Below are 115343 nucleotides of genomic sequence, written 5' to 3'. Positions count from 1 at the left end.
AAAGAGTCTCAAGCGACTTTGTCTTTGAGAACAATGTGATACAAAGCTTTTTGTGCTCATCGCAAAGTCCATCTTCCTTTAATCCTTCAACTACACGACCAACTTCGAAAATACCAAAGTCAGTAGTATAACCAGTGTTGTAATTTACCTGGCAAAGCTGAGTAGGAATGATTGAACGACGAAGTGTTTCGATATTAGGGTTTGTAGAGTTAGCAAGCTTAATGTTCTCCTCTACTTCCATACCAAGCTTCTTGTATTCATCAGCATACTGCCATACATAAGAATGTACTTCGTGAAGCTGGAATCTCTTAACAAGAATATCCTTAATTCTATCTTCTACATTTTTGTCCTCCGCCATACGAACTGGGTAAAGAGGTGCATTTGTTGTAGAAAGCTCGAAGTTATCATAGCCGTAGATACGTGTAATTTCTTCGATAATATCTGCCTTAAGGCTAATGTCCTTTGTAGCACGATATGAAGGAACATCAACATGGAAGTTTGCTCCATCCTGAGTTACACCAAATCCAAGTGATGTAAGTGTATCCACAATATGCTCATCACTGATTTCAATTCCAGTGTACTTATCCACAAAATCCTTATCAAAATCAAGAGCTACATGTGGATAATGGAATGCATATTCATCTGTAAGTGCAGATACAACCTTTACACCGTCATCAATATCAGAAAGAAGCTTCATGAAACGTGCAATTGCAACTGTAGTCATCTCTGGGTCAAGGCTCTTTTCATAACGAGCTGAAGCATCTGTTCTGTGAGAAAGACGAACTGCACTCTTTCTGATAGACGCAGCATTGAATGTAGCTGATTCAAGAGTAAGTGTAGTTGTATCTTCAACAATTTCTGAATCAAGACCACCCATGATACCAGCAATAGCAACAGGTGTGTTGTCGTTGCAAATCATAAGAGTATTCTCATCGATATTTCTTTCAACACCATCAAGAGTTGTAAAAGTGAAAGGCTTGTCGAATCTCTTGATACGAATCTTTTCAACCTTACGAGAATCAAATGCATGCATAGGCTGTCCCATTTCAAGCATGATATAGTTTGTAAGGTCTGCAAGAAGATTGATTGCTCTCATACCACAGTAGAAAAGTCTGATACGCATGTTTACAGGAGAAACGTTTGTATTGATGTTCTCTACCTTTAATGATGAATATCTCTGGCAAAGCTCATCTTCAATTTTTAAATCAATCTTTTCGAGATTGTCATATTTGCTAAGATCAATTGTTGGAAGCTCCTTAAGAGGACGCTTTGCAATTGTAGCAAACTCTCTAGCGATTCCATAGTGACCCCAAAGGTCAGGACGGTTTGTAAGTGACTTATTATCAACCTCAAAGATAATATCATCAATTTCATATAAATCCTTGATATCTGTTCCGTTTGGAGCATCGTCAAGAATGTCCATGATGCCGTCATTATTATCAGAAATGCCGATTTCCTTTTCAGAACAGCACATTCCGAATGAGTCATAACCTGCAAGTGGTCTTGGAGCAATTGTGATGTCACCAATCTGTGCTCCTACCTTAGCGAATGCTGTCTTCATGCCAACGCGTACATTAGGTGCTCCGCAGACAACATCTGTAAGCTTTCCATCACCAGCATCAACCTTAAGAAGATGAAGCTTCTTTGATTCTGGATGCTCTTCTACTGACTTGATTTCAGCAACTACAACTCCAGATAAATCCTCACCTTTATGGAAAATATCATTTTCAACCTCTGCTGTTGCAAGAGAGAACTTTGAAATAAGCTCCATCTTGTCGAGACCTTCAAGGTCAACGAAATCAGAGATCCAATTCATTGAAATAAACATGGTTATAGTCCTCCCTTACTGCTCATCATCAGTGAACTGAGCTAAGCTTGAAAGATTACCGCTGTTCAGATCACGAATGTCTTTAATTCCGTATTTCATCATTGCAAGTCTTGTAAGACCAAGTCCAAAGGCAAAGCCTGTGTACTTGTCAGGATCGATGCCGCCCTCTTCAAGAACCTTTGGATGAACCATACCACATGGGCAAAGCTCAAGCCATCCAGAATGCTTGCATGATGGGCATCCCTTACCGCCACAGTTAAGGCAGTTAATGTCAAGCTCGAAACCAGGCTCCACAAATGGGAAGAATCCCGGGCGAAGGCGAACTTTTATATCACGTCTAAATACTTCTGAAAGCATAGTCTTCATGAAGTAGATAAGGTTAGAAATAGAAATATCCTTTCCAACCATAACACCTTCCATCTGGAAGAATGTGTTTTCATGGCAAGCATCAGTAGCTTCGTTTCTGAAACAACGTCCTGGGAAGATAGCCTTGATAGGTGTGCCATCCTCGATAAGCTGCTTGCGATATTTTTTATAGATAGCGTTCTGTGCAGCTGTTGTCTGAGACTTAAGAAGCTGTCCATTCTCAAGATAATATGTATCCTGCATATCACGAGCTGGGTGATACTTTGGAATATTTACAGATTCAAAACACTCATAATCAGTAACTACTTCGCTATAATCTTCAACAGTGAAGCCCATAGACTTAAAGATATTTTCACACTGACGCTGTACAAGTGTGATTGGATGATAACTTCCCTGCTCAAAGTGCTCTGGAAGTGAAATATCAAACTCAGGAACCTTGTCAATTTCTCTTTGAAGCTCAAGTGCTGCGATTTCTTCCTTCTTCTCAGCAATCTTGTCAGCAACAGTATTCTTTAATACGTTAATTTTCTGGCCAAATTCTTTCTTTTCCTCAGCAGAAAGCTTGCCCATTTCCTTCATTGCAGCTGTAACACTACCTTTTTTACCTAAGTATGAAACACGTATATTTTCAAGCTCTTCAGAGTTTTTGATGTTCTGAAGCTCTTCTTCAAACTTTGTGCTCAATTCAGATATGATATCTATCATGGCTTCCTCCGTAAACTAAATTTTGGCCCGCGGCCAATACTACTAAATCAAAATTTTAGCTTTTATTCCTCTTGAATTCAAGGAAAATGCGCGTAATTATTTAGATAAATCTGTAATTAACATTGCATCTCCAAATGAGAAAAATCTATATCTTTCCTGCACTGCTTCTTCGTATGCTTTAAGCACATGCTCTCTGCCGGCCAAAGCCGAAACAAGCATAATAAGTGTAGACTGTGGTAAATGGAAATTAGTGATAAGTCCATCTATTACCTTAAACTCATATCCAGGATAAATAAAAATCTGAGTCCATCCACTCTTTGGTGTAAGAGGCTTTCCAGCCTCAGCTGCAGACTCAAGAGTACGTGTACTTGTTGTTCCAACAGAAATAATTCTGCCACCATTAGCCTTTGTTTCATTAATAATATCGCAGGCTTCTTGGTTGAGCTCATAGTACTCAGAATGCATATGATGCTCAAGCACTTCCTCTTCCTTTACAGGACGAAATGTACCAAGACCTACATGTAGAGTAACCTCTGCAATTTTTACACCCATAGCCTTTACTTCCTCAAGAAGCTCTGGTGTGAAATGAAGGCCTGCTGTAGGTGCAGCTGCTGAACCATCATATTTTGCATAAACAGTCTGATATCTGTCTCTATCCTTAAGCTTGTGAGTGATGTATGGTGGAAGTGGCATCTCTCCTAACTTATCAAGAATCTCCTCAAAAATTCCATCATAAGAAAACTCAATAATACGATTGCCCTCATCAACAATATCGATAATCTTTCCAACTAAAAGGCCATCACCAAATGAAATTTCCATTCCTGGGCGAGCTTTTTTACCTGGTTTTACAAGACACTCCCACTGATTGTCGCTAATACGCTTTAAAAGGAGAATCTCGACTTTTCCGCCAGAACCAACTCTAGCTCCATATAATCTTGCTGGGATAACTCTTGTGTTATTGATAACCAGACAATCACCTGGCTTTAAATAGTCTTTGATGTCATAGAAATGACGATGAAATGTTTCTCCAGTATTTTTATCCAAGACCATAAGCCTTGAATTACTTCTTTTTTCAAGTGGATCCTGAGCGATAAGCTCCTCAGGAAGATCATAATCAAAATCCTTAACTTTCATGATAAATCCTTAATACTAAATCTTATTTTTCCAATAGATAATAGCATAAAAGCACCTTATAAGCAAAAATCTATTATAAAAAATTCTATTACAAAAATCGTTATATTATGCACAATATAATTTATTTCTATTTTATTTTGTGCTATAATTCCGAATTGTTTACTGTTTTTAGGAGGAATGTAAAATGAAAAAGTCAAGAAAAAGGGTTTCCTTTGTTCATTCAATGGTTTTTAAAATGGTTCTAACTATTATCACTGCTCTTACGGTTATTTTGAGCGTGATTGGAATCCTTACCCTTAACAACTCAAGGTCTACTCTAACAAATACCTACGATAACTACACACAAAACCTTGCAGAGGTGGCAGCCATTGCAATTAACACTACAATGGAAACTACAGCTCACAACACTACTATTGAAGGTTATAGCGATTTAAATGGTATCGTAGTTGAAAAATATCTTATTTCTCAGCTAAAATCCTACCCTACTGAAAAGAAGCAGTCTATGTTCGATACTCTTGATGTGGCATTAGGTACAGTCAACATCACCGGCGTAGATGGTTCCTATGCTTACTATGTATCCAATGAAGGCTTAATGCTATACCACCCAACCTTAGATAAGATTGGTAATCCAGTAGATAACACAGCAATCGATGATTTAGTAGCGCGAATTCAGGCTGGTGAAACACCAGAAGAAATTGGAAGTGGTTCTCTTAAATATAATTATGAAGGAACTAAGCATTATGCAGGCTACGCTTTTACTGCCGCAGGAAATATTGTTGTTGTAACTGGTGACTATGATTTAATTATGGCTCCAGTTAACAAGCTTATTTCTGCTATGTCATTACTACTTATTATTGTAATTATCGCGTCTGCAGTATTGTTCTTTATCCTTATCAGAACAATGCTTAGCCCACTTGCTACTATTACTGACATTATCGACCATACAGCCCATCTTGATTTCAGAAAGACAGGTAATGCCGATGCGCTTATGAAACGAAAGGACGAAATAGGTGAAATCACTCGTTCAGTTAGCCTTATGCGCAATTCCCTTAGAGATATGGTTGTAAACATCACTGATACAGAAAGTCGTATCAACGATAATGTAGACGGACTCACATCAACAGCCAATAATGTTAACACAATGTGCTCCGACAACTCTGCTACTACGCAGGAAATCGCAGCATCTATGGAAGAAACTTCTGCTGCTACAGATGAAATTAATCAGAATGTAATTACTATTAAAGATGAAGCTGCAAACATTGATTCTATGGCTCAGTACGGCGCTAACCTTTCTCAGGATATTATGTCTAGAGCCCAGCAGTTACAAGCTTCCACAATTCAAGCTTCAAACAAGACAAAAGAAACTTACAACAATGTTAGACAGCAAACTAACACAGCTATGGAAAATGCAAAGGCTGTAGAAAAGATAAACGAGCTTACAAGCACAATCATGCAGATTTCGTCTCAGACTTCTCTTCTAGCACTTAACGCTTCCATCGAAGCTGCCCGTGCCGGTGATGCAGGACGCGGTTTCTCTGTTGTAGCTACAGAAATTGGAAATCTTGCAAATCAAACTAGCGATGCCGTGTCAAACATCGATAACATTGTATCTGCTGTAAATAATGCTGTAGCAGACATGTCAAACTGCCTCGAAGAAACCACCACTTTCCTTGAGGAAAACGTATTGGTTGATTACGAAGGATTCAGTAAGGTATCCGAACAGTACTACGCTGATGCAGAAGTATTCCACTCTAGCATGAGCTCAATCAGTGAGGGTGTTGAACAGCTTACAGGCTCTATTGCTCACATATCAGAAACAATCGAACACATCAATGCTACTGTAAACGAATCTGCAAACGGTGTATACGACATTGCAGAGAAAACAACTAATATTGTAAATGGTACAGTGGATGTAAACGACAAGGTCGGTGACACAAAGCAGGCTATCGACGCTTTAACAAACATTGTAAATCAATTCCAAATGGACGAATAAAAAGAAAGGGACAGTGATTAATCACTGTCCTTCTTTTATAAAGATCCTTCTTTAATTTTTCTTTTAAAATTATTCCATGCCAATCCAAATGCTTCCTTGAAAAAAACATTTGCCTCAGCAGCCATCAACATAAAATACATACAAAAATACAGCCAGAACATAAACATCATCATAGTTGCAAATGCGCCGTACATAGAAAAGTTATTGAATATCTTAACCCATATAGCAAGCAACATACTGAATACATACCAGCTAGCGGCACAAATAATACCTCCTGGCAGCTGACTAAAGAATGATAGGTTTTTATTCGGCAACACTGTAAATAAAAACGTAAATACGATAACCAAAAAGATAAATACAAATATCCCTCTAAATAATGGTCGAATGCCCACAACATATGCTAGGAAGCCATAATAATTTTTAGCATAATACTGAAGCTTCTGTGTAAATACAAGCATAAGCATGATTACAACAATAACAAACAACAAAACAAGAGTATAAAAAATAGCTCTTAATCTTCTTCCGAACCAATTTCTAGTCTCTTCTATTTTGTTCACCTGATTAAGCCCAACCATAAGATTCTGAAAGGCTTTTCCTGATGACCAGATTGCCATCACCGCAGAAATAGAAATAGCACCAACTGACGCCTGTGTAACAAGCCTGATAACTCTTTCCATATATGGCAGAAATGTTTCTGGAAGCACATCAAAAATAAGCTCATTCATGTACTCATTTATCGAAGGCACATAACCTGCAATCCATACTAAAAGCATCATAAAAGGAATAGCCGACATAATCATAAAATACGCCGTCTGGGCCGCATACGCCCCAATATTATCCCTTCCGCATTTATCTAAATATGTCTTTCCATAACCTAAAAATGTCCACATAATAATCTCCTCTAATCACAGATTCTATCAAAACCGTGCGGCATTTTAAAGAGGTTAGATTTTTTATTGCAAATTACTAAATATAAAAACACCTTGTAGCTATCAAGCTCTGTACTTACTCAAGCGAAACATGTGTTGAGCGGAGTAAATACATGCTTGTAAGCGTAACAAGGTGTACATAGTCTTTATATAAAATTTGCAAAAAAAATCTAACCCAAAATGCCGGGCCTATCAATTGACTCCTAGCTCTAGCTAGGTGGATCGCCGCAACTAATTTTTTGTCTTCCTCTGCGCAATGAAGGCCTGACAGCCAATTAGAAATATAGGCATTCCGTTTAAAGTAAATGTAGGTTCAAAAAGGATAAGTTAAATCGTACATCCCAGGTTAGAAATAAAGTCGGTATATTTACTACCTGCAATTATATTACAACAGATTTGTGATAAAATAAAGAACTGATTTTTCACAAAACAGGTCCAGAGTGTTTTTTAACTCTGGACCTTTGTTTATTAAATATAGATTATATTCTATAACTGTGGACCTGCAGAAACAAGTGCCTTACCAGCTTCGTTTGTCTCATACTTCTTGAAGTTCTTCTGGAAACGAGCAGCTAAGTCCTTAGCCTTCTCTTCCCACTCAGAAGCATTTGCATATGTATCTCTTGGATCAAGGATTGCTGGATCAACTCCTGGAAGCTCTGTTGGTACCTCGAAATCGAAGAATGGAATCTTCTTTGTAGGTGCCTTAAGAACATCACCAGAAAGGATTGCATCAATGATACCTCTTGTATCTTTGATAGAGATTCTCTTGCCTGTTCCGTTCCAACCTGTGTTAACAAGGTAAGCCTTTGCACCAGACTTCTCCATCTTCTTAACAAGCTCCTCAGCGTACTTTGTAGGATGTAACTCAAGGAATGCCTGTCCGAAGCAAGCTGAGAATGTAGGTGTTGGCTCTGTGATACCACGCTCTGTACCAGCAAGCTTAGCTGTAAATCCTGAAAGGAAGTAATACTTTGTCTGCTCTGGTGTAAGAATAGATACTGGAGGAAGTACTCCGAATGCATCTGCTGAAAGGAAGATAACATTGTCTGCATCTGGACCAGAAGAAACCTTGTTTACCTTCTGTGCAATCTTGTCGATGAACTCGATTGGGTAAGATACACGAGTGTTCTCTGTAACGCTCTTGTCATCAAAATCAATCTTGCCATCATCAGCAACTGTAACGTTCTCAAGAAGAGCATTTCTCTTGATTGCGTTGTAGATATCTGGCTCAGACTCTTTGTCAAGTCCGATAACCTTTGCATAGCATCCACCCTCAAGGTTGAATACACCGTTGTCATCCCAACCGTGCTCATCATCACCAATAAGGAGACGCTTTGGATCTGTAGAAAGTGTAGTCTTACCTGTACCAGAAAGACCGAAGAAAATAGCTGTGTGCTTTCCATCCATGTCTGTGTTAGCTGAGCAGTGCATTGAAGCCATGCCCTTAAGTGGAAGGAAGTAGTTCTGCATAGAGAAGAGACCCTTCTTCATCTCTCCACCATACCATGTATTAAGAATAACCTGCTCTTTGCTTGTTACATTGAAAAGAACTGCTGTCTCAGAGTTAAGTCCAAGCTCCTTGAAGTTCTCAACCTTAGCCTTTGATGCATTGTAAACGATGAAATCTGGCTCAAAGTTTGCAAGCTCTTCCTCTGTAGGACGGATGAACATGTTCTTTACAAAGTGTGCCTGCCAAGCAACTTCCATAATAAATCTAACTGCAAGACGTGTGTCCTTGTTAGCTCCGCAGAAACCATCTACAACGTAGAGTTTCTTATTAGAAAGTTCCTTAACTGCAAGTTCCTTACATGCCTTCCATGCTTCCTCTGAAGCTGGGTGGTTGTCGTTAGGATATTCTGGAGTTGTCCACCATACTGTATCCTTTGATGTCTCATCCATTACGATAAATTTGTCTTTAGGTGAACGACCTGTATAAATACCTGTCATAACGTTTACAGCGCCAAGCTCTGTAACCTTACCTACTTCATAGCCTGTAAGATCTGATTTTGTCTCGTCTTCAAACAACTGCTCGTATGAAGGGTTATAAACAACATCTGTTGCCCCTGTGATACCATACTTTGTCAAATCAACATTAGCCATCTGTCTTACCTCACTTTTCTAATTTATTTAATTAGCCTCCCTTTATTGGGATAAAAACTAATTTTCGCTGATTATCATTTTAAATTTTCGTTAAAATAAAGTCAATCTTTTTGAGCAAAAATTGTTTTTAAATCTATACAATTTTCTGAGATATTTTTTAGCAGATTGCCATGTATTAATTTTTTCTTAAATATGCCCATATTTTCTTGAAATCTTGTTGAAAAAAATGTCACAATAAACCTTGTGTTATAAATGACAGTTTAGTAAACTAAAGTGTGAAACTGAACCCAAGATATATAAGGAGGAAAATGTTTATGGCAATTGATAATTTCAGCGAGATAACTCCAGAGCTTGAAAAGCTAGCGGAGCTTTCTAAAAAATCCTCATATATAGATCCTGAATTATATACAACCTATGATGTCAAAAGAGGTCTTCGAGATCTTAATGGTAAGGGTGTACTTGTTGGTATCACCGAAATATCTGAGGTTAACTCAAAGAAATTTGTAGACGGAAAAGAAGTTCCTTGTGATGGTCAGCTTTTTTATAGAGGCTACAATGTTCAAGATTTAGTTAAAAATCTTCCATTAGAGCAGCACTTCGGATTCGAAGAGTGCACATACTTATTATTGTTTGGCACTCTCCCAACCAAAGAACAATTAGAAGAATTCAAAGCTCTTCTTGCAAGCTATCGCTCTCTTCCACCAAACTTCGTTAGAGATATGATTATGAAGAGCCCATCTAAAGATATGATGAACTCACTTGCAAGATCAGTACTTGCTTTATATTCAAATGATGAGAAGGCAGACGATACATCTGAACCAAACGTTCTTAGACAATGTTTGCAGTTAATTGCCAGCTTCCCATTGTTATCAGTATACAGCTATGCTGCCTACGACTATTACTACAACGACGCATCATTAATAATTCATCAGCCAAAGCCAGAATACTCTACTGCAGAGAATATTCTTCATTGTCTGAGACCTGATAGCAAGTTCACTCCACTTGAGGCAAAGCTTCTTGATGTTGCTCTTATTCTTCATATGGAGCACGGTGGTGGTAACAACTCTACATTCACCACTCACTTGGTATCATCATCTGGTACAGATACATACGCTGCTATTGCAGCTGCATTAGGTTCTCTTAAGGGACCAAAGCACGGTGGTGCCAACATCAAAGTTGTCCGCATGTTTGAAGATATGAAAGCACATCTTAATAATTGGGAAGACGAAGAAGAAGTTAGCACATACTTGCGTGCCTTACTTCACGGTGAAGCATTTGATAACGCAGGTCTTATCTATGGTATGGGTCATGCTATTTACTCAGTATCTGATCCTCGTGCCATCACCTTCCACTCTTTCGTAGAAAAGCTTGCCGTTGAAAAAGGCATGGAAAAGGAATACAACCTCTACGAAACAGTCGCTCGTCTTGCTCCAAAGATAATCGCCGAGGAGCGCAAGATTTACAAAGGTGTTTCACCAAACGTGGATTTCTACTCAGGCTTCGTTTATCAGATGCTTGGCATTCCAGGAGAGCTCTTCACTCCTATTTTCGCCATTGCTCGTATCGCTGGTTGGAGTGCTCACCGCATGGAAGAAGTTTGCCACAAGGGCAAAATCATGCGTCCTGCATACATGACAGTATGCCCACACAAAAAATACATTCCAATCGAAGATCGTAAAGTAGATTAAAAATGTAATCCCAGCAATTTAATTTGCTGGGATTATTTATTAGAACTTTATTATTTTCAATTCCGCCTCTGCATCCGCATATGTAAAAGGATTATTCTTGGTTTCAAAAGTATAAATCACATTGTGTCCTGGTATCAGACCATAATCATAAAATACTTTCATTTTGTTAAATGCATTTCTGGCATAATCAGCATCATCCATTCTTCCAAAATGTTCCCAATATATTATCTTTCCAGTATCTGGAATCCTCAAAGTAAAATCTGGATAATAAGCCTGGCCTCCCAACACCAACTCGCATTCGTACCTAAAAGGAATCCCATGCTGAACTAAAGCCATATCTATAAAAGCTTCAGATTTAGAACGTACCATATGTCCTGACAAACACGAAACATTGCACTGTTCTGGATAATATGGATTAGTTTTATATTTCTGATTTTCCCAATCTCCCTCCCTATTAAAACACAACTCTCCTAGTAAATCACAATAGTTCTTGTTCCTTAGAAAATCTTCAAATTCCTTCTGTGCATTACATGGAAATGCACTTTGGCTTTCTATTTTATATTTCTTTTCTAATAATAATTGTTTTTTTAATAAATAATACTTTTTCATAGCAAGCTTCTTTGCTATATCTTTATTGGACCTAGATAAATAAACTCTCTTATCGCCATTAATATAAAACCACCTGCTTGAACCATTATTATTATATGCCTTAAGTTCTCCTTCTGGCATTTGCTTTAAATATTTATCAATTTCTCTTAGTTCTTTATCAATTGAATTTAATTGTACTTTGTAAAATGTTTCTATAACTATTCCTCCATAAAACTTATTTTTTAGGAAACAAATAATACTTCATCCAATATCTATTTTTGTTACTCATAGGAAAAATAAAATCGATTGAAAAATAAGAAAAAGACATATACATACGATTAGATGTATAGAAAATAATAGCTGTACAAAAACAAAAAGATTTTATATTGTTGTAAGTTCGATATCAATGGTTAAACAATTTATTCTGTCCATTATCTGATACTTCATACTTCAAGCACACTACTATTATTATGTTTGATAGATGATTTATCACAAGCCAACGCAAATACAAGCTTTGTGATACTACCTGTGATAATATTCTTCAGATTATCTCTATTATTTATCACAAGTCAACGTATTTATAGGCTTTACAAGACTTCCTGTGATAAATTTCCCCAGATTTTCTCTATTATTTATCACAAGCCAACGTAGTTATAGGCTTTACAAGCCTTCTTGTGATAAATGTGTCCTGATTTTCTCTATTTTTTATCACAAGTCAACGTAGTTATAAGCTATATTAACCTTCTTGTGATAAACCACCACTCCCCAATGCCAATCAATAAGATGTATTATCTCAAAAAACAAAAACCTCAAGTAGATATCAAATAAGATATCTACTTGAGGTTATATAAGAACAAGGACAGTCGCAGCTATTGATAATTTGCCTTCGGCAAAAGCTGCTCCAGTATAACTTAAATCAAGTTTTGATTTAAGTTATAGTTTAGTAAGCAATACCCTGTGCCATCATAGCGTCAGCTACTTTTTCGAAGCCTGCGATGTTTGCGCCTGCAACGAAGTTGCCTTCCATGCCGTACTTCTTAGAAGCATCATCACATGCGTGGAAGATTCCTTCCATGATTCCCTTAAGCTTAGAATCAACTTCTTCGAAGGTCCAGTGAAGTCTCTCAGAGTTCTGTGACATCTCAAGAGCTGATGTAGCAACACCACCTGCGTTTGCAGCCTTAGCTGGTCCAAAGAGAACACCAGCTGCCTGGAATGCTGCAACAGCTTCTGGAGTAGAAGGCATGTTAGCACCCTCTGCTACTGCTGTAACGCCGTTAGCGATAAGCATCTTTGCATCTTCTTCGTTAAGCTCGTTCTGTGTAGCGCATGGAAGAGCGATGTCTACCTTGTACTGCCATACGCCGTGCTCGCCGTTCTTCTTCTCGTGGTACTCAGCTGATGGTCTAGCTGCAGCGTACTCAGAAAGACGTGCTCTCTTAACTTCCTTTACTTCCTTAAGAAGGTCAAGGTCGATTCCCTCTGGATCATAAATCCAACCTGTAGAATCAGAACATGTAACTGGCTTAGCGCCAAGCTGATATGCCTTTTCGATAGCGTAGATAGCAACGTTACCAGCACCTGAAACTGCTACTGTCTTGCCCTCGAATGACTCGCCCTTTGTAGACTTAAGCATTTCCTGTGTGAAGTAGCATACGCCGTAACCTGTTGCCTGTGTACGAGCAAGTGATCCGCCGTAAGAAAGTCCCTTACCTGTAAGAACACCTGTGAACTCGTTGCGAAGTCTCTTGTACTGACCGTACATATAACCGATTTCACGAGCACCAACACCGATATCACCAGCTGGAACGTCAGTGTCAGCACCGATGTGCTTTGCGAGCTCTGTCATAAATGACTGACAGAATCTCATGATTTCCATATCTGACTTACCCTTAGGATCGAAGTCAGAACCACCTTTACCACCACCGATTGGAAGTGTTGTAAGTGAGTTCTTGAAAATCTGCTCGAAGCCTAAGAACTTGATAACTGATAAGTTTACTGAAGGGTGAAGTCTAAGACCTCCCTTGTATGGTCCGATGGCTGAATTAAACTGAACTCTGTATCCACGGTTTACCTGAACCTTGCCCTGATCATCAACCCAAGATACTCTGAACTGGATAATACGCTCTGGCTCAACGATACGCTCAATAACGCCAAGCTCCTCAAGCTTTGGATTTGCAGCTACAACTGGCTCTAAAGACTCTAAAACCTCGCTAACTGCCTGAAGGAATTCCTTCTGCTCTGCGTTTCTAGACTCAAGTCCGTCATAGACACGCTGTAAATAACTACTCTTAAAATTCATTACAAAATCTCCTTTCAGAATATGTCGTTCAGAAAATGCCGACTCTTGCCACCCGACACAATCTAGAAAAGATTTTACTGCATTCAGCACTTTAATGCAATAAAGTTTTATATATTTTTCTACTTAAAGTGAGTCTTTTTCCTTATCCATTAAAAAGCGGTCAAATTCTAGTTTTATAAGAGCTGCAACAGGAACAGCAACTAGCATTCCAACAAATCCTCCCAAAGCACTTCCACCTATTAATGCGGCAACCACAAGCAGAGGATGGATTTTAATATTTGAGCTAAGAAGACGTGGATTAATTACATTTCCATCAATAATCATGATTACAACAAGTGCTATTATCCCAGAAATCAGCTCTGTAAATGCCTGCTGCGGCACGCATATCAATAAAAGAGATGCATATCCTACAATTGGTCCTACATAAGGAATGAGATTGCCTATTCCTACAAGCAATGCAATTAATAATGCATCAGGAATACCAAGGATTAAAAATACAACTCCAGTGATTACTGAAACCAACAATGCATCAATAAACTGGCCTCTAAGATATCCTGAAAAGATTCTATCTGCATCACTCCAAAATCTTTCGAAGCGCTCTTCTTCTTTTTTGCTTGTGATAATTCTAAATGCTCTCTTCCAGTATCTATTGATTCTCGCCCCGTCTATCATAAAGTAAACCGAGAATATGCATCCAAAGAACAAGGTTGTAATTACATTTTTCACGCCACTTAAAAAGCCTGTCACATATCCACCAAGCTGATTCATAGAAATGCCTATATTTTTAAGCTGCTCCTCTATGGTTGATATCAAGCTTTGCACATCACTCTGAACTAAATCTGCTATTGATAAAAGAGATTCAAAGTTAATAGCTGAAATATTCTTGTAAATGGTAAGAATAAGTATGACTAAAATAAACGCAATAACAGCAAGCACAATGATAAAGCTTAGTAAAATAGCCAGCGGTCTATCCCACTTGTGGCTTTTTCTTTTGCTAAATAATCCTTCGATTCTATCCACAATTGGTGAAAGCAGAAAGCTTATTATTCCACCCACAACCAACGGTTTTAATACTGCAGTAAATATAGTCCATAGTCTTGACCAAAAACCTGTGGTCCAGTACAAAAGACATACCACTATCAGCGTTACTATTACAGTTACACTTGCATATAAACATATCTTTGCATACTTCTTATCCAGTGATGACCAGAACCTCTTCAGCATATACTTCCTCCTTATGTATACTATACTTTTAAAATCAGTATACAAAAAATGGTTTCCAGAATCATCTGAAAACCATTTTCTTTACATAATTTTAATAATTATAATCTGTTGTTAATTCATCATCTGTTGTAGAATCCTCTTCTGTCTCTTCCACTTCCTTGCCCTTATTTAAAATAGAGCTTGTGATTTCCTCACGAAGTGAAGACATTGATGTCCTGCTGCAAAGACCAACAGTCTTGCCATCCACAGCAACCACACATGAATCACCATCATACTGATAAAGAACTACATTGACCACAGTAGCATCCTCATCGTTAAGAGTGATAGCAAATGCCAGCTCTTCTGTTCCCTTGCTGTAATCATCTCCAACTTCTGTCAAAGATAAACTGTCGATAAGTGATGTTGCGGTAACAAAATCTACTGTCTCATCATCAACTGTATATGTGTTTCCGTCGTCCTCATCATACTCAACATTTACAATATAAGTTTCGTCATCAATATCTACTGAGAGCTGTGCTACATTTGTCCAATCGATAGAAACAACTTCTGATGGACGAAGTGTTGAATAGCTAACATCTGCTATATCATCATAATCGTCAGCTGTTATGGCATATACGATAGTTGAACCATCAAAGTAAAGATATGCTGTATCAGCATCATCTGCCTTTGCAAAATAAATTGTCTGAGTCTGTGACTCTACTGCTGCATCATCAGAATCTTCCTCAGAATCATCTGCAGGAATCTCACCAGTAATTGTTGCTGTAAGTGTTGGATTATCAAGTCCATATTCTGCCAAGTCATCCTCAGTTGCCTTGTAAGTCTCATACTCTGTTAAATCCATAGATGAAAGCTTCTCTACAAATGATGTCACCTTTGACTCTGATACAGGGCTATAGTCATCTCCATCAACATAATAGAAATCATAATCATCTGTATATGTGTATTCACCGTCAGGGTCATATACAACATTTGCTTCACCATCACCTGATACAACAACTGATGTAATCTGTGAGTAGTCATAGACTTCATCTCTATCAAGGAAATCGTCCTGACTAGCAGATACATATTGAAGGATATCATCATCTATCAGATATACGCTCTTTTTATCTACGCAGATATATCGCTTTTCATCGATTGTAGAGAAATCACCGAATGTGATAACGCTATCTCCATCTGCTGTAGTAAATGTGATAGTAGCCTCAGGACTATCAAGTCCATACTGAGCGTAATTCTCTACGTCATCGATAATAAAGCTTGCGTGTACCGATTCAAAATAAGAAAGCATATCAGCTACGTAATCCTGATCTACAGGAAAATCGGTATCATCCGAAATCTGCCACTGAGAATCATTTTGAATAAGTGTCACACTGTCATCGTTATACTCTATCGCTACCTGTGTCAGGTCATCCTCATCAATTGTAAATACTTCTTCGTCTATAGTATTTACCGTATCTATATGCTGCTTTACTGCCTTTTCCACTACAATGGCCACAATTGCAATAACAAGAATGGCGCATAGAATCAGCAGTGTTTTTCCTCTTTTCATTTGATAATCCTCCCTATTCCAGGCTAACCTTTCTTCGTCTTACCACTTCATCGATTCCATATAGTAAGTATCCTACTGGAAGAACACCAATCATAATTACCTTAAGAAGTGTAGCTGCTGAAGCACTGATTGTCAGATAGTTGTAATCAAGTGACTTTGATCTGATAGAAAGTGATTCTGTATCAGTCATCTTCCATGACATTGCATTCATGAAGAAGTCCTCATTTGCACCTGATGAATAAGAGTTATACTGGTCCTCTAACAAGTAATCAGAAGCAATCCATACAAGTGAACCATCATTGCTGTTTTCTGCTGCAATTGCAAGTGAGAATGGTCCATCAACATCTCCGTCTTCCTTCTCATATGTGCTGATGTCGTAGCCTGCAGCCTTTGAGTATGCTGAAGAGGATGTATCAAGAAGTGATGTTACTGTATATGAGCCTGCTGCATTATCGATAGTTAAACCTGCTGCAATTGGCATAATAACTTTGCTGTTCTCATCAATAAGAGCATCTGTAATATCAGAAGACTCAATTGTTGGAAGAAGGAAATATGGATAATCAAATGCATAGTTGTCTCTATTAGTATCTATAACAATACCGTCAGTCATAGATACACCTACATAAGCTAACAAAGCTTCAAAGTTTGTAAGCTCACCCTCCTGCTGTGTACCAGAAAGCACTACAATATGACCACCATTATCGATGTATTCCTCAAGGATTGTTACCTCTTCTTCAGATAAATCGCTTGAAGGGGAATTTATTAGGATTACATCAGCATCCTCTGGTATTTCATCCTCATTAAGTAATGAGAACTCTGTTGTCTCCATATTGCCGCTTTCAAGAGCAGATTCCATAGTTGTAGACATATCGGCCTCGCCGTGTCCTGTCAGGACGTAAACCTGTGGAAGCTCATCAGATACAACATAATCAATTGCTGTTGTAATCAAGCTTTCACCATCAAATGACTGTGAAACAGAACCTGTTGTGTAGTAAGAGCTACTGTCTACCTCATACATTGATTCATAGCTTATATATCTACTCTTATCTCCTGACACTACAATCAAAGAGTTATTTGTAACAGTTTCTGATGTATAGTTAGACGCAAATGTTGGATAAGTATCTGGGTCTTTCTTTTCTACTGTCAGTTTATCTGAAAGTGAATCGTAAACGTCCAAAAGCTTTTCTATTACAGTAGACTCCTGGCCCGACTGACATATCCAGTAGATAGTAACGTCGTCCTCCAAGTTACCAACTACCGCCTTACTTGAAGATGTAAGGGAATATAGCTGTGCAGCTGATATATCGAACTGAGTAACTGTGGCTGGTAGTAATGACATAAACACATTTATAGCAATTACAATAGCAAGAACTATAACGGAAATAACAAAACTGTAACCACCGATTTTGGCAGACTTAGTATTTAATTGCTGTTTATTTTTATCTATAAACTTTTTAAAATCAGGTTTCTTAATCTTCATTATCCGTTATACCTCCTCTTCTCTAATGATTGCACACATAAGAACAAGAAGAAGGCTATGATACTTATGTAATAAACTATTGCAGTCAAATCGAACACGCCATTGTAAAACATAGTAAATCTTTCAAATAATGAAATCTGATTCATTACCTTTGGAAGCAGGTCCTCAAGTAACTCTGGCTTTGCAAAGAAAAGGATGATTGCAACTAAGCATGTAATAAATGAAAAGCCATATCCCATCACATCAGACTTTGTCATGTATCTAATTATTAGACCAAGGATTATCATAATAGCTACTATCGTAAATACGGAACCAACAGCAGATGATGATACCGCATCAGCAAGTGTTGTGCAGTAATAATTAAATAACATTACAACAACACAAATACCTGCAGCCATTCCCTGGGATTCTGTTAAGGATGATATAAACATTCCTATGCTGATAAGGGCAAGTCCTAAAAATATAAAAGCAAATAAAGTACCATAGCTTGTTGGCAAATATACCTCTCCATACATAGAAAAGATTAATGGATAGGCACAGATAAAAATCATAGGCACTACGAAAACTACAAGAAGTGCCATGAACTTACCTACCACAATTTCTGTTGTGCTAATAGGCAATGAATATAGAAGCTGATCTGTTTTCTGCTTCTTCTCATCTGCTATTATCCTCATAGTAAGTATTGGAACAATGATGATAAATACAATTTGGATAAAGCTTAATACATACTCAAAATTCGCCACCGATGCATTGATGTTATATATAAGTGCTCCTATTCCTGTAAAGGCAAGTAGGAAGGCGCCAAAAACATACCCTGTAAGGCTGTGATAATACAATGACAACTCGTGCTTTAATACTGCCACCATCTTACTCTTCCTCCTCTTCTTCATATTCTTCGTAGTCTGAATCCATCTCTTCTAACTCACTATCCTGTTCAGAAGAAGTCAGTTCGATAAAGATATCTTCAAGTGATGTCTGAACTGGATTGAGCTTTACAAGTGGAATTGAATTGGCAACAAAAGCTCTAAATACAAGCTCACATACCTCGTATGGATTCTCCATTGCTGTAGAAAGTTTGTAACAATGATACTTTTCAAAATTCTCTGTCTGCTGAAAGCTAGAGATAGCATCAATGTGATTAATCACTTCTGACACTTTTTCTTCTGTAGCTTCTGTCATAATCTCTATCTCATTTTCTGATGACAAAGATTTACCCAGATTTGTTATGTCATCGTATACCACAAGCTTTCCCTTGTAGATAATAAGTACCTTTTCACAAATCGCTTGTATCTCAGAAAGAATATGAGAACTAAGAATTACTGTATGTTTCTTTCCTAGCTCAGATATAAGATCTCTAATCTCAATAATCTGCATTGGATCCAAGCCAACTGTAGGCTCATCTAGAATGATTACAGAAGGATTTCCAAGGAGTGCCTGAGCTATACCGACTCTTTGTCTATATCCTTTAGAAAGATGCTTTATAAGTCTGTTTTGCATCTCTTCGATATGGGTTTCTTGTATTACTCTGTCTATTTCTGACTCCAGCTCTGCTTTTGCTATCCCCTTTGCCTCTGCAACAAATTTAAGATATTCTCTTGGAGTCTGTTCTACATAAAGAGGTGGAATTTCAGGAAGGTAGCCAATAAGCTTTTTTGCCTCCTTCTCCTCCTCATAAATATCATGTCCGTCAATTTTTATATCACCACTGGTTGCAGCGAGACAGCCAGTTATAATATTTAGTGTAGTAGATTTACCTGCACCGTTTGGTCCAAGGAAGCCATAAATATGACCATCTTCGATGGTAAATGACAAATCATCTACGGCAAGTACATCACCATAGCGTTTCGATAGATGTTCTACAGTTATCATTTCGCATATTCTCCTTTATTTTTAGTCTATAGTACTGTAGAACATGAATATTACGTCTATCTGACATCTATGTGAAATGTAAGTGAAAAAAAGAGCCCACATTTCTGTGAGCTCTAATAATTATATCGTTTATACGTTAATCTCAGCTTTTACACCAAGTACTTCTTTGTTTGCCTCAAGGATAGGATTAATAACATCACGAAGGTAAACCTCAACCTGACGTGGGCTACGTCCTACGTATCTTGCAGGCTCCATAGTAGCCTCAAGTTCCTCAAGTCCCATTGGGAATTCATCGTCAGCAGCAATAAGTTCAAGAAGGTTATTGTCCTTACCCTCTACCTTAACGTTCTTGCCTGCCTCCATAGAAAGTGTACGAATCTTCTCGTGAAGCTCCTGTCTATTTCCACCAAGCTTAACAGCATCCATCATAATGTTTTCTGTAGCCATGAATGGAAGCTCAGACATAAGGCGCTTTGTAATAACCTTATCATATACAACAAGACCATCTACAACATTTAAGCAAAGATCAAGAACACCATCTGTTGCAAGGAAGCCCTCAGCAATTGAAAGACGCTTGTTTGCTGAATCATCAAGTGTACGCTCAAACCACTGAGTTGCTGATGTGATTGCAGGGTTAAGTGCATCGATCATTACATAACGAGAAAGTGATGCAATACGCTCTGAACGCATTGGGTTACGCTTGTAAGCCATAGCTGATGAACCAATCTGGCTCTTCTCAAATGGCTCCTCTACTTCCTTAAGATGCTGAAGTAAACGAATATCGTTTGACATCTTGTGAGCAGAAGCAGCAATACCTGCAAGGATATTGCAAACTCTAGTATCTACCTTTCTAGAATATGTCTGGCCTGATACTGGGTAGCATGCCTTAAATCCCATCTTCTCAGCTATCATTGGATCAATCTTGTCGATTGTTTCATTGTCGCCGTTGAAGAGCTCAAGGAAACTAGCCTGTGTACCAGTTGTACCCTTTGAGCCAAGAAGCTTAAGAGTAGAAAGTACATAATCAAGATCCTCAAGATCCATTACAAACTCATTAAGCCAAAGTGTTGCACGCTTACCAACTGTTGTTGGCTGTGCAGGCTGAAAATGTGTAAATGCAAGTGTAGGCTGTGCCTTGTATTTGTCAGCGAACGCTGCAAGCTCCGCAATAACATTCACAAGCTTTGTACGAATAAGCTGTAAAGCATCTCTCATAATAATGATATCAGTGTTGTCACCAACATAGCAGCTTGTAGCGCCAAGATGAATAATACCTGCTGCCTTTGGACACTGCTGTCCGTATGCATATACATGACTCATTACATCATGTCTAACTTCTTTCTCACGAGCCTTTGCAACATCATAATTGATATCCTCAATGTGCTGCTTCATCTCATCAATCATATCCTGAGTGATAACTGGCTTTCCATCCTGTGAAAGACCTAACTCCATCTCAGTTTCTGCAAGGGCAATCCAAAGTCTTCTCCAGGTTGAAAACTTCTTATCCTGGCTAAAAATATATTGCATCTCCTTGCTTGCATATCTCTCAGAAAGTGGGCTTGTATATCTATCTGTACTCATATTCTCTCCTTATATCGTGTAATCTATCCGAATATCAATCGGGAAGTTACTTTTCGTATTCACCACGGATATCCTCAGTTGGTGGCTCCATAGGATAGTTACCATCAAAGCAGCCGTGGCAGATTTCGAGGCCGTCTACCATTTGAGGGAGGCGCTTAAAATCCAAGTATGCCAACGAATCGGCTCCGATGATATCCTTTATTTCATCTACTGAATGATTGTAGGCAATAAGCTGCTCGCGACATGGCACATCAGTACCAAAGTAGCAAGGCCACAAAAATGGTGGTGATGAAATACGAACATGTACTTCTGTAGCCCCAGCATCACGAAGCATCTTTACAATACGATCTGATGTAGTACCTCGTACAATTGAATCATCAATCATGATAATTCGTTTACCCTTAACTACTTCTTTAAGTGCATTTAGTTTTACCTGTACTGAGGACTGTCTGCTTGCCTGCTTAGGCTTGATGAAAGTACGTCCTACATAGCTGTTCTTGATAAATGCTGTTCCGTATGGAATACCTGATTCTAATGAATATCCCTGTGCAGCTGCATTTCCAGATTCTGGAACACCAACTACAAGGTCAGCTTCAACTGGTGAATCCTGTGCCAAGAATCGACCAGCTCTGATACGAGCATCATATACAGACTGCCCATCAATAATACTGTCTGGTCTGGCAAAATAGATATATTCGAATATGCATCTACCATGCTTGCTCTTGTCGATACATCTGCTCTTATCAGATTTGATACCAAACTCAGGTGAAATAGTTACGATTTCTCCTGGCTCTACATCTCTGATGTATTCGGCACCGATTGTATCAAGAGCACATGTCTCTGATGCAATTACATATGCATTATCACGTTTTCCAATGCAAAGTGGTCTGAATCCCTGAGGATCACGGGCAGCAATAAGCTTTCTAGGGGACATAACAACAAGTGAATATGCTCCTTTGATTTTGTCACAAGCTCTTGCAACTGCTTCCTCAACTGTTGCACTTTTTAAACGCTCTCTTGCAATAAGATATGCGATTGTTTCTGAATCGATTGTTGTTTGGAAAATGGCACCTGTCATAGAAAGCTCATCTCTAAGTTCCTCTGCATTGATTAGGTTACCATTGTGGGCCATTCCAAGAATACCCTTTATATAAGATAAAACAAGTGGCTGTGCGTTCTCTCTTGTAGAAGAGCCTGCTGTAGAATAACGAGTATGTCCTACACCAATATCTCCATGCATGCCCTCAAGTATTTCCTGATTGAATACTTCATTTACTAATCCCATATCTTTGTGAAGGGCAAAATTGCGTTTTGGACCATTAGTGTCAGATACTGCAATACCACAACTCTCCTGTCCTCTGTGCTGTAAGGCAAAAAGGCCATAATAAATCGAGGAGGCAACATCTCCACCGTCAAAATCGTACATGGCAAAGACGCCGCACTCCTCGTGCAAATCGTCCCATGGCATGTCCTTTACTTTCAAATCTGTCATAAAATCTCCTAATACATAATCTACGCTATAAGGTATTTTACACTTCAAGTGCTTTGCCAGTTAATAGCTTGTAAGCTTCAAGATATTTGTCGATTGTCTTATCGATAACATCCTGTGGAAGAAGGTAATCTGAATCTGGATTAGCCTTAAGCCAATCACGTACGAACTGCTTATCAAATGATGGCTGTCCATGTCCTGCTTCATAACCCTCAAGTGGCCAGAAACGTGAGCTATCTGGAGTAAGCATCTCATCTGCTAAAACAATGTTACCATCCTCATCAAGACCGAACTCAAACTTTGTATCAGCAATAATAATGCCCTTAGTAAGTGCATAATCTGCACACTTCTTATAAAGAGCGATTGTGTTATCACGAAGTGCAGTTGCGTATTCTAAGCCATGACCAGGGAATTCCTTTTCAAGAACTTCAATGGAACGCTCGAAAGAGATATTTTCATCATGATCACCAATTTCAGCTTTAGTAGAAGGAGTGTAGATTGGTTCAGGAAGTTTATCTGATTCCTTTAACCCTTCTGGAAGTTTAATGCCACAAACAGTACCGTTCTCTTTGTAGCTGGCCCATCCAGAGCCTGTGATGTAACCACGTACGATGCACTCGATTGGAAGCATTGTAAGCTTCTTGCACATCATTGACTTGCCCTTGTACTCATCGTTCTGGAAAAACTCTGGCATGTCTTTTACATCAGTTGAAAGCATGTGATTTGGAACAATGTCTTTTGTAAGTTCAAACCAGAACTTAGACATCTGTGTAAGCACTGCACCCTTGTTGACAATTTTGTTTTTGAGAATTACATCGAATGCAGATATACGATCTGTTGCTACCATAATAATGCTATCGCCATTATCGTATACTTCTCTTACTTTTCCTTCTTTAATTGGTTTCATAATCAAATCCTCTCTCTTTTTATTCTATTTTATTTATAATCATCGTGCCCCCATAGGGGCCAATGACTACTTTCTAACTAAAAGTGACTTTCCAGTCATCTCCTTTGGCTGCTCAAGACCCATGATCTCGATAAGTGTAGGAGCGATATCACAAAGAGCACCGCCCTCGCGGAGTGTATAGTCACTATCGTAGTTAACTAAGATAAATGGAACAGGATTTGTTGTGTGAGCTGTGTGTGGCTCTCCTGTCTCATAATCAATCATCTTTTCTGCATTACCGTGGTCAGCACAGATGAATAATGCTCCATCCATCTCCTTAACTGCCTCTACGGCTTCACCTACAAGTGAGTCAACACGCTCTACAGCTGCAACAGCTGCCTCTATGACGCCAGTATGACCAACCATGTCTGGGTTAGCAAAGTTGATAACGATAACATCGTACTTGTTAGACTTAATAGCATCTACAAGCTTTGCTCCAACCTCTGGTGCCGACATTTCAGGCTTAAGGTCATATGTAGCTACATCCTTTGGAGAGTTTACAAGGATTCTTTCCTCGTCCTTGTTAGGCTCCTCAACACCACCGTTGAAGAAGAATGTAACGTGTGCGTATTTTTCTGTCTCAGCAAGTCTAAGCTGCTTTAAACCATTGTTAGCTAAGAACTCACCGAATGTATTTGAAATGCTCTCCTTTTCGAAAGCAATGTGCTTGTTAGGGATTGTCTCATCGTAATCCTTGAAGCAAGCATAATAGAGATTTAAGAACTCTCTATCGAAGCCTGTGAACTTGTCATCACAAAATGCTCTAGTAATTTCACGAGCACGGTCTGGACGGAAGTTAAAGAATACAACTGAATCGCCATTCTTAACAACTGAAAGAGGCTTTCCATCAGCATCTGTGATAACTGTTGGAAGAACAAACTCATCAGTTACACCATCATCGTAAGATGCCTGCATAGCATCAGGTACTGAAGTAGCCTGAACGCCTTCACCCTTAACAAGGGAGTTGTAAGCCTTCTCAACACGGTCCCAGTTGTTGTCACGGTCCATTGCGTAGTAACGACCAGAAAGTGATGCAATCTTACCAACTCCGATTTCGTCCATCTTTGACTGAAGTGCTGCTAAGAAATCCTTACCAGAAGCAGGTGGAGTATCACGTCCATCAAGGAAAGCGTGAACGAATACATTTGTAAGACCGTTCTTCTTGCACATTTCAAGCATACCGTAAAGGTGCTCGATGTGGCTATGTACACCACCGTCTGAAAGGAGTCCCCAAAGGTGAATGTCTCCGCCAGTCTTTTTTGCATTATCGATAGCTTCAAGTAGAACTTTATTTTCGAAGAACTCGCCATCATTGATTGCCTTTGTAATACGAGTTAAATCCTGGTAAATAATGCGGCCTGCGCCGATGTTCATATGTCCAACTTCTGAGTTACCCATCTGTCCGTCTGGAAGTCCAACAAACATTCCAGATGCTTGACCTGCTACGAATGGACATTCAGCCATAAGTTTGTCCATAACAGGTGTCTTTGCCATCGCAATGGCATTTCCCTTAGGATTGTCATTAAGACCATATCCATCGAGAACCATAAGTACTACAGGTTTCTTACTCATAGTAAATCCTCCTTATATCTGGCAAACGCCAGAAAAAACTATTTATTTTTTACTAATACGTCCGTCCTTATCAATCTTTGCTGATGATGACAAGGTATTCAGACCATCTATGATATTGCTGTAAGCCATATCTTCTGAACCAAGCAGGCTTGTAACTCCTGCATTAAAACTACATGGAATAAAGTATGAATCTATGCTTCCATCCTGTTTTATATGAATCTGTGCTAATCCTGTATCGTATGATGATGGCATATTGCTGGTTGTTGAGAACCAGTAGTTGCCCAAGCTGTAGTAGATAGGCACATCATCCATATACTCGATTGTCTGAAGGCAATGGGTATGCCCTCCTATTATAACATCCGCACCTGCTTCAACAAATGCTCTAGCAAGTGCTACCTGATCACCGCCATAATTGGCAGTGCCTTCTGTACCCCAATGAGGAAAAACAATAACATAATCTGCATTTGCTTTCGCCTCTGAAATAGTCTCACAAAAGGCCTCCGGGTGTAGGCATTTCATAACACCTGGCGTAACGCCTGTGGCTTCCTTTGTATAATTAAGAGTTCTTTCTATTTGAGTAGCTGCCACAATGGCTATCTTTCTGCCACCAACAATAAAGTATATTGGCTTTTTGGCTTCCTCAAGATTTACTCCTGCCCCTACAAAAGGGATGCCTTGTAAATTTAGGGTATTTAATGTATCTAAAAATCCAATTTCATCATAGTCATAGACATGATTGTTGGCTACACTAACTGCGTCAACTCCAAGCTCTTCCAGTAAAGCAACTCGACTTGGATCTGCTTTAAATGTATATGCCTTTCCAGCAAGAGGAGCCCCTCTGTTTGTATAGGCAAATTCATTATTTATAAGAAGAATATCTGCATCTCGCATTTCTTCTAGCAAGTCTGCTGAAAAGCAATCTTCTATTCCATTGATTTGGCTGTCCATATATTCTGTTGTGGCTATTCCTTCTGCAAACGACAAATCTCCTGTAAAATCAAGAACTATGTCTCCATAGATTGGCTTGTCAATTACGTATGTTTTGTCATAGGAATAACTTTGCAAGCCTGTATCCATGCAGTACTCGTACCAAAGCACATGAATACTCTTGCCAGTAAGTTGATACCAAATTTCTGGCGTTTGGAAATTTGCATAACTAGCAATTTCCTCAATTACGTCTTCGCCATATTCAGATGTAATCATCGCAAGAAAAGACTCGTCTATAGGATGACCTCCTATAAACTCGATTGTACTATTATTTAATATGGTGTCCCACGCGTCCGTTAAATCCGCAATCTCAATGATTTCCGGCTCATTAGCTTCTAGATTTACGGTATCAACCTCAATTGTTTTGTGTCCGCATCCTGTTAGTAAAGAGATAACAACCGTAACTATCGCTATGCAAAAGTTACATTTCTTCATTAATCTGTGCCTTTACTCGGACAACAGCCTCCATAGCGCCTTCATAACCCGAATCAGCCGCCATTTCATAATACGACAAAGCTGTTTCCAAATTCCTCTCAACCCCGTACCCGTTTTCATAAAGAAAACCTAAATTAACCTGAGCAATTGCATAACCTTGCAACGCTGCAAGCTTTTGGTAATAAACTGCCGATGCAAAATCTACATCTACACCAAATCCATTGTAATACATGTAACCAATCTGGTTAAGAGCTGGTGCGTAGTCTGCATCTGCTGCGATAAGATAATACTCCATCGCTTTTTCATAATCTCTATCAACATCTAAGCCATTTTCATATATCTGGCCTAGGTAATAGCTAGCCTTAGCATAGCCGTTGTCAGAAGCAGCTGTGAAATACTCAATAGCCTTTTCTGTATCTGCCTCTACTCCATTGCCTTTTATGTAAAGAAGACCAACGGCTGTATTAGCAAGATTGATAGCATACTGATCTGCTAAATCTGTACTGTCAGATTTGGTAACTCTTGAATAGTAATCAAAAGCCTTTTTGTAATCCTGTGCAATGCCAATACCATGCTCATATGCATACCCAAGATAATATGTACCATCGATATCTCCAGCAATCTGAGCCTTGTATATGTAATCGTAAGCTTCTTCAGCTTTTTCTTCGTCTTCTGTGGATATTTCTATTTCTTCTGATTCTTCTGCGTCAGTGATATCGATATCCTCATCAGATTCATCAGCGAAAAATGCTTCTGGTAATGAAGCCATTATAACTCTAGCTTTGCCAACGTAAGCATTATCTGAGCCACCCTCAATGGCAGCATCAAAAAGCTCATCTGCTTTTTCTAAATTCTGCTCAACACCTGTGCCTGTTAAATAGAAATAGCCAAGTGCACATGTACCGTCAACATTTCCTGAATCAGATGCCATTTGATACCAAGAAATCGCCTCTGAAAAATCCTGTTTAACATCCTCTGTGCCGTACTCTAGCATACGACCAAGCATAACCTGTGCGTCAGTGTCGTCCTCATATGCAAGAACTTCAAGCTCACTATATGAAAGGACTGTATAATCCTCAACTTCCACGTCGTCAAATGCGACCTGTTCAGTAGTATCTACTGTATCCTCTACTTCCTCTTCCTCTTTCTTGCCGCAGGCAATAAGTGAAAGTGAGCAAAGACCCAACATAAAGTATAAACGAAATTTTCGTTTCATAAATTCCTCCAAGGACAAAACGTCCATCAGCGCAAATTATATCATAAAATGAACTTATTTAAAACAAAAATAGCGCACCAGAAACTGGTGCGCATGTAAAACTTTAGGAGTTTTTACTACTTATAATTGACAATTTCAACAAAGTCTTTCCTAAAACCCAATTTTATTAAGCATTAACGATTTTACCGAAATCTGGCTTAAGTGAAGCTCCACCGATAAGACCGCCATCAATGTTTGGCTTGCTAAGAAGCTCAGCAGCGTTAGAAGCATTCATAGATCCGCCGTACTGAATACGAACAGCCTCAGCTGTTGCTCCATCATAAAGCTTAGCAATAAGCTCACGGATGAATCCGCAAACTTCTTCAGCCTGATCAGCTGTAGCTGTCTCACCTGTACCGATAGCCCAGATTGGCTCGTAAGCGATAACAAGGTTCTTTACCTGGTCAGCTGTTACGCCTGAAAGATCCCATGTGATCTGACGCTCGATCCACTCCTTGTATGTGCCAGCCTTACGAAGTGCAAGAGACTCGCCACAGCAAAGGATTGGTGTAAGACCAGCAGCGAATGCCTTCTTAACCTTTGCATTGATGAGAATATCGTTCTCACCAAAGATGTCACGTCTCTCAGAGTGACCCATGATAACGTACTTAACACCAGCATCTACAAGCATAGGAGCTGAAATCTCGCCTGTGAAAGCACCCTTATCCTCGATGTAGAAGTTCTCAGCACCAACGTTTACGTTTGTGCCCTTTACAGCCTCTACTACAGGAACGATATCGATTGCAGGTACGCAGTATACTACGTCTACATCATCGTTCTTTACTAAATCCTTAAGCTCAGCAACAAGCTTTACAGCCTCAGAAGGTGTCATGTTCATCTTCCAGTTGCCGGCAATAATTCTTCTTCTTGCCATAATAGTTCTCCTCTCGCCATATTATCATCAATTTATCAAATACTCTCTCCGACACGCTTGCGCTCTTATTCGCTCGTTGCCCTACATAAGATGCCACTTCGTGCCATCTAAGTAGGGACGGCTCATCAAGGTCTTTTGAGAGTATTTGTTAAATTTCCGGCTTATGGCTACTTAAAAATATTAAATAATAAAAATATATTGCCTTTACGATTAAATTCGGATTCTTTCAAAAATTTCAAGGCAACAGATACGAAGCTGTAGTAAACCTACTGCGAGCTATCTGTTAACGCAGAAATTTTTAGGAAGAAGACGAATTTTATTTGTCATCTGCTGCGTAAACGCCTGGCAACTCCTTACCCTCAAGGAACTCAAGTGAAGCACCACCACCTGTAGAGATGTGGCTCATCTTGTCAGCGAATCCCATCTGGTTAACAGCTGCTGCTGAATCACCACCACCGATGATTGTTGTAGCATCTGTCTCAGCAAGTGCCTGAGCAACTGCCTTTGTACCTACAGCAAGTGCTGGGTTCTCAAAAAGACCCATTGGTCCGTTCCAAAGAACTGTCTTAGCTGTCTTAACCTTGTTAGCGAAAAGCTCAACTGTCTTAGGTCCGATATCGCAGCCCTCTCTGTCAGCTGGCATATTCTCTGTATCGTATGTAATGCACTCTACTGGAGCATCGATTGGATCTGGGAACTCCTTGATTGTAACAGCATCAAGTGGAAGAAGGATTTCCTTACCCATGCTCTTTGCCTTCTCAAGCATTTCCTTACAGTAATCAAGCTTTGTATCGTCGCAAAGTGATGTACCGATTTCGTAACCAAGAGCCTTCTGGAATGTGTAAGACATACCACCACCGATGATAAGTGTGTCGCACTTCTCAAGAAGGTTGTTGATAACGTTAAGCTTATCAGCTACCTTTGCACCACCAAGAATTGCTACGAATGGACGTACAGGATTCTCAACAGCGTTGCCAAGGAAGTCGATTTCCTTCTGCATAAGGTATCCAACTACGTTTGAACCACCCTTAGCTGTGATGAACTTTGTAACACCAGCTACAGAAGCGTGAGCTCTGTGTGATGAACCGAAAGCATCGCATACATAATCATCTGCAAGATCAGCAAGTTCCTTAGAGAATGCCTCACCGTTCTTTGTCTCTTCCTCGCCACGGAAACGAGTATTCTGAAGAAGAACTACATCTCCTTCCTTCATAGCCTCAACTGCCTTTGTAGCAGCTTCGCCTGTTACGTTGTAATCAGAAACGAATGTTACTTCCTTGCCAAGCTTCTCTGAAAGGCGCTTTGCAACTGGAGCAAGTGACTCGCCCTCATTAGGACCATTCTTTACCTTTCCAAGGTGTGAGCAAAGAATAACCTTTCCACCATCAGCAATAAGCTTTTTGATTGTAGGAAGAGCTGCCTTGATACGTGTGTCGTCTGTGATTTCACCAGCCTTAAGAGGTACGTTGAAATCGCAACGAACAAGTACACGACGACCCTTAACATTAATGTCATCTACTGTCTTCTTATTTAATGCCATAATTTTATCCTCCATATAATCCCAAGTCCGCTAGTTACGGTCACAAGCCTTAGTGTTTCTTCCTTCGACTAAAACGTCTCACTCAGAAACCTAAGAGCTTGTTTCCTACTAGCTCACTTAGATATCTAAAATAAAAAGGGCCGCGGTCCAATAGGACCGGACCCTTTAAAAGTCGTATTTCGTAAAAAACGAATTATGCTAACTCTGAGAAGTACTTAATTGTACGAACCATCTGAGATGTGTAGCTGTTCTCGTTATCATACCAAGAAACAACCTGTACTTCGTACTGATCATCAGAAATCTTAGAAACCATTGTCTGTGTAGCATCGAAGAGAGAACCAAATCTCATACCTACGATATCTGAAGAAACGATTTCATCCTCGTTGTAACCGAATGACTCGTTAGCTGCTGCCTTCATAGCTGCGTTGATACCCTCAACTGTAACGTCCTTCTTGTTTACAACTGCTGTAAGGATTGTTGTAGAACCTGTTGGTGTAGGAACACGCTGAGCAGATCCGATAAGCTTTCCGTTAAGCTCTGGGATAACAAGACCGATAGCCTTTGCTGCACCTGTTGAGTTAGGAACGATGTTAACTGCTGCTGCACGTGAACGACGAAGATCACCCTTTCTCTGTGGGCCATCAAGTGTCATCTGATCACCTGTGTAAGCGTGGATTGTTACCATGATACCAGACTGGATTGGAGCGTACTTGTTAAGTGCGTCAGCCATAGGTGCTAAGCAGTTTGTTGTACATGAAGCTGCTGAAATGATTGTATCAGAAGCCTTAAGTGTCTCATGGTTTGTATTGTAAACGATTGTAGGAAGATCGTTTCCTGCTGGTGCAGAGATAACAACCTTTCTAGCACCTGCATTGATATGAGCCTGTGCCTTTTCCTTTGATGTGTAGAATCCTGAGCACTCAAGAACTACGTCAACCTTAAGGTCACCCCATGGGCAATTGTTTGCGTCTGGGAATGCATAAATCTTGATTTCCTTACCGCAAACGATGATTGAATCATCTGTGTAAGAAACCTCAGCTGCATGCTCATACTTTCCCTGTGATGAATCATACTTTAAAAGATGTGCTAACATCTTTGGGCTAGTTAAGTCGTTGATTGCTACTACTTCGTAACCTTCTGCGCCGAACATCTGACGGAATGCAAGACGTCCGATACGGCCAAAACCGTTGATTGCTACTCTTACTGCCATTTTTAAATCCTCCTAAAGATTCTTTTAAAATTTTCTTTGAAGCTCTCAAAGAGCCCCGTATGCACTTTATTTTATACAACATCAATCTATAATTCAACCCCAAATTGAAATATTGTTAAAATTTTCTCAATGTGCTTATATTATTTGTATTTTCAAACAATATTTCTTGCACCCGCCAATATCATCATTTAATATTTAGTTACTTATAAGAAGGAGGCCATAGTAATGTTTTGGGACAATCACATGCACTGCAATTTTTCTGGAGATTCCGATGCTTCTCCTATTGATATGATAAACGCCGCAAAGGCAAAAGGACTACTTGGTATCACATTTACGGATCACCTTGATATTGACTATCCAAAACAGTTTGGATTCTTCGATTTAGATTTAGAAAACTACTACCCTACATTGCATCAACTTGCTAAGCAGGAATCAACTGATGACTTCACCGTATTAAATGGACTGGAAGTTGGCATTCAGCCTCACGTAGTCGATAAATGCAATGAAGCTGTTAATGCTCATCCATATGACTTCATAATAGGAAGCACTCACCTTGTTGATAAATGGGACCCATACTTCGACAGCTTCTGGGATCGTGATACAGAAAGCGCATTGCTCACCAGATATTACGAATCCATTCTGGAAAACATTACCGCATTTACGAATTTCGATACTGTAGGACATTTGGACTACGCATTTAGATATGCACGTAACCAGGAGACAAAGCACAACACACATCAACCATATTCAGAAATCATTGATGCAATCCTTCAGCAAATTATAAAGCTTGATAAGGCATTAGAGGTAAACACTGCTGCCTTCAGAAAAGGAATGGGCGCTCCTAATCCTGCGCCATCTATTATTAAAAGGTACAAGGAATTAGGCGGTAAAATGATTACACTTGGTGCCGACGCACATACTCCTGAGGATGTTGCTGCAGATTTTGATAAGCTACCTGACTTATTAAATGATTGCGGTTTTCATGAGTATTATGTATTTAAAAATAGAAAGCCTGAAGCTTATCCATTGAGATAGGCTTCAGGCTTTTTCTTAATCGTTATCTAATTTTAAAAGAGAATTAACAAGTTCCTCGCAGATTTCCAGCTCTGACTTGCCATCAGTTTCAATTATGATATCAGCTGCAGCAACATATTTCTCTCTTCTTTTAAGCATCAACTCTTCTATAAATTCAACACTCTTATTATTTTCGATAAGAGGTCTATCGTGGCTATCCTTCACTCTCTCAAGGATTGTCTCTGGCTTTGCAGTCAAAAGAACAACGCGTCCGTTTTTCTTCATCTCCTGGACGTTTACATCACGCATTGGTGTACCACCACCACACGAAATAACCACATTGCGTTTTGATTGCATTTCCTTAAGAAGATTTGTCTCCGCGTTTCTAAAGTGCTCTTCTCCATACACTTCAAAAATATCAGAAATAGACATGCCCTCTCTATCAGAAATAACCTGATCCATCTCTACTACTTCCATAGCAAAGCATGTGCTCAAATAATCAGAGATTGTAGTTTTACCTGCTCCCATAAATCCAATCAGGACAATATTGTAATTAAACAAGTGTCTAGCCTGGATACGCTTGGCATTTTTAACTATCGAACTATAAATGTCCTTTACTTCCTTGCCGTGACGTTTCCCTTCCAAGCTTTTGTCTAACCAGCGATCTCTTTTTTCATCCTGTTCTGGCTGTAAAATCTGTAAACCATTCTCTTCTTTGTATGCCATAATTTCCTCAACAATGGCATTTCTCATAAGCAGTGCATTAAGAATAATTTCGTCGTTCTGAGCAAGATGCTCTCTTAACATTTTGAGCTGTTCCATGTCTTATTCCCCTTTGATACTTTATTTTGAATAGTATCATACTAAAAAATCAGACAGAAAGAAACCACTTTTTCCTTCTGTCTGATAAATAAATTTTAGATTAAATTAATAAGGAAGTTAAATCTTAAAGAAAATCATGTCTCTCAAGAACCTTGATAATATCACGACCTTCTTCTGTTCCTTCGATAATACGACGAGCACGCTTAGAATCACCAATATTGTAAATCTCAACATTTGTATCCTCAAATGCAGTATTTAACTCATCGATGATAGGTGTGTTAGAACGCATACCAAGGCAAATGAAGCCTAAATCAAAGTCGATATTCTCAATTTCGCCCTCTGGATTCTTAACAATAAACTTATCGTTGCATACTTCCTGAAGTGCAGTGTTTGTCATCTGACGAACATTGTACTTAGCCATCTTTGCTGCTGTATCGCACTTTGTGATTGGATCAAGTCCGTTACCAATGATAGGTAACATCTCGATGATAGTAACTTCAGCACCTCTTTCTGTGAAGTACTCCATAACATCAAGACCTACGGCACCACCACCAACAACAGCGACCTTCTTACCAGACATATCCTCTGGATAAGAGTCAAGACGCTCGATCATCTTGATAACTGTAGCTACATTTGAATCATCCTTATCAACAAGGTCTAATAATCCCTTGATAGGTGGTAATGTAGGGTTTGAACCTGTGGCATTTACGATGATATCTGGGTTCAAGCTCTTAATCTGATCAACTGTAGTGTTGTTGTTCTTAAATATAAAGAGATTTCTTAATTTGCTAGCACGGTTAATCATGTACTTAGGGAAATCAGCAAGTCTCTTCTTATCAGGAATCTTTGAAATCTGAACAGAAAGACCACCAAGCTCTGCCTTCTTCTCAAGAAGGAATGTTGTACATCCAACCTCTGCAGCTGTACAAGCAGCTTCAAGACCTGCTGTACCACCACCGATTACTACAACGTTGCAAGGCTTATTAACCTTTCTCTTGTAGTATTCATCATTAGCGTTAACAGCTGGGTTAACTGTACAACGAATTGGAAGGTTGAGACCAATTCTGTGGCCTGCGCAACCTACGTTACATGAAATACACTTGCGAAGCTCATCCTCACGGTTGAACTCTACCTTATTTACCCAATTAGGATCTGCAATAAGACCACGGCCCATACCGATGATATCAGCATCTCCTCTTTCTAGAATTTCCTCAGCGACCTTAGGATCACGAATATTTCCCATTGTTACACATGGCTTGCCATATTTTTCTTTAACAGCCTTTGCCATGTATGAACGCCATCCGTCTGGAAGATAGTTTGCGTCAATCTGGAACTGAATAGAACTATTAAGACCAGCAGAAACGTCAAATACGTCTACTTCTTCCTGGAAGTACTGTAAATACTCGATAGTGTCCTCTAGTGTGTTACCTCCCTCGACAAACTCATCAGCACTAATACGGACAAAAATTGGGAAGAATGGTCCTACCTGCTTTCTTACCTCTTCTACAACAAGCTTTGTAAATCTAGCACGATTTTCTGGTGATCCACCAAACTCATCTGTACGCTTATTAGTAGTAGGTGAAAGGAACTGGCTCAAAAGATATGAGTGACCAGCATGAATTTCAACACAGTCAAAACCGGCTGTCTGTGCACGCTTTGCTGCCTCACCATACTTCTTTACAATATTGTAGATTTCTTCTTTCTCAAGTGGACGTGGAATCTCCCCGCCTGCCTTTGAAGGAATATCTGATGCAGAAACTGGCTGCTCTCCTGTACGAGCAGAAACAGCTGATGCACCAGCGTGGTTAATCTGAATACCTACACAAGCGCCATGCTTATGCATTCTCTCTGTAAAGTAATATAAACGTGGAATGAAATTATCATGATCAATTCGAAGCTGGGTTGTACCATTAGAACCCTGTGGTGAAAAGACACTAGCATTTTCAACCATTAATAATCCTGTGCCACCCTTTGCTCTCTGCTCATAGTAATCAATATGAACAAATGTCATCTCGCCATTCTGATCACCGTAGTTAGTTCCCATTGGTGTCATCATGATACGATTCTTAAGTGTCATACGACGAATTGTAAGTGGTTCAAAAATGTGTGGATACTTATTTCTCATTATAGAATGCTCCTATTTACAAACAAAAATTTACGTGATAAGAGCTGTCAAGATGAAAAGCGGGCATGCTTTCCTTTTTTATAAGAAAAGTATAATCCCGCTTTAACATTAAAATCCAATTCATTTTTTGTAAATAATTAGTGCATCGAATGTACCAATATGAAGTCAATCATACGTTTTACGGCAGGCATCTGGTATCTTCCCTTCATATACGCCATATAAACAGTGTGTGAAAGACTATATTCAGTGGAAAGCTTCTTTATTATAACGTCATTTCTATGAATACTATCTACGTCTGCAACTAAAGCTATACCAAAGTTGGCTGCTACAAGAGCCGCGATACCATTTTCATCTGGTGATTCGCAAATAAAGTTAGGCTCAACCTTATTCTGCAAAAAGAAGTCCCTGGTCAAACGACCTAAGCCTGATTTGCGTGTGTATCCCAAAACAGGGTATTTTTCAAAAATTGATGCATCTAAGGTATCGTTTTCTTCCAATGGATGTCCCTTAGGAATAATAACCACCAGTTCCTGTTGTAATATAGGAATAAACTTAATATTTGGCTCATCCTTCACAAAGGAACCAAATATAATATCGTAGTTACCTGACTTTAAACCTTCTATATTTTTAGAGGTAATATCCTGATGGAAGTTAAATGTTACTTCTTTATTTTTATCTTCTAATAGGAACGCTCTACAAACATTTGGAATAAAAGAACCAGCAAGTGGAGCAACATATGCTAAATCAATATGCCCTCCTGAACCTGTCAATTGATGCATTTTTCGATCAGCCAAATTGATTTCATTTAGAATTCTATCAACGTGCTCGTAAAAAATATCTCCTGTTTTGGTCAAAACTACATTTCGTCCAGTTCTTTCAAATAAGACTACTCCTAGCTCTGATTCAAGGGCATTTATTGAGCGGCTAAGGGATGGTTCTGATATATGAAGCTTTTCCGCAGCCTGATTGAAATGCTGTAATCTAGCTGCCTCATAAAAATACATCATTTGATTTAGAGTCATAGTTCTCCTCTCTCTGTTTTGCACAATATAATTGTTGTATTTTCATTACTTATTATCAATTTTACCACAATTGATAGCTAAAAGCTATTAATAATATGCAATAGAAGTATTGGAATTATACATTAATACACATTAAAATATATGTATAAAGACTGTTAAGATTTTAACAAAGGGCATGCAAAATCTTAAAGAATTTATGGAGGAATTAAAATTATGGCAGAAAGAATTACAGGACACACAGAGCTTATCGGACTTATGGCTTATCCAATCAGACACTCAAGCTCACCAGCTATGCACAATGAAGCATTTGCATATCTTGGTCTCGACTATGCTTACCTTGCATTTGAGGTAGATAATAGCACACTCGAGGATGCTGTAAAAGGTATCAGAGCTCTTAAGCTTGTAGGCTCAAACGTTTCTATGCCTAACAAAACTGTAGTAGGTAAGTATCTTGATAAGTTATCTCCTGCTGCTGAGCTTTGCGGAGCTGTAAACACAATCGTAAATGAAAACGGTGTTCTTACAGGTCACATTACAGACGGTATCGGTTACATGCAGTCACTTAAGGACTACGATATCGATGTTATCGGAAAGAAAATGACAATCGTTGGTTGTGGTGGTGCTGGTACTGCTATCCAGATTCAGGCAGCACTTGATGGCGTTAAAGAAATGTCTATCTTCAACGTAAAGGATGCTTTCTGGGAGAACGCTCAGGAAACAGTTAACAAGATCAACGAAAGAACAAACTGCAAGGCTACACTTTATGACTTAGCAGACCTTGACGCTCTTAGAAGAGAAATCGCTGATTCTTACCTTCTTGCAAACGCAACAGGTATGGGTATGAAGCCACTTGAGGGCCAGACATGGTTACCAGATACTTCATATCTTCGTCCAGACCTTATCGTAACAGATACAGTTTACGCACCAGCTAAGACAAAGTTCCTTGAGATGGCTGAGGAAGTTGGATGTAAGAGAATGAACGGTTTTGGAATGATGTTATTCCAGGGTGCTGCAGCATTCAAGCTTTGGACAGGCAAAGAAATGCCAATCGAACACATGAAAGAAGTACTTGGAATTAAGTACGAGTAAATTTAAGGAGAAAAATATGAACAAGAAATATTTTCCAGCAGCTTTAATTCTTTATTTGAATTACTTTATTCACGGAGTTGGTTGCTCAATCTTAGGACAATCTGTAATTAAGGAAGCTCTTGCTACTAGCTGGGGCGTTGAGGTAATGTCAATCACTGCTATTTCAGCAGCACTTGGTCTTGGTAGACTTATTGCTCTTCCATTCGCTGGCCCTCTTTCAGATAAGTTAGGCCGTCGTATTTCAGTTATGATTGGTGGCGCTTCATATGCTATCTACCTCATTGGTCTTGCTATGGCATTCAACGCTGGCGTTAACGGCGGTTATCAAATTGCTTACATTTGCGCTATCGTTGGTGGTATTGCAAACTCATTCCTTGATACTGGTATTTACCCAGCTGTTGCAGAGATTATCAGCGATGCTCCTGGTGTAGCTACAATGGGAATTAAGTTCTTTATCGCTATTTCACAGATGTTACTTCCATTCTTCCTTGGAATGACAGTTGCTAGAAACGCAGCAGGTCTTGTTTCTTACAACAGACTCTTCTATGTTTGCGGTATTGCTTACATCGTATTACTTGTACTTATCCTTATCCTTCCACTTCCAGATTCAGATGCAGCTGCAGCTGAAAAGAAGGAAGGTCTTATCGATAGCTTAAAGCACACTCACTTCTCTATCGAGTCAGTTGCTATGATTCTTATCGGTTTCACATGTACAGGTACATTCCAGTTATGGCTTAACTGTGCACAGAACTTCGCAAAGACAAATGTTGGTTGGGAAGATCCTTCAATCATGCAGACATACTATTCAATGGGTACAATCCTTGCTCTTATCGTTACTGCTCTTCTTACACGTAAGATTAAGGACGTTCGTTTCATCGTTGCATACCCAGTTATCTGCCTTGTAACATTGATTTTAGTTCTTTCAGCTCCTTCAGTTGGATTATGTAAGGTTGCAGCATTCGTTATCGGTTGGGCTGGTGCCGGCGGACTTCTTCAGATTGCTACATCAGTTTGTAACATGCTCTTCCCTAAGATTAAGGGTACAGTTACAGCACTTGTAATGATTGCTTCATCACTTTGCAACTACACTATTCTTACAGCTGCTTCACAGATGACACCATCAGGCGTTATGGTTATGAACATTGTTCTTACAGCTGTTGGCGTATTACTTGGATTATTTGTAAATCTTAGATACACTAAGATGGTAGAGGCAAATTCATAAAACAGAGGAAAAAAATATGAATACAGTAAAAGTTAGAAATGTTGTTATTGGCGAAGGTGTACCAAAGATTTGCGTGCCTATCGTTGGAAAAACAAAAGAAGACATCCTCGCAGCAGCTGCTTCATTCAACGGCGTTGCACATGATGTAGTTGAATGGCGTGTTGACTGGTTTGATGATGTATTTGATTTTTCAAAGGTTGAGGATGTTCTTAAGGATTTAAGACCTGCTCTTGGCGACACACCTCTCCTCTTCACTTTCAGAACAAGCAATGAAGGTGGAGAAAAATCTATCGAGAAAGATGCTTACGCTACACTCAATAAGAATGCAGCTGCAACTGGTATGGTAGATTTAGTTGATGTAGAAGTTTTCACAGGTGATGATATTGTTAAGGATATCGTTGCTAGCGCTCATGCAAACGGCGTAAAGGTTGTAGCTTCTAATCATGACTTTGACAAGACTCCTGACAAGGACGATATCGTTTCTCGTCTTCGTAAAATGCAGGAGCTTGGCGCAGATATTCCAAAGATTGCTGTTATGCCTACTTGCAAAAAGGATGTAGTTACTCTCCTTGCTGCAACAGAAGAAATGGCAAGCAATTATGCAGATCGTCCAATTATCACAATGTCTATGGCAGGCACAGGACTTGTTAGCCGTCTTTGTGGCGAAGCATTCGGCTCTGCTCTCACATTCGGTGCTGTTGGAAAAGCTTCTGCACCAGGCCAGATGAACGCATCAGACCTTTCTACAATACTTAATCTTATACATGGTTCAATGTAATTATTAAGTCTTATAAGGGCGGTTTGTGCTCAGCACAAATTGCCCTTAAATTTTAAGAATTTAGTGTAAATATTCTGAATTATTTTAACTTTACTTTGCTAAAGTATTTCATAATGTTTATACTTATATCATACAAACTAGCCAAAGGGGTACCATTATATGACTGGAATCAAACGTATTTTTTTCTTTGTAGATGAATACCTTGAAGAATTCATCATGGTCGTTCTTCTTATCGCAATGAGTGTCATTATGGGCATTCAGATTTTCTGCCGCTACATTTTAGGGGCTTCTCTCTCATGGTCAGAAGAAATCACTAGATATCTTTTTATCTGGTCAGCATTTTTCAGTGTTAGCTTATGCACCAAAAAATGTATTTCCATCAAAATCGACCAGTTCATTCGAAATCTCAAACCAAGAAAAAAAGCATCTGTAAAAGTATTAAATCTTACAGTAGAATTCATTTTCTTTGTGTATTTAATTCCTTTTGCCTACAGATACCTTATGGCTACTATCGAAAGCGGTCAGGTTTCTCCTGCCTGCGGAATCCCTATGTATTACGTACAGTCAGCACCACTTGTGTGCTTCACACTGTGTGCTATCCGTATCTTAGAAAGATGGTTTTTAGAGTGGCATAATGTCATCCACCAGGAGGAGCTCAAAGATTGGCCATCCCACTTAGCAGAGCTTGAAAGACGTGCTAATATCAAAAATTCTATGAGCAATCTCCTTTCACAGGAAAACTTTAATAAAGAAATACTCGAACAGGATAATACTAGCAACAAGGAAGGAGGAAATTAAGCATGAGCGCAATTACTGTACTTATTCTTTTTGTTATTTGCTTAATTATAGCCATTCCTGTATCAATTTCCCTTGGTATAGTTGCTGTACTTCCAGGAGCCTTTGATCCTTCATTTACTGCAAGTGCAAGCTATGTAATCCGTTCCATGGTTGGCGGTATCGATAGCTTTCCTCTTCTTGCAGTTCCAATGTTTGTTTTATCTGGAATCATTATGGCTCACGGTCAGATTTCTAAAAAGTTATTTGACGTGTTCTCATATTTTATTGGTAAGAAAACTGCAGGCGTTCCATGCGCCGTTATCATCACATGCCTATTTTATGGCGCAATTTCTGGTTCTGCTCCTGCAACAGTTGCAGCCGTAGGTTCCATGACCATCCCTCTTCTACTGAATATGGGATATGATAAAAAGTTTTCTACAGCGATTGTTGCTGTAGCCGGTGGTCTCGGTGTTATCATTCCACCTAGTATTCCTTTTATTATGTATGCAATGGCCTCCGGTGAATCAGTAGGTAATCTATTTATCGCCGGCATCATTCCTGGCATTCTTATAAGTATACTTTTAATGCTTTATGCTTATATTCACTGCAAATGCTGTGGTGAAGACAAAGAAAAAATTAACGCCGAAATAGATGCACTTCACTCAAAAGGATTTGGAAAAATATTCAAGGATAGCTTCTTTGCAATACTTAGCCCAATTATCGTTCTTGGATGTATCTATGCAGGCATAGCTTCTCCTACAGAGGCTGCAGTTATCTCCGTATTTTACGCATTGGTTATTAGCTTATTTGTTTATAAAACAATTCGCATTTCCGATATTTGGAACATTTTTGTGGAAGCAATGAAAACTTACGCACCTATTCTTTTCATTCTTGCTGCCTCAACAGCATTCTCACGTGTGCTTACATTAATGCAGGTGCCACAGCTTGTCAGTGGATATATTCTGGATAATTTTACCAACAAGATTATCCTTTTACTTGTAATCAATCTGTTCCTTCTTATTGTTGGAATGGTTATGGATACAACTCCTGCTATCCTTATTTTATCTCCTATCCTGCTTCCTATTGTGCAGGCAGTAGGCATGGATGGCGTTCACTTCGGTATTATGATGGTTGTTAACCTTGCAATCGGATTTGTTACACCTCCAATTGGTGTAAATCTTTTCGTTGCAAGCTCCCTTACAGATGTGCCTGTTATGGATATTGCTAAGAAGGCAATACCTATGATTTTAATGTTCTTAGTTGCTTTGTTACTTATCACATTCATTCCAGCCATCAGCTTAGTACTTTTATAAACCGTATCAGGAGAAACAATATGAGATTTAAACAACTACTAGCTTTATCAACATCATTAATGATTGTTTTGTCATTTACATCTTGTGGAACATCCACAGCTGTATCTGAGACTCAGACTTATGCCTGGCCCCTTGGAACATCCAGCCCAGAGGATACTGTAACTCAGATATATGCCGAAAAATTCGCCGAAGAAGTATACGAGCTTAGCGATGGACAGATGGTTATCCAGGTTTATCCTAACAGCGTTTTAGGTGGCGATAGAGAGTTGCTGGAATCCTGCAAAGATGGCGATATCCCTTTTATCGTACAAAATACAGCTCCTCAGGTTACATTCCTTCCTGATGTTGCTATATTCGATATGCCATGTCTTTTCAGCACAATCGATGATGTCCGTGAAAAGGTAGATAATCCTGAATTTATGGATAAAATATCAGAAGTTTATGTAGAAGGCGGTTATCAATTACTTGGATACGCTGATCAGGGCTTCAGAGTCATGACCACAAACACGCCTGTATATTCTCTCTCAGACTTCAAGGGACAGAAAATCAGAACAATGGAAAACTCATATCACCTGGCATTTTGGAAGAGCCTTTCAGCCTCTCCTACTCCAATGACTTTCTCCGAGGTTTACATTGGATTACAGCAAGGCACAATCGATGCTCAGGAAAACCCATATGAGGTTATTGTTTCAAACAGATTATATGAGCAGCAGGATTATGTTGTTGAAACCAATCACCTGCCTCATTTAATCTCCCTTGTAGCCAGTGATGAGTTTATGAATACACTAACACCTGAACAGCAGGAAATAATAAATCAGGCAGCTACAATTGCCACAGAGTATGCCCGTCAGCAATCTGATGACCGTATTGCATCAAGAATCGCTACTATCGAAGAAAGTGGTACAGAAATCATTCCTCTTTCCGATGATATAAGAGAACAGATTCGTGAAGCAGCCACTCCTGTTTATGACAGCATAAAAGAAAATGTAGACCCCGAACTATACGAGATCTACACCAAAGGAATCTTATAAATCCAATATGTTACGACTACAAGCCTGAAGTTACTCCGTTCAAAGATATTTCACTTGAGTAACCTCAGAGCTTGATGTCTACATATTGGATTATTTTATTAACTCTTTTGCTTTTGACTTTATTCTAGTAAGTGTATTATCTACGGACTTCTCCGCCTTTCCCAATTTTGCAGCTATTTCTCTATAGTCATAATCCTGCATATATAACTCAAAGACTTGCTTTTCCATAGGAGACAAGGCTTTTTTCAGTCTGTCTATAAGGTCAAAATTCTCCTCTGCTTCGATAACAATCTCGGCAGGATCATCGGTTGTGAAGGCCGGTTCTTCTCTCTCTGCACCGTCCTCGTCATACAATGAAACATATGCATTTAACGGAGAATGTTTTTTTCTGTTACTAGCCTCGATTGCCTTAATCATCTGGCGATCAATACACATCTGTGCAAAATGAAAGAATGTAACATCCGAGGAAATATTATAATCACCGATAGCGCTAAAAAGACCTATCATTCCCTCTTGTATTAAATCCTCATTTTCGCCACCAACCAAAAAGTACTTCTTGGAATTCTTTAAAACAAGGGGCTTATACTTTTCACATATAAAATTCAGGATGGCCTGATCGCCATCCCGATATTTTATAATTAACTCTTCATCTGTTAACTTACTGTATTCTTTGTCTAACGATTTCATAAGCTAAAACTCCACAAGCAACTGATGCATTAAGTGAATCTATATCACCAAACATAGGAATTGATGCTATCATGTCGCAGTTCTTTTTAACTAAATCAGAAACACCATGTCCTTCATTTCCAATTACAAGACCGATTGAACCTGTAAGGTTAAGGTCGTACATTGTTGTGCCACCCATATCGGCACATACAAACCACATGCCCTGTTCTTTCAGCTCTTCCATTGTCTTGCTAATGTTTGTAACCTTAGCAACTGGTGTGTAGTTGATAGCACCTGCTGAAGCCTTTGCAACTGTAGCAGTAAGACCAACTGCTCTGTGCTTTGGAATAACTACGCCGTGAGCTCCAACCTGGTTTGCAGTACGAATGATTGCTCCAAGGTTGTGAGGATCCTCGATATTATCAAGAATGATAAGGAATGGTGCCTCACCCTTAGCCTTTGCGCGCTCCATGATTTCATCAAGCTCAACATAGTCATAGCTTGCTGCGTATGCCAAAACTCCCTGATGCTTGCCTGTCTCTGAAAGCTGATCTAAACGCTCTTTCTTAACAAAGCTGATAACTGTGTCCTTGCTTTTCTTTGCTTCTCTAAGTATTGTCTGGATTGGGCCATCCTTGCAGCCCTCCAAAACAAATAACTTATCTATAGTTTTTCCACTTCTGAAGGCCTCCAGCACTGCATTACGGCCTTCTACAATTCTACTTTCTTCCATTTCTAAAAACTTACTCTTTCTAATAACTATAATTATAGAATTTCCAACTCCACAGCTTCGATACCGCGAGACACTAATTCGCATATACGGTCCATGTCTCCCGTGAGGTAAAGGTATCCAAGCACCGCTTCAAAACCTGTTGCCTCAAGGTAATCCATTGTGGATGCATTCTTTGCCTTTGTGTGAGGCTTGGAATTACGGCCACGGCGATACCAATCAGCCTCTGCATCTGTAAGCTGGTCCATAAGGGCCAATACCATAGCAGCCTGGGTCTGAGCCTTGACTACCTGACTTGCCCTCTGGTGAAGCTTATTAACAGGGGTATTGCCCTTATTTACAAGGATAGAACGGATGACAATATCAAACACTGCATCACCAATATACGCAAGGGTAAGCGGTGAATATGTACGAATATCCTTTTGTTCTATGCCAAATTGTTCATTAAAATAGCTGTTTAAATCAACTGCCATACTACTCCCTCACGAGTATCTTTAATCTCTACACCTTTTTCTAAAAGCTCTGCTCTGATTGCATCTGCTGTAGCAAAATCCTTTGCCTTTTTAGCTTCTGCACGACGAGCAATTGCGTCATTGATGAATGCTTCTAAATCTGCATCAACAGATGAAGCTCCATCCGCTAAAGCCTTTGCATGTCCAATCAAATCAAGTGATAATACTTTGTCAAAGCTTTCTACAAGAGCAAGCTTTGTTACATCGTTTGTATCTGCCTTAAGAACGTCATAAAGGACTGTAATAGCCATTGATGTATTTAAGTCGTTTGACACTGCCTCAAGGAACTTTGCCTCGTACTCAGCCTTAACAGCCTCATCAACTGCTCCATCATTCTTGAGTTCTGAAACACGCTTAACAAGCTTGTTATAAGCCTGTACTGTGTTGTCCAGATTTTCCCAAGAGAAAACAAGTGGCTTACGATAGTGTGACTGTAAGCAGAATAATCTGTATACAAGTGGGTCATATCCCTTTTCCTGAAGAACAGAAACTGTAAGGATTGCGCCCTTTGACTTTGACATCTTACCTGACTGGTCGTTAAGGTGATTGCTGTGGAACCAGTAATTGCACCACTTGTGACCAAGATATGCCTCTGACTGAGCAATTTCGTTTGTATGATGTGGGAAGATGTTGTCAACACCACCGCAGTGGATATCGATGTATTCTCCAAGGTGCTTCATTGAGATGCATGAGCACTCAATGTGCCATCCTGGGTAACCAACGCCCCATGGGCTTTCCCACTTAAGGGCCTGATCCTCAAACTTTGATTTTGTAAACCAAAGAACGAAATCAGTCTTGTTTTTCTTATTAACATCCTCTTCTACGTCGTCACGAACACCAACCTCAAGTGCTTCCTTTTCAACTGATGAAGAGAATACGTAATAATCCTGAAGCTTGCTAGTGTCGAAGTAAACATTTCCACCAGCTACATATGCATAGCCCTTTTCAAGAAGGACCTCTACCATATGGATGAACTCTGGAATGCAGTTTGTAGCAGGCTCAACAACATCTGGACGCTTGTTTCCAACTGCATCGAAATCTTTGAAGAAAGCATCTGTGTAGAACTTTGCAATCTCCATAACCGTCTTGTGCTCACGCTTTGCGCCAGCTACCATCTTATCCTCACCTGTATCTGCATCAGATGAAAGATGTCCAACATCAGTGATGTTCATAACACGGCGAACATCATATCCTGCATACTCTAATGACTTAATAAGAGCATCCTGCATGATGTATGTACGGATATTTCCGATATGTGCGAAATGATAAACTGTAGGGCCGCATGTGTACATGCTAACCTTGCCCTCTTCGTTTGGTTTAAACTCCTCAACCTGTCTATTTAAAGTATTATAAAATGTAAATTTTCCTGCCATTACTATTCTCCTCTTTTGCATCCTGCGCATCCTTCGCAGCTACGTCCTGTGTCCATTACTACATTGCTTCCATCATAGAATTCGTAGAGTAAACAGACTGCCTGAGCGCTGATGCCTTCTTCTCGACCTGTAAAGCCTAAATGTTCTTCTGTGGTAGCTTTGATATTAACCTGAGATACATCAATGCCAAGACACCTGGCTACATTTTCTTCCATCTGCTCGATGAAAGGACGAAGCTTTGGTGCTTGAGCGATAACTGTAGCATCCACATTTCCTACTACATAGCCTTCATCCATAACAAGCTCACGAACCTCTTCCAAAAGCTTCATGGAATCTGCCCCCTTATATTTAGGATCAGTATCTGGGAAATGTGCCCCTATATCCTTAAGACCTGCTGCTCCAAGAACTGCATCTGATATTGCATGTAAAAGTACATCTGCATCGGAGTGACCTAAAAGCCCAAGTGTATGCTCTATTTTAACACCACCTATGATTAAATCACGGCCCTCCACAAGCCTATGTACATCATAACCTGTACCTATTCTCATGTTGCCTCCTAATAATATAAAGAAATCTGCACTAGTGGCAGAGTATCACCTATCAAACTACTGTATTATAACAAAAAAAGAGGACTATTAATAGTCCTCTTCCATTAATTCCTATTTAGCTCTGGTCTGTCTTCTTATCCTTTTTCTTGAAAGAAAAACTCTTTCCCTTCTTTTTTCTAACAAAGAATATAATACATAAAATAATTGCAATAAGAATGAGATAAGGCAATAGATAGATAATAGCTATCACAAAAGCCTGAATAAACGCTACAAATCCTGAGAATGAGCTACTAAACGCCTCCACAAAACGATTCCATGCAGTATCTGCTTTTACTTCGCTATATGTAGATACTTCCGTAATATCAATAGAAACTGTACTGTAATCTATCTGGTCATCATAAGCTTTCTTTTGAGCTGTGTAACTTTCAATCTGATACTGAACATCATTGATACGGTCTTCTATAGCCAGCAAATCCTCAAGGTTATCAGCCTGCTCTTCAAGCTCCTGCAAACGCTCCAGCTTTGTATTTAAGCTTTTTAGTCGAGCCTGCACATCCACATAGCTTGATGTGATATCATCCACGCTTTCGCTTTTAGATGCAAGTGACCCTACTTCTCCTACACTGTTCATAAAAGCTTCATATTTGTCTGATGGAATACGGGCTGTAAAACTAGCACTGCGACTTCCATATTCCTCATTACCATATGATGAAGTACTTTCGAAATAACCACCATTAGCGCTCACAAGCTCCTTAATAGCATCCACATCTTCGTCAAACTTTTTTGACTCTAAATTGATGTAGGATGTATATATCAGCTTGCGACTGGTATCATATTCGCTTAAATCTACTTCACTGCCGCCATCATTGCTGTAGTCGGACTCATAATCCTGTTCTTCATAGTCAGCGTAGTCCCCACTTCCAATGCTGTCCTCTGATGCAGATTCAGATAATCCCAAGCTATCATATCCAGACGACTTTGATTCAGTGGTTGCTGCAAACTCAGCTGTGCTGCCTTCCGAGGCGTTGCCACAGGCAGTAGCAAATAGCATCAAACCTACAACTAATAGCGTTAATACTCTTCTTCTCATAGTCCCCCTCCTAAATTTAATTATTCAAAAACAAATCCATGTTGTTCTTCATTGCTCCATGAAGCAACATTAGAATCATCATATGATAACTCTCCAAGTGTAAAACCTGATTCAGTTACTTCCTTTACATAAAGTGTTGTGTCCATATGTCCTTTGGCCTCTATACCATTTGAAACCTCATACAAATCTATGCTAATTCCATCGTTTGCGATTAAGACGAAGTTGCCTTCTTCGTTATGAATAAAATAGCCTGTGATCCAGCTTCCGTTGCCTGTCTCCTCTTTTAATCCATCATCCCCTACTCGTAAAATATAGTAATTAGTATCAGTCTCTTCATCCCAAGTGTTAACTACGCTGATGTTTTCAAGCTCACCATCACCATCAAAATCAACACTGCTATTGAATCCCGCTTCAGAAAGCTTGATTGCATATGACATATCCTCAAGTGGAGTGTATCTGTCGGCAATTTCATCATACTCAGAATAAGGAACAGTAAAGGAAATCATACCAGCTGCATATGGAGCAATATCATACTGCTGGAAAATAAATGTAATTCCTAATGTATCCAAATAAAACTCTGGTTGATTTCCATTTGAAAACAATTCCTCAATTACTTCTTTATAGTTGATTACATCATCATCAAAAAGATTTGCTTTTGCCTCATCTGACGATGTATCTATTGTATTTAATATGTATTCCTTTGATGTTTCTCTGATAGAATCAGCATCTCCCAAATCATCTAATGTAATTTGCTCGCCTGTTCCTACATCAAAGCTAACCCCAGTGAAGGAGCCACCGCCATGTGCTCCGCCAAGGTATACGTAATCGTTAAGTACAAAGCTAAGAACCTTATTATCAAGTCGCTTTAAATCTATTGTTATATTATCAGAATACTTCATTTCGTATCCTTCGTCACCCATTTCTTCATTCTGCTGTTTAGCTTCTTCGTTCCAGTCTTCAATGCCTACATTAAAGTTATCAATCACACCAGAAAAATAATCATCAATGGCTGACTTTAGTTCTGGATGACTGTCATCTGTAATCTCAAGACACTGTACCTGGCCTTCGAAATAATCATAGCCCTCAGCCTCGACAGATGTATATGCGATTTCTGGTGCTGAAGCACTGGAATACTCTTTTTCTGTATTCTCTTCCTCCTGTGTCTGTTCTGTAACCTCTATTGTATCTGTATCCTGTGAATCTGTATCTTTTGCACAAGCCAACATAGATGTGACTGTAACCGCACAGATTGCAAGAATAGCTATTCTCTTTTTCATTTGTCTTTCCTCCATATTACTTAAAACAATATAACTAAGTTTAAGTTCAGTATACACATTCTCTGTATTATATCAAGTAGTACAGTAAAGATTTAAGAATTCTTTACATTTGCTTTAGAAATACAAAAAATAGGATTCCCCAAGAACCCTTGGGGAATCCCATCTTGAAAGGAGGATTTATTGTAATAAAAGAAATAGTAAACTATTTAACTACCAGCCTCTTTGCGCCTTCTGCAGCAAGTGGACTACGAACAGTTTCACTTTCTTCGAAAGTGATTTGAGCACATAATGTTGAGCCCTTCATTCTTTCTGCCGCAAATGTAAGACCATTGTTTTTTCTATCCAGCTTTGGAGAATCAATCTGATCAGGGTCGCCAAGAAGAACTACCTTTGAGCCCTTACCAGCTCTTGTGATGATTTCCAAAATCTGGCCAATTGTACAGTTTTGAGCTTCGTCCACAATAATATATGAATTAACAAGCGAACGACCTCTCATGTATGCCAATGAACAAATTTCAAGGATACCTGTTTCAAACATGTCCTCAATTTGAATCTTAATCTGCTCTTTCTCCTCGTTTTGTCCCTTCAAAAGAACCTGCAGGTTATCCATAAATGGAGCAATTAAAGGAGTCATTTTTTCTTCCAAATCACCAGGAAGGAAACCTAAGTCATTATCAGAAAGGGTGTTACTTCTGGTAATCATGATACGGTCATAGCCGTTGTGATAATAACCCTGAAGTCCTGCCGCCAGTGAAAGGAATGTCTTAGCCGTACCTGCACTACCCTTTAAAATAACAAGTGGCAGTACATCTGGACTTGCTAGTAGCGCATACAATGCAAATCGCTGACCTACGTTTCTCGGCTGACAATAAGGTGTATAAAAATCTCTATCCTTTAATAGGTGCCATCCATCTGTCTTAAATGTATAAAGAGCAGAATTGCTTCCATCCTTGCAAATTCCAAATTCATTTTCTATAAAGCCCTTATTAAAAGGACTTTCGATATCTTCTGGAGTGATATCCCTTCTACCTGTGTAATTCTCATTATCAAGAATCATTTCGTTGTGATAGCCCTGTACAACGCAGCCACACATTGTAGCATTAATTCTCATGGATATATCATTTGTAACCAGAATAGTTTCAAGCTCAGATTGCTTTGCAATTCCCAGTACACAGTTGATTATTCTATTATCAGGCCTATCAAGAGAAAACTCAGCTGGAATCAGCTTTTCAAATTCAGATTCTTTGGCGATGATAAAAGTACCGCCATTTGGCATCGTAACCCCCTTTGCATAATCGCCTTCAACAGATTCGATGTTTCGAATGCTCTCTCTGGCGCCATAGCCCACTTCCGCAAAAGCAGTTTTCTTTGAATCAAGCTCTTGCAACGTTGTTGTAGTGATGAGAACATTGTTGTCATCAAAACCAAAAAGTGCTGTAGGGCAGTGAATCAAGATGTTTGTGTCTAGTACGTAGTTTTTCTTCATAGGGTCACGCTCCTTTATTAATTTGTATAATCTAATTTTATACCAATTAAGCACTAAGTTCTACAACATTTTGTGCTAAAGTATGTAAACTTTGTGAAAATAGACACCACATCTAGAACTGTCCCAAACAAGAAAGAGTTTTGCTTTGCAAAACTCCAGCAGTGCGAGCCGGCAATTGCTTTAAGCAATTATCTTCCTATGCCGGCGAGACACATCTTACAAGCGCAGCTTGTTTTTTACTTTATAGGAATTACAAAGTAATTTCCTATAAAGTAAAAAAACTGGCACTCGAAAGCACCAGTTTTATCATTACATATTGAATAATTCTACCTCTGACATAAATGGAATTGACTGCGCAGCTCCCTGTTTTTGAACTGCAAGAGCAGCTGCCTTAGATGCATTCACAAGCACATCTCTCATAGGCTGTTTTTTAAGAATTCCAGCAATTAAATATCCTGTAAATGTATCGCCTGCCGCTGTAGTATCCACTGTGTCCACATCAAAGGCTGCTTGATACAATTCCTCATCTCCGTGGTGGAAAATAGAACCGCCCTTCCCAAGGGTCAGAACGATTTTTGCATTAGCAAAGCTTGCTTCCATTGCAGAAACTATTGTGGTAGGTGTTGTCTGACCTGTCAGCTGCTGGCCCTCTGTCTCGTTCAAAACAAATATGGAAACCTTGCCCAAATCGCATTCATCTATTATTTCATTCATAGGTGATGGATTTAAAACAATGGTCATTCCTTTCGCAAAGGCCTGATCAATTATATATGGGAGCTCATTTACCTCATTTTGAAGAAGAAGTATGTCCCCTGTTTCAAAGTTCTTTAGAACTTCATCCACGTATTCTTTTGTGTTCTTTTGATTTGCACCGCCAAATAAAACTATGCTGTTTTGGCCCGCATCATCCACCTGAATGATGGTGTGGCCACATCTGCCGGTTACAGTTTTGATATAGTCTGTTTTGATGCCGCATTCCTGGCATGCGTCATAAAAATCCAGACCTTCCTCTCCTACCAAACCTGCATGGTAAACAGGCACTCCTGCTCTGGCTAACGCCACAGATTGGTTGAAGCCCTTTCCTCCTAAATGCATCTGCACATCGTTAGAAGAAATAGTCTCTCCTTCCCTGACAATGTGTGGAACCTGATAGGTATAATCTAAATTAAGTGAGCCGAAATTTAATACCTTCATAAGCACCCCCGTAGACAATTAAATATGTCCAACTAATAATAATCCAGCTAAACCATAATATGTAACAACAGCAACCAAATCGTTTACTGTTGTGATAAGTGGACCTGAAGCAACGGCTGGATCCACCTTAATCTTGTGGAAGAAAATTGGAATGATAGTTCCGATAAAGCTTGATACTATCATAGCAATAAAAAGTGAAAATCCAACGATACTTGATATTCTAAAGGCAGCAAACCAAATATAGCCTTTAAACACATGTAGATATAAAGCTATAAAGAACAATGCCAACACACCAAGAATCAATCCGTTTGTACCACCAACTCGCATTTCCTTAAGGACAAATTTGGCCTTTTCAAGACCTGAAATTTCCTCATCCATAAGCACACGAATAGTAACAGCCAGTGACTGAGTTCCAACGTTTCCTGCCATATCAAGAATCAATGACTGGAACACAACAACGATTGCAACTGATGCAACTACTTTATCAAAGATACCAATAACTGAACTTGTTACAAGACCTAGTCCAAGTAAAAGCAATAGCCATGGAATACGCTTTTTGATACTCTCTGGCAAGCTCTCATTTAAATCTTCCTCTGCAGTCAAACCAGCCAACTTAGCGTAGTCTTCACCCATCTCATCATCTACGGCCTCGATGATATCCTGAGATGTGATAACACCAATGATTTCGTCGTTAGGATTAAGAACTGGAATAGAATCCTCAGCGTAATCCTTTAAATCTTCGATTGTATCTGCAATCCTAGCGTCAGCCTTTACGCTTGGGTAGCTATGACTGATGATATCGTCCAATGGGGTGTAATCGCGAGCTAAAATAAGATCACGAAGCTCGATAGCACCGTAGTATTTCTTGTCCTCGTCCTCAACATAAATAGTGTTGATATTGTCGTTGTCCTTTGACTGAGAAATCAGCGAACGCATTGCCTGCTTAACAGTGAAGTTCTTTGCGATAACGATGAAGTTGGTAGTCATCATGCTACCGATTTCATCCTCATCGTAAGAATTAATCAATCGTACATCGGCAGATGCATCCTTATCCATGAGGGCGATGAGCTTTTCTCTCTCTTCCTCATCCTCGATATCTTCCAAAGCATCAACCGCATCATCGGCATCCATGTTTTCCAGGACGTCAGCAGCCTGCTCTGGTGTAATCTCTGCTAAATATTCACCTACATCTTCAATATAAGGGAAAATCTCTGATAGACGCTCAGCTCCCAAGATATCGAACAGCCTTCTACGGTCTTCCGGCTCCAGTGCCTCATACGCTTCAGCGATATCGTTTTCATGATAATCGTCCAGAGCCTCCATGAGCTCCTCTGCGCTGATATTAGAACGTAGCAGGTCGATGATTTCTTGTAACTTGATGTCCTCTAATAAATCCTTTGTTTCCATGTTACTTTCTCCGCTATAAAAAAAGAATGTCATGTCTGATTTAGATGACGATGACATTCCTTACTTACATGAAAACAAAGCTCTTTTGATATTAACAAAAAGAACAGCTAATCATATGTATAAAAAATGTCTCGTCGCAGCATAATCGCCCATGACTGTCTGATTTATCCATAGCTGTTCTCCTTTCTTTAATTTGAATATATTGTTTGAATTTTACATAAAAAACATAACATAAAAAACAAGACTTTGTAAACCCCATTTAACAAAGTTTTTCAACCATTTCTCTATTAAATACCACTGATTTTACACCATCAACTTCTATCTGATATAAAGCGTTGGCTGCAAGGTGCTCTGCGGCCTGTTCTACGTTTCTGATTCCTGTTGAAATTACAAACTTTTCCATAACAGCATCAAGTCCGTCTTCGGTTACCTGACACTCTTCCGGGCTCATTCCAATTCGCTTTAAAACCTTTGGCAATGAAAATCTACGGAAGATTTCTTTCTTCTCCTCCACTGTATAGTCCGGAATATCAATTACTGCAAATCTGGACATAAGTGGTGCAGAAATATCAGCCTTAACATTTGCTGTAGCGATTGGATAAACACCCATAGTTGGAATCATACATTCCATATAATTGTCAGTGAATCCCAGATTATCAAGAAGAGTTAATAACACATCAGCTGGATTGCCGTTGCCCTTGCCTGAATTTGCTTTGTCCAACTCATTAATGATAAACACCAGATTGCTTGTGCCTGAATTTGCAAAGGCTTCCATAATGATTCCCGGCTTTGCATTAGAATAAATTCGCGAGCTACCAGTAAGCTGCTCAGGGTCATTGATAGAACTCATATCAAGAGTTGTCCATGGCAATTTCAGGATACGCGCTACCGCATATGCGATTTGAGATTTACCAACTCCCGCCGGGCCACATAAAAGCAAGCCATAGCTTGGCAAGGTATGAGTACGATTAACCTGAATTACAGTCTCCATAATTCGCTGCTTCACTGATTCAAGACCGTACAATTCCTCATCAAGAATTCGTCTTGCCTCAACCGGATCAATGGCCTCAAAATAATCACTCTTCCACTGGATACTTGTCATTATTGAAAGAGCTCTTTGAGCATGACGTCTCTCCTCAATTGTAACCTCAGCAGATTTTGCTACAGCCAGATTTCTTCTAGCCCAAAGTCGAATATTATCAGGAAATGTTCTGCCAGCGCAGGTAATAAAATCGGTGATAGACTGAATGCTGGTAAGCTTCATATCATCACCATCTTCTGCATCTTCCTCATCCAGCTCTTCCTCTGAAGGTGGATTAGATGCAAAAAGACGTTCCATCATAAACTGTAGAAAGCCATCCTCTGATGATAGTTTTCCGTTTCCTGTGGATGTCTCACGAATCTTGTAAACTGCATAGCCGTCCTCTGTGTTTGCACCGGAAAGTCTAACTGGAATGTGATTCTCTCCAAGCCATCCAATCAAGCTGACAAAACGAGAATCCACTCGCAATATATCCTTTGAAATAACACCATCCGCAAGCTCAGCTTCAAAGCTGCTCCTAGCAATGGGATTTGTAAACACACCATTTACATGATGGCTCAGCTTGCCATCCTTATCTTCTATTATAATAATAGGCTTTTCTGGACTGGCCTGAGACTCATCAGATTGAAAAGTAGTGTATGTCTTCACTGCCTCGCTGTTGTCTTTTTCTTCCTGTGCAAAATCAAATACTGGCATTTTTCTCTCCTTAAACTCCATTTTTATCTTTTTGATTGTAGCAAAACTCTTTAGTGTGGTAAAGAGTTCTCAGAAAGAATCTTGCAAGTATACTTGCATTCTATTTTTGATTTAGAGGCCATATTTTGCTATTGCATAAAAAATGTGGATAACTCTCCAAAATTTATCTTAAAATTCGATGAGTTATCCACATGTTATCTTTCAACAATATGATATTAATTATTTGATAATAATCAGATGATTATAAATATTTCTTTTGCTCTGTAAAGCCTCTTCCCTTAACTTCTGAAACACGACTTACAATAATAAATGCTTCTGGATCAATTTCATGAACAAGCTGTTCTGTCTTTGCAAGCTCTCTTGCTGTTACAATTGAAAGAGTGATTTCAGTATCCTTACCAAGGTAGCCTGTACGACCATACATCACAGTAACACCGCGGTCGATATCCTGAAGAATTGCTCTACGAATATCGTCGCTTTTCTTGCTGACAACCTTAATCTGAGTTCTTGCCTTTCCAAGGATAAGCATTCTATCAAGAGTGTTTGTATATATAATTACAAGGATTATTCCATAAAGCACTAAAGTCTTTTCTGTAAATAAAGCCTGCAATACTAAAATGCAAATATCAAATACCCACATAGCACCTGAAATAGGGGTTCCAAAGAACTTGTTTAGAACTATAGGTGGAATATCCATTCCTCCAGTGGATGCGCCTGTACGAATAACTATCCCCAGGCTGACGCCTATTAAAAGTCCACCAAACACAGTGCAAAGCACTATATCATCAGTAGGCCTAAAATAAACTGCAAGTATTTCCGCTATATGAAGTTCTACTGGAAAACAGAAAGTAGAAAGTAATGAATTAGCCGCAAACCTGCGCCCCATCACCTTCCATCCGATAAGGAATAGACATGTGTTTATTACAAATACCACATGAGGGACCTTCCAACCAAGTATGTGGTGAAAGAACAACGCTATACCAGTACCACCGCCAGTAATTAAGCCAGATGGCTCAATAAAAAAAGCAACTCCCAAGGCATAAATAAAATTTCCAAGTACTACAATCAATGCTGTCTTTAATATCTGCTTCATTTCACACCTGTTTTGAATAAATTATTCGATTTAACGTTTCGCAACAGGTTGGATTGTACACCATTTGCGGACATTTGTCAGCACAGCACGGTAACGCATTAGCACGCTAAAGTATGCCAATTAATAAAAAGCTAGCATGTTACGACTACAAGCCTGTTATTTTCTACACTCAACATATGTTTCGCTTTAGAAAAAACAGAGCTTGATGTCTACATGCTAGCTTTATTAATTGTCATCCACTTACTTGTCAAACTTTAGGAAGTGCATGCGGCCATCTTCTTTCTTGACCTCACGCTGAGGCTTTTCTCCTACCTCTGGGTTGAAGAAAACGCCCTTGAGGCTGTTGGTGCGTGAGCGAATGCAATCTGGACAATAGCGTCCGTAGCGAATGCTACAACCACAGCTTTCACACTGCACATATACAGGACTGCCCTCTGGAATCTCCAGGCGTCCCTCACGAAGCATACCATTGATAATATCAACTGGCACCCCAGTATGTTCTGAAATGATGATAGCTGGTGTGGGACCATGTTCATCTATGTATTCTTTAACTCTGCCAAAATCGTCTATTTCCTGATTACCACAATCAAAACATTCGTATCGGCCTCCTCCGATGTAACGGATACGGCCCTTACATTTTGAACATCTATTAGGTTTTCTCTCAAGAAATTCTTTGGTGAATTTCTCTTGTTCAGCCTTTGTTCCCATTAAATATCCTCTTATAAATCAAAATCTTTTGTAATGCTCTCATCAAGAGAAACAGCGTCTGTGCCAGCGCCCTCTAGCCCTTCTCTAATGAGCTTCCAATTCTGCAAGAACCAGACTGTCTGTGCAGGGTGTTTGTATAAAGAAAGCATCTGGGCACCCTCGTACTTGTATGGATATACTAAAGGTATGTTGCTTGGTCTAGCTGTAGTAAAAAACAAAACATTCTTATATAGATGCTTTGTGATTGCATTTGGAGTAACGCAGTAGAAAATGTTCTCTCCAAAATCGGTAGAGTACCAAAACTTCATGCTAGCTTGATCTACATCCGAAGGCTCCATACCAGTAACCTCGAATTCATTTACACGAAGCGACTTCATTTCAAGGTCCTCTTCGTCATCCTCTTTTGCTTTTTTAACGGCATCCTTCCATTTTTTAGCTTCTACAGGATTCATCAGACCAGCAAAGAATCTGTTTTCTTTTTCCGCCTTTTCTGAATCCTCTTCACTCTCGCTAGGATCCCTGCCTGTCTTTAACCAATAATTAATTGTATTAAGATTGTTTGTAAGTAATCTCACATGTGGTGCGTACTGTTTGTCCATTTGCACCATCAGTTTAAGGTAGTATTCAAATTCTTCTCTTGCCGCCTGCAAAGCGTTCTTTCTTTTAAAGTAGAAAGGCAAACCTACAAGAGCAGAAATGCCTACAATAATAACAATAATATTAACTGCAACCCAATTCATAAATCATTTACTCCAAGTTAAATAAATAATATTGAATATCCAATCAGTCCTATCAGCACAATCAAAAGAATAGTATTTATTACGGTAAGACTAGTCAAAGTGGACATGCTTCTCTCCTGCTTTTTAAGTCTATCCGCATTGTACACTTCCTCGATTTTTGCTGAAAAATCCTTGGTAACACTATCCAATTGCTTTTTCAAAGGTGTGCCATAATCTAGAGAATCCTTCAGATCATTAACCTTTGTTTCTAAAGATTTAAGTAATTTTTCATTACGCTCCTGATTGTCAGCCACCTGCTGTTTAATGTCATTATTATCATGACCAAAAAGCTCCAAGGTCTGCTGCATAGCGTAGATTTCCCCCTGAAGTCTATCAATCTCCCCACGAATGGATTCCTCGTCCATGCTTACATAACGATGCCTAAAAATAGGTTTTCCATTATATTCGTTTTGCATAAACTTCTCCCTTCTATGCGTATTATCCTGAATTTAGTTTACCACTTTTTCACAACAATTTGTATACTAAAAGACAAATTAATACTAAATCTAGAAAAGGCAGCTAGAGTAAACTAGCTGCCTTAAAATATACATATCTATTATAAAGAGAATTGTGCAACGAAATCCTGAAGTTCTTGAGCATTACCTGCAAGACGATCAGAAGCCTGTGCAACCTCGTAAGATGATGCAGTCTGCTCCTGCGATGCAGCTGATACATTTGAAGTCTCATCTGCAACTGAAATACTCATCTGCTCTATGTCATGGATATTCTTTGCGATAGTATCTGTTCCACCGGAAAGCTGTTCTACGATGGCGCTCATTGTATTGGATTCCTCAGAAATAGAATTAACCATATTTACAATATTATTGAATGTTTCGCCAGCTTCGTTTACAAGCTCAGAACCATTGATAACCTCTTCAGCGCCCTGCTTCATAGCCTCTACAGCCTCTCTAGAATTGTTCATAATGGCTGCAATAAGCTCGTTAATCTTCTGGGCTGCCTGATTTGATTCATCAGCAAGCTTTGAAATCTCGCTGGCAACAACTGCAAATCCTTTACCCATCTCTCCTGCACGAGCAGCCTCAATTGAAGCGTTCAATGAAAGAAGATTTGTCTGGCTTGCGATTTCTGCAATTGTTACAACGAATTCATCAATACTCTTTAATCTCTCACCAAGGTCATCTACTACTCTTGCAGAGTTCTCAACTGAATCCTTGATTGTGTTCATCATATCTGTTGCATTAGTCATATCTGCTGCTCCGTTGATAGCAGCTTCATTTGTAGACTTAATCATTTCAGAAGAACGATTAATTGCTTCCTTGAACTCCTTCATGTTTGTAACAAATGAATCTGTCTCTGAGCTAGCATCTGTTACTGCACTAATCTGGCCTGAGCATGAGTTTGCAACATTTGTACAAGAGGTTGCAACCATCTCACTGGCCTCAGCTGACTGTGAAGCAGATGCAGAAAGCTCCTCTGATGCTGATGCAACTGATGATGTTGTATCGGAAATCTGAATCATCAAATCTCGAATATTTTCATGCATCATATCCAAAGCCTCAGATATTGCGCCAATTTCATTATTATGGCTCTTCAGCTTTCGAACCTCTTCCATTGCTTCATTTTCTGTAAAGTCTCTATTAGACATTCGAATCATCTGATTAGCTGCTTTAGTTATAGGCTGTGTGATTTTGCCTCCTGCCAGGAAGGCTGCAACAGCACCTATAATAACAAGGACAAGCATAATTACTACAGTTTCTATGATATTCTTCATCAAAGCTTGATGTGCATGTGCCTGATACTCAGCAACAACTACATCCAAATCATCAACCCATACGCCAGTACCCATTACCCAATCAAATGGCTCATAGTAAGCTGTATAGTTAATCTTTGGAAGTTCTTCAGTCTCATTTGGCTTTGCAAACATAAGCTCGGTATAGCCACCGCCTTCTTGCATACCATTTTCAATCATCTGCTGAATATATTTATTTCCAGATGAATCTGTAGCATCCCATCTCGACTGACCTTCTGTATCTCTGCCTAAAAGAACTACATTCACACCTTTTGATGTATCAACCCAGAAATATCCATTTCCATCATCATATCTAAGCTCGCGAATAATATCAGCCGACTCCTTTTCAGCCTCTGCCAGTGTCATTTCGCCATTCTGGTATCTGCCATACATAACCGCGCAGATACTCATTGCTTCTTCTGTCTCATGCTTTAATTTAAGCTTAACATCCTCAACAAGTCTCGAACTGTAAACTTCAACCTGAGTATTGTTTGTGTTTACGGTATTGATAATAGAAAATACCGAAACAATAGCTGCAGAAAGTATTACAGATGCCATTACAACTCCAACAAGAATTGTTTTTAAACTACCCCTTTTCTTTGCTTCTCCTGCCATAGTAAAAGCCCCTCCTTAGCATAGTGACTACATCACTTACTATAGCATTTAATTTCTGAAATTTTAGCATTTTCACAGATAGTTCACTGATAATTCGAAATGTTGAACACAATATTATTTAGCTTTCTTTGCTGCTTTCTTTGCTGCTCTCTTCTCTGCCTTAGCCTGAAGTTTTGCTAGCTTTTTAGCAGTAGGCTTAAACAGTCTAAATATCTTGTAAATCTCAAGAAGTATAAGAAGAACAAATACAACAGTTACAATACGCATAATATGAGTTGTGATTCTTGTACCATCTTTAATATGACTTCCTGGCATTGCACCATTCATTGCCTTTGAGTTAGCAATAATATAAAGCATATGATGCATAGCCTGTCTTGCATAGTAGTATGTTGCAGCATCATTTTTATCAAAATTGTATCTTGCTGCTGAAGGAAGTGTTGTAAGCTTCACATCAGCTCCTGCCTCTGTCATCTGATAGCCATCCATGAATACACCAGTATTGGCATTATCTGTCATAACGAGACCATCAAAAGCCCACTCGTTTCTAAGAATACCTGTGATAAGGCCGTAATCGCCACCTGCCCATGTAGCACCAACTCTGTTGAATGATGTCATCACCGCCTGTGATGCTCTGATTTCCTTAGATGCATTTGTATAAGAGCCATCATCCTGCTTTTCAACATAATTGAGAGTAACATCTCCTGCCTTCATGCACATTTCAAATGGAAGAAGGTAAATCTCACGAGCGCTTTGCTCGTTAAGCCATGTTGCAATACTGTACTGACCATCTCTATCACCACGGTGATTCTCCTGATCGTTAAATGCGAAATGCTTAATATATGTATACATTCCCTTAGAAGCTGCACCCATTACCTCATTAGAAGCAACTGTACCAGAAAGGAATGCATCCTCTGAATAATACTCACCATTTCTTCCTGAGAATGGAGTACGGTGAATATTCATTGATGGTGCATACCAACCATCAGCTCCACCTATTAAACCTTCATTTCCAATCATAGTGCCGTATTCCCTTGCAAGTGATGGATTCCAGCACTGAGCCATTGTCATGGCACTTGGGAACATTGCACTTGTTCCACCATAAATAAGACCTGATGCTGTATCAGCATCGATATTAAATGGCTTTTCAATTGATTTGATATACTCGATTCCGTATCCGCTTACGCCGATTGCATTGTAGATTTCATCAGCTGAAAGCTCATCCAATAAATCTTCCCATAGTGGGTCATCATAATCCAGACCACGCATATCTATAAGCTTAAGGCCATTATCTTTGTCATAAACAATCTCTGTATCAGAAAGAGTTTCTGGATCTACAGTAGTTCCTGATTCAAAACTATCTAACTGTGCTATCAACTCATCAGATGCAGTCTTAGTATATGTATAAGATGCACCGTCATCTCCATTGATTTCATTTCCCCAAGTGCTTATCTGGGCACTTGCTGTACCATCATGAGTTGGGAATGTTCCTACCCAATCGTTTCTAGTAAGGTATGTAGCATCTCCTTTAGCATCATCAAGCTGATTAGTGATTTCTTCACCTGAATAGCTATCCTTTGAATATGTAACTGTATCAACCTCTGTAATATCAGGTGTGTAAACTGATACAAACTCAGATGTAGCTTCATCTGTTGTATCTTCAAGTTTTGTATTGATAATATTATTTACTGCCTCATGTGCATTCTTTGCTGCAGTAATATAGTAATCACCGGCATCAAATATATATGTCTTTGCATTATTAGCATCGTATGCCTTTAACTGAGACTTATCGAAGCTGAGTGACATTGTCTGTGACTCGCCTGCTGCAAGCTCATTTGTTTTGTCATATGCCACAAGCTGAACAGAAGCTTTTTCAACGCCATTTTCAATATCGTAATCTGTGTAAGGACTCTGGGCATAGATTTCAACTACATCTTTGCCAGCCACATCACCTGTGTTAGTAACTGTGATTTCAATGTTACAAGTATCTCCATCCCATGATGTCTTCATATCGGACCATTCAAATGTGGTGAAAGACAATCCGTATCCAAATGGATAAACAACTTCTGAATCGTAGTCAAAATCCCCAGCGTTTTCACGACCTAGAGTTACATCCTCGTATCTGGTTTCATAGTACTTATATCCAACGTAGATTCCCTCTTCGTAAGTAACATAGTTGTACTTTGTAAGGTCACCGTTTGAATCTGAATACTGATAGTCACCAAAGTTCATAGCAGCTGGTGACTCAAGTGGATTTGCAGCAAAAGTATCTACTGTTCTACCTGAAGGATTAACCTGGCCAGTTAAAATATAAGGCAATGACTCAATTGCTGTTGCTGAGATTACAGCCTTTATATTTGGATAATCTTTAACAAAATCAAGATCAAGTGCAGCATTTGAATTGCTTACAAGAATAAATCCATCAAAGTTGTCATTCAAATATGAGATGATTTCAAGCTCTGTGCTGTCTGGCTCAAGATATGTCTTTGCCTGATCCTGCGCATTATCAGCATGATTATACATAGAACGAGGCATATCTCTACCTTCGCCTGCTACTCTCTTTAAGAAATAAACAGGAACTGTATCTTTGATTGAGTTCATAACCTCATTATTGGCTTGAAGCTCTGATAATGGAACCTCATTAATTGAGAAATCCTCAGCATCACCATATGAAATTGAACCAGCTCCCAAACCATAATTTTCAGACTGTTCTTTGTAGTAATCAAAAAGCGTCTTATTGATAGATACATTTGCCGAATCAAAAATATCAGCAAGACTTCTACCACCCATCATACTATCATTTGCTGCTACTGTTGCTGAATTCACACTAAAGAAACTAAATGTAGCATCAGCTGTCTGAGGTAAAAAACCATCCTCATTTTCAAGCAAAATAGTTCCTTCATCAGCAATCCTCTGATGAAGATCTGCTTCTGCAGTCTTAATAGAATCTGCATCGTAATCCGCCTTGTTGTACTGTAAGTCAAGACCTGTAGTATCAACATCCGAATTATCAATTTTTGTGTTAATGCCTCCCAGCATACTATCTACCATTCTTGCATAGTTTGGTAAGATGCTGTTAACCGCTACAATTATAATCGCAAATACGATAATAAGAATTGAGCGGATGCATGTTCCAATAATTTTTCTTCCCTTGCTCATTTGCATTCTCCTTTTCTTGGGGCATACCCGATTGATAACTTTATCGAGAGAATAACAAAATCATTAAAAAAAATGCAGGCCTTGTCACAGCCTGCACATTTTTTGTCATAATCTGCATCTCTACTCAGAAAAAATAATTCTAAGTAAATACTTATCATTTTCAGTTTTAATCGTAAGCTGACCTTCGTATTTTTCTACAATAGCTTTGATACTTTGGGTGCCATATCCATGGCTTAGCTTGTCACTTTTAGATGTGATAGGCAGGCCATGCTGCATTTTAATTGTACCAGTGTATGGATTAATGATTTCTACTAAAACAATCCCTTTTTTATTTTGAATCTGCACTGATATCCATCTCTTTGCTCTATCTAAAATCTTTTCATTTGCTTCAATCGCATTGTCTAAGGCATTCCCTAGCAAAGTATACAAATCGATTTCATCCATAAACTTGAGCTGCTCCCCATCTGCCATACAGCTCATCCTTATTTCCTTTCTATGGCATATCAGCTTTTTTTCAGTCAAAACTGTATCTAGAAGATCGTTACCTGTGCGAACTACAGCATCATATATAGCTATGTCGTTTTCCATCTCAGATAGAATGCCTCGTCTTTTCTCATCACTTTCCATATTAGCCAAAGCATTAATCTGATGTTTCATATCATGATAATGCTGATTGACTACTGCCATGGCATCCTTTGAAAACTGATATCTCACCTGGGTATCTTTCCAAAGTTGTTCCTTAATTCTAAATGCTCTTCTTTCTTTTTCATTGATAAGCTGAGCCCTTTGATTTATCAAAATAAACAGACTTGCCAAAATAGCATACACCGCATGAATATGGCCAATATTATTAAGACTCGAAATAATGCTTAAAAACCAAACAACAAGCAAAATTACAACTGTGGCAGATGTAGCAGAAAGAGTCTCTATCAGATATTTGCCATCAACCACTGTGGATTTAGCAAACCAAAAATAAGCCATTATAAAAGAGCCTATAAGACAGACGGTATATAGTATTGGTTGATTATCCGGTATCCTGCCGTCTGTGCAATAATCAAAGAGTTCTCTTATACAGTAAAAAATATGCTCAATACAATAGCTAATTGCAAACAGATAGATTGCCTCGTGAAAATTTACCTCTGTAGCAAAATATATTCCAAATATCACCGCTATCCATATCGCCATAAACCAAAACAAAAGAATTATATATGTAGATGGAGTTATATCCGAATAATCTGACCCCTCATATCCAAACAGAATAAGCACTCTTGTCATGGCAACGTCAAGAAGAAGCCCCAAACAAACACAAGACGCACCTCTTATCAATGGATATTTCTTTTTATTAAGTACACTACATATTCCCAAAACAGGTATTAGCATTTCCAGAAGATATCCAACATTGAAAGAATTATCCATAGCTATATCTCCATTCCTACATAATCACCAAAGGCTGTGATGAATTCCTTTTTTCTGCTTCGGCTAAGAAAAAGCTCATCTCCTGCCACGGTAACCACATCACCTTTTATTCTATCCACATATTTAAGATTGATAAGATGAGATTGTCCACTTTGAACAAATCCGTATTCTCTTAAATCTTCTGCTATGGCTTTTAAACTTTTACTTCTAGTTTCAAAGATGCCAGATTTACTATGAATAACAATAGTATGCCCAACTACCTCTATGTAATAGACATCCTCTGTATCTATTTTTCTTTTGGCTCCATCTTCTGCGACAATTAGTTCCTTGCTCTTTTGATATTTGTCAGCAGTCTTTAAAACCTTGTCCATAGTTCCTTGGAATTGCTCATATACCACCGGCTTCAGTATAAAGTCTAATGCGTTGACCTTGTATCCATCAATGGCATATTGTGCAAGAGCTGTGATAAATACAATAATTACACTGTCATCAAGCTCTCTAATCTTTTTTGCCGTAGTCATTCCATCCTGATATTTCATATGGATGTCCAAGAAAATCAAATCGTATTCAGAAGTATAATCATCCAAGATATCAATTCCATCAAAAAATGTTCTGACGATGAAATTGTCTGCATGTTCCTTCTCATATCTGGATAAATGCTCTATCAAGCTAGCCTGACATTCTTTTTCGTCTTCAACAATCGCAATTCTAAGCATCTACTATCCCCCTTCTATATTCTAGTGTAAGTATACCATTTATGTCTTCAAATCGACATAATATGCCAAACCAATAGAACTTTGCAAGATATCTGTTAACATACTTAGTGATTGATAACATTCTAAAAGAGCCAGTTGCTATGTATTTTATAGTGATTGGCTCTTTCTCCATTTTTCTTAAGATTTAGTATACTTCATAAGCATTTCAATGTAGTTTTTTGTCAGCGTGGTCTGTGGCACATTGCTAGGTAAGATGTAACCGATTTCCATATAGTCATCCACCTTTAGTGGCTTTGCGATGATGCTTGGACCATTTAATTCTTCACTGATAACACCGCTACATATGGTATATCCGTTAAGGCCAATCAGCAAATTAAAGAGCGTCGCTCTATCTCTTACAATTATTTCCTTGTCACTATCGATGGTGCTAAGTATTTCCTCTGAAAAATAAAAGGAGTTGTGGCTTCCCTGCTCGTAAGAAAGGCGCGGATAGTCCTTCAAATCATCGAGCGTCAGCGCTTTCTTCTTTGCAAGTGGACTGTTCTTTCCAATGAAGACATGAGGCTTAGCTTTAAATAAAGAATGAAACACCAGGCCATTGTCACGTAAAGTTTTCTTTATGACAGTTTCGTTGAATTTGTTCAGATACAGAATACCTATCTCACTTCTGAGCCTTGCCACATCCTCGATAATATCGTAGGTCTGGGTCTCCCTCATATGAAATTCGTATTTGTCACCGCCATACTGCTTTAGCAACTCTACAAAGGCTTCCACTACAAATGAATAGTGCTGGGCTGATACGCAAAAGCGTTGCTTGCTGTGGCCAGCTCCTGTGTACTTTTCTTCTATAAGATTTGTTTGCTCAAGCACCTGTCTGGCGTATCCTAAGAATTCATCTCCCTCGGGAGTGATCTCGATTCCCTTATTGGAACGGTTGAATATGGTGATGTGGTATTCATTTTCCAGTTCCCTGATTGCAGATGTTAAGCTTGGCTGTGCGATAAACAGCCTTTTTGCTGCTTCTGTAATATTTCCTATTTCTGCTACTTCTACTACGTATCTAAGCTGTTTTAGGGTCATAGCCTTCCTTTCTTTATATGCACGAGTCCACAACGATTAATAGATTTATTTTTAATTATATCATTATTCATAGATTTTATCTATTGTTAAACTATCATTTTTTATATTTTACCTACTAATCAACTAGGCCTATAATCCTCAACATAAGTTAATGAACGTTGCGCAATATATTTATAGTAATCAAAAGGAGAATAAGAAAATGAGTAATATTAAGACACCATACAGATACGATTTTGTAGGAAGCTTTCTACGCCCACAGGCCCTTAAGGATGCAAAGGCTGACTTCTTAGCTGGCAAAATCAGCGAGGATGAGTTCAACAAGGTGGTTGATGAGGAAATCACAAAAGTCGTTGCTAAGCAGAAGGAGCTTGGTTTTCATGTAATCACCGATGGCGAGTTCAGAAGATCATTCTGGCACCTTGATTTTATGTGGGGATTCGATGGAGTTGCCCATGAAAATACAGGCGGCGGAGTTGATTTTGATGGGGAGCTTGCTTTACTTGATGACACTTATCTTGTAGGCAAAATCAAAGCAAAGGCTCATCCATTTGTTGAGTATTATAAATTCTTAAAGCAATTTGAGGATGAAAATACAGTTGCTAAATATACTATCCCTGCCCCAGCTCAAACATTTCAGCAGATGATTGTTCCTGTAAACTTTGAATCTACCAGAAAATTCTATGCTAATAATGATGAATTGATTCATGATATTGCGACTGCTTATCAGGATGTTATTAAACAATTCTACGATGCTGGTTGCCGTAATCTTCAGTTTGATGATTGTACTTGGGGTGCAATTGTAGGCGCTGCTGCAAAGCAGAGATATGCAAGCCTTGGAATTGATATTGAAGAAGTAAAGCGACAGCTTCTTGAAGTTAATAATCTGGCCCTTGAAAACAAGCCAGCGGATATGACAATCACATCACACATCTGCCGAGGCAACTACCACTCTACATTCTTTACAAGCGGCCCATACGACACAGTTGCTGACTATGTATTTGCAAAAGAAAATGTGAATGCTTTGTTCCTTGAATACGATGATGCTCGCTCTGGTGGATTTGCTCCTCTTGCAAAGGTATCTTCTGATAAGAAGGTGGTGCTGGGACTTATTACAACAAAGCGTCCTCAGCTTGAAGATAAAGAATCTATCAAAAAACGTATTTACGAAGCAGCAAAATATATTCCACTTGAGCGTCTAGCTTTGAGCCCACAGTGTGGCTTTGCTTCCTGCGAAATCGGCAACAAGCTTACCGAAGAAGAACAGTGGGCTAAGCTGAAGCTAGTAAAAGAAATTGCTGAAGAGGTATGGCAGAACGATTAATTCAGCTCGATGAATTTTTCGATTGCTACTGCTACTCCATCTTCATCATTGGATGGTGCAATAAAATCAGCCCATTCCTTGGTCTCATCCTGTGCATTTGCCATGGCAACAGAAAGACCTGCGTAACGCATCATAGGAATGTCGTTGAAACCATCGCCGCAGGCAATCAGATGCTTGCGATCAATACCAAGACTTCCTAACAATATTTCTAGAGATGATGCCTTTTCAATTCCCTGAGGCATTATCTCTAGGAAAAATGGCTCTGAGAAGAAAACATTAACAGTGCCATTAAACTTTTCATTAAGCTTTGCTTCTACATTTCTAAGAACCTTGTGATCACCCGCGCATAAAAACTTAACAGGTGGATCAAGCTGTGCTTCCTCATCCAGGTGGAATACCTGTCTGATTGGAATGTTATTGATTTTTGATTCCAGCTGCACGTACTGATTATTCTCGTCGTTTGAAATGATGCCTTCTGAATCATATGTAAGTGTGGCAACATTGAATTTGTTTGCGCAACGAAGAATATCTGCATAGTACTTTTCAGGAATAGTTTCTCTGCGGACAACCTCTCCTGTCTTGCAATCGATAATCATACCACCGTTATACGCCAGTATGTATCCTCCTACCTCTTCCAGGTGAAGCTGCTTTGCAATCTTTTTAATGCCTGGTACTGGACGGCCTGATGCAAGTATTATCTTTACTCCTGCCTTTGCAGCCTTCATTATTATTTCTTTGTTTTTGTTACTAACCTCTTTTTTGCTATTTAAAAGAGTTCCGTCTAAATCTAGTGCTATTGCTTTATATTTCATAAGGCATATCATAGCAAGCCGATTAGGTTACGTCAAATGGATTTTTTCACTTGTGATATCCAGAGTTAAACATTAAAATAGCACTAGCAAAAATAATGACTGGAGGTTTTTTATGGAAGATAAAATTACACTTACTATTGGGAAACAAAAAAACATTGCTCTTATCGCACATGATGGAAAGAAGCCACTTCTTATTCAGTGGTGCGAAGACAACAAAGAAATTCTTAAGAATCATTTCTTATGCGGCACAGGAACTACAGCCAGAATGATTTCCGACAAAACAGGACTTCCTGTTAGAGGCTACAACTCAGGCCCTCTCGGCGGTGACCAGCAAATCGGCGCAAAGGTTGTAGAAGGCAGAATCGATTTAATCGTATTCTTCTCTGACCCTCTCACAGCTCAGCCACACGATCCTGATGTAAAGGCGCTGATGCGAATCGCTCAGGTTTACGACATTCCTATCGCAGTCAACAAGGCATCTGCTGATTTCATGATTAAATCAGAGTTTATGGATACACCTTACGACCACGACGTTATCAATTTCCAAAAAAATATTGCTGATCGAGCAAACACACTATAGTACCACCCAAAATAGACACATTCTCTTGATATACTTTTCTAGTATCATTTTATAGCTTTTATTGGGGATGTGTTGAGTATGAGAACTAAAGATCGAAATGATTTTTTATGGTTGGTATTCTTTTTTATAATCTTTATCAATGGATTTGAAGCTGGAGGTTATCAGGCCAGTCTATTAAATATAGGAAATACATACGATTTATCTACAACAACCAAGGGGTTATTTGCCTCTGTAGAGCTATTTGCCACGATGCTTGCGCCGATACTGCTTGGTGCATGGGCAGATAGAACTAATAAATTGAAATGTATCAAAATCCTGCTTTCCATACAAATAATAGCAGCTTTACTGATTGGCCTTTTGACATCGAAGGTGCTCTTTGTAGGTGGAGTCTTCTTTTTAGGACTCACTACAAGTGCCCTCCAGTTTATTTCCATTGCAGCTCTTGCTGATTACTATCCTATCAGTTACCACAAAAAAATAGGCTATCTCACTTCTATGTATGCATTGGGCGCATTTGTAGCGCCTCTAGTTGTTGCTGCGTATTTAAATATGGGATTCAGTTGGAAGATATTATTTATCTTTCTATGTGTAGCCAGTGCTGCTGCACTGATAGACATAGTTTCATCTAAAAATGAATTCAGAGAATTAGCAGATACCACTACGGAAGAATTTACCTCCGCTGGTCCATTTATTCTAGCTGGAATCATCATGCTGTGTGTAGTTATGTGTATTTATGTTGGATATGAAAATGGATTTGCTTTCTTTGTAGATACTCTATTTGCTAATGAATTTAAATCTGCTTTAGGAAAATATGCCTTAAGTCTGTTTTGGATTGTTATGATTCCATCACGAGTATTAGTAGGCCATAACGCTAAACATGCTTACCAAATACTAATTGGTGCAATAATAGCAATTCCTTCTATAACCGTACTCATCGCCCAGCTTTCCAGTGATGTGGCAGTGCTTCTGCTTTGCATTCCATTGGGCTTCGCTTGCGGCGCAATCTATCCATGTGTTTTGAATCTTGCCATGCCTTTGTCTGGCAATCACAAGGCTACAGCCACTGGCTTAATCACAACAGCCACTGGTATCGGAGGCGTGGTATTCACCGCCCTCACTGGATATCTCGGGGACATGTGGGGCCTCCGCCAGGCTGTTATGATGCTGTCAGCGTTTTTCGTCTTATCACTAATATCAGTAATAATATTAAAGATTCGCTGGATTAAAAAAGATTAGTTTTATAATGAAAAATATGCAAGTGCTATTGCGCCTGGGCCTGCGTATGTACCAATTGTAGCACCTACAACTGTGTACTGAAGTTGATCTTCATGGCCCTCGTAAATAGCCTTTGAATCTTCTAAATATTTAGTAAGTACTTCCTGGGAGAAACCTGAATAAGCAAGACATAATGGCTTGCTAAAATCTATCCCACCAGAATTAGTAACAAATTCTGTCAGCATATTGTGGCTCTTTTTTGAACCTCTAGCCTTGCCGATAACCTTAACCAAGCCATCCTCGATTGTGATTACAGGCTTAATCATTAGCATATTTCCTGCGAAGGCTGCCGCTGAAGAAAGTCTTCCACCAAGCTTTAAATACTCTAAAGTATCAAATGCTGATATTACATGAACGTTCTTCATTTCTTCCTGGATGATAGAAATGATTTCATCACAAGATTTTCCTTCGTCCCTAAGCATAACTGCTCTTTGCACCAAAATGTATTCTGAAATACAGAATTGCTTAGTGTCAACGATATGTATGTTGTCTGAGTAATCCGCTGCTGCAAGGGTCGCACTTTGATAACATCCTGAAACTCCAGATGATAAGCAGAAATAAATAAGCTCATCCCCAGCTTCATCAGCCTTCTCAAACTCCTGCGCATAAACATAAGGTGAAATCTGGCTTGTCTTAGGCACTTCATCAGTTTCGATTAGTTTATGATAAAAATCCTCTGCGGAGAGTGTAACACCATCTAAATACTCTTCATCCCCAAATCTTACATTTATGGGTAATACTGTCACTCCCCATTCCTTAGCTACATCCTGTGGGATATCACTAGCGGAATCTGTGATTATTCTTATTGCCATTCTATTGTGTCCTTTCCTAATTACTTAAAAAATTAAATATATCTTAATTCAGTTATTTTAATTATTTGCAATTAGGAATGCAAGCCTTTTTTCTTATCACTTGTGTCTTATAACCTCAAATCGCTGAAGCTGAACTGGTTCGTCCATGCCGATACCACCCTTTTGGCGAGCGATAGAAATTTGCTGAGCCACAGAATCCACACCATCCAAATCTGGAAGCAATAGGCCTCTGCGATTTCCGTTGCTTACAATAACTCCGTAGCGTTTAACATCCAATTCATCTGGTGAGGATATAGGCTCTGGCTCGCTTAGCACATCAACATTGATTTCCAAATCAGGCAATTCCTCCGGGCTGATTGGATTAAAGCGAGTATCTCTGGTGGAGGCGCTGATGGCGTTTTGAATAATCTCTGCTGCCACGCACTCGGTGGTAGGAAGGATTGTTCCAATGCAGCCTCTCAGACGACCAGCCTTGTGGATGGATACAAATGCTCCGGCTCGCTTTGATACCAGCTCTTTAGGTAAATCATCCGGCATATCTAGCACCTTGCCCCGTAATATATAGCTTTCCAGAGACTTCTTGGCCAGCTTTACATATTCGTCAGCCGTCTCCTGTGAATCCTGTAAATCAGCATTCAGCTTTGACAGATAGGAGTCTCTAAAACGACGATTCTCATCCTCTCCTGTCACATAAAAAGATGCAATTCCGTAACCAACGCCTGTCACATCCTGATGAGAATATACATGGGCATCTACAGCCTTTCCATCCAAAGCACCAGCCATTATGACAAATGAACGATGACCACACTCTGCTGCTTTCTCACAGAAATCCTCTTTAAAATCAAACATCTCCTCAAAAGCTGCACGGCAGGCCACGTCCATAATCCTCTGGTCATAGACAGGTCCCTCTTTAGCGAATCCATAAGGCCCATAGTCCTGAAGCTTGTGAGATAAATCACCGCTGGCAACGAAAACTACCTTGCGATTAACTTCATCCACAGCCTCCTGTATCATCTGACCTAAGCGGTAGTGATCCAGCAAACCAAGTCCGGAAAGGCCGATGCGCACAATCTGCCCCTTGGCATACTTCTTCCTTATAAACCAAAGAGGAACCATGGTGCCATGATCAAGCTCTGGATCCCGCTCACCTAGTGTGCCCGCTGGAAAGCTGGCGTCATAAGCGATTTCGTTGATTCTATCTACAAGCTCTGTGTCATATTCTTCCTGGAAAGATACCTCCGGTGCGTTGAATCTGGCGAATGAACCTTTCGCTCCCTTTCCCGGAGAAATATGGAAATAGTCCGTATACATGATGCTGTGTGGACTGGTGATGATGATTGTATCCGGTTCAAGCTTCGCTATTTCATCTGCCACCTTTTCATAGGCATCGATAGTCTCCTGAACCTGGGCCTCGCCACCGCGGCCTACAGCCGGCACAATCATCGGTGGATGTGGAACCATAAATGCTGCAAGAATTGCCATAGTATAACCCCTCCCTTAACAGTTTCCTGTGTAAACATATTTCAAATGTCGCTTAGCTATATCTTTTAAATGATAGATAGTCTCCACTAGTGTAGCGCCTCTATCTACCATATGAAATCTTGGGAAAAATCTGGAAATGTGCAAAGGAATCTCTGGATTCACTGACGCTATCCAACTGCTTAGCTTATCCATCTCCTCATCAGAGTCATTCTCCCCTGGAATAATCAGCGTGGTAAGCTCCACATGACAATGCTTGGCCGCCTCCTGGATAAAGTCCATTACCATCTGCCTGTTTCCCTTTAACACGTCCTCATAATAATGGTCTGTAAAGCCCTTCAAATCGATGTTCATGGCATCTACATAGGAGAACAACTCCTTCACCGTAGCTACATCAGCCATTCCATTTGATACTAAAACAGTTTTCAGGCCCTTTGCCGAAAGGAGCTTTGCTGTATCTAAAATGTATTCGTATGATATCAATGGCTCATTGTAAGTAAAAGCCACTCCAATATTTCCATTTGCCTGCTGCTCATCAGCTATCTGAGCCAGCGTCTCAGGCGATACAAACCTTGCCTCTCTCTTACTATCATCCACTTCATCACCCCATGAAATGTGATAGTTCTGGCAAAATGGACATCGCAAATTACAGCCATAGCTTCCCACAGACAGAATATAGCTACCCGGATAAAATCGATTCAACGGCTTCTTCTCAATCGGATCCAGTGCAATCGCCGTGAGCATCCCATAATTCTCCGGCACAATGATGCCCTCCCTGCAGGTCCTCACCTGACAGAAACCATGTTTACCTTCTGAAATACTGCAATGCCTGTAGCATAGGTTACATACTGCCATAACTCCCCCCATTTCCAATTTTTCTTAGAAAATAAGCGGTGCTACGCACCGCTCTGTAATCTATATTAGCTTTAAATATTTCTCATAATCTCCTGGATTTACGCCAAGTTTTTTCATTGCTTCTTCTGCTGTGATGCCCATATTAGACATCAAAGTTTTTATTGATTCTATTAGCTGCTCATTACGACCTTGCTCTATCGCTTCATGCCTAATAAGCGCCTCTTCTTCCCATTTCTGCATATATTTAACACCCACTTCCTCGCTGGCCTTCACCCTTGCGACTCGTGCTTTTATTTTTTCAAGATTTGATGAGGCCATGATGTTATTTGTCTCTTCATCTTCATTATATTCAATGAATTTCATCAACGCAATAAATTCAGAAGAAACATCACTAGCATTTTTTCCATGAGTATTAATAAAAATTCTCTTTGCTCCATCCTCCAATTTCAAATCAGCATGTTTATCACATACACTTTCAAATGTATAAACATACTTTCCTAAACCGAACAAATCAAATGGCATAATCATTATAATAGTTGTGTTCTTGATACTGTTAAAGTCAACTTCTCCAGGCGCTAATAGTGACGAATCAATTAAAGCTTGATAATATCTAGTGCGCTTCACTAAATCGCCACGCCATTCTTTTTGCATTTCAGTGTTATAGATATTTGATTTATCATCCATAGCAAAGACATCTACTCTGATAGAACGTAACCAAGGAGCTGTTCTAAACTCCTTTTCTGTTTGAGACTCAGTTAGAAGATTGAGCTCATCTTCTCCCAATATGATACGAAGCAAAGCTTCATACGTTTCTCTGTCTTCTACTACTTCATCAAATAAGAATTTATCCAATAATGTAAGTTCTTGTAGGGTCTTCATAATACTACCTCCTGTACCCTATTATTTATGCTTACATTATATCGAACATATTTTCCGAACGCTAGTTCTTTTTTAACTAAACATTCAACTTGTCATGTGACTAATATGGTAAATATCACTAATCACCCATTGATATATTTTAGGCCTTAAATATCCCATATTATATAAATTATTACACTGGCTCGCCAATAGACACATCCCCGGTGATTCTCTCTCCCAAATGATTCGCCCATCGTTCTGGATATGCTGAGAAATATGATATCTTCTCTGCATCCCGTTTCTTCACATAAACAGGTAAAAAGCTCCAAGCAATAGATGGCAATCCTACAGCAATCAAATACATCGGCCCAAATATCAGCGACTGAATGGTGTGTCCATACTCATGCACCATAAGCATTTTTGAATACTCCTCTTCGGAGTACGCCTCCCTCTGATTTGGATAGAAGCAAAATGGGTCATCCGAAACAAACAAGAACATCCCTAGTGACAAGCTAGATTTGCTCTTCCACTCTGTGACTATCGCCCCCTTGTAGGAATAATGCTTGCAGTCTCTGTTCAATAAAAAATATATTGCCCCTACTAATGTCTGTGGCAATCCCCATGTACATTGTAAAACTCTATAAATGATTTTCATTTATTCCCCTTTTTGAATCTGGCCCTCCTCATTGAAGTGAACCAGGTCACCTTCGTCAATATTTCTAGTATATAAATCTGTATCAGCTACTTCATAATACTGTCACCACACACACTTTGGGTAGCATTCCAAGCGTTCTTCGTTGGAATCTTACATCATTTTGAGTAAAACTTGCTCAATAACATGCAATTCTATTTTATTATATGATTTCAATATGCCATTCAAAATCTACTAACTATGTAATAAATATTTGCTACTATCCTTTGATATTGGCTTTGGAGTAATAATATTGCCTTTACCATCCTTTATTAGCGTTCCATCACCTTTTATACCTTTATAAATATTTACAACATCAACTTTATATGAAATGTAGTCGTCTGCGTCTTTAAAGTTCTGTGATAATAAAACAAATCTAAATTCTTTTTCATGACTCCATTCTTCAAATTTAGTAAAGGCAGCCTCTATGTAGAATTTCACCTCGGAAAATGAAATCCTATTTAATTTAGATTTTTGTTTCGGTCTATAATTGCTATATGTGACGTTCCCAATGATAAATAATCCATCGGTAATGCTCGCTAATACAGCCTCCATGATATCTTTATGGCGATATTCAAAACAATATCCCTTATGGTCAGAACTATAATATGACCATAATAATATTTCTTCTGGCGAAGGGGCCACACAAAAGATTCTAAACAAATCACTTATATCCTGACTATTTGCAAATGAACAATTTACATCAAATGGATCATTAAATTTGTTGGGATTACTAAACGAAATAGTTCCGTCTACTAATCCATGTTTGTTACTAATTATGGATTCTTTAGAATAGTATTTATACCACTTTTTTTCATCGTTCTCTTCTATGTCTTCTCGCTTTAAAAGAATTCCATCTAAGAACTCCAAATACTGTTTATTTTCCATAAAAGCTTTCGGGCTACTTATAGCCTGTTCAAAATAAATATTATATTTTTCATCAAACACTGGCGAAAACTCTTCAATATGAATTCTATTATGCCCTTCATATTTTGCCACTGCTCTTTTTACATGAGTTTTTTGATAAAAATAAAATGCCTTTTTATTCTTATCTACTTTAATTGTCGGTTCTCTAAATAATGAAACTATTACTTTATTATCTTGTTTATAGAAACACTCCAAACAATTGCTCTTTGGAATATCCTGAACCAATTTAAAATCATCTTGTGTTTCTAGAAAAGCAATTTTCGCTATAGCAAAACGATAGCTTTCTATATCTTCCTTGTTTATATAATACATACCATCCTTCTCCATTTATTAAAATATTTATGTCAATTATATATTATCGTATATACGAATTCTATATAATCATATTCATTTAAAGAATTAAGTAACAAAATTTTCGCATTTATGTATTATCATAAATTTGTTCTATAAACTATAAGAAGGGAGCACGAGAAATAGCTTTGTCTATTTCCAGTTGAAATGGGTTTTCTAAATAATCTATTCAACCGAAAAGAAAAGGCCAGCATCACATTCTCACGTGAAGATCTACCTCAGGACTGCGTGGAAATTCTTAACTTAAATGAGACTCTAAATAAGTTACTCGAATCCGACCATTATATAGCTAAGAGCGAATATTTAGGCCTAATAGATACTTATAAGGATACCGTTGAGACTTTTAATATCCTAATCAAAAGCGGTATGCTTTCTTCTTACTGCGCACAAAACTCTTTTGACGAGACACTTGTCAAACAAACAGTAGACACATTTGAATCGTTAGAATCTACAATTGATAATTTCAATAATGCATACATAGCCAAGCATTTAATTAGCGAAAAAGAGTATCTTGATAACATTCTTCATGATGTAGACCCTGCCATTTCCTTAGATGAAGACCAAAGAAAAGTAATTCTTTCTGATGAAGATTATTCTCTAGTTATTGCTGGTGCGGGTGCAGGTAAAACAACTACCGTTGCTGCTAAAGTAAAATATCTAGTAGAAAAACAAAATATTGATCCTAAAGATATTTTGGTAATATCATTTACTAATAAAGCAGTAGGTGAACTTCGTGACAAAATTAATAAAGATTTAAAAATTGACTGTCCTATCACCACTTTCCACTCTACTGGAAATGCGATATTACACATCAATAGCCCAGAACAGCTTAATATCTTTGATGGATACCGTTTGTATTTTCTTATCATTGATTATTTCAAAAAATCAGTACTTACCAACGAGAGTCTAGTAAACAATATGATTCTATTCTTCTCGTCTTATTTTGATGCTCCGTATGAAGGATCTGATTTAAATGAGTTTTTCAATAAAATAGCAAAATCAAATTTTTCTACTATGCGAAGTGACCTGGAAGATTTCAAACGTGAAGTTCTGGATCAACGCACTAAAAAAATGGTCACAATCCAGAATGAGGTTGTACGTTCATATGAAGAAGTTGAAATTGCAAACTTTTTATATCTCAATAATATCAACTACGAATATGAGCCAAGATATCCATATAACATAATGTATGCACGCAAGCCATACACACCAGATTTCATAATCAAACAAGGTGATAAAGTCGCTTATATAGAACATTTTGGTATTACTGAAGAAGGAACAAATAACAGATTCTCAGAAGCTGAATTAGCTCGCTATAAGAGCTCTATTAATGACAAAATTCTTCTGCATAGAGAACATAATACAAAACTGATATACACTTTTTCATCATTCAAAGACCACCGTTCTATTACTGAGCATCTCCAAGAAAAGCTTGAGAAGGCTGGCTTTGTTCTGCAACGTAAAACTAATAAAGAATTGATGGAAAAACTTGTTTCCACCGAAGAAACTAGATATATTCGAAGACTTGTAAACTTGATATGCCGTTTTATCAATAATTTCAAAACAAATGGATATGGTGTTGAGGAATTTGACAGAATGTACCATTCTACAAAAAATGAGCGTTCTCGCCTTTTCTTAAACATCTGTCAGGATTGCTATCTAGAATATGAAAGATACCTCAAAGAAAATAATCTAGTCGATTTCGAAGATATGATTAACAATTCGGCCAGGATACTACGCGAAAAGAAGGAAATGAAACAACGCCTTCATTTTAAATATATTATTGTAGATGAATATCAAGATATATCTCGACAACGATTCGATCTAACATCAGCCTTATCCGACATTTGTGATGCAAAAATCATTGCAGTTGGTGATGATTGGCAATCGATTTATGCTTTCAGTGGCTCAGATATAACACTATTTACAAAGTTTCAAGAGAAAATGGGCTATGCTAAATTACTGAAGATAGTTCGAACATATCGTAATGCCCAAGATATAATCGATATTGCAGGAAACTTTGTACAGAAAAACCCTAGCCAAATTACAAAATCACTTATTTCACCTAAAACTATTCAAGACCCTGTAATCATCTATACCTATGATTCTGCTGCGAAGATTCCTGGGGCTAATCGCCGAACAGGAGCTATGTACGCTCAAGCACAGGCAGTTGAATATGCACTTGATCAAATTGTTGCTTATAACAAAGCTGAAGGTAAAGAAGATGTTGGTACTGTTCTACTCTTAGGTCGTTATACATTTGAAGGTGACCACTTAGAACGTACTGGTCTATTTGAGTTTAAGAACAGAGGAAATATCCTCAAGTCAGTTAAATATCCTAGAATTAAAATCACCTTTATGACAGTACATATGTCAAAAGGCTTAGGTTACGATAATGTCATAGTAGTTAATGGAAAAAACGAGACATATGGTTTTCCTTCAAAAATTCAGGATGACCCTGTTTTAAAATTTGTAATTAAAGGAGATAATTCTATAGATTATGCTGAAGAGCGTAGACTATTCTACGTAGCAATGACTCGAACCAAAAATCGAGTTTACTTTGTGGCGCCAGAACAAAATCCTTCTGAATTTTTGCTAGAAATAAAAAAAGATTATAAGAATGTGGTTCTTAAAGGCTCATGGAACGATAACCCTGTAGAAAATAAATTAGCAATAAAGCAGTGTCCTATTTGTGGCTATCCAATGCAATATAAATACAAAAATTCCTACGGTCTTCGTTTATTTATTTGTACGAATGAACCTGAAGTATGCGGTTTCATGACAAATGAATACCGAGCAGGAAAGCTCTCAATTTTAAAATGTGAATGTTGCAAAGACGGATATTTAATTGTTAAAGCAGCTCGTGGTGAGTACTTCTTAGCATGCACAAATTACAAAACTGATGGTACTGGCTGTAATAATACCATGAGCCCTCAGGAATACTCTACTCAAAAAGTATTTGAAGAAATCATCCCTGACAATTTTACAAATGAATATAAACAGAAAATTAAACAAACAACCGAGAAGGAAGAAAATATAACTCCTGATGTAGAAAGCTCATCATCTACTAACGTAAATACGAAATCAAAACAGGATGTTTCTGACTACACAAAAAAAATAGAACGATTAAACCAAGTTATGTATAAAGATTACCATGTAAATGAGCTTCTACATACTACTCTTAATTGTTTAATACATATAAGTGAAAACCATTATTTCAATACAGAAACCTTAGTTACTGTTTTAAACGGAGGAAATTCTGACAAAATAAAAAAATATGAGCTTTATACTGTCCCAGAGTATAGAATGTTAGCTAGCATGTCTTACATAGAGATTATTAAGATAGTCAATTGGTCCTTAGAGAATCACTATATATTACAAACTAAAGAACATATTCCTAAGCTCCATCCTACATATGAATGCAATAATTATTACGATGCTATTTCTGAGAAACAATTAAAAAATTTAAAAGAGCAATTAGAAAAGAAGTAATCAAACCTTGACCTGGACGATTACTTCCTTTTCTTATGTTCTATTTTCCAATAAAAAAGCGGTGCCAAGCACCGCTCTATTGTGTGTTATTTTACCTCTACAAGCTCAATTGTAAAGTTGAGTTCTTTGCCGGCCATTTCGTGGTTTGCATCAAGAGTGATGTTTGTATCATCCTTTGCAACAACCTTTACTGGGAATGGTCTGCCATATGGATCCTGTAAGTATACCTGCTGGTCTACTTCTAAGTTTTCTGAACCAGGAAGCTGTGCAATTTCAATTGTGAAAACTGCTTCCTCGTCACGCTGGCCATAAGCTTCCTCTGGCATAAGGTGAATATCAACCTTTTCGCCAACTTCCATGTTTGCAACAGCCTTGTCAAAGCCCTTAATCATCATTCCTGCGCCACAAACGAATTCAAGTGGCTCGCCTCTGTCGTATGATGAATCAAACTGTGTGCCATCGTTGAATGTACCTCTGTAGTGTGTGCGGCATGTCTTGCCTACATTCTTGCCCTCGAACTCTGGCTCAGAATGGCATCCGCCACAACCAGAGTGACCGCCACAGCTATGTCCTTCCTCGTGATCACCACATGTGTGACCCTCGCCATGGTGATTGCAATTTACACCAGAGTTGATAAGCTCACCCTTAAGGTATGCCTCAACTGCTGCATCTGTATCTCCTGAAGCACCAGCGCAAAGCTCAATTCCGCACTCGCTAAGAGCTGCCTGAGCTCCGCCACCGATACCGCCGCAGATAAGTACGTCGATTGAATTGTTGCTAAGAAGACCAGCTAAGGCACCATGGCCCTGTCCATCAGAACCGATAACCTCTGATGAAACAACCTTGCCATCTTCTACTTCGTAAATCTTAAACTGCTCAGTGTGCCCGAAGTGCTGGAACACCTGACCATTTTCATATGTAACTGCTATTCTCATTATATACTCCTTTTAAAAACAAAATCCTTGCTATTATAACTGCAAAAGGAGTATTAAGCAAATGACTACGCTTTAATGCTTTTCATTTGCTCCCTTCTGAATCTGGCCCGCCTCGTCGAAGTACACTAAATCACCTTCATTGATATCTCTCTTATACAAATCAGAATCAGGGACTTCGCGCTCAATTTGGTTGCCGGCCTCATCTTGTAATATCACAAGGACCTGCGGCACGTAACCTGCAGGTCGCTCTTCACATCCATAATCTGCTTCTAGGATTTTCTTTAGTTTGTAGGTCATAGTAATTCTCCACGTATCTTGTCTATCAAAGTAATATCCGCTGGTAACCAATCCACGTCGCCAAGCTGCTCCTTAGTCAACCACTTAGCTGCTTCGTGTTCCTTGAGAACCAAATCACCTTTTACAATTTCAGACCAGAAGCAATCCATTGATAAATGAAATGTTGGATAGTCATACTCAATAGTATCGATTAACTCACCAATACTGATTTCTGTATCCAACTCCTCCATAATCTCTCGCTTTAAAGCTTGCTGAGGAGTTTCACCTTCTTCGATTTTTCCACCAGGAAATTCCCAGCCATCTTTGTATTCACCATATCCTCTTTGGGTGGCAAATATAATAGGCTGGCCTTTCTCATTTTCAGCTTTTATGACTGCTGCAACTACACGTACTGTTTTCATATGAATTCCTTTTCGATACTAGAATAATCTTCTACCCAACCAAATACAGATACATGCACCTACCACAGATACAATAAGACTTCCGAACTGCCCGCTAGCTGATAGTCCTAGAATATCGAATGCAAATCCTCCTACAAATCCTCCAGCAATACCGAGGATTATATTCTTAATCCATCCAGACTTTTCTCCCATAATAAAGCTAGCGATAAAGCCTGCTAATGCTCCAAATAATAGTCCAAATATTAAACTCATAAATTATAACCTCCATATAGTATGCGATATTTATATTAAATCTCCATCAATCCAACACTTTTCAAATACTCATATGTTCCATCATAAAACTCAGGCAAACGAGTATTATCTTCATAAAAGCCACTAGGTGTCATATTTGAATTACCTTTAGGCACACAAATTACCATTCCTGCTCTCGCACGAGTAAGTAAGACTCTGTAAGCATTAAGCATATATTTCATCTGCTCCTGTTCTTTCTCGCTTTTACCGGTCCTTTCTATCCATTTAGTGCTTCCATTAAAACGATAATATCTCCATTTACCATTATCATATCTCATATCTGCATCCCAAAGAAGGCATGTATAGTCTAGTTCTAATCCTTGAACCTGAATTTCAGTAGCCGCGTCTTCAAGATAATTTGACGATCTTGTATCATCTTTATCTTCCAAGAACCAATGAACGGCATTTTCATCTCCTGTCTCTAGGATATGAATAGCCAAAGGTTTAAAACGTGCCGCTTCCTTTGTAACTAAAACCCCAGTACGTTCTGTACCTCTAACTTTTTTATGTAACCATTCTCGTGCCTTATCCATGTCTCTTGTTAAAACAATTGGATAATTGTCTTTTATTTCCTCATATATATTTTTTGCATTAGGATTAAAAGTCAAAACGGAATGTACAAATGCTGATAGCTTTTCTGCTCTATATGAGCGAAGGGACACCTTTAAATGCAAATCATCTGAAAAAGTTACATTATTGTTTACTTCCAATAATTCGTTTACCTTTCCCTCCGCATACTCAGGCTCAGTGAGCATTGGTGATATATATACCTTCCAGTGTGGAAAATGCTCATTAATAGCATTAATCCACTCTGAGATACCTGCCTCACCTGTATTAATTTCCTGTCCACCACCAACAAGACAAATAATAGTTGCCCAGTCTTCTCTTTGATCTAGAGACCATATTAAAAATGCTGCTTCCGAAACAGGGAAATTAGGCACTTTTAGTTTATTACCGTAAGTACCTCCTCTCTTTAAATATGCCGCCAAACGTTCATGTGTCCATGCTCGTTGTGCCTCATCAAAAATAGCTACATGTTCGACTTCTCCAAAACCTGCTGTATCATTACGTTCAGCCTTTTCTGGATCGATTTCAAGCTTTCCATTTTCAACAGGATTCTTTATTTTATGTAGCATATTGTCTCGATATCTATGAATCATTTGTATCGATTTACCAACTTCTCGTTTTGAATCTGTCTTGGTTTTCTTTTGATTTAGCGCCTTACACTTCTCATAATTATCTCTTGCTAGTGCCTCTGTAAGTACAGCTACTAATGGACCATTTCCTGACAAATATACTGCGCCTTCATCATCAACTGGAGAATCACCACCTTGATATGTTTGTTTAACTGCAACATCTAAACCTACCAAAGTTTTTCCAGCTCCCGGTACTCCAGTAACAAAACAAATACTTTTTTCGCCCTTAGCTTTGCTCTTATGAATAACATCAAGAACATATGCTATCGTTTTGTCTGTATATACCTTATCAGCCTCATGTCTAGTTATATCTTCAACTGAATGATTTTCATAAAGAGATCTTGCAGCTTCTATTATTGTAGGCGTTGGAGCATATGGGCTATTAATCCATTTTTCATTTATGGCTTCTTCTTTTGGAAATGAGTTCAGTGCCATAGATATTAAACTATATAACCCTTCGGTTCCTGTCATTAAAGGATTCATCACTCGATCCGTATATCCAGATGGCTGTATAACGCTTGATGCTCCATTATGCTTGGTAGCAACAAGAATAGGTACTATCACCTTATTCTGACTGTACTTATGAAAATTATTTAAATCTAAAGCATAATCAAGAACTTGATCAACATCTGCTTCAAGAATATGCTTTTCGCCAACTTTAAACTCCAAGCAAAAAATAATTCCCCTAAGCAAAAGGACCACATCTATTCTTTTTCCTAAACGTGGAATATCATATTCAAAAATGATCTGACTATTTGGCACTCTAAATTCAGATATAATATTTTTCATAATAGATATTTCATCAACCCAAGCATTTCTCGAAGTTGTTCCTATATCTCCATGATAATTCTGACATATTGTTCCTAAAATAGACTCTTCTGTCTCATTCAAAAATTCTTCAAAAGAACCATTGTATAAACAACGACTACTTTTATTCATCGAACAATCCCCTCATTCTATTTCTTATCATAAATATTCTTTATTTCATCTTCCCACTATTAACAATATAAATACCCGCACTTACAAGCGCCAGCGCCACCAATGATTTCCACGAAATATTTTCCCACTCTCTCAGGAAAATGGCTGATAGCAGCGCGCCAAAGATTGGATTCGTAAATCCGTATACGGTAACGGTAGAAAATGGATTGTACTTCAGCAAAAGTCCCCACACTGAATAGGCAACTGATGAAACCAAAGCTAGGTATACTATCAAAAGAATTCCCTGGCCGGATGATTGGTGAAGTCTACCGCCGCCTGCCAAGCCAACTGCTATCATCACTATGCCGCCGATGATAAACTGGTATCCGCTAAGTGTTACCGGGTTCTCATGCTGAGAATACTCCTTTATCAGCACTGAAGATACGGCATAGGATACAGATGCAATGAGGATGAATCCTTCACCATTAAAAGCGATGCCAGTTCCGATGCTGCCGCTGCTCAAACTTACAAGGATTACTCCGATTGCTCCAAGGATGCATCCTGTCAATTTGCTGACTGTCATGTGCTCCTGCTTTTTCACCAGGCATGCCAGCAGGATTGCAAAGAATGTGCTCATTCCATTAATGATTGATGCGTTGACTCCTGAAGCATGTGCCAGGCCTATATAAAAGAAAAAGTACTGCAATATGGTTTGAAAAATGCTAAGTGTGCATATCATTTTCCATGAGCTTGCCTTTGGTACTAAAACCTTCTTCTGTGAAATGCTTCCAAAGATTACCGCCAGCACTCCTGCAAGCGAAAATCTAATTCCTGCAAATAAAATCTGTGACATTGAATCTGCTGCATCCACTCCGAAAATACGATATCCGATTTTGATGCTAGGGAATGCGCTGCCCCATAGCAAGCAACAAACTATAGCTAAAGCACAAACAACATATTTATTACTAAGTGATACTTTATTTTTCTTTATTGATTCCAATTAACAATTTCTCTCTTTAATCATTTTTCTTTTTCAAATACTCTTCCCCGCTTAAAAAGATGACTGCACAAAAAGTGCAGCCTTATTCTTATAATTCATTATATTTCTTATTGCTTCCCTTGGACTTCTCCACTGGATACTTTGCCTCGTTCTTGTCCATCTTCGCATTTACGATTTCATCCTCATCAAGGCCCAGCTTATCAAGCATGTTTCTGCAATACACGATTACATCTGCAAGCTCTTCCTTCACATGGTTGATATCGTAATCATCGTCGCTCCACTGGAAGCACTCAAGCAATTCATTTGCTTCGATGGAAATAGACTTTGCCAAGTTTGCTGGTGAGTGGAACTGGTCCCAATCACGATCTATTGTCATTTTTCTTATACGATCTATAGTTTCCTGTGTCATAACATATCCCTTTTCTTGTGTTTTCTAACAATGCTAGTATAGCACAGTGGTACTTTTTATGGCACTCTATTTTCTTATCCATCCCTTCAAAAAAGGAGCCTCCAACGGAGACTCCCTAAAATCATATCTTCTATGAAGCTGCCTGCTCAGAATCCTCATCCTCAGCATCAGCAACCTGGTTCTTTGATGCAATAACCTCAACAACTACCTGGTCAGCGTTTGTGGTTACATCAACTTTCTTGTTCTTTGAAATAGCAAGATCTGCAACAGTTACTGTATCACCAAGTCTCAGTGAGCTGCAGTCTATTTCAATCTTCTCAACTACATCTTCGGCCTTTGCTTTGTATGCTACCTCCGAAACGAGCTGCTCTAAAACACCTTCTGTAACAGCTTCCTTGTTTTCAAGAACAACTTCTGCTGTTGCGTGGATAACCTCGCCCTTAACAAGCTCCTGGAAATCCATCTCTACAATCTGATGCTTAGCTGCATCATAGTGTAGTTCCTTAAGTAACACATTGTACTTCTTTCCTTCCAAATCCAGAGTCATCTGAGTGTGCTTGCTCTTTCTGAGCGCCTCAGCCTCTTTAACCTCGAACTGGAGTGGGATTGATTGTTCGATATCCTTACCGAACAGGTTACCTGTAACGTAGCCTTCTCTTCTCAACCTCTTTGCCTTCTTTTCCATGTCACGTCTTTGTACTCTGTAAGTATCCATTTGTCTCTTCCTCCTAAAATACAAATATTTGAGCAGGGAAATTTGCGGAATGTCGATATTCAATTGGCGTTTCGTTTGTTTCTCGTGTTCGACTCTGTTATAGTCCTCTTTTATTAAATAGTCAAGTGTTACTTGTTACTTCTCCTTTTAGGAAAACATTCTCTTTCCAATCAGTCTTAATTGGATGCAGTAATTCTTGTTTCACAAAATAACCCAGGTTCTGCCTTGTACACTCCAATATATCACACGCTTCTGTCGTATTTATAACACAGTGTTTTGCAAATGCATCGAAAACCTTTGCATATATCGGTAAAACCACTCCGTTTTCAACCAGGATACGCTTTTCTACAAATATATTGCCATTAAAGGTTATCCCATATCCGCCAGAATCAACTGTGAGACTTGACATCAGTCTCTCATTTTTGATAACCGAATAAAGCTTAGGCACCTCATCAATGCACTTAGTTAAATCCACCTCCATCGATGTGTCGTTTTTCAAAAGGCATATTATTCTTCCATCCATGTATGGAAAACTTTCATAAATATTATCAGCCTGCCTTGCTACAAGCCATTCAGGTATCTCCTCTTCTTTTACATCCTTTAAATAGCATGAATCCTGAGAAGATTTTCCTCTACTGAGCCACAGCAATTTACATTCATCATATTTAGTGAGCTTTGCATTCTTAAGAATCATTCCAATATTCTGTCTGCCAGATGGAATTACCCTTTCTTCGACCCATAGTTTTGCGTACTGATGCGGAATAGTAAATATTCCTTTCTTTACAAACGAAGCAAATAACAATGGGGCATTCCATTCATCCAAACATTCACAAAGCTCTATTATAAAATGATTTGAACGCTCATAATACAACAACATTCCTATTGGATTGTTTTTGTCTATTTCATCATCATGAATTGCAAATACTCTCATAATAACACCACCTTTTATAAAGCATATTCCAAATCTTTTCCATATGCTCAACGGATAAAACCCGATTCAAATCTTTGAAAAGCACTTCCTTTGTGTCTAAAGCAATACTGTTTGAAAACAAATTTTTCTTATCTTTTATCAAATCAAGATTTTCAAGTGTCGACCTGCCGCCAATGAAGTTTTGACATTTTCTATCTACATCAATATCAAACTCAGCAATTTCTTTTTCACTAAAACATGAACATAAGAAAGACAACCCATGGTCAAACAAAGGCGCTATTCTAAGCGTTTTTTTTCTGGCATTTCTGAGAACCTCTATGTTTGCACCATGTCTATCTCGATTCATGATCAAATAATCTACAGCAAGCATAGTATCGATATAGCCCTGCCATCCATTCTGAACACAAAAATCGTAGTGGCTCGTTTTTGCTTCACTATTAACCTGATAATAGTTGTCTAGTGCAACCTTTGTTTCTCCTGGCTCTTTAAAATCCTCAGAAGCACAAAGCCATGTTTCATAAATATGACCATCAATATCAACATCTGCATGTATAAGCTGATAATGCAAATGTTCCACTCCAAGTATCGTCAGCAATCTATCTACAATAATTTCATTTACACACTCGTGCCCAACAATACCTTTTTCACTATCAAAATTGGAAAGCTTATAATAAACTTTTTTCCCATGCACTCGCTCTGAAGCTTTCAAAAATGTTCCGGCTGTACCACTAGATGACCTAGTATGAGACCATTGAAGATGAGTCATATCTTGTTTATCTAGGATTATCTTTGTATCCATACTGTCGTCCTCCTAAATATAAAATAGCATCTTATTTGTCGCACGTCAAATAAGATGCTATTTTTCATTATTTTTCTACAAGCAAACCTTTCTGGCAAAATCCAGTCCCTCAGGATCTTCCTGGGCAATAATTAGCGGTCTGCTGCCCTTTATATCTAGCAGATAATCTATGGTCTTTTGCTTGGTGTCAGCGTCCATCCCTTCAAATGGAGAATCCAGCACTATAAAATCCGCTGGTGTAAACAAGGCCTTTACAAGCTCCACCAACCTGCGCTCTGGCACAGATAATTCCGACACTGGAATGCTCTGCCTAGCTGGCTCTATAAAGCGGGTCAGTTCCTCTATGGCTCTTCCTTTGCTGGCCCATCTGTGCGCCTTCTTTACATTCCAGATGGCATCCTTCTTCAGATTTAGCTGGCCATCCTGGGAAACATATGCGCTTTGTAAAGTAGGATACTTGTAATCTCCCATCCTACACACTTTTCCCTCATCCGGTTTCTCCATCCCCATAAAGATTTTAAGAGCTGTAGTCTTGCCTGACCCCTTAGGCCCAACAAATGCATAGCATCTGCCATCTTCTATTTCCACATTAAGATTCTCCAGAACCTTGTTACCATCATATGATTTGCTAATGTTTTCTAGTATGATTGTCATTTTGTTTAACCCCATCTCATTATTTTCGACCTAACTTACTAAATTTTACCACAAATCAGTATCAGTAACGAATGTCTATGTGATGTATTCATCAAACGATTAGAGGACCTTATTCAATTTTTCCTCAAGAGCAGCCTTTGGCATTGCGCCAAGGGCGCTGTCTACTAGCTTACCATCTTTGACGATTGCAAAAAATGGAATGCTTCTCACATTGAATTGACTAGCTAGTTCTGGCTGCTCATCTACATTGACCTTGCCAACTTTTGCTCTTCCATCATATTCTTCTGAAATCTTTTTCACTGCTGGCCCCATCATTTTGCATGGCATGCACCAGTTTGCGTAAAAGTCTATAAGAACAGGCTTGTCACTGTTTAATACTTCCGAATTAAAGTTATCTGATGTAAATACATATTCCATAATCGTACCTCACTATTCTAATCATCTTTCTTTTAATCAGCTGATAAGAACATTATATGTGGTACGGAAATTATATCAAGTACGCAAAAATAACTTGCTTAGTCAGAAAAACCTGACTAAGTAAGCTTATCTTTATTGATTTTTCCCTCGGAAATCATTTTTGATACCCAAAGCTTGAGCGATTCCACAGTCAAATCGATTTGCTCAAGTTGCTTTTGAATCGCAAGAAAATCATCAATTTCATCATCAGAGATTATACCGTCGGCAGTGATATCAATGAAACGCTCTTTCTGATTGTTGAGAGAATTCAACGCGGACAACATACCAAGTACAATCTCAGGCAGAGATGACATCTTCACCTCAGGGACTGTTTCCTGGCCGATTTTACACTGATGAGTGCAGTAATAGTTGCATAAATCCTGGCGCTTGTATGCGTTTGCCAAATCCACAACATCTTCCGGATAGATTGCAACCTTACCAGTTTCGATTTTTTCAAGACGACTTTCTGTCATCGAACCTATCAATTCGCTAGCCTGAACTCTTGTAAGTCCAGCTTCCTCACGAGCCTTGAAATATACACTTTTGTCTTCTCTAATTGATTTTCTTCCCATCAGTATCATCCTCCTATTTAAAATCATTATATCTATTTTGCTAAAAAAGAAAAATAGCATATATTGATTTGCCAAAATAGTGATATATTAGTAAGAAATATAAATGTAAAATCTAAGTAAGAAATCAAACAAACCACTTATTTATAGAAAGGGAAGGTACTTAATATGAACGGAAAAAGATTATACAAAAGCAACAATAAAAAGATTTGTGGCGTTTGCGCCGGAATCGCAGAATACTTTGATGTAGATCCAACACTTGTAAGATTGATTTGGGCAGCAGTTACACTTGCAGGTGGAAGCGGAATTATCATCTACATCGTTGCAGCTCTTGTAATGGATGATAATCCAGTAGACGTTGTATAACAAAGGAGGCATTGTTATGTCAGTTTTATTTGGAATTTTATTTTTCATGGTTTTTGGAAAGATGATTGGTTTAGCTTTTAGAGCTACATGGGGCATTTTTAAAATTATGCTTTATATCGTCTTCTTACCATTGTTTTTGTTAGCACTTGTATTTGGCGGATTGATGTATTTGGCTTTGCCAATACTAATCGCAGTAGGTGTGATTTCACTGATTGCAGGTGCAGTTGATTAACTACAAAATCTTTATTGAACTAAAAAAGGCACTGTAACCAGTGCCCTTTTTACTTTCATATTTTAAACATTTCTCTTACTTCAGCTGGAGTCATAGGCTCCATACCTTTTTCTTTTACTAAATCTACTGCAGCTTTAACAATTTCTGCATTTGTCTTTGCCACTTTGTTCCATGACAAATGGTGTGAGTCTTCAAATCCAACTCTGAGAGAATGTGCACCATTATCCAGTGCATACCCCATCATATCCCAATCTTTTCTATGTGCTTGGGTATATCCCCAACGAACATCATCTTCATCAAATAATTCATATAGATATGATTTCATATGATGAAATGCTTCTTTTGTAGCAGGCATTTCGCCTCCGTGACCAAACACCAATGCAAAGCAAATAGGTTTTGTAAAATTAAACTTTTTATCTAACTCCTTAACTGTATTTACCATACCTAATTCAAACACCTCAATCTCCGGTCTTTTATTATTCTTGAGGATTTTATCAACGCAGTACTCTACATCGTTTATTGGGTTTTGGTAAACCGCTTCTCCCAGATTGACTGAGCCAACATTTAAACTTGTTGCCTCAACATATGAAGCATAACATGGTTGGCATCTTTCTTCTATGGTCAAATCTGACACTCCACCAGTGGAGATTTCTATCACAATGTCACAGGCTTCTTTAATGTATTCAACAGTCTCCTGCAAAAGTGACATATCAGGTGTGAGCCTTCCATGCTCATCTCTAACATGTAAATGAACCATCGATGCTCCCAACTTATAGCATTCTATTACATCGTCTGCTATAGCTCTAGCATCATAACTAGTATCAGCCGCATCCACAGGTGCAACCGAAATCATAACTTTATTCATTTGATACCTCACGTTATTTCCAGTATTTGTAATGATTCATAACTGTCTCTACTACCTTATCTGCCTCCTTCTTTTCAACTACCTCTAACATTTGACGGTGCAAACTTATAAATTCATCTGTTTGCCCATCAGATATTATTTTTTCAATCGTGGCTCTTCTTGAAGGGAGCGTAAGACGAGTTATATAATCGGTAATCGTTATTAATTGTGGATTGTTTGCTTTTTCTACTAGAATAGAATGAAATTTTCTGTCTAGTTCCAAAAGCGTATCTATATCAGGATTCTCTTCACAAAGCTCTGCTTCCATTTGTAGCAGTACTTTTCTCACATCATTGAATTTTTCGTCCTTATTAATTTCATTGATTATATACTGCAAAGTTCCTATATCAATTACGAACCTTAAATCCACAAAATCATGCCAACTATTCTTCTTGAGAATAATGCTATAAAGCATAGGGTCTAACATCTTGTGATTATAGTTTTCAGATACGAAAGTCCCATCTGCGCGCTTTATATATAATATTCCATTAGCCTCTAACTTTTTTATTGCCTCACGCACCGAATTTCTTCCTGCTCCGAAACGCTTACACAATTCAGGTTCCGTTGGAATTTTATCTCCAGGGTTGAGTCGTCCCTCTATAATGTCGGAAATAATACCATCCAAAACCATATCTACTACAGATACTTTATTGTTCTCATTCATCCCCATTAATTAATACTCCTATGCTTTTTCTTTATAGTATACTTCTTTAGCTATTTCATCAGCAAGCCTGGCGCGGTTATTAGCCATGGGCATGCAATGAAAAGAATTATGCATAATAGCGTTGCGAATAAAAATGGACATAGTTTAGGGAACACTTCTCCAACCTTTAGATTCATCAAATCGCATGCTACATATATACACATTCCAACAGGTGGCGTAACTAGGCCAACTCCTATTACTACAGTAATTAACACACTCATTACTATTGGATCAATTCCTACATTTGTTGCAATTGGATATAGTATAGGCATAAACAATGTCAAAGTAGCAATTGACTCCATGAACATTGTAACAATGAAGAATATTAGAAGAATCATAATAAGGATGATAGTTGGATTTGTTGTAAATCCAAGCATCTTACCTGCAAGCCACTTATCAAATCCTGCAGTAGTAAGCATTACTGTATAAAGCTTTGCAGCTGCTATTACAATAAAGATTTTTCCACTGGTCTTTACTGTCTCTACCATTGCAAATTTTATATCTTCCCATTTAAGTTCTTTGTAAATAATTCCCCCTGCAAAAAGACCATATACAACTGCTATTACACCAGCCTCAGTTGGACTAACGATACCCGTTATAATTGTTCCTACAATGATAATTGGCATTAATAGTGCTGGTAAACTTCCTATAAATCCCTTTCCTACTTCTTTAATCGAAAACTTTCCAGGTTCCTTTGGTACGCCCTCTTTTTTTGCAATAAAATATGACACTACCATTTGTGCAAGTCCCAGAATTATTCCTGGTAAAATTCCTCCTAAAAACAGCTTTCCTGTTGATATACCACAGATTCCAGCAATTACAACCATAGGAATTGAAGGAGGAATGATAATACCTATAGTTGAAGATATTGCCGTTACAGATGTTGTAAATTTTTTTGAATATCCTTTCTTCACCATCTCTGGCATAAACATTCCAGAAACACCTGCTGTGTCTGCTACAGCAGATCCTGATATTCCTGCGAATATCATTGAAGACAAGACATTCACGTGGGCTAAACCACCTGTGATATGACCAACTATTGAATAGCAGAAATCCATCAAACGTTTTGAAATACCACCCTTGCTCATGGTAAACCCAGCAAAGGTATATAGAGGAATAGCTAATAATGTAAAGCTGTTCATTCCCTCAAAGGCTCTCTGAGAAACCGTAACAATATTTCCACCGCCCATAAAAAGTATGCCACCGATTGCTGATAAACCAAGTGCCATCGCAATAGGCACACCCATAAATAACAAAACAAAAAATGATATTAATAGCCAAGCAATCATGCCTATTCTCCCCCCTTCTCATTATCTAGTATCACTATAATAATGTTTATCACTGAAGCCACCGCACATATTATTCCAGCAATTGGAAACATTATATATACCTGTCCCATTGTAAAAGAAGGCATTGTAGAAATAGCTTGTTTTGCTTTGGATGCAAGCATCCATCCGCTATATGCAATTGCTAAGTAGAATAATGTAATAAAAATTCCTCTGATAACCTTAACAACTTTTGTCGCCAACTTATTATTTGCAACTAAGGAATCTAGCACTTCTACTTTTAAGTGTGTTCCTGTAACTGTAATTTGAGCACCAATTAAAAGCATTGCCCAAACATTTAGGTACTGGCTTGATTCCATATACCACTTGAATCCGCCAATCCCTGGTATATAACGTAAAACAACATTAACAAATAGTATGATTATCATAGCAGCTGTCATTACCGAAGAAATGACAATTGATATCTTTTCCATCCACTCTTTCGCTTTTATCATGACATTACTCCTTTTATATAGGGCAGCTATTGCTGCCCTACATTTATACGTAATCTATTAATTATCTTGATGCCTTCCAAGACTCCAACTCTGTTAATAAATCACCGTATGTTGAAGCATTGTCTGTAAGAACTGATTCTGTAGCTTCTGCGAATGGTTCGAGATCTGGATAATTAATCTTCATTCCTGCTGCTTCTAGTTCTGCTACCAAGTCTTCTGTCTGCTGTTTGTTTAACTCTCTATCATAATCTGCAGAAGATTTTGCCGCTGCCTCAACAATTTCCTGTTCCTCTGCTGATAATTTCTGCCATGTGCTTTCAGCAATTGTGAAGCACATACCTGAGTAAATATGATTTGTAACTGATAAATATTCCTGTACCTCGTACAAATTGTTATTGTAAATTACTGGAATAGGATTTTCCTGTGCATCATATGTGCCCTGCTGTAATGCCTGATATAACTCAGCGAATGATAAAGGCTGAGGATTTGCTCCAAGCGCTGTCATTGTAGACATAATAACAGGATTCTCTGGGGTACGAATTAGTAATCCTTTCATATCATCTGGTGATTCGATAGGCCCCTTACTATTTGTAACACAACGGAAACCATTACAATAATGAGCCAGTACTCTCATGTTCTGATCTATAAGTCCAGCTTCTGCCTCTGCTTCTATGTCACTATCCATAAATGCCCAGGCTTCATCAAAATCTTCAAACTGGAATGGCAATGCTGAGATTCCCATCAATGGCTCATATGTTGCAAAGTTTGATGCATCAGTGATAATGACATCTACTGTACCTGAATCCAATGAAATTGAATTTATTAAATCTGCATCTCCACCAAGCTGTCCTGATGGATATAATTCAACTGTAACAGCTCCTCCTGTTTTTTCTTCAACTTCTTCCTTAAACTGAGTAGCTGCTTTAGCTCTAGGATCCTCCTCGTTTGTTGAGAATCCTAATTTAATTGTAACCTCTGGCATATCGCCACTTGCTTCACTTTCAGATGTAGTTGTATCGCTTGTCCCTGCTTCTGCAGTAGTGCCAGAATTTGAACCACAAGCCATTAAAGATAACCCCATTGTTGCAACAACTATTAAAGATAATAATTTTTTATGCATAACTTTTCTCCTTTATTTAACCCCATTCATTTCACACTGTTACTCTGCTATACAACCTTTTTTTATTAGTGCCTTCTTCAATTCTTTTGCTCCAAAACGAGGACTTGAAACAACTTTTACCCCAAATAATTTTTCAATATATTCCTCGCAGTACGCCATGCTTCCCTGTGCAAAAACAATTACGTCAACCTTGTCTGCTATTTGTTTAGCTGAATCAGCCATTCTTTGTTTAAACTCTTCTTGATTTAAACCAAAAGCTCCTTCTACCAAGCAGTCCACCAGCTCAACATGTTTTCCACATTCACGGCTCATTCTTTTAATAGTATTCTTTGTAGGTTCTAATGTTGTTGGCAAAGTTGCCATAACCCCTACTCGAGTGCCACTTCTCACCGCATCTCGACACATTTCTTCATCTACCCTTACAATAGGGACTCCAATATAATTAGCTACATCCTGTGCGCTATCCGCGACCTCCCCAACTGATGAGCAAAGATTAATAATTGCATCGCATCCCTCTTGTGCTGCCTGCATATACATTGTTATAAGTCTAGCAGCTGCATTTGTTGTTACATACCCTGCATCTCGAGTATCTGCAAGAATCGATGGGTCTTGAATGCTATACAGTTCCACATCCTCACCTAATTGCTTTTTTACCTCTTCTTCTACGAGTTCAATTAGCTCTGGCGTAGTACTTGTATATACCAGTCCTACTTTCATTGATTATTATTCTCCTTTCTTTTTAACTTGCTATTGAACATCCTATGTTTGCTTAATTCAATTCTTACACATTATCACATTTGTGTAAATTAGCAAAAACAAATAAGAAAACATCCTATGTTTTGTTAATTGATTACAAAACATAGGATGTTACATCTTTACTATTAAATTAAAGTTGACACTGCTTCTTTTAAAGTGTTTTCAGCCCCAACATTTCCAGGGAAAATCACATACGGAATATCCGCAAACTTTGATTCATTTCCTGTTTTCCACACAGGAACTCCTGGCTGTATTTGCCCCATCACTATAGCCTTTTTTACTTGTAATGCCTTGATTCCTACGTCGCTTGAGGTAATTCCTCCCTTTGCAACAATAAAGGATGGTTTTACCGTTAATCTGCCAACACAGTCCTTTAACGCATCACTTATTTTTATCGATCTTAGTAAGGCCTCCTCTGGGGTATCATTATCTACTTTAAGCAAGTTTCGCTTTGTAGAAACACACACAGTAATCCCTTTTTTCAAGAGCTCTTCTTCCTTACATAGGATGTTGTCTACCTCTTTCTCAAGTGCTCCTGATTCTAAGACTAAATCTGAATCCATCTCTATGAATTCAATACCTTTTATTCCCTTTAATTTTTCCAATTGTGCAGTAGTCTTTTTTGTATGACTTCCTACAACTATTATCCCACCAGCAGAATTATCAGATGAACGCAATTCTTCTCTAGTGAGTATTGGTTTGTCACTTACATTACCAATAGCTTTAACTAGTGCAGCTGCGCATCGTATAACAAAATGTTTCCCCTTTTTCATTGCTCGATACAACGCAATTGCAAAAACTTCTACATCCTCATCACTTATCGCATTAACAATTATTTTGTTAAAATCTTTAGAATCCATAAGTATCGCTTCTATTTCATCGTACTTACAGTTTTTCAATTGTTCCAAAGAAATAGATTTACATGAATTTGCAGTGAATGCTCCTTTTGTCTTTTCTTCCACATATTCACATAGATTGCTCTTTGCATATCCAAAAGTTTCATCCTTAGCGAATTCGGTTTGTGCTGCTGGTACAAGCTCATTACCATATTTTACATAATGAACATCGTTAATTGTGAACCGTCCGCCCTCTTTGAAATAAGGACATATAATTTCTCCATCAATGGCTACGCCATTTTCCTCTGAAACTTCTTTTAGCAATTGTGTTTCTAAAGGATAATGACCTCTTAAAGTAGAATCTCCACGAGATATAATTATATAATCACAGTTGAATTCCTTCGCTACTTTATTAACATTTTCTGCGATTTCTATATGTGCTTTCCGTGTTTGTTCCTCGGTAAATCCACGTGAATTTGTCAGTATGAAGAAAAGACGATTATTCTCTGAAAAACCCTCGCGAATGCTTTCTATACTCCAGTTTGTATAAACTGAAACATCATGAACCGTTTGAACGCCAGTAGGATCATCATCCAAAACAACTATTTTTATATTTGCTGACAAAAACTCATCTGCCAATAGTTTATCAATTGTCGTTCTATCAGGATTTGTAAAAGAGTCCAAAATATCAGCACTTATTATTTTTTCATTCATACACTTCTCCTATTCAAAAAGAACCTGTGCAATTAAAACCAAAGGTTCTTTTCCTGTTTGAGCTATCTCATGAGTATCTCCAGGTTGAGCAACTATTATATCTCCTGCCTCAAGCTCTTGAGTAACACCATTAATAATATGTTTGGCTCTTCCTGAGATTATAACCATACTTTCCATCTCACCCTCATGAGTATGTTTACCTATAGTAACTCCAGGATTAAGAGTATGACGTACATAAGCTCTACCCTTATTAAGCATTTCATCCGAACCTTCAAGAAGACGTTCCATCATGACAGTACCTTCGCCTCCCATACAATGCTCAATAGGGGTAGGTGAAATACTATTTCGCTTTCGTATTATCATCCCACCTTACCTCACTATATTTAATTATTAGCAAGCAATGGATGTTCTTTTCTTCAGTATAAACATCCTACGTTTATACTTCAACTATATTTTTTATATTTACTCACGTATCAATAGCAAAGCTTTACTGCCTGCCAAAAACTATATCTTATAGATAGTAGTCATTTCCTGATTTCTTACTCTCTGGAATCTCTTTTTCATCCCAGATAGTAAGTTTTCTCCACTTTCTTACTATCTAGATTTACTTTTTCGTTTTAGATAGTAAGATTTGTACGCTTTCTTACTCTCTAGATTTGCTTTTTCGTTTCAGATAGTAAATTTTGCCTACTTTCTTACTATCTTAAATAGAATTTTTCTCCCAGATAGTAAGCCAGGCCATTTTTCCTACTGCCTAAATTCAAAATCTCTCCCCAGGCAGTAGTCACGGCCAATTCCACTACTGCCTAAATTCAAAAGTCCTCTCTCAGGCAGTAGTCCCGACCAATTCCACTACTGCCTAAAACCAAAAATCCTCGCACAGGCAGTAGCCACAGCCAATTCCACTACTGCCTAAATTCAAAAATCTCCTCTCAGGCAGTAGTCCCGGCCCGCACAGCCCAAATCAAAACCGGCAGCCAGCCCAAATCAACCCCGCCCCACAAAAAAGAGCCAGCGCAAAAGCACTGGCTCTACAATTCCAATCTCAATGCTAAATAATCCTACCTTACCGCCTTCATATCTCCTCTATCCAGCAGCCTGACAAATATCTCCGCCAGAGCTGGGTCGAACTGGGTGCCGGCGCATCTAAGGATTTCAGCTCGAACTGTTTCATCGTCCAGACGCTTTCTGTACACACGATCGGATGTCATAGCGTCATAGCAGTCCGCCAGGCAAATTATTCTTGCTACAAGTGGAATCTCCGTCTCCTTCAGGCCATCAGGATAGCCTTTGCCGTCGAATCTTTCATGATGATATCTGATTCCATCCTTCAAATCCTGTATTGTTGAATCCATACCATCCATAATGGCCGATCCAATTTCTACATGCTTCTTTATGATTTCATATTCCTCATCGTTTAGCCTCTCAGTTTTGTTAAGGACGCTATCAGGAACACCAATTTTTCCAATATCATGCATGTTGCCAATGTATTTAATGCGCTCAATATCTTCCTCGGTAAAGTCATAATCAGCAGCCATTTCCCTGGCTAGGATAGATGCATAATATCCCACTCTCTCTGAATGACCACCTGTGTATTCATCCTTTGCATCAATTGTACCAGCAATAGTCTTTATGGTATTTACGGTAGCTCTTTCACGCTCCGCTTCACGTAGCTTTGTCTCTGCAGTCCAATCCACAAGAATCTGAACCACGGTTGTAATCATCAAACATACCAAACCAATGCATGCAAATAATCCAAAGGCATGATTTTCAGTAGTATAGAATGCAATTATCTCCATTCCACATGTAGCAAGCATCAAATCCATGCCCACTGCTACTACCCGATATTCTTTTATCCTGCCTATTCGGACATCGTTGACTATTGTGCACACACTCATCAAAAGGCTCAATACCATTATCAGGTGGGCTACTGGTAAACTCTTGAAAAGCTCTACTAATCCTGCAAAATGCAAGGTGAAGTTTAAGGCTATTACAATCGTGCCTACTAGCTCCGCTATAAAATAGAATTTGTGATAATACTTATGCTGAACTTCATCGAAATACATGCAAGCCAGCACTCCCACTAGCTCCATTGATGAATAAGAAAAATACTGAATCATGGTTGTCTTCGCAAAAATCAGCTGGCGTATCATCGATTCCGCAAACATCCAAATCGAGATGTCTATCATAAGCAAGCTCAGATAAAACACCAATCTATAATTCAGATTAGACTTTGAAAAAATAAGTGAAAGCGCAAAAAGAATTATTCCCAGCGATAAAAGCATTTCGGCTGCAAGATTTACCGGGATATTCTGATAGATTACATTGAACCAGACGTTATTTCCATCGCCTAGTTTTATTTCATTTATAATGCCATACACCTTTGCGCGGATTTTGATTGTAATTTCCTTTGATGCATCTTCCGAAGATAGTTTGGTAACCACATATGCACTAGGAATATAGTAGGACATAAATGGAATGGATTCTGTGGAATACTCTGACCTGAGCTTGCCATCTATGTAAACATAAACATCCTCGATGTTTGCGCGAAACATAAGGCTGCTGTTGTCCTGCAAATTATCTGGCAATGTATTTGTTATTACAAAAACTTCTTCTCCATCAAAATCCGTTAAAAATGGCAATTGTATGATTCCCCGTGTACCATCTTCCATTTCTAAAATCCAATCTTGGTTGAAATCCTGGGCTGCAAAAGAGCCCACTGGTGCCTCGTGTGCCACATCCGTGGAAAAAATAGCTACAACATCCATAAAAATAGACATTGCAATGATGGAATAAACACACCATTCCACTAGATTTTCAATCAAGGATTTTTTATGATCCATACAATACCTTCCCGCAACTATCCATTCTTCTTGGTAAACTTAATCAAGTATCCTATTGCTTTCTTTCCCTTGTGGAGCCTTGATAGTTCCAAATAATAATCCTCACCCTGAACAGTAAATTCCTTACCCGCCATACTATCGTCAGCACCTGATTCAACATACCTCATCAAATCCTGTCTAAGAAATGTATTGAACCTGCCGCCATTTCCTGGAATCCTTTCTTCCTTCTCCCACTGGCTGAGCTCTGGAAAAAGCTTAACCGCATTGTCGTTGCAATCCATATATAAAAGCTTGTTAGACAGAACAATTAGCCCTGTTTCTTTCAGCTCTCCCTCCAGGATTTCCGGGTTGGTTTCAATTGCATAGTTTGCGATTTTTACCACAGGAATCAAAATTCCGAAGATGCCAATGGTATAGATAAATGGCATCAATTCCACCTTCATATGAATCAGTCGTTCAACTGCATATGCACTGAACATCAGGAAGTATAAAAAGATTAGAATGTCCACATCTCTTGCGCTAACGACATTCTTTTTTCTGCTATATTTAAAAGAAATTGCAATGGAAATTATGAAATAAAAGGCCATAGAAATCAGGTACAGTGTATGGGCAAATCCGTAGGTTTTAATTAAATAACCACCATAAGGTCCATAATGGAATTCCACAGTCTTGTAGAAAATATCAAGCTGGCCTGCCGTACAGGCAGATAAAAATAGAACTATCTGAATCAAATACAAAACGATTTTTGTCTTTGTATATAAATGAATTTTGCAGATATCGCAGATATTAAAAAAGAAAAGCATTGGCGAAAACATACCTATAGTGTAGGTCAATTCATTGCCAAGCAGCGCCTCATTCAAAGATGTAGAAGACGCCAAGGCATAGTAACCTCCGTCACCTATAACAGTAACAAAGGCTACAAGAATTGCGTTTGTACCAAGCTTTCTCTCATTAGATATTATCCATACTAATATGGCTAGCGAACAGATAAAACAAACCAGATAATACATACCAATCCCCCACCTAATGTATTATTCCTTCTTATCTATTCTCCCTATCATTCATTATGCCATATAATGTAAGATATTTTAACCAGTTTCTTGAAAATACTTAAAAAATACAAGTAAACGTAATGATGCCATCGCGCCAGTTTACTTTGATATCACCGTGATAGCGCTCCATAAGCCCTTGCGCTATAGACAAACCAACGCCATATCCTTCCTTGTCGATATTATGGGCTTCATCACCTCTGTAAAATCTATCAAAGAATCGGTGGTAATCTATACCCGCTCCAGATTCATAGCTGTTTGAAACTCGCAGATAGATGTGTTTATGCTTTTTATCTCTGCCAAGTCCAACAGTTACTTTTCCCTTTGGATCGCAATACTTGATGGCATTATCAATAAGCAATGTTGAAATCTGGCGGATATCCCCTTCATGGGCTAATATCTTTACATCAGACGCTATGCTAAGCTCCATTGTCTTTTCATCAGAAGTGGCCACAGCCTCAAATGACTTTGCCGTATCTGTGACAATAGCAGAAAAATCTGTCTCTACTCTATCTTCTTTGCTATCCTTCTCACTTGCTCTTGTAACCAAAACAAGATTTTGAATGAGGCCTGTCAGTCTATCTACCTGACGCATGGTAGACTGAGTCCATTCGTTTTCAACGCCCATGATTTCAAGCATTTCTGTATTTGCTTTGATAACCGCAAGTGGTGTTTTCAGCTCGTGGCTGGCATTTGTGATGAATGATTTCTGAAGCTCTGCATTTTTAATTTCAGGCTGGATGAGCTTGCCTGCCCATGATTTAATAACAAAGGCCGAAATAACCATACCAAATCCAATCAGGATACAAGCCAACAATACCAGTCTTCGATTGATTGCAACCTGAGTGCTGCAGTCCAATACAACTACTATGGTGCCACCGGCTTCTCTTTCGGCAACCATATAGTAATAGTCCTCATAGCTACCGAACTTGAACCAACGTTTCATGACAGTATTTGCATAGGTGACTGCCTGATCTGCTTCTACTGCTGCAGTATGAGATGTGATAACTTTTTCCACCTCTCCATCCTCTGTGTAGGTGACAGCAAAATATCTGGTGGAATAATAGAATTCATCAGAAATGTAATTGCTCTCAACACCGAAAAGCTTTTCAAGCTGATAAACAAAGTCATTCTTGTTATCGATAGTATTGTTGTTATCGCCTGTTTCACTTGATTCGATGCTCTCGTATTGCATAGGCAAAACACCATCATTTTCAACAATGTACTGAATGTTATCTTTTATTTGTCCACGTGTCATCAAGGAATTGATAACATAAATACACCCTGCAATAAAGCTCATTACAATAAAGAATGAAACCATTGCAGTAATTATGAACTTATTCTTTAATGCTCGAATTGATTTTTCACTCATTCACTACCACCTGGAAAGAACCGCCCTTTTCGCCTTTAATAGTTACTCCGGAATTAATGTACTCCAGCTTGCCCTGTAAGAAGTTTACATAGAGCCAAACCGTATCTTCCTCAACATCTGTTTCGTCATTCCATACATGCTCGATTAGATAGTTGGTATCTACAGGATGTTCCTGATTTAACAAAAGCGCCTGCATCAATGAAAATTCCTTCAAAGAAAGTCGAACTGTATTTGCACAAATAAGCTCAAGGCTTTCAGCCTTAAGTGTAATGTCTCCGAATGAAAGCTCCTTGGCTGCATACTGGCTGCCTCGTCTTGTCATGGCCTTTACTCTGGCCATCAGCTCCTTCATGGCAAAAGGCTTGGTAAGATAATCATCTGCTCCTGCATCCAGCCCTTCTACTCTGTCATCCACCTCTGCCTTTGCTGTAAGCATCAGCACTGGTGTAACAATGTTTCTTCTTCTGATTTCCTTTAAAACTTCAAGTCCATCCATCTTTGGCATCATTATATCTAGGATAATGCCGTCATAACCATTGCTGAGAGCAAACTCCAAAGCCTGCGCTCCATCAACGGCACTGTCTACAACAAACCCCTGCATTTCCAGCATGGATGTAATAACCTTATTTAAATCAAGTGTGTCTTCAGCTAGTAATATTTTCATAAATTTCCTCTCTTATTCATCAATGCTTTCTGAGCGAATCAGGTCCCTTATTGTCTGCATAGACATATCAGTGGACGCCAGCTCATCAGCACATCTTTTTAGCTCTGCGCTAATAAGTGCATCGCTTTTGGATACCTTTTTCTTGTAGCGCATATGATGCTCTAACGCAGCCCAGGTATCCATAGAAATAGTTCTAAGTTGTATCTCGACAAAATATTTATTATCGTATTTCAGAATCATGTGCAAGCTTCTGTAGCCGTTTGGTTTGGCTTGCTTGATGTAATCCTTTTCCTCGATTACTTCCACCTTCTCTATTTTTCTAAGGTGGTCACGAACAGAATAGACATCACTAATAAATGCACAAACAACTCTGATACCAATTGCATCATGTATCTGCACCAGTGCGGATTCTGTAGTCTCAGGAAGATTCTGCCTTCTGCATTTTTCGCGCATGCTTTCCTCATCCTTGATACGAGACAAACAATGCTCCACAGGATCACTGCCAAATTCTTTTATCATATCCTCTCTCAGCTCATCAATTGAACCAAGAATTATATTCATAACTTTTTCCATCTCACTACGATGGTTTCCGTATATACTTTCTTCCAAAATTTTCTCCTATTTTTAAATTTGAGTCCTCAACAAATTTAGTTTCAATGATAATTATTCCACATAAAAAGAGTTTACCAAAAAAACTTGGTAAACTCTCTTAAATTTTTCTAAAATTTATCTGAACTTTACTCGATGACTGCGTCAATCAATACAAAATATTTCCCCTCGCCCTTAGTATATGTTGCAAAAGTACCAACTACTGTGATTGCCTCACCATCGTCCGGGTATTCTTCATCCTCAGGCAGAAGGTATTCAATTCCCTCTGTACAACAGCCCAAAGCGTCGTAAACGATACAAGAATGTGTACCGCCGTGTGTGGTGTTACTATCCCCATCCATTCTCACAAGCTGTCCTTTGTAGTTGGAAGGATTGGCAAGCATATCAGCCACATAAGAGTAAACCATGGTAGATGACATAGTGGTTAAATCCACATCCACATCTCCTACCTCAGAGCTCTTTCCACAGCCTACAAAGCTGATAATTATGGTTAATACTAATAATAAACTAACATATTTCTTCATAAGCCATAGTTTAACATAAATATTTTAAAAATCTATTACTGAATCGGCCACTCCCATAGTGGATTTTCTGTGAGAAATTAACACTATAGTTTTGTCCTTAGCCTCTTCCTTTAAAGATTTAAGGATGATTCCTTCATTTAAAGAATCAAGTGAGCTGGTAGGTTCATCCAAAAGAAGCATATTTCCTCCATGAAGGAATGCGCGGGCTATGCCAATTCTTTGTTTCTCTCCTCCCGAAAGTGTGGAGCCAAGCTCACCCACCTTTGTGTCGTAGCCTTCTGGGAGACTCATTATAAACTCATGTATGCTGGCCTTCTTCGCCGCATCCATAATTTCTTCGATGGTCGCATCTGGCTTTGCTACTGCAATATTTTTTGCGATGGTATCCTGACTAATCCAGGTTTCTTGTGTGACAAAGGATTGATTTTTTCTAAGGGATGCCGTGTTTACATCACCAATTTCAGTAGGGCCTTCAGTCTTGTCGTAATAGTAAATCTGCCCCTTGTCTGGCTTCCAAAATCCCATTAAAAGCCTTAGCAATGTGGATTTGCCGCAGCCACTTGGACCGTGAATTCCAAGAATCTGTCCCTTAGGAATATCGATTGTTCTATCCTTGATAACCTCCACATCCTCATATGCAAAGGAAACATTGTTTACTGTGGCAATATTGCCCTTTGAGTTGGCCACCATTTCCAAATCCACGCCATCTGTCTCTTCCTCTACAAGAGGCTTTTCATCCAAAAGTGCAAGCACTCTCTCACCACTGGCGAGGGTCTGATTGAGATTGTTGGATAATGATGCAAGGGCTACAACTGGTCCAAAGGAACTCATCATACCAACAACAGCCACCATCACCTGCTCGAAGGAAACGCGGCCCTTGTTGTAGGCAACCACCATTACTACCAAAATGATTAATGAAAACGCCTGTATAGACAGATTGGTAAGTAACTTCTGATTCTTTTCATAGTCCACCAAATCTGATTTGATTTCCGCCAGATTATCTGACTTTGCATTTAATCTGTTTAGCTGCTTATGACCATTTTTGAATTGGATGGTATCATCGATGCCATATAAAGCACCTAGGATAAAGCTGTTCATCTTGCCAAATTTATTTCTGAATTTAAGTCCCGCCTCGGCCGAACTCATCTCGTTAGAAACAGGAATCATACCACCTACAGTAAGATATGCGATTGCCGCAATAATGCCTGCTACAGGATACTGCATCCACAAAAATCCCGACATAAACAGGGACACTATTATCGCAATTGCGATAGGTGAAATTGTGTGAGCAAAGAACACCTCTAAAAGCTCTATATCTGTGGTAATCATTGTGATAAGATTACCCTTTTCCTTTGTTTCCAATTTGGCTGGGCAAAGCACACGAAGCTTCTCGAAAACCTTGTGTCTGATGATGGCAAGGATTCTAAAGGCAATGTAGTGATTGCAATACTGCTCTCCATAATGAAGCAGACCTCTAAGTATTGCCACAGCCACAATCAGCTGGAAAAACTTAGGCAAGGTACGAACCAGAACAGGGTTAGATATACTGTTGACTACCATTACTATTCCTTCTGCACCGAGCACCGTAACGAAAATGGCACACAAATGTCCCAGACTTCCCAACAGAACACCAAGGAACATGATAAATATCAGCGGTTTTACCAGGCCTATTAAGCGTGCCATGATTTTTAATCCAGATGTTTCTTTCTTCATTACATGGCACCTCCTGCATAGTTTTCCAAAGCATGCTGCTTCTTGTAAAGAGTAGCGTAAGCTCCATTCTTTTTAATCAGCTGGCTATGGGTTCCGGCTTCTACGATACTTCCACTATCAAGCATAAATATCTGGTCCGACTTCACCACATTTGCAAGTCGATGTGATATAAGGATAACCGTCTTTCCAAGCTCCTTTGAAAGCTTGCGGATAATATTCATTATGATTTCTTCTGATTCCATATCGATATTGCTGGTAGCTTCATCAAAAATATAAATTGGTGAGTTTTTAAGCAAGGCTCTTGCTATGCATAGGCGCTGCTTTTGACCGCCTGAAATATTGGCTCCGCCTTCTGCCAATTCAAACTCCAGTCCGCCTAAAGGCGCAAGCTCATCCCAAAGATTTAGAAGCTTTAGAATGTTTACAAGCTTTGTATCATTAGCCTTTGGCTTACCCAAATGAAGATTGTCACGAACTGTTCCGTGGAAAATATAGCTATTCAAAGAAACTGCTGTCATTGCAGACATAAGTGATGCTTCTGAAATATTTTTAAGCTCCTTACCTGCAACAGTAATTGATCCATTGTAGTTTCTGTTTTGCTGTCTGAGAAGACTGGCGATTGTGGACTTTCCTGAGCCTGACACACCTACAATTGAAACGAGCTGCCCTGCTTTAATATCCATGGAGATATCTTTTAATGTCTCCTCTTTGTCGTACGCGAAAGACACGCCAGTAAATCGAATATCGTAAGGTCCCTCTGAAACTAAATATTTACCTGCCTCAGGCTCTGGCAAATCTAAGAATTCAAATATCTTATCTGCCGCCTTCATTCCATTCATACCAATGTGGAAGTATGAGCCAAGGAGTCTCATTGGAAGGAAAAACTCTGCCGACAAAAGCAAAAACATAATGGCGCTAACGAGAGTCATATTTCCATCTAGGAACTCTTTGATTGTGGTGATGATTCCCACAGCTGCTCCTGCATAGGCAACAATATCCATGACGATGGTGCTGTTGAGCTGCATAGAAAGCACCTTCATAGTGATTTTTCTAAAGCGCTCTGATTCTACATCCATCTCCTCCGCTGCCTGTCCATCAGACTCATAAATCTTTAGAGTGGTAAGTCCATGAAGCTTTTCAAGGAATGTATCTCCCAGGCCATAGTATACTTTGAAGTATTTGTCCAAAAGCTTTCTGGCAACCTTCATAACTATCATGATAACAATTGGAATAAGTGGAACTGCGACAAGTAGAACAACTGCCGCTCTCAAATTGTATTGAAATAGAATTCCAAATAATGTAAGGGGAGCAAGTAACGCATATACGAATTGACTGATATACTTTCCAAAGTATATCTCCAGCTGCTCAACGCCCTCTCCCATCATCTGGGTAATCTGTGCAGAGGATACCTTGCTACGGTAGCTGCTTCCAAGACGAAGCAACTTGCTGTAGATTTCCTGACGCATCATTTTTTTAACATCTACACTGGCTTCAAAAGAAGCTTCGGTGTAGAGTCTGTCAAAAACTAATCTAGAAAAAATGCAAAACAAGGCAACTGCAAGATAAATCACCATGTGCTTTGTGTCTAATTTGCCGGCGTATGTGCCGCCAATTATTCTGGCAAAGCAACCTACTATGATAATCTGAGCAACAAGACCAAGCCACTGCCATAGAATTGACATGAACACGTGGCGTGTGCCTTGCTTCATCATTTTTAGTAATCTTGTTTTAATCATATTCTTCCCTCAAAACTATTTTTTAAGGAGTGCATATGCTCTAAGTATTTCGCCTACAGACCAAGCCTGCGCAAAACATCCCTTTGGCTGATATGGCTTTTCACTATTAAAATTCTCTGAGTAATTGCCAATACATTCTGTTACAAGATGCTTTTCTACTGGCTCAAACATAGCCTTTGCTTCTTCGATAGCCTGTGCGCTATGTCCGCCAACCTTAAGATATGCCTCAATAAATGCACCTAGCATGAAGCCCCAGGTTGTGCCTTCCTCCAAAGATTTAAGACCAACGCCAACATAAAGATTGTCTTTTACAACCTTTACTACTGACTTTTCCTTTTCTGGATCAAGCATTGTAAATGGAAGGCTAATAGCAAAAAGCTGATCAGGGCAGAGCGCTGTATCCTTCTCCTCTTCGCTGATTGAGTTGTAAAGGTATCCGCCCTCTTCATACCAGAAATCTGTGTTGAATGCTTCCTTAACCCAGATAGCAAGCTGACTGCAACCACCTGCGTATGCCAAATAGTTCTCTGGCTTGTTGTGAGTTCTTCTAGCAATGCCTCGTGAGATTTCCTCCATTGTCATAAGAGCGTTGTACCAAAGAGCATTAATATCAACAGGCTTGCACTTGCCTACCTGCATCAAAGCATCATCATCCATCTTGATTGAATATGATGTACCCTTTCTATATGCTCCCATGATTTCCTGAAGATATGGATATATTTCATCCTCTACAAACTTCCATGCCTCATCATTATCAACGTATTTCAGATAATTATATACTGCATAGAAATACCAAAGTGATGCATCCGCTGTATTGTTTGAAGGTGTGCCTCCCTCCTCTGGGAATTCATTTGGAAGCAAACCATTTTTGATATATTTTGCAAATGTAAGAAGAATGGATTTGGCATCATCAAAGTGACCTGTCTCAAGGCAAATACCTGTGAACGCCACCATTGCATCTCTACCACGGTCTGTGAGCCATGGATAGCCTGCAATAATACTCTTTTTATTAGAAGACTTTCTCTTTACGATGAACTGATTTGCAGCCACAGTAAGAACCTGTGCAAGCTCATCATCCTCATCAAATCCAGCAGTTTCAATAAGCGCCTGGACTCTATTCTTCTCTTTTTCAGCCTCTACAAAAGCTGTGTCTCTATCAATTTCTTCAAACTCTGGCCAGTTCACTTTCTTACGACCAGTGCTGGATTTCACATCTACTGAACAAACAAATGAAGCCTTCGAAACTCCACCTGCAGCAACTTCCATAACAAAATCATATGGCTTAATATGGCAATCCAAACCATCCTTGCCATCATCCAATTCGTGCTGAAGCTCCATGTTTTCATCGTACACGTTGTTGCGCTTTACCATTTCGCAGCCTGCAGAAATAAGAGAAATTCTCACATCTGAATTGCTAACAGGACTATAGTAAAATCCCACATTGCCATTATTCTCGTTACGAATCTCCTGGAAAACTTCCTCTGGCAACTCAAATCTCAAATCATCGATAGTCATATGAGCTGAGTGCTTTCTATAATTCATAAGAGGTGTAATAACTACACCTGCTGCCGGACCATTATTTTCCAACGTATATGCGATAGTACACTGATTCTTTTCATGAACCAAAGTAATTGTCTTTGTGAGACGCATACCACCCGCCTCATAAATAAAGGTAACATTGCCATCATACTTAAACTGGCTCAAGTGCATATTACCCTGATTAAACTCGCTAGTATAAGGGCCCTTATGCTGAGCTGTAGTCAAATCATAAATCCTGCTACCGCACACAAGACGCTCATTTGTCTTTGAAAACGCAAGCACTCTATCCACCGGCGCCTGCAAGCTAGCAATCAAATAGCCCTGATGAATTCTCGAGTGTGCACCGATAATGCTACTGCTTCCATATCCACCAAGGCCATTTGTCAAAAGCCATTCTCTATTTAAATTATTCTTATAATTATTAAGCTTATCTAAAACAAATTCAAAATTCATTTATTATTCTCCATCGTACACGCAAAAGTTTACATCTACATTATACACAAAAATCCCCCCATTTCTTCATTAAATTTGCAAAAAATAAAAGGACCAGGCATGGGCGTGCCTAGTCCTTACAAAAAGGGAGAAATAATACGAATATATTAGACTAAATCAAAGAAGCTACACACTTCTCGACTTCTTTCATGTCAGCTGTTGGCTCGAAACGGGCAACTACATTACCCTGACGGTCAACGATGAACTTTGTAAAGTTCCATTTGATTTCTGGATTGTTCTTGTAATCCTTGTCAATCTTCTTGAGCATTGCGCTCATAGCAAGTGCCTTAGCACCCTTACCAAATCCTTCAAAGCCCTTCTGAGACTTAAGATACTTGAAAAGCTCGATAGCTGTCTCACCATTTACATCAGCCTTCTTCATCTGAGGGAACTGTGTGTTGTAGTGAAGCTGGCAGAACTCGTGAATTTCCTCGTCGTTGCCAGGTGTCTGACCTGCAAACTGGTTGCAAGGAACGTCTACGATTTCGAAGCCCTGAGCGTGGTACTGCTCATAGATACTTTCGATGTCCTTGTACTGTGGTGTGAAACCGCATCCTGTAGCTGTGTTGACAATCATAACAACCTTGCCCTGATAATCGCTCATAGCCTGCTGCTCGCCATTTGTCTTTTCAACTGTAAGATCATAAAATCCCATTACTTTTCCTCCTTCACAGAAAAACATGTTCATATTTCTTTTTTAATTTAATTGTGTGCAATTGATTATGATTGAATTGTACGCAATTAAATTTTATTTGTCAACACTTTTTTTCAAATTTTATTTTTTTCCTTGTTCTGATAAAATAAAATTAACATTTATATATGGAGGAAATATTAATTTGAACCTAAAAAACGTGAAAAAGCTTATTACTAAAACTGCCTTGTCCCTAGCCTTGGCATTGACTATTAGTTTTACTGTGCCAATGGCATCACTTCAGGCTGAAGCTGCTTATTATTCTGTTACACCTATATCTGCAGTGCTTTTGTCCTGCAATGGTACTGAAGTATTTGCTGATGCAGATACCACCACTTTCGTAAAAACTCTCGCAGTTAATACACCTGTGCAGGTTACAGGCCAGACATCAAATGGCTTTTGGCAGGTTAGCCTTGATGGCGGAATTTACTATATTTCTCAGCAAGCACTTTCTGCTGCAGCAAACACTACTGCTGTTCGATTTACTTCTTATGATGTAAATGCAGCCCTTGTTGCTAATGCAGCTTCAGGCAAAATCATTTATAGCCAGGGAGCAAATGACAAGCTTGAGCCAGCAAGCACAACCAAAATCATGACTGCTCTTCTTGTAATAGAAGCAATCGAAGCTGGACAGCTTACTTTAGATACACCTGTTTTGACTTCTGCAACTGCAGTTGCTTCTCTTCCATCTGATGCAAGCCACGTGGAGCCAAGACTTCAGGCCGGAGAAATCCTTACTGTAGATCAGCTTCTTACAGCAATGATGGTAAGCTCTGATTGCCAGGCCTGCAATATTCTTGCTGAGGCCGTTGCCGGTTCCGTATCAAACTTCGTAGCACTTATGAATGCTAGAGCCACTCAGCTTGGCTGTGTAAATACAAACTTTACTAATCCATCTGGCTATCCAGATAAAAATATGTATACAAACGCTTACTCACTTTATTTGATTACAGCCAACGCATACGCTCATCCACTATTCAAGCAGTATTTTGGTATGGCAAGCGCTGTGCTTCCAGCCACAAACATGTGCGCCGCTCCTAGAGCACTTGTAAACACTAACGCTCTTGTAATTCCAGGTTCTGCTTACTACAACCCATACGTAGTAGGTGGCAAAACAGGAACAGCAGGCAGAGCTGGCCAGTGTCTTGTGACTGTCGCTTCACGAGAAGGCAAGACAATTATCACTGTTGTTCTTGGTGGGAAAAACCGCACCATGTGCGATGGAACCGTAAAATCATCACGTTATTATGAAACTAATCGTTTAATAGAACTTGGATTTGCAAATTACTGGTAAAAAAGCCTTAAAATATACAGATTTTACATAGTTTTTTCACATCAGTATCCGATAATCATTATAGAGAGATTTTTGGAAGGGAGTGTGATTTACAAATGAAACCAATTAGAAAGCTCTTACGAAAAAATGTTGTAGTAATGCTCCTAGTTGCAATGGTTTATCCTTCTATCACTGTAGATGCAAAACAACCTGTTAAAGAGACATCTACCCAGAAAGTAATTGTGATTGATCCTGGCTGTCAGATGAATGCCAACAATCGAAAGGAACCAATTGGGCCTGGAGCTTTCAAAACAACTGCACGTGCCACAACTGGTGTGGATGGGGCCGAAACAGGAATTCACGAATATGATCTGAATCTGCAGATTGCCTTGAAGACATCTTCTCTTCTTAGCAAGCAAGGCTACACCGTACTCCTTACCAGAAATGAAAACGATGTAAATCTTAGCAGTGGCGACCGTGCAATGATTGCCAACACTGCAAATGCCGATGCATTTATAGTAATTCAGACTGGGGAAAACAATGGAGTTTCTGTTGTATGTCAGTCAGAAGATAATCCATACAACTATGGAAATTACAATGATGCTAGACTATTATCAGATGCAATCCTAGGATCTGTTGTCCAGGAAGCTGATTGTGATAACGAAGGCGTCACCGAAGACGATGACAAACCTATCATAAACTGGTGTGCATCTCCTACCGCCATCGTCGAAGTTGGTGACCTCACAAATGCGGATGAGGAAACAAAGCTTGTGGATGACGAATACCAATTGATGCTCGCTCAGGGCATTGCCAACGGCGTAGATAGCTACTTCACACAGAAGTAAATGGTAATTTTACTTTATTAATTGTATAAACTAAAATAAGCCATCCTGTAGGCATCAAGCTCTACTATTTCTCAAGCGAGACGTGTTGTCGAGCGGAGAAATCAGTAGGCTTGTAGCCGTAACAGGATGGCTTTCTTAGTCTATATGTTGTTTATTCTGTAAATAGAGGTGTTGAGTAATATCTATCACCTGAATCAGGAAGTAAAGCTACAATTGTCTTGCCTTTGTTCTCTGGCTTCTTTGCGAGCTCGATTGCTCCGTGGAGAGCTGCTCCTGAAGAAATACCAACTGAGATTCCTTCCTTCTTTGCAAGAAGCTTTGCTGCTGCAAATGCATCTGCACTATCTGCTACGAAAATCTCATCGTAAATCTCTGTATTTAATACGTCTGGAACAAATCCTGCGCCGATACCCTGAATCTTGTGTGCACCTGCACGTCCCTCTGAAAGAACAGGTGAATCCTTTGGCTCAAGTGCAACAATCTTAACATCTGGCTTCTGTGACTTAAGGTACTCACCTACACCTGTAACTGTTCCACCAGTACCTACACCAGCGATGAAGATATCAACATTTCCATCTGTGTCTTCCCAGATTTCTGGACCTGTAGTTGTTCTGTGAGCTGTTGCGTTTGCTGGATTTACAAACTGTCCAGGAATAAAGCTTCCCTCGATTTCAGCTGCAAGCTCCTCAGCCTTTGCGATAGCCCCCTTCATACCCTTTGAGCCTTCTGTAAGAACGATTTCAGCGCCGTATGCCTTAAGAATGTTTCTACGCTCAACTGACATTGTCTCTGGCATTGTAAGGATTGCACGATATCCCTTTGATGCTGCGATTGCTGCAAGACCGATACCTGTGTTTCCTGAAGTTGGCTCGATGATTACTGAACCTTCCTTGAGGAGACCTCTCTCCTCTGCATCCTCAATCATAGCCTTTGCTACTCTATCCTTTACTGATCCAGCTGGATTGAAATACTCAAGCTTTACAAGAACTGTAGCCTCAAGCCCAAGCTCCTTTTCAATATTAACCACCTCAACAAGTGGAGTCTTTCCAATTAACTCAATAGCTCCCTTATAAATCTTAGACATTTCTAGTCTCCTCCTAGTTTTTTTATATTATACCGCATTTGCGTTTTTTTCTGCATTAAAAACTTCTTCAATCTTCTCTGCATCAATTGCATCAAAGCCCTTCTGTAAATCCTCAATGATGTCATCAATGTGCTCTGTACCAATTGAAAGTCTGATTGTAGACTGTGTAATTCCCTGATCTAAAAGCTCTTCCTCTGTAAGCTGAGAATGAGTTGTTGTCGCTGGGTGAATAACCAGGCTCTTTACATCTGCTACATTTGCAAGGATTGAGAAGATTTCAAGGCTATCAATAAACTTGTAGGCTTCCTCCTTGCCACCCTTGATTTCGAATGTGAAGATGCTGCCGCCATCCTTAGGGAAGTATTTCTTATAAAGCTCATGGTCTGGATGATCCTCAAGTGATGGATGATTTACATGAGCTACCTTTGGATGATTCTTCAAGAACTCTACAACCTTCTTTGTGTTTTCTGCATGTCTGTCGAGACGAAGAGGCAATGTCTCAATTCCCTGCAAAAGGAGGAATGCATTAAATGGTGAGATTGTTGCCCCTGTGTCTCTAAGCAGAATAGCTCTGATATATGTTACAAATGCTGCAGGACCGGCAACCTCAGCAAATGATACACCATGATAGCTAGGATTTGCTTCTGCAATGTTAGGGTACTTTCCGCTTGCCTTCCAATCATACTTGCCAGCTTCTACGATAACACCACCAAGTGTTGTTCCGTGTCCACCGAAGAACTTTGTTGCTGAATGAACAACGATGTCTGCGCCATGCTCAATTGGTCTTACCCAATAAGCTGCTCCAAATGTGTTGTCAACAACAAGTGGAAGTCCTGCCTCGTGTGCAATCTTTGCAATTGCATCGATATCTGGAATATCGCTGTTAGGATTTCCAAGAGTCTCTAAGTAGATTGCTCTTGTGTTATCCTGAATTGCGTTTTTAACCTCATCTAAATTGTGTGCATCAACAAATGTAGTTGAAACACCGTACTGTGTAAGTGTATGAGCAAGAAGATTGTAGCTTCCGCCGTAGATAGTCTTCTGTGCTACGATGTGTCCGCCGTTTGCTGCAAGTGCTTGGATTGTGTATGTAATAGCTGCTGCACCAGATGCTACTGCAAGTGCTGCGCTTCCACCTTCAAGTGCTGCAACTCTCTCCTCTAAAACACCCTGAGTAGAATTTGTAAGACGACCATAAATGTTACCTGCATCAGCAAGACCAAATCTATCTGCTGCATGCTGTGAATCTCTGAATACGTAGCTAGTAGTCTGGTAAATAGGTACTGCTCTTGCATCAGATGCTGGATCTGGGTTTTCCTGGCCCACATGAAGTGCTAAAGTTTCAAATCTATAATTGCTCATAATTCTTCCTCCTTTTTTTGCCTATCTGGTTGATATGTTTTTGTGTTGAAATGATAATACATTTAATTACCTACCTAGTCAATAGGTTTTACAATAAGCAAAAACTATAGCTGGCTATAAATTGAATTTATAACCAGCTATAGTCACACTTTTAATATTATATTTTCACATTTTGTTGCTACTATATCCTTATAAAACAATAAAGGTAGGTGTTTTTTATGGATATGGTAAAACTTCGTTGCCCTATGTGTCGCAAAACATTTGAAATATCAACTGTTGAACTAGAAAAGAAATATAAATATGGTTTTGTGCCTATTTTTTGCAACTACAAATGTTTGTTACGTTTTTCTAGTCACCACTAGGACAACTGTGCTTGTTTATATATACAAGGCACTATCATACTCAAAGGTTCTAAGGAACTTTTGAGCGCGTTCTGTAACAGGTTCCTTAAAGAATCCCTTTACGTCTTCTGTCTCTTCTACTATCTCGCCATTGTCGAAGAATAGGATTCTATCTGCAACAGCCTCTGCAAAACTCATTTCGTGAGTTACTATGAGCATAGTGCGGCCACTTTTAGCCAGCTTAATCATAGTTTCAAGAACCTCGTGAACCATCTCTGGATCAAGTGCCGCTGTAACCTCATCAAAAAGTATAATCTCTGGATGCATCACAAGCGCTCTTACAATAGCCACACGCTGCTTCTGTCCACCTGAAAGCTGTCTAGGATAATAGTCCTTTTTATCAGAGAGACCGACCTTGTCTAGAAGCTCTATTGCCTCCTTTGTAACCTCTTCCTTGTTTCTCTTCTGAACCTTTGTAGGTGCCAGTATGATATTTTCAATTACTGTCTTGTGAGGGAACAATTCGTAAGACTGGAACACCATTCCAATCTTCTGGCGAAGCTTTGTGATATCTCTTTTATCAGCCTCCACTGGAAGTCCATC

102 protein-coding genes and 1 other RNA gene (1 of these 103 running past the window's edge) are annotated in these 115343 nt (G+C 38.9%); 17 read left to right on the top strand and 86 right to left on the bottom strand.

Annotated features, from left to right (window positions below; all coding sequences use genetic code 11):
* The 3 genes from pheT to queA form a co-directional block, all read right to left on the bottom strand.
* Positions 1-1828: the 5' portion of a phenylalanine--tRNA ligase subunit beta gene (gene pheT, locus E7274_RS08010; RefSeq protein WP_304175097.1), read on the bottom strand. Its footprint begins 533 nt before the window's first position; the window shows 1828 of its 2361 coding nt (coding positions 1-1828); the start codon lies at positions 1826-1828; the stop codon falls past the left edge of the window.
* Between the two features lie 15 nt (positions 1829-1843).
* Positions 1844-2899, bottom strand: coding sequence for a phenylalanine--tRNA ligase subunit alpha (gene pheS / locus E7274_RS08005; RefSeq protein ID WP_304175095.1), 1056 nt, complete (start codon positions 2897-2899; stop codon positions 1844-1846).
* 96 nt (positions 2900-2995) lie between these two features.
* Positions 2996-4033, bottom strand: coding sequence for a tRNA preQ1(34) S-adenosylmethionine ribosyltransferase-isomerase QueA (gene queA / locus E7274_RS08000; protein WP_304175093.1), 1038 nt, complete (start codon positions 4031-4033; stop codon positions 2996-2998).
* A gap of 184 nt (positions 4034-4217) precedes the next feature.
* Between queA and E7274_RS07995 the strand changes: the two genes are divergently transcribed.
* On the top strand, positions 4218-6026 hold the full coding sequence (locus tag E7274_RS07995; protein WP_304175091.1) for a methyl-accepting chemotaxis protein: 1809 nt from the start codon (positions 4218-4220) through the stop codon (positions 6024-6026).
* Between the two features lie 35 nt (positions 6027-6061).
* Here E7274_RS07995 and E7274_RS07990 read toward each other — a convergent pair whose 3' ends face one another.
* The 3 genes from E7274_RS07990 to pckA all read right to left on the bottom strand — a co-directional run bounded on the left by E7274_RS07990 (position 6062) and on the right by pckA (position 9055).
* Complete coding sequence (locus tag E7274_RS07990; protein ID WP_304175089.1) at positions 6062-6916, bottom strand: YihY/virulence factor BrkB family protein; 855 nt, start codon at positions 6914-6916, stop codon at positions 6062-6064.
* A 207-nt stretch (positions 6917-7123) separates the two neighbouring features.
* A non-coding RNA gene (gene ssrS, locus E7274_RS07985) (6S RNA) lies at positions 7124-7306 on the bottom strand.
* A gap of 135 nt (positions 7307-7441) precedes the next feature.
* Positions 7442-9055 carry a phosphoenolpyruvate carboxykinase (ATP) gene (pckA, locus tag E7274_RS07980; protein ID WP_074790619.1) on the bottom strand — a complete coding sequence of 538 codons (1614 nt, stop codon included), beginning with the start codon at positions 9053-9055 and terminating at the stop codon, positions 7442-7444.
* A 314-nt stretch (positions 9056-9369) separates the two neighbouring features.
* Here pckA and E7274_RS07975 point away from each other — a divergent pair, with 314 nt between their 5' ends.
* Positions 9370-10743: a citrate/2-methylcitrate synthase gene (locus tag E7274_RS07975; protein WP_304175087.1), complete on the top strand. Its 1374-nt coding sequence runs from the start codon at positions 9370-9372 to the stop codon at positions 10741-10743.
* Between the two features lie 39 nt (positions 10744-10782).
* Here the strand turns inward: E7274_RS07975 and E7274_RS07970 are convergent, their stop codons facing one another.
* From E7274_RS07970 to gap, 16 genes are all read right to left on the bottom strand, one after another.
* Positions 10783-11472, bottom strand: coding sequence for a hypothetical protein (locus E7274_RS07970; RefSeq protein WP_304175085.1), 690 nt, complete (start codon positions 11470-11472; stop codon positions 10783-10785).
* Between the two features lie 799 nt (positions 11473-12271).
* The gene (gdhA, locus tag E7274_RS07965; RefSeq protein ID WP_304175084.1) at positions 12272-13633 is read right to left on the bottom strand and encodes an NADP-specific glutamate dehydrogenase; all 1362 of its coding nucleotides are present in this window, start codon (positions 13631-13633) and stop codon (positions 12272-12274) included.
* A 123-nt stretch (positions 13634-13756) separates the two neighbouring features.
* Positions 13757-14857, bottom strand: a complete 1101-nt coding sequence (locus E7274_RS07960) for an AI-2E family transporter (RefSeq protein ID WP_304175082.1) — start codon at positions 14855-14857, stop codon at positions 13757-13759.
* A gap of 91 nt (positions 14858-14948) precedes the next feature.
* Positions 14949-16403 carry a DUF4340 domain-containing protein gene (locus E7274_RS07955; RefSeq protein ID WP_304175080.1) on the bottom strand — a complete coding sequence of 485 codons (1455 nt, stop codon included), beginning with the start codon at positions 16401-16403 and terminating at the stop codon, positions 14949-14951.
* 13 nt (positions 16404-16416) lie between these two features.
* Entirely contained in the window at positions 16417-17883 is a 1467-nt protein-coding gene (locus tag E7274_RS07950) for a GldG family protein (protein ID WP_304175078.1), read from the bottom strand.
* Positions 17883-18749 carry an ABC transporter permease gene (locus E7274_RS07945; RefSeq protein WP_304175076.1) on the bottom strand — a complete coding sequence of 289 codons (867 nt, stop codon included), beginning with the start codon at positions 18747-18749 and terminating at the stop codon, positions 17883-17885. The genes E7274_RS07950 and E7274_RS07945 overlap by 1 nt, the downstream gene beginning before the upstream one ends.
* 1 nt (position 18750) lies before the next feature.
* Positions 18751-19752, bottom strand: a complete 1002-nt coding sequence (locus E7274_RS07940) for an ABC transporter ATP-binding protein (RefSeq protein WP_097075850.1) — start codon at positions 19750-19752, stop codon at positions 18751-18753.
* Positions 19753-19881: 129 nt separating this feature from the next.
* The gene (purB, locus tag E7274_RS07935; RefSeq protein WP_044933931.1) at positions 19882-21333 is read right to left on the bottom strand and encodes an adenylosuccinate lyase; all 1452 of its coding nucleotides are present in this window, start codon (positions 21331-21333) and stop codon (positions 19882-19884) included.
* Positions 21334-21379: 46 nt separating this feature from the next.
* Positions 21380-22825, bottom strand: a complete 1446-nt coding sequence (gene purF, locus E7274_RS07930) for an amidophosphoribosyltransferase (RefSeq protein WP_304175074.1) — start codon at positions 22823-22825, stop codon at positions 21380-21382.
* A gap of 37 nt (positions 22826-22862) precedes the next feature.
* Positions 22863-23729 carry a phosphoribosylaminoimidazolesuccinocarboxamide synthase gene (locus E7274_RS07925; RefSeq protein ID WP_033153895.1) on the bottom strand — a complete coding sequence of 289 codons (867 nt, stop codon included), beginning with the start codon at positions 23727-23729 and terminating at the stop codon, positions 22863-22865.
* A gap of 66 nt (positions 23730-23795) precedes the next feature.
* Entirely contained in the window at positions 23796-25340 is a 1545-nt protein-coding gene (gene gpmI / locus E7274_RS07920) for a 2,3-bisphosphoglycerate-independent phosphoglycerate mutase (RefSeq protein ID WP_044933925.1), read from the bottom strand.
* A 42-nt stretch (positions 25341-25382) separates the two neighbouring features.
* Positions 25383-26762 (bottom strand): CapA family protein, encoded by a 1380-nt coding sequence (locus E7274_RS07915; RefSeq protein ID WP_304175072.1) that lies wholly within the window; start codon positions 26760-26762, stop codon positions 25383-25385.
* Entirely contained in the window at positions 26749-27978 is a 1230-nt protein-coding gene (locus E7274_RS07910) for an SEL1-like repeat protein (protein WP_304175070.1), read from the bottom strand. Before E7274_RS07910 ends, E7274_RS07915 begins: the two co-directional genes overlap by 14 nt.
* 166 nt (positions 27979-28144) lie before the next feature.
* Positions 28145-28891: a triose-phosphate isomerase gene (gene tpiA, locus E7274_RS07905; protein WP_028242618.1), complete on the bottom strand. Its 747-nt coding sequence runs from the start codon at positions 28889-28891 to the stop codon at positions 28145-28147.
* 316 nt (positions 28892-29207) lie between these two features.
* A complete protein-coding gene (locus E7274_RS07900; RefSeq protein ID WP_304175068.1) occupies positions 29208-30431 on the bottom strand; it encodes a phosphoglycerate kinase in 1224 nt (407 codons plus the stop codon).
* Between the two features lie 193 nt (positions 30432-30624).
* Entirely contained in the window at positions 30625-31641 is a 1017-nt protein-coding gene (gene gap, locus E7274_RS07895) for a type I glyceraldehyde-3-phosphate dehydrogenase (RefSeq protein ID WP_294295179.1), read from the bottom strand.
* 225 nt (positions 31642-31866) lie between these two features.
* Between gap and E7274_RS07890 the strand changes: the two genes are divergently transcribed.
* Positions 31867-32676: a histidinol-phosphatase HisJ family protein gene (locus E7274_RS07890; RefSeq protein ID WP_304175066.1), complete on the top strand. Its 810-nt coding sequence runs from the start codon at positions 31867-31869 to the stop codon at positions 32674-32676.
* A 15-nt stretch (positions 32677-32691) separates the two neighbouring features.
* Here the strand turns inward: E7274_RS07890 and E7274_RS07885 are convergent, their stop codons facing one another.
* From E7274_RS07885 to E7274_RS07875, 3 genes are all read right to left on the bottom strand, one after another.
* The gene (locus tag E7274_RS07885; protein WP_044933915.1) at positions 32692-33477 is read right to left on the bottom strand and encodes a shikimate kinase; all 786 of its coding nucleotides are present in this window, start codon (positions 33475-33477) and stop codon (positions 32692-32694) included.
* 124 nt (positions 33478-33601) lie between these two features.
* Complete coding sequence (locus E7274_RS07880; protein ID WP_304175065.1) at positions 33602-35602, bottom strand: oxidoreductase; 2001 nt, start codon at positions 35600-35602, stop codon at positions 33602-33604.
* Positions 35603-35739: 137 nt separating this feature from the next.
* Positions 35740-36624 carry a LysR family transcriptional regulator gene (locus tag E7274_RS07875; RefSeq protein WP_304175063.1) on the bottom strand — a complete coding sequence of 295 codons (885 nt, stop codon included), beginning with the start codon at positions 36622-36624 and terminating at the stop codon, positions 35740-35742.
* 213 nt (positions 36625-36837) lie between these two features.
* On the opposite strand from E7274_RS07875, the gene E7274_RS07870 reads away from it, so the two are divergent.
* From E7274_RS07870 to E7274_RS07845, 6 genes are all read left to right on the top strand, one after another.
* On the top strand, positions 36838-37713 hold the full coding sequence (locus tag E7274_RS07870; RefSeq protein ID WP_033153886.1) for a shikimate dehydrogenase: 876 nt from the start codon (positions 36838-36840) through the stop codon (positions 37711-37713).
* A gap of 16 nt (positions 37714-37729) precedes the next feature.
* Positions 37730-38935 carry an MFS transporter gene (locus E7274_RS07865; RefSeq protein WP_304175061.1) on the top strand — a complete coding sequence of 402 codons (1206 nt, stop codon included), beginning with the start codon at positions 37730-37732 and terminating at the stop codon, positions 38933-38935.
* 16 nt (positions 38936-38951) lie between these two features.
* Positions 38952-39713: a type I 3-dehydroquinate dehydratase gene (aroD, locus tag E7274_RS07860; RefSeq protein WP_304175059.1), complete on the top strand. Its 762-nt coding sequence runs from the start codon at positions 38952-38954 to the stop codon at positions 39711-39713.
* Between the two features lie 159 nt (positions 39714-39872).
* A complete protein-coding gene (locus E7274_RS07855) occupies positions 39873-40511 on the top strand; it encodes a TRAP transporter small permease (protein ID WP_330372011.1) in 639 nt (212 codons plus the stop codon).
* Between the two features lie 2 nt (positions 40512-40513).
* The gene (locus E7274_RS07850; RefSeq protein WP_304175057.1) at positions 40514-41803 is read left to right on the top strand and encodes a TRAP transporter large permease; all 1290 of its coding nucleotides are present in this window, start codon (positions 40514-40516) and stop codon (positions 41801-41803) included.
* A 59-nt stretch (positions 41804-41862) separates the two neighbouring features.
* On the top strand, positions 41863-42834 hold the full coding sequence (locus E7274_RS07845) for a TRAP transporter substrate-binding protein (protein WP_081828696.1): 972 nt from the start codon (positions 41863-41865) through the stop codon (positions 42832-42834).
* A gap of 90 nt (positions 42835-42924) precedes the next feature.
* On the opposite strand, the gene E7274_RS07840 is transcribed toward E7274_RS07845, so the two are convergent.
* From E7274_RS07840 to E7274_RS07745, 20 genes are all read right to left on the bottom strand, one after another.
* Positions 42925-43521, bottom strand: a complete 597-nt coding sequence (locus E7274_RS07840) for a sigma-70 family RNA polymerase sigma factor (RefSeq protein ID WP_304175055.1) — start codon at positions 43519-43521, stop codon at positions 42925-42927.
* Positions 43493-44233, bottom strand: a complete 741-nt coding sequence (gene rlmB, locus E7274_RS07835; protein WP_033153880.1) for a 23S rRNA (guanosine(2251)-2'-O)-methyltransferase RlmB — start codon at positions 44231-44233, stop codon at positions 43493-43495. The genes E7274_RS07840 and rlmB overlap by 29 nt, the downstream gene beginning before the upstream one ends.
* Positions 44234-44265: 32 nt before the next feature.
* A complete protein-coding gene (locus tag E7274_RS07830) occupies positions 44266-44703 on the bottom strand; it encodes a Mini-ribonuclease 3 (RefSeq protein ID WP_304175053.1) in 438 nt (145 codons plus the stop codon).
* Positions 44688-46115: a cysteine--tRNA ligase gene (cysS, locus tag E7274_RS07825; RefSeq protein ID WP_304175051.1), complete on the bottom strand. Its 1428-nt coding sequence runs from the start codon at positions 46113-46115 to the stop codon at positions 44688-44690. Before cysS ends, E7274_RS07830 begins: the two co-directional genes overlap by 16 nt.
* Positions 46116-46117: 2 nt before the next feature.
* The gene (ispF, locus tag E7274_RS07820) at positions 46118-46663 is read right to left on the bottom strand and encodes a 2-C-methyl-D-erythritol 2,4-cyclodiphosphate synthase (RefSeq protein WP_304175049.1); all 546 of its coding nucleotides are present in this window, start codon (positions 46661-46663) and stop codon (positions 46118-46120) included.
* 115 nt (positions 46664-46778) lie between these two features.
* Complete coding sequence (locus tag E7274_RS07815) at positions 46779-47753, bottom strand: DUF4349 domain-containing protein (RefSeq protein ID WP_304175047.1); 975 nt, start codon at positions 47751-47753, stop codon at positions 46779-46781.
* A gap of 20 nt (positions 47754-47773) precedes the next feature.
* Positions 47774-49030, bottom strand: a complete 1257-nt coding sequence (locus E7274_RS07810) for a DUF3298 and DUF4163 domain-containing protein (RefSeq protein ID WP_304175045.1) — start codon at positions 49028-49030, stop codon at positions 47774-47776.
* Between the two features lie 202 nt (positions 49031-49232).
* The gene (locus E7274_RS07805) at positions 49233-50516 is read right to left on the bottom strand and encodes a PhoH family protein (protein WP_304175043.1); all 1284 of its coding nucleotides are present in this window, start codon (positions 50514-50516) and stop codon (positions 49233-49235) included.
* 309 nt (positions 50517-50825) lie between these two features.
* Entirely contained in the window at positions 50826-51710 is an 885-nt protein-coding gene (locus E7274_RS07800; protein ID WP_304175041.1) for a ribokinase, read from the bottom strand.
* 18 nt (positions 51711-51728) lie between these two features.
* Complete coding sequence (gene mgtE, locus E7274_RS07795; protein ID WP_304175040.1) at positions 51729-53117, bottom strand: magnesium transporter; 1389 nt, start codon at positions 53115-53117, stop codon at positions 51729-51731.
* 259 nt (positions 53118-53376) lie between these two features.
* On the bottom strand, positions 53377-54855 hold the full coding sequence (locus E7274_RS07790; RefSeq protein WP_304175038.1) for an AAA family ATPase: 1479 nt from the start codon (positions 54853-54855) through the stop codon (positions 53377-53379).
* Between the two features lie 241 nt (positions 54856-55096).
* The gene (locus E7274_RS07785; protein WP_304175036.1) at positions 55097-55948 is read right to left on the bottom strand and encodes a YitT family protein; all 852 of its coding nucleotides are present in this window, start codon (positions 55946-55948) and stop codon (positions 55097-55099) included.
* Positions 55949-56188: 240 nt separating this feature from the next.
* Positions 56189-56656: a hypothetical protein gene (locus tag E7274_RS07780; protein WP_304175034.1), complete on the bottom strand. Its 468-nt coding sequence runs from the start codon at positions 56654-56656 to the stop codon at positions 56189-56191.
* 11 nt (positions 56657-56667) lie between these two features.
* On the bottom strand, positions 56668-57396 hold the full coding sequence (locus E7274_RS07775) for a hypothetical protein (protein WP_304175032.1): 729 nt from the start codon (positions 57394-57396) through the stop codon (positions 56668-56670).
* Between the two features lie 17 nt (positions 57397-57413).
* Positions 57414-57851, bottom strand: a complete 438-nt coding sequence (locus E7274_RS07770) for a hypothetical protein (protein ID WP_044933878.1) — start codon at positions 57849-57851, stop codon at positions 57414-57416.
* 140 nt (positions 57852-57991) lie between these two features.
* Complete coding sequence (locus tag E7274_RS07765) at positions 57992-59800, bottom strand: methyl-accepting chemotaxis protein (protein ID WP_304175031.1); 1809 nt, start codon at positions 59798-59800, stop codon at positions 57992-57994.
* 114 nt (positions 59801-59914) lie between these two features.
* Positions 59915-62956 carry a glycoside hydrolase family 3 N-terminal domain-containing protein gene (locus E7274_RS07760; protein ID WP_304175029.1) on the bottom strand — a complete coding sequence of 1014 codons (3042 nt, stop codon included), beginning with the start codon at positions 62954-62956 and terminating at the stop codon, positions 59915-59917.
* Positions 62957-63076: 120 nt separating this feature from the next.
* Positions 63077-64372: an ATP-binding protein gene (locus E7274_RS07755; protein WP_304175027.1), complete on the bottom strand. Its 1296-nt coding sequence runs from the start codon at positions 64370-64372 to the stop codon at positions 63077-63079.
* A gap of 2 nt (positions 64373-64374) precedes the next feature.
* The gene (locus tag E7274_RS07750) at positions 64375-65088 is read right to left on the bottom strand and encodes a LytR/AlgR family response regulator transcription factor (protein ID WP_090394109.1); all 714 of its coding nucleotides are present in this window, start codon (positions 65086-65088) and stop codon (positions 64375-64377) included.
* Between the two features lie 177 nt (positions 65089-65265).
* Positions 65266-66168 (bottom strand): LysR family transcriptional regulator, encoded by a 903-nt coding sequence (locus E7274_RS07745; protein WP_304175025.1) that lies wholly within the window; start codon positions 66166-66168, stop codon positions 65266-65268.
* A 199-nt stretch (positions 66169-66367) separates the two neighbouring features.
* On the opposite strand from E7274_RS07745, the gene E7274_RS07740 reads away from it, so the two are divergent.
* Complete coding sequence (locus E7274_RS07740) at positions 66368-67489, top strand: 5-methyltetrahydropteroyltriglutamate--homocysteine S-methyltransferase (RefSeq protein WP_304175023.1); 1122 nt, start codon at positions 66368-66370, stop codon at positions 67487-67489.
* Here E7274_RS07740 and E7274_RS07735 read toward each other — a convergent pair.
* Entirely contained in the window at positions 67486-68301 is an 816-nt protein-coding gene (locus E7274_RS07735; RefSeq protein WP_304175021.1) for a Cof-type HAD-IIB family hydrolase, read from the bottom strand. The genes E7274_RS07740 and E7274_RS07735 overlap by 4 nt on opposite strands.
* Positions 68302-68413: 112 nt before the next feature.
* On the opposite strand from E7274_RS07735, the gene E7274_RS07730 reads away from it, so the two are divergent.
* Complete coding sequence (locus E7274_RS07730) at positions 68414-68881, top strand: methylglyoxal synthase (RefSeq protein ID WP_044933864.1); 468 nt, start codon at positions 68414-68416, stop codon at positions 68879-68881.
* Between the two features lie 78 nt (positions 68882-68959).
* Positions 68960-70117, top strand: a complete 1158-nt coding sequence (locus E7274_RS07725) for an MFS transporter (protein WP_304175019.1) — start codon at positions 68960-68962, stop codon at positions 70115-70117.
* 2 nt (positions 70118-70119) lie between these two features.
* On the opposite strand, the gene E7274_RS07720 is transcribed toward E7274_RS07725, so the two are convergent.
* From E7274_RS07720 to E7274_RS07695, 6 genes are all read right to left on the bottom strand, one after another.
* Positions 70120-70968: a DegV family protein gene (locus tag E7274_RS07720; protein WP_304175017.1), complete on the bottom strand. Its 849-nt coding sequence runs from the start codon at positions 70966-70968 to the stop codon at positions 70120-70122.
* A gap of 96 nt (positions 70969-71064) precedes the next feature.
* The gene (gene amrA / locus E7274_RS07715) at positions 71065-72450 is read right to left on the bottom strand and encodes an AmmeMemoRadiSam system protein A (protein WP_304175015.1); all 1386 of its coding nucleotides are present in this window, start codon (positions 72448-72450) and stop codon (positions 71065-71067) included.
* 15 nt (positions 72451-72465) lie between these two features.
* Positions 72466-73302, bottom strand: coding sequence for an AmmeMemoRadiSam system radical SAM enzyme (gene amrS, locus E7274_RS07710; protein WP_304175013.1), 837 nt, complete (start codon positions 73300-73302; stop codon positions 72466-72468).
* A 60-nt stretch (positions 73303-73362) separates the two neighbouring features.
* The gene (locus E7274_RS07705; protein WP_304175011.1) at positions 73363-74181 is read right to left on the bottom strand and encodes an Rpn family recombination-promoting nuclease/putative transposase; all 819 of its coding nucleotides are present in this window, start codon (positions 74179-74181) and stop codon (positions 73363-73365) included.
* Between the two features lie 172 nt (positions 74182-74353).
* Positions 74354-74815: a hypothetical protein gene (locus E7274_RS07700; protein ID WP_304175009.1), complete on the bottom strand. Its 462-nt coding sequence runs from the start codon at positions 74813-74815 to the stop codon at positions 74354-74356.
* Between the two features lie 231 nt (positions 74816-75046).
* Positions 75047-76090 carry a DUF2971 domain-containing protein gene (locus E7274_RS07695; protein ID WP_044933852.1) on the bottom strand — a complete coding sequence of 348 codons (1044 nt, stop codon included), beginning with the start codon at positions 76088-76090 and terminating at the stop codon, positions 75047-75049.
* Between the two features lie 186 nt (positions 76091-76276).
* On the opposite strand from E7274_RS07695, the gene E7274_RS07690 reads away from it, so the two are divergent.
* Positions 76277-79621 (top strand): UvrD-helicase domain-containing protein, encoded by a 3345-nt coding sequence (locus E7274_RS07690; RefSeq protein WP_304175007.1) that lies wholly within the window; start codon positions 76277-76279, stop codon positions 79619-79621.
* Positions 79622-79707: 86 nt separating this feature from the next.
* Here E7274_RS07690 and E7274_RS07685 read toward each other — a convergent pair whose 3' ends face one another.
* The 13 genes from E7274_RS07685 to E7274_RS07625 form a co-directional block, all read right to left on the bottom strand.
* Positions 79708-80556 carry an FKBP-type peptidyl-prolyl cis-trans isomerase gene (locus E7274_RS07685; protein ID WP_304175006.1) on the bottom strand — a complete coding sequence of 283 codons (849 nt, stop codon included), beginning with the start codon at positions 80554-80556 and terminating at the stop codon, positions 79708-79710.
* Between the two features lie 72 nt (positions 80557-80628).
* Positions 80629-80853: a hypothetical protein gene (locus E7274_RS07680; protein ID WP_304175003.1), complete on the bottom strand. Its 225-nt coding sequence runs from the start codon at positions 80851-80853 to the stop codon at positions 80629-80631.
* Positions 80850-81254: a (deoxy)nucleoside triphosphate pyrophosphohydrolase gene (locus E7274_RS07675; protein ID WP_304175001.1), complete on the bottom strand. Its 405-nt coding sequence runs from the start codon at positions 81252-81254 to the stop codon at positions 80850-80852. The genes E7274_RS07680 and E7274_RS07675 overlap by 4 nt, the downstream gene beginning before the upstream one ends.
* An 18-nt stretch (positions 81255-81272) precedes the next feature.
* Entirely contained in the window at positions 81273-81506 is a 234-nt protein-coding gene (locus tag E7274_RS07670; protein ID WP_044933843.1) for a GlsB/YeaQ/YmgE family stress response membrane protein, read from the bottom strand.
* A gap of 35 nt (positions 81507-81541) precedes the next feature.
* A complete protein-coding gene (locus tag E7274_RS07665) occupies positions 81542-83680 on the bottom strand; it encodes a DNA/RNA helicase domain-containing protein (RefSeq protein ID WP_304174999.1) in 2139 nt (712 codons plus the stop codon).
* 40 nt (positions 83681-83720) lie between these two features.
* Positions 83721-84659 carry a DMT family transporter gene (locus E7274_RS07660; RefSeq protein WP_304174997.1) on the bottom strand — a complete coding sequence of 313 codons (939 nt, stop codon included), beginning with the start codon at positions 84657-84659 and terminating at the stop codon, positions 83721-83723.
* Positions 84660-84747: 88 nt separating this feature from the next.
* The gene (locus tag E7274_RS07655) at positions 84748-85068 is read right to left on the bottom strand and encodes a nucleotide pyrophosphohydrolase (RefSeq protein ID WP_304174995.1); all 321 of its coding nucleotides are present in this window, start codon (positions 85066-85068) and stop codon (positions 84748-84750) included.
* Positions 85069-85198: 130 nt separating this feature from the next.
* Positions 85199-85783 carry a 50S ribosomal protein L25 gene (locus tag E7274_RS07650; RefSeq protein ID WP_304174993.1) on the bottom strand — a complete coding sequence of 195 codons (585 nt, stop codon included), beginning with the start codon at positions 85781-85783 and terminating at the stop codon, positions 85199-85201.
* 121 nt (positions 85784-85904) lie between these two features.
* Positions 85905-86714 carry a hypothetical protein gene (locus tag E7274_RS07645; RefSeq protein ID WP_304174991.1) on the bottom strand — a complete coding sequence of 270 codons (810 nt, stop codon included), beginning with the start codon at positions 86712-86714 and terminating at the stop codon, positions 85905-85907.
* Complete coding sequence (locus E7274_RS07640) at positions 86692-87513, bottom strand: hypothetical protein (protein ID WP_304174990.1); 822 nt, start codon at positions 87511-87513, stop codon at positions 86692-86694. Before E7274_RS07640 ends, E7274_RS07645 begins: the two co-directional genes overlap by 23 nt.
* 75 nt (positions 87514-87588) lie before the next feature.
* Positions 87589-88167, bottom strand: coding sequence for an ATP-binding cassette domain-containing protein (locus tag E7274_RS07635; protein ID WP_304174988.1), 579 nt, complete (start codon positions 88165-88167; stop codon positions 87589-87591).
* A 99-nt stretch (positions 88168-88266) separates the two neighbouring features.
* Entirely contained in the window at positions 88267-88584 is a 318-nt protein-coding gene (gene trxA / locus E7274_RS07630; protein WP_090479963.1) for a thioredoxin, read from the bottom strand.
* 116 nt (positions 88585-88700) lie between these two features.
* Positions 88701-89195 carry a helix-turn-helix domain-containing protein gene (locus tag E7274_RS07625; RefSeq protein WP_304174986.1) on the bottom strand — a complete coding sequence of 165 codons (495 nt, stop codon included), beginning with the start codon at positions 89193-89195 and terminating at the stop codon, positions 88701-88703.
* 165 nt (positions 89196-89360) lie between these two features.
* On the opposite strand from E7274_RS07625, the gene E7274_RS07620 reads away from it, so the two are divergent.
* Together E7274_RS07620 and E7274_RS07615 are read left to right on the top strand one after the other, a co-directional pair.
* A complete protein-coding gene (locus E7274_RS07620) occupies positions 89361-89558 on the top strand; it encodes a PspC domain-containing protein (protein WP_090394124.1) in 198 nt (65 codons plus the stop codon).
* Between the two features lie 16 nt (positions 89559-89574).
* On the top strand, positions 89575-89790 hold the full coding sequence (locus E7274_RS07615; protein ID WP_083380679.1) for a hypothetical protein: 216 nt from the start codon (positions 89575-89577) through the stop codon (positions 89788-89790).
* A 55-nt stretch (positions 89791-89845) separates the two neighbouring features.
* Here the strand turns inward: E7274_RS07615 and E7274_RS07610 are convergent, their stop codons facing one another.
* The 18 genes from E7274_RS07610 to E7274_RS07525 form a co-directional block, all read right to left on the bottom strand.
* The gene (locus tag E7274_RS07610; RefSeq protein WP_090394125.1) at positions 89846-90655 is read right to left on the bottom strand and encodes a 3-keto-5-aminohexanoate cleavage protein; all 810 of its coding nucleotides are present in this window, start codon (positions 90653-90655) and stop codon (positions 89846-89848) included.
* 13 nt (positions 90656-90668) lie between these two features.
* Positions 90669-91364: a FadR/GntR family transcriptional regulator gene (locus E7274_RS07605; RefSeq protein WP_304174984.1), complete on the bottom strand. Its 696-nt coding sequence runs from the start codon at positions 91362-91364 to the stop codon at positions 90669-90671.
* Positions 91365-91408: 44 nt separating this feature from the next.
* Complete coding sequence (locus tag E7274_RS07600) at positions 91409-92686, bottom strand: TRAP transporter large permease (protein ID WP_304174982.1); 1278 nt, start codon at positions 92684-92686, stop codon at positions 91409-91411.
* Positions 92687-92688: 2 nt separating this feature from the next.
* Positions 92689-93177, bottom strand: coding sequence for a TRAP transporter small permease (locus E7274_RS07595; RefSeq protein ID WP_304174980.1), 489 nt, complete (start codon positions 93175-93177; stop codon positions 92689-92691).
* Between the two features lie 61 nt (positions 93178-93238).
* Positions 93239-94297, bottom strand: a complete 1059-nt coding sequence (locus E7274_RS07590) for a DctP family TRAP transporter solute-binding subunit (protein WP_304174978.1) — start codon at positions 94295-94297, stop codon at positions 93239-93241.
* Positions 94298-94336: 39 nt separating this feature from the next.
* Positions 94337-95014 carry an aspartate/glutamate racemase family protein gene (locus E7274_RS07585; protein WP_304174976.1) on the bottom strand — a complete coding sequence of 226 codons (678 nt, stop codon included), beginning with the start codon at positions 95012-95014 and terminating at the stop codon, positions 94337-94339.
* 164 nt (positions 95015-95178) lie between these two features.
* Entirely contained in the window at positions 95179-96591 is a 1413-nt protein-coding gene (locus E7274_RS07580; protein WP_442960415.1) for a four-carbon acid sugar kinase family protein, read from the bottom strand.
* A gap of 21 nt (positions 96592-96612) precedes the next feature.
* Complete coding sequence (locus tag E7274_RS07575) at positions 96613-96966, bottom strand: cupin domain-containing protein (protein ID WP_090394132.1); 354 nt, start codon at positions 96964-96966, stop codon at positions 96613-96615.
* 698 nt (positions 96967-97664) lie between these two features.
* Complete coding sequence (locus tag E7274_RS07570; RefSeq protein ID WP_304174972.1) at positions 97665-99446, bottom strand: HD-GYP domain-containing protein; 1782 nt, start codon at positions 99444-99446, stop codon at positions 97665-97667.
* Positions 99447-99463: 17 nt separating this feature from the next.
* Positions 99464-100456: a histidine kinase N-terminal 7TM domain-containing protein gene (locus E7274_RS07565; RefSeq protein WP_304174971.1), complete on the bottom strand. Its 993-nt coding sequence runs from the start codon at positions 100454-100456 to the stop codon at positions 99464-99466.
* A 100-nt stretch (positions 100457-100556) separates the two neighbouring features.
* Complete coding sequence (locus E7274_RS07560; RefSeq protein WP_304174970.1) at positions 100557-101867, bottom strand: sensor histidine kinase; 1311 nt, start codon at positions 101865-101867, stop codon at positions 100557-100559.
* The gene (locus E7274_RS07555; protein WP_304174968.1) at positions 101860-102531 is read right to left on the bottom strand and encodes a response regulator transcription factor; all 672 of its coding nucleotides are present in this window, start codon (positions 102529-102531) and stop codon (positions 101860-101862) included. Before E7274_RS07555 ends, E7274_RS07560 begins: the two co-directional genes overlap by 8 nt.
* A gap of 12 nt (positions 102532-102543) precedes the next feature.
* Positions 102544-103140 carry a GTP pyrophosphokinase gene (locus E7274_RS07550; RefSeq protein WP_304174967.1) on the bottom strand — a complete coding sequence of 199 codons (597 nt, stop codon included), beginning with the start codon at positions 103138-103140 and terminating at the stop codon, positions 102544-102546.
* A gap of 128 nt (positions 103141-103268) precedes the next feature.
* A complete protein-coding gene (locus tag E7274_RS07545) occupies positions 103269-103664 on the bottom strand; it encodes a hypothetical protein (protein WP_304174965.1) in 396 nt (131 codons plus the stop codon).
* Positions 103665-103688: 24 nt separating this feature from the next.
* Positions 103689-105377: an amino acid ABC transporter ATP-binding/permease protein gene (locus tag E7274_RS07540; protein WP_304174963.1), complete on the bottom strand. Its 1689-nt coding sequence runs from the start codon at positions 105375-105377 to the stop codon at positions 103689-103691.
* Positions 105377-107113, bottom strand: a complete 1737-nt coding sequence (locus tag E7274_RS07535; RefSeq protein WP_304174961.1) for an ABC transporter ATP-binding protein/permease — start codon at positions 107111-107113, stop codon at positions 105377-105379. The genes E7274_RS07540 and E7274_RS07535 overlap by 1 nt, the downstream gene beginning before the upstream one ends.
* A 15-nt stretch (positions 107114-107128) precedes the next feature.
* Entirely contained in the window at positions 107129-109105 is a 1977-nt protein-coding gene (locus E7274_RS07530; protein WP_304174959.1) for an amylo-alpha-1,6-glucosidase, read from the bottom strand.
* A gap of 151 nt (positions 109106-109256) precedes the next feature.
* Complete coding sequence (locus E7274_RS07525; protein ID WP_074790751.1) at positions 109257-109799, bottom strand: glutathione peroxidase; 543 nt, start codon at positions 109797-109799, stop codon at positions 109257-109259.
* 181 nt (positions 109800-109980) lie between these two features.
* Here E7274_RS07525 and E7274_RS07520 point away from each other — a divergent pair, with 181 nt between their 5' ends.
* Both E7274_RS07520 and E7274_RS07515 read left to right on the top strand, forming a co-directional pair.
* Complete coding sequence (locus E7274_RS07520) at positions 109981-111129, top strand: D-alanyl-D-alanine carboxypeptidase family protein (RefSeq protein WP_304174957.1); 1149 nt, start codon at positions 109981-109983, stop codon at positions 111127-111129.
* Positions 111130-111224: 95 nt separating this feature from the next.
* Positions 111225-111953 (top strand): N-acetylmuramoyl-L-alanine amidase family protein, encoded by a 729-nt coding sequence (locus tag E7274_RS07515; protein WP_304174955.1) that lies wholly within the window; start codon positions 111225-111227, stop codon positions 111951-111953.
* A 151-nt stretch (positions 111954-112104) separates the two neighbouring features.
* Here E7274_RS07515 and cysK read toward each other — a convergent pair whose 3' ends face one another.
* The 3 genes from cysK to E7274_RS07500 form a co-directional block, all read right to left on the bottom strand.
* The gene (gene cysK / locus E7274_RS07510; protein ID WP_044933809.1) at positions 112105-113037 is read right to left on the bottom strand and encodes a cysteine synthase A; all 933 of its coding nucleotides are present in this window, start codon (positions 113035-113037) and stop codon (positions 112105-112107) included.
* A gap of 27 nt (positions 113038-113064) precedes the next feature.
* A complete protein-coding gene (locus tag E7274_RS07505) occupies positions 113065-114399 on the bottom strand; it encodes an O-acetylhomoserine aminocarboxypropyltransferase/cysteine synthase family protein (protein ID WP_304174953.1) in 1335 nt (444 codons plus the stop codon).
* Between the two features lie 377 nt (positions 114400-114776).
* Positions 114777-115343 (bottom strand): amino acid ABC transporter ATP-binding protein (locus tag E7274_RS07500; protein ID WP_304174951.1); only part of this gene is annotated, 567 nt, incomplete at its 5' end.

This window comes from Pseudobutyrivibrio ruminis (genome assembly GCF_015057245.1).
Classification (GTDB): domain Bacteria; phylum Bacillota; class Clostridia; order Lachnospirales; family Lachnospiraceae; genus Pseudobutyrivibrio; species Pseudobutyrivibrio ruminis_E.
The sequence above is the reverse complement of the archived record's forward strand: the minus strand, read 5'-3'. Positions and strand labels throughout refer to the sequence as shown.

Excerpts from the sequence above, each read along its gene's own strand:
- pheS (WP_304175095.1), bottom strand. The coding sequence starts at position 2,899 with ATGATAGATATCATATCTGAATTGAGCACAAAGTTTGAAGAAGAGCTT.
- queA (WP_304175093.1), bottom strand. The coding sequence starts at position 4,033 with ATGAAAGTTAAGGATTTTGATTATGATCTTCCTGAGGAGCTTATCGCT.
- E7274_RS07995 (WP_304175091.1), top strand. The coding sequence starts at position 4,218 with ATGAAAAAGTCAAGAAAAAGGGTTTCCTTTGTTCATTCAATGGTTTTT.
- E7274_RS07990 (WP_304175089.1), bottom strand. The coding sequence starts at position 6,916 with ATGTGGACATTTTTAGGTTATGGAAAGACATATTTAGATAAATGCGGA.
- pckA (WP_074790619.1), bottom strand. The coding sequence starts at position 9,055 with ATGGCTAATGTTGATTTGACAAAGTATGGTATCACAGGGGCAACAGAT.
- E7274_RS07975 (WP_304175087.1), top strand. The coding sequence starts at position 9,370 with ATGGCAATTGATAATTTCAGCGAGATAACTCCAGAGCTTGAAAAGCTA.
- E7274_RS07970 (WP_304175085.1), bottom strand. The coding sequence starts at position 11,472 with ATGCCAGAAGGAGAACTTAAGGCATATAATAATAATGGTTCAAGCAGG.
- gdhA (WP_304175084.1), bottom strand. The coding sequence starts at position 13,633 with ATGAATTTTAAGAGTAGTTATTTACAGCGTGTCTATGACGGACTTGAG.
- E7274_RS07960 (WP_304175082.1), bottom strand. The coding sequence starts at position 14,857 with ATGCTGAAGAGGTTCTGGTCATCACTGGATAAGAAGTATGCAAAGATA.
- E7274_RS07955 (WP_304175080.1), bottom strand. The coding sequence starts at position 16,403 with ATGAAAAGAGGAAAAACACTGCTGATTCTATGCGCCATTCTTGTTATT.
- E7274_RS07950 (WP_304175078.1), bottom strand. The coding sequence starts at position 17,883 with ATGAAGATTAAGAAACCTGATTTTAAAAAGTTTATAGATAAAAATAAA.
- E7274_RS07945 (WP_304175076.1), bottom strand. The coding sequence starts at position 18,749 with ATGGTGGCAGTATTAAAGCACGAGTTGTCATTGTATTATCACAGCCTT.
- E7274_RS07940 (WP_097075850.1), bottom strand. The coding sequence starts at position 19,752 with ATGATAACTGTAGAACATCTATCGAAACGCTATGGTGATGTACTTGCC.
- purB (WP_044933931.1), bottom strand. The coding sequence starts at position 21,333 with ATGAGTACAGATAGATATACAAGCCCACTTTCTGAGAGATATGCAAGC.
- purF (WP_304175074.1), bottom strand. The coding sequence starts at position 22,825 with ATGACAGATTTGAAAGTAAAGGACATGCCATGGGACGATTTGCACGAG.
- E7274_RS07925 (WP_033153895.1), bottom strand. The coding sequence starts at position 23,729 with ATGAAACCAATTAAAGAAGGAAAAGTAAGAGAAGTATACGATAATGGC.
- gpmI (WP_044933925.1), bottom strand. The coding sequence starts at position 25,340 with ATGAGTAAGAAACCTGTAGTACTTATGGTTCTCGATGGATATGGTCTT.
- E7274_RS07915 (WP_304175072.1), bottom strand. The coding sequence starts at position 26,762 with ATGAAGAAATGTAACTTTTGCATAGCGATAGTTACGGTTGTTATCTCT.
- E7274_RS07910 (WP_304175070.1), bottom strand. The coding sequence starts at position 27,978 with ATGAAACGAAAATTTCGTTTATACTTTATGTTGGGTCTTTGCTCACTT.
- tpiA (WP_028242618.1), bottom strand. The coding sequence starts at position 28,891 with ATGGCAAGAAGAAGAATTATTGCCGGCAACTGGAAGATGAACATGACA.
- E7274_RS07900 (WP_304175068.1), bottom strand. The coding sequence starts at position 30,431 with ATGGCATTAAATAAGAAGACAGTAGATGACATTAATGTTAAGGGTCGT.
- gap (WP_294295179.1), bottom strand. The coding sequence starts at position 31,641 with ATGGCAGTAAGAGTAGCAATCAACGGTTTTGGCCGTATCGGACGTCTT.
- E7274_RS07890 (WP_304175066.1), top strand. The coding sequence starts at position 31,867 with ATGTTTTGGGACAATCACATGCACTGCAATTTTTCTGGAGATTCCGAT.
- E7274_RS07885 (WP_044933915.1), bottom strand. The coding sequence starts at position 33,477 with ATGGAACAGCTCAAAATGTTAAGAGAGCATCTTGCTCAGAACGACGAA.
- E7274_RS07880 (WP_304175065.1), bottom strand. The coding sequence starts at position 35,602 with ATGAGAAATAAGTATCCACACATTTTTGAACCACTTACAATTCGTCGT.
- E7274_RS07875 (WP_304175063.1), bottom strand. The coding sequence starts at position 36,624 with ATGACTCTAAATCAAATGATGTATTTTTATGAGGCAGCTAGATTACAG.
- E7274_RS07870 (WP_033153886.1), top strand. The coding sequence starts at position 36,838 with ATGGCAGAAAGAATTACAGGACACACAGAGCTTATCGGACTTATGGCT.
- E7274_RS07865 (WP_304175061.1), top strand. The coding sequence starts at position 37,730 with ATGAACAAGAAATATTTTCCAGCAGCTTTAATTCTTTATTTGAATTAC.
- aroD (WP_304175059.1), top strand. The coding sequence starts at position 38,952 with ATGAATACAGTAAAAGTTAGAAATGTTGTTATTGGCGAAGGTGTACCA.
- E7274_RS07855 (WP_330372011.1), top strand. The coding sequence starts at position 39,873 with ATGACTGGAATCAAACGTATTTTTTTCTTTGTAGATGAATACCTTGAA.
- E7274_RS07850 (WP_304175057.1), top strand. The coding sequence starts at position 40,514 with ATGAGCGCAATTACTGTACTTATTCTTTTTGTTATTTGCTTAATTATA.
- E7274_RS07845 (WP_081828696.1), top strand. The coding sequence starts at position 41,863 with ATGATTGTTTTGTCATTTACATCTTGTGGAACATCCACAGCTGTATCT.
- E7274_RS07840 (WP_304175055.1), bottom strand. The coding sequence starts at position 43,521 with ATGAAATCGTTAGACAAAGAATACAGTAAGTTAACAGATGAAGAGTTA.
- rlmB (WP_033153880.1), bottom strand. The coding sequence starts at position 44,233 with ATGGAAGAAAGTAGAATTGTAGAAGGCCGTAATGCAGTGCTGGAGGCC.
- E7274_RS07830 (WP_304175053.1), bottom strand. The coding sequence starts at position 44,703 with ATGGCAGTTGATTTAAACAGCTATTTTAATGAACAATTTGGCATAGAA.
- cysS (WP_304175051.1), bottom strand. The coding sequence starts at position 46,115 with ATGGCAGGAAAATTTACATTTTATAATACTTTAAATAGACAGGTTGAG.
- ispF (WP_304175049.1), bottom strand. The coding sequence starts at position 46,663 with ATGAGAATAGGTACAGGTTATGATGTACATAGGCTTGTGGAGGGCCGT.
- E7274_RS07815 (WP_304175047.1), bottom strand. The coding sequence starts at position 47,753 with ATGAGAAGAAGAGTATTAACGCTATTAGTTGTAGGTTTGATGCTATTT.
- E7274_RS07810 (WP_304175045.1), bottom strand. The coding sequence starts at position 49,030 with ATGAAAAAGAGAATAGCTATTCTTGCAATCTGTGCGGTTACAGTCACA.
- E7274_RS07805 (WP_304175043.1), bottom strand. The coding sequence starts at position 50,516 with ATGAAGAAAAACTACGTACTAGACACAAACATCTTGATTCACTGCCCT.
- E7274_RS07800 (WP_304175041.1), bottom strand. The coding sequence starts at position 51,710 with ATGAAGGTATTAAATTTCGGCTCACTTAATTTAGATTATACCTATCAG.
- mgtE (WP_304175040.1), bottom strand. The coding sequence starts at position 53,117 with ATGGAAACAAAGGATTTATTAGAGGACATCAAGTTACAAGAAATCATC.
- E7274_RS07790 (WP_304175038.1), bottom strand. The coding sequence starts at position 54,855 with ATGCCAGTATTTGATTTTGCACAGGAAGAAAAAGACAACAGCGAGGCA.
- E7274_RS07785 (WP_304175036.1), bottom strand. The coding sequence starts at position 55,948 with ATGAAGCAGATATTAAAGACAGCATTGATTGTAGTACTTGGAAATTTT.
- E7274_RS07780 (WP_304175034.1), bottom strand. The coding sequence starts at position 56,656 with ATGGGAACAAAGGCTGAACAAGAGAAATTCACCAAAGAATTTCTTGAG.
- E7274_RS07775 (WP_304175032.1), bottom strand. The coding sequence starts at position 57,396 with ATGAATTGGGTTGCAGTTAATATTATTGTTATTATTGTAGGCATTTCT.
- E7274_RS07770 (WP_044933878.1), bottom strand. The coding sequence starts at position 57,851 with ATGCAAAACGAATATAATGGAAAACCTATTTTTAGGCATCGTTATGTA.
- E7274_RS07765 (WP_304175031.1), bottom strand. The coding sequence starts at position 59,800 with ATGGCAGGAGAAGCAAAGAAAAGGGGTAGTTTAAAAACAATTCTTGTT.
- E7274_RS07760 (WP_304175029.1), bottom strand. The coding sequence starts at position 62,956 with ATGAGCAAGGGAAGAAAAATTATTGGAACATGCATCCGCTCAATTCTT.
- E7274_RS07755 (WP_304175027.1), bottom strand. The coding sequence starts at position 64,372 with ATGGATAATTCTTTCAATGTTGGATATCTTCTGGAAATGCTAATACCT.
- E7274_RS07750 (WP_090394109.1), bottom strand. The coding sequence starts at position 65,088 with ATGCTTAGAATTGCGATTGTTGAAGACGAAAAAGAATGTCAGGCTAGC.
- E7274_RS07745 (WP_304175025.1), bottom strand. The coding sequence starts at position 66,168 with ATGACCCTAAAACAGCTTAGATACGTAGTAGAAGTAGCAGAAATAGGA.
- E7274_RS07740 (WP_304175023.1), top strand. The coding sequence starts at position 66,368 with ATGAGTAATATTAAGACACCATACAGATACGATTTTGTAGGAAGCTTT.
- E7274_RS07735 (WP_304175021.1), bottom strand. The coding sequence starts at position 68,301 with ATGAAATATAAAGCAATAGCACTAGATTTAGACGGAACTCTTTTAAAT.
- E7274_RS07730 (WP_044933864.1), top strand. The coding sequence starts at position 68,414 with ATGGAAGATAAAATTACACTTACTATTGGGAAACAAAAAAACATTGCT.
- E7274_RS07725 (WP_304175019.1), top strand. The coding sequence starts at position 68,960 with ATGAGAACTAAAGATCGAAATGATTTTTTATGGTTGGTATTCTTTTTT.
- E7274_RS07720 (WP_304175017.1), bottom strand. The coding sequence starts at position 70,968 with ATGGCAATAAGAATAATCACAGATTCCGCTAGTGATATCCCACAGGAT.
- amrA (WP_304175015.1), bottom strand. The coding sequence starts at position 72,450 with ATGGCAATTCTTGCAGCATTTATGGTTCCACATCCACCGATGATTGTG.
- amrS (WP_304175013.1), bottom strand. The coding sequence starts at position 73,302 with ATGGCAGTATGTAACCTATGCTACAGGCATTGCAGTATTTCAGAAGGT.
- E7274_RS07705 (WP_304175011.1), bottom strand. The coding sequence starts at position 74,181 with ATGAAGACCCTACAAGAACTTACATTATTGGATAAATTCTTATTTGAT.
- E7274_RS07700 (WP_304175009.1), bottom strand. The coding sequence starts at position 74,815 with ATGAAAATCATTTATAGAGTTTTACAATGTACATGGGGATTGCCACAG.
- E7274_RS07695 (WP_044933852.1), bottom strand. The coding sequence starts at position 76,090 with ATGTATTATATAAACAAGGAAGATATAGAAAGCTATCGTTTTGCTATA.
- E7274_RS07690 (WP_304175007.1), top strand. The coding sequence starts at position 76,277 with ATGGGTTTTCTAAATAATCTATTCAACCGAAAAGAAAAGGCCAGCATC.
- E7274_RS07685 (WP_304175006.1), bottom strand. The coding sequence starts at position 80,556 with ATGAGAATAGCAGTTACATATGAAAATGGTCAGGTGTTCCAGCACTTC.
- E7274_RS07680 (WP_304175003.1), bottom strand. The coding sequence starts at position 80,853 with ATGACCTACAAACTAAAGAAAATCCTAGAAGCAGATTATGGATGTGAA.
- E7274_RS07675 (WP_304175001.1), bottom strand. The coding sequence starts at position 81,254 with ATGAAAACAGTACGTGTAGTTGCAGCAGTCATAAAAGCTGAAAATGAG.
- E7274_RS07670 (WP_044933843.1), bottom strand. The coding sequence starts at position 81,506 with ATGAGTTTAATATTTGGACTATTATTTGGAGCATTAGCAGGCTTTATC.
- E7274_RS07665 (WP_304174999.1), bottom strand. The coding sequence starts at position 83,680 with ATGAATAAAAGTAGTCGTTGTTTATACAATGGTTCTTTTGAAGAATTT.
- E7274_RS07655 (WP_304174995.1), bottom strand. The coding sequence starts at position 85,068 with ATGACACAGGAAACTATAGATCGTATAAGAAAAATGACAATAGATCGT.
- E7274_RS07650 (WP_304174993.1), bottom strand. The coding sequence starts at position 85,783 with ATGGATACTTACAGAGTACAAAGACGTGACATGGAAAAGAAGGCAAAG.
- E7274_RS07645 (WP_304174991.1), bottom strand. The coding sequence starts at position 86,714 with ATGAGAGTATTTGCAATTCATGATGATGAAATAGACAAAAACAATCCA.
- E7274_RS07640 (WP_304174990.1), bottom strand. The coding sequence starts at position 87,513 with ATGGATACAAAGATAATCCTAGATAAACAAGATATGACTCATCTTCAA.
- E7274_RS07635 (WP_304174988.1), bottom strand. The coding sequence starts at position 88,167 with ATGACAATCATACTAGAAAACATTAGCAAATCATATGATGGTAACAAG.
- trxA (WP_090479963.1), bottom strand. The coding sequence starts at position 88,584 with ATGGAATATGTATTTACATCAGATAACTTTAATTCGGAAGTATTAAAC.
- E7274_RS07625 (WP_304174986.1), bottom strand. The coding sequence starts at position 89,195 with ATGGGAAGAAAATCAATTAGAGAAGACAAAAGTGTATATTTCAAGGCT.
- E7274_RS07620 (WP_090394124.1), top strand. The coding sequence starts at position 89,361 with ATGAACGGAAAAAGATTATACAAAAGCAACAATAAAAAGATTTGTGGC.
- E7274_RS07615 (WP_083380679.1), top strand. The coding sequence starts at position 89,575 with ATGTCAGTTTTATTTGGAATTTTATTTTTCATGGTTTTTGGAAAGATG.
- E7274_RS07610 (WP_090394125.1), bottom strand. The coding sequence starts at position 90,655 with ATGAATAAAGTTATGATTTCGGTTGCACCTGTGGATGCGGCTGATACT.
- E7274_RS07605 (WP_304174984.1), bottom strand. The coding sequence starts at position 91,364 with ATGGGGATGAATGAGAACAATAAAGTATCTGTAGTAGATATGGTTTTG.
- E7274_RS07600 (WP_304174982.1), bottom strand. The coding sequence starts at position 92,686 with ATGATTGCTTGGCTATTAATATCATTTTTTGTTTTGTTATTTATGGGT.
- E7274_RS07595 (WP_304174980.1), bottom strand. The coding sequence starts at position 93,177 with ATGATAAAAGCGAAAGAGTGGATGGAAAAGATATCAATTGTCATTTCT.
- E7274_RS07590 (WP_304174978.1), bottom strand. The coding sequence starts at position 94,297 with ATGCATAAAAAATTATTATCTTTAATAGTTGTTGCAACAATGGGGTTA.
- E7274_RS07585 (WP_304174976.1), bottom strand. The coding sequence starts at position 95,014 with ATGAAAGTAGGACTGGTATATACAAGTACTACGCCAGAGCTAATTGAA.
- E7274_RS07575 (WP_090394132.1), bottom strand. The coding sequence starts at position 96,966 with ATGATAATACGAAAGCGAAATAGTATTTCACCTACCCCTATTGAGCAT.
- E7274_RS07570 (WP_304174972.1), bottom strand. The coding sequence starts at position 99,446 with ATGGATCATAAAAAATCCTTGATTGAAAATCTAGTGGAATGGTGTGTT.
- E7274_RS07565 (WP_304174971.1), bottom strand. The coding sequence starts at position 100,456 with ATGTATTATCTGGTTTGTTTTATCTGTTCGCTAGCCATATTAGTATGG.
- E7274_RS07560 (WP_304174970.1), bottom strand. The coding sequence starts at position 101,867 with ATGAGTGAAAAATCAATTCGAGCATTAAAGAATAAGTTCATAATTACT.
- E7274_RS07555 (WP_304174968.1), bottom strand. The coding sequence starts at position 102,531 with ATGAAAATATTACTAGCTGAAGACACACTTGATTTAAATAAGGTTATT.
- E7274_RS07545 (WP_304174965.1), bottom strand. The coding sequence starts at position 103,664 with ATGAAGAAATATGTTAGTTTATTATTAGTATTAACCATAATTATCAGC.
- E7274_RS07540 (WP_304174963.1), bottom strand. The coding sequence starts at position 105,377 with ATGAAGAAAGAAACATCTGGATTAAAAATCATGGCACGCTTAATAGGC.
- E7274_RS07535 (WP_304174961.1), bottom strand. The coding sequence starts at position 107,113 with ATGATTAAAACAAGATTACTAAAAATGATGAAGCAAGGCACACGCCAC.
- E7274_RS07530 (WP_304174959.1), bottom strand. The coding sequence starts at position 109,105 with ATGAATTTTGAATTTGTTTTAGATAAGCTTAATAATTATAAGAATAAT.
- E7274_RS07525 (WP_074790751.1), bottom strand. The coding sequence starts at position 109,799 with ATGGGATTTTATGATCTTACAGTTGAAAAGACAAATGGCGAGCAGCAG.
- E7274_RS07515 (WP_304174955.1), top strand. The coding sequence starts at position 111,225 with ATGAAACCAATTAGAAAGCTCTTACGAAAAAATGTTGTAGTAATGCTC.
- cysK (WP_044933809.1), bottom strand. The coding sequence starts at position 113,037 with ATGTCTAAGATTTATAAGGGAGCTATTGAGTTAATTGGAAAGACTCCA.
- E7274_RS07505 (WP_304174953.1), bottom strand. The coding sequence starts at position 114,399 with ATGAGCAATTATAGATTTGAAACTTTAGCACTTCATGTGGGCCAGGAA.